Genomic DNA, 114,007 nt, shown 5'->3' on the forward strand with positions numbered 1-114,007 from the left:
GCCCAAGGCGGGCCGCACGCTGAGCCGGGAGATCATCGTCTCCCGTCCCCTCCACGGCGTGGCGGCCGAGCTGGCCTCGGGCGTCGCGGTGATCGGCTGCGCCGTGATCGGCATGCCGGTGAGCATGACCCAGGCCGTCGCCGGCGGCCTGATCGGGGCCGGCGTGGCCCAGGGAGGCGGCCGGGTCCGCTGGTACGCCGCCGTGAAGATCGTCGTAGCCTGGTTGCTGACGCTCCCAGCGAGCGCCCTGCTGGCCGGTGTCGTGGCCTTCATCCTGGCCAGGACATGAGCCGCGAAAGGAGGCCGATGAAGCGACTTCGGCGCATCCGCGACCTGATGACCGGACGCATGGACAGCGCGCTGACCGAGGCCCTGCTGGGGCAGCTCGAAGCCACCAAGGAGGGCGCCTGGCTGGCCATGGCCATGATCGGCGGCGAGGTCGGCCGGACGGGCGCGCACGAGCAGATGCGCGCGATCGAGCACCTCGGCGACGAGGAGCGCCGCCGCCTGGTCGAGGAGCTGCGCACCGCCCTCGTCACCCCCATCGACCGCGAGGACCTCTTCCGGCTGTCACGCTCGATCGACGACGTGCTCGACTCGCTGCGCGACTTCGTCCGCGAGTCCCACCTCTACCGGGTCCCCGACCAGATCCGCTTCACCCCGCTCCTCGACCAGGTCATCACCGGCATCGACGCGCTGGAGAACGCCGTGCGCGACTTCGCCTCCCGCCCTTCGGCCGTGGTGCACGACGCCCTGGAGGCGAAGAAGACGGGCGGCGCGATCAGGCGGATGTACCAGTACGAGATCTCCCGCATCTTCTCCGGCGAGCTGACGGCCGACGCGATGAAGGAACGCGAGCTGGTGCGGCGGCTGGAGATCGTCGGCATGGCCATCGGCGAGGCGGCCGACGCCATCGCCGACGGCGCCATGAAACGCTGAGCCTACGGAGGGTGACCGGTGGAGGGTGTCGATCGGCGGGCGGCGCGGGTGGTGTGCCTCGACGGGCAGGGCAGGGTGCTGCTGATGCACTGGCATGACCGGGTGAGCGGGAAGGCGATCTGGGAGCCGCCGGGTGGCGGGCTCGAGCCGGGCGAGACGCCGCTGGAGGCGGCCAGGCGAGAGCTGACCGAGGAGACCGGGCTGCCCGGCTCGGTCGTGGAGGATGTCTGGGTCGAGGTCCAGCGCGACTTCCGGTGGCTCGGCGTGAGATATGTGACGACGGAGCCGTTCTTTCTGGCGCGTTTCGACGAGGCCGGGCCGGAGGTCGACCCGGGCGCGCTGACGCCGGAGGAGAGCGAGGCCTATCTCGGCTACGCCTGGCTGGAGAGCATGCCGGACGGGGTCGAGCCGCCCGAGCTGGCCGAGGTGGTGGCCAAACTCACCGGCCGCCGCTGACCTGCACGCTGACCTGCACGCCGGCCTGCACGGTGGCCTGCACGGTGGCCTGCACGGTGGCCTGCACGCCGGCCTGCACGCCGGCCTGGACCCTGGCCTGCGTGGCCGCCGTCGATGGCTCGCCGTCGGCCCGTCATGGCGCCCGGTGGCCCAGCTCGGCCAAGGTGGTGGCCATCAGCCGGCGCAGCAGGGGCCCCGCGACCTTCTCGTGCTCGGCCTCGACCGGCAGCCCCTCACCGACTCTGGCCTGGTAGATCTCGCGCTCGCGCTCGTCGGTGTAGGGCTGGGCGGTCATGCCCACCACGACCGTGGCCCGGGTGCCGCCCCTCGGCAGGACGGCCACGGCATGCGTGCGCAGGCAACTCTCGTCAGGGGCGCCGTACCAGCCGCACTTGATCCCGGCCTCGGGCGCGTGCAGAGCCTCGCGCGTGCCGTAGGCCTGCGTGCCCTCGACCTGACGCATCCAGTCCAGCACCGTCGCCGCCACCGGGTCGCCCGCGACGGCCGCCTGGGCGAGCGCGGCGTAGGCGGTGGCGACCTCGTCGGCGGCCACCTCGACGGAGCCGAACCTCGACGGGTCGCCGTTGGGCGGGGTCCACACGATGCCGGTGCGCTGGTAGAGGTCGTCGAGGATGACGCGGGGGCCCACGGCGAGCCACAGGTTGAGCGTGTCGGTGTTGGAGGAGACCACGACCGCGGGCTCGGCGTGCCGCCGCCAGCGCTCGTCGTCGGGGATGTGGCCGGCCGTCACCCACGCGTACAGGGGTTTGAGCAGCGAGGCGCAGCGCAGCCGGGCCAGGCCGGATTTGACGCTCATGGAACGCGCGGGGGGCCCGCCGTAGCCGCGGCTGATGCCCGCGGCCTGGGCGCTGGCTCCCTGCTGGAGATCGTGTAGCAGCTCGTCGAAACCCACGCGTCCAACCGTAGTCCTACGGGGTGGTCCGCCAACGGCCTTCGTACCAGTCGACGCCCGGCGGGTCTCCGGGCAGCGGGGTGACGCCGGGGGCACGCAGGCCGTCGAGGGTGATGGCCAGCAGGCGCCGCTTGACGTGCCGGTGCTGCTCGCTGGGCGGGCCGGGGGCGGGGCGGCTGAACTGCTCCATGAGCAGGGAGATGTCCAGCGCGGTCACGTCGTCTCTGAGGACACCGGCCTCGCGGGCCCGGGTGACGAGCCGGTCGGCCAGCTCGATGGCCCGGCGGGCGGTGGTCCCCATCTCCTCGGTGACCTCGATGGTGCCGGCGACGGGGGCGAGCGCGCCCGATCCGAATCCCACACAGGTGCGTACGTAGTGCGCCAGCCCTTCCCACGGGTCGGCGAAGGCCAGGCCGTCCTCGGCCGCCGTGACGGCGCGCTCCATGGCGATGAGGCAGAGGCGCTGGAGCAGCTCCTCCTTGGTGCGATAGCGGCGGTAGAGGCTGCCCATGCCGACGCCGGCCCGCTTGGCGATGGCCGACACGGGCGCGTCGAAGCCCTGCGTGGTGAACACCTCGTGGGCGGCCTCCAGCAGCCTGAGGTCGTTTCTGGCGGCCTCGGCCCGCCTGCCGCGCCCGCCCGTGCCCGCCGTGCTCATGGGAACAGGATAGCCGCGTTGCGGAGCGGAGCGCTCCGATATAGATTCCTACCGGAGCAGAGCGCTCCGGTTAAGGAGGGTGCGTCGTGCGCGCGGTGGTGTTGAGGAAATACGGAGGACCCGAGGCGCTGGTCGTCGAGGAGGTGCCCGATCCGGTCCCGGGGCCGGGACAGGTGCTGGTCGAGGTGGAGGTGGCGGGCATCACGTTCGTCGAGACGCAGTTGCGGGCCGACCGTGGTCCGCGCCGCGTCGAGTTGCCGGTGATCCTGGGCAACGGGGTCGCGGGCGTCGTGCCGGCCACCGGGGCGCGGGTGGTGAGCACGCTGGGAGGCTCGGGCGGCTACGCGGAGCTCGCGGTGGCCGACGCGGGCGACCTGATCCCGGTGCCCGAGGGGTTGTCGGCGCAGGACGCGGTGGCGCTGCTGGCCGACGGGCGCACCGCCGTCGGCCTCATGCGCGCCGCCGCGCCCCGGCCCGGCGAGTGGGTGCTGGTCGAGGCGGCCGGCGGCGGGGTGGGCGGCCTGCTCGTCCAGCTCGCCGCCGCCGCGGGGGCGCGCGTGGTGGGCGCGGCGAGCAGTCCCGCGAAACGCCGCCTGGCCGAGGAGCTGGGGGCCGAGCTGACCGTCGACTACACCGACCCCGCCTGGGCGGACCGGATACGTGCCGCGACCGGGGAGCTCGACGTGGTGTTCGACGGTGTGGGCGGCGAGATCGGCGCGGCGGCGCAGGGCCTGCTGCGCGACGGGGGGCGGTTGAGCGTGTACGGCATGGCGGGCGGTCCGATGACGACGCCCGATCCCCGGGTGACCGCGGTGACCTGGCCACCGGCCGATCACCGCGAGCTGGCCCGGGAGGCGCTGGCCGCGGCCGCCGAGGGTCGCCTGCGGCCCACGATCGGCCTCACCCTGCCGCTGGAGTCGGCCGCCGAGGCGCACGCCGCGATCGAGGCGCGTGCGGTCACCGGCAAGACCCTGCTCCTCCCCGGGTCGCGCTAGCCCGCCCCGGCATCGATCCCACTCCGTAAACCGGTTGCCCGGATTGCGTTACTCGGCCGCCCGTCGCCTCCGCCGAGCGCACCTGGCCGAGCGCCTCGCGGTCCTGCCGCCAGTGGCCGCCGTCCACCGCCTCGCGCAGCTCGGGCAGCCCGGTGACTCCATCGGACCGGCCCGCGTGTCAAGGCGGCCACCCGCGAACGCTCCACGGCCCGGATGCGCGCAAGATCTTGTAGTTCTTGATGTGGGCGAAGACATGTTGTGGCTTTCTTAGGCGAACGGTGACACCCACCTTCCGCCAAGCCGCCGAAACTGAAGATTGAGATCCGCGGCGCGCGTCCGGCACGCCTCACGGCATGGCGGGTTCGCGCCACAACACTCGAACCGGGGTGATCAGCATGGCGTCAGTGCTTGTCGTGACAGCGTTGGCGATGACCGCCACCATCGGTACCATCGGCGCACCATCACACATCACACCATCACCGCAGACAACCACATCGACGACGTCACCGACACCGACCTCTGGTGCCGGGCCGGTCGGGCCCGGCTGCGCCTCGGTCGAAAAGAGCCTGCCGAGCATCGCGGACAAGCCAGTCGGCACCGCCCTGTCCGAGATCCCCGAGCTGTCCACGCTCTCGCAAGCGGTCAAGAAGGCCGGGCTGGAGGAGAAGCTCAACTCCGCCAAGGCCATCACGCTCTTCGCGCCGGACAACCAGGCCCTTCAGGCGATCCCGGCTGACACCCGAGACAAGCTCATGGCCGACAAGGAGAAACTGGTCAAGATCCTCTCCTATCACGTGGTGGAGGGCAAGAAGACTCCTGCCGAGCTGACGGGGGCCACTCTCAAAACCCTGCAAGGCGGTGAGCTGACCGTGAAGGGCTCCGGCGAGAAGCTCATGATCAACAATGCCAACGTCGTCTGCGGTGGCGTGCCAACCCGCAACGCCATGGTCTACATCATCGACAAGGTGCTCATGCCCAGCTGACAGCCGGTCGCGCGGTGGAGAGCACGACCATCAGACGCGGCGGTCACCGCCTCCGTGCTCTCCATCGGCCGCGACCGGTGCCACGAGACGAGACGTCGAAGGGGACGGGGCCGGAAGGAGACAGGCCCATGCGGTTCTCCAGGGCAGGCCTCGGCATCGCCGGCCCGGCCGTCTACACGCACCTGCCCCACTACGGCCCCACCGCGGCTGTCATCGGCACGTGTGTGCTGGTGACGGTCTTCGTCATCCTTCTGATAGCCATCTCACGTTCCGGACGGAGGTGAAAAGGCAGGAGCCGACGCACTTCGCGTCAGCTCGTCTTAGCCGATCGGCCGCAGCACGAGGAACGGCCGTGCAGGAGAGCGAGGGAGCCGGATGTCGCTTCCTGAGCGCGAGCCGGAGGAGAGCCGCAAGGCCCAGGTCGACCGCGAACTCGGCGAACTCCTGCAGGAACTGCGCGTCGCGGTGACCGGGGTGCAGGTACTGTTCGCGTTTTTGCTCGCCGTCCCCTTCCAGGTGGGGTTCGACAGGCTGGACACCGTCGGGCGGTCGCTCTACTTCGTCGCACTGGTGGGCTCGGCCGCCGCGTCCGTCTGCTTCATCACGCCCGCCGTGCAGCATCGGCTGCTGTTCCGCACCCGGTTCAAGGAGAGGATGCTGAAGCGAGGCGGCCGACTGGCGATCGCGGGTTCGGCCTCTCTCGCCGTGGCGATCAGCAGCTCGGTGGCGCTGGTGACGGAGTTCGTCCTGAGCGAGCCACTGGTCGCCCTGGTCGCTGTCGGCGTGGCGGGGGCCGTGACCTGGTTGTGGTGGATCCAGGCGATCGTCGACCTCCGCGGTCAGCCGCCGCACGACCTCTCCTGAGAGGGGTGGACATCGTGGACCGGCCCGGCGACGTCTCCAGAGCTGCCGCGTGTCAAGGCGGCCGCGTGTCAAGGCGGCCGCGTGTCAAGGCGGCCGCGTGTCAAGGCGGCCGCGATGCCCGCTCCTCGTCGGCGTCCGCCTCCGCCGTCCGGCCGAGCGCGCGCAGGGCGACCGCGCGGTTGGCGTACAGGTCCGGCAGCGGTTCGAGGCCGATGGCCTGTGACAGGTCCTGCAGCGCGCCTTCCGGATCCCCTGCCGCGAACCTCAGCACTCCCCGGCTCCCCCAGGCCGCCGCCATCGACGGAGCCGCCTCGACCGCCCGGTCGAGCATCCGGCGAGCCTCCTCCAACCGCCCGGCCGTGGTCTCCAGCTGGCCGAGCACCACCAGCAAGTGAGGGTCGCCGGGAGCCAGCGCGAGGCCGGCCGTCACATCGGCCCTGGCCTCCTCGTCGCGGTCCAGCCCGGCCAGCAGCCCGGCCCGGTTGACGATGGCGTCCAGGTAACGCGGGTCGAGCTCGATCACCCTGTCCAGGTCGGCCAGGGCGCCCTCGACGTCACCGCGGAGAATCCGCAGCTCGGCCCGGTTGTAGTGGGCCTCGGGCAGTGGCGGGCCGGCCCGCATGGCGCTCTCGTAGTCGGCCAGCGCCTCATCGTGCCGGCCGAGCTCGACCAGCAGGTTGCCCCGCTCCAGGTAGTGGTCGGGGAACACCGGGTCGATCGCGATCGCCGCCGCGTAGTCCTCCAGCGCCTCCTTGGCGCGCCCGAACCCCGCGAGCAGCCGGGCGCGGTTGGCCAGCAGCACCATCCGGTGCACGGGATGACGCTCCCCCAGCTCGCGGGCCAGCTCCAGGGCCGACTCCACCAGCGCGAGCGCGGCCGACCGGCGCCCCTCCCGCAGCTCGATCAGCGCCAGCCCGTTGCGGTCGAAGCCCAGCTTGAACGCCCGCTCCGCGGGGTCGGGCAGCAGCCCGGAGATCGCGATCGCCTCGTTGATCCAGCCTCGGGCCGCGGTGAGGTCACGCCGCGCGGGGTCGGGGTGGCGGGCTTCGAGCATCGCCATGCCGTACGCGGCGGCGGCGTGCATGCCCGGATCCTGGCTCGACCCGCGTACCGACGCCCACACCTCGCGGGCCTCGCCGGTGCGCCCGAGCCCGCCCAGCGCGGTCGCGGTGCGCTGGGCGAAGCGCCACCACGGCGTGCCGCCCGGCTCGGTGCGCGCCAGCCCGCGCCTGCCCAGCTCGACCACCGCGTGCAGGAAACCCTCCCGCACGCACCGGTCGACGATCTCCCACAGCTGCCCGGCGTCGCGTGAGTCCTCGGGAGGTTCCGGCCCGTCGGGCTGGACCACGATGGTCAGCTGGCGTGATGGGATCCTGCGCGCCATCACCTCCAGCAGCTCGGTGTCCGTCGGGTCGGCCTGGTCGCCGTTGCACACCACCAGCGTCCTGCCGGGCGGCACCACGGCACGCACGAAGTCCGTGACCCCGTTGGCCAGCCGCAGCGTGCGGCGGGGTGCGGGCACCAGGATGCGCTCGTCGTCGGGCAGGCCCGCGTCGATGGCGATCCGCCGGGCGGCCACCCGATCTCCCAGGCCGGGCGCGACCGCGCGGATCTCGATGTCGTGAGCCGCCACCTCGCCAGGGGAACGTTCCAGAGCTCCGGGAACCAGATGGTGCAGCAACGCCGAGCCGACCGTGTAGGGGCCGTGCGGTCGCCGGTGCCCGTCGATCATCGGCATCAGCAGCCGCACGGCCCCGGTTCGGGCGTTGGGCACGCCCTGAGCCTCGAGGTGGGACCTGTCCTCGGTCACCCCTTGTGTATGACGCTGGAGGTCCCGGTGAGCTTCGCAGTGCCTGGCTTACGTACGACGATCCGCTTCATGGCGTGCCTCCACATGGGGTTATTCCACCATTATTCGGACACTTCAACGCTTATCAAGTTTTGGGACTAATAAGTGCGATGTTAATTGCCAAAAAGCGCCTGCTATGTAGCAGGCGCGAACGACCTATCTGGCACGAAACCAGCAGGGCTTCGCCGCCATTCTGGCCTGCTCGGATTCCTCCATGAGCTCGCAGAGACATCGTCCCAGCAGGGTGACCGACTGGCAGCAGCCAGGCCCGGACACGTTTCGCGCGCGGACGATAAGAGTGGCCCGTTCGATCAGCCTCTCCAGGCTGGGCTCTCTGCTGCCCTTGCCCGAATGCCCGTCCCACCGGCACGCCTGGTCTCTCGCGCAGGCGCTCTTCGCGATGAACGGAACGGGTTCGGCGCCCAGCTTCAACGGATCGTTCCGTTTGATCTTCAGGTCGGCCAGCCGCTGCGAGGCCTGCCGGGACACGGCCAGCAGCTCGCGGTCACGTGAGGCCTCGGGCCTGACCCGTGGCGGGGCGTTGACGGAGGGCACGGCCAGCAGCATCGCGGCGGCCAGCAGCGCGCCGCCCACGATCATGCTCCAGCTCAGCGGCTCGTCGAACCAGACGACCGCGATGAGCGTCACCCAGAGCGGCTGCGACGACATCAGCACCGCACTGGGCACGGCCGACAGGTACGCCTGGGCGTACGAGCGCGCCAGGAACCCCAGCGCGCACGACACGACCGACAGGTGCGCCAGGATCGCCCAGTCGGACACCGTGGCCGGCAGGTCGAAGCCGTCGCGGGCGGCGAAGACGCCGTTCATGACGCCGATGGTGGCCAGTTGGATCACGGTGAGCGCGTACGCGTTGAAGGCCTTGCCCGTGCGCGAGAACCACGCGAGCAGCAGTGTGTGCCCGGCGTAGAGCGCCGCCGCGCAGAGCGTCATCCCGAGCGCCAGCAGCGAGATCTCCTGCTCACCGACCCCGCGCAGCAGCGTGAACACGGTCATGCCGGCCAGCGCCAGCCCGACCCCCACCCAGACCCGTCGCAGTATCCGGGTCTGGAACAGGGCCAGCGCCAGCAGCGGCGTGATCACCACGCTGCACCCGACGGCGAACCCCGACACGGCCGAGGGCAGGCTGTCCAGCGCGACCGCCTGGGCCGTCTGCCCGACACCGAACACGACGCCGAGGAGCACCCCGATGCCCCAGGTGCGCCGTGACAGCCCCCGAAGGCACCTGGGCCGGAGCGCGAGCAGCGTCAGCGCCGCGATCATGTAGCGCTCGGCCAACAGGTCCTCGACCGGTAAGCGGAGGATGAGATCTTTCATCAGCGGGAACGCCGACCCCCAAGCGGCGCTGACGAACAACAGAAGCACGGCTCCCAGGAGGGGTCGGGGAGCGGGCACGACTGCCATGGCCGAAGCATCTCACTACAAAACGCAGCCATGGATGTACAGCCAGCAGCCGGTGATGTTCCTCTACCACCCGGAGGTAAGTGCCTCACCCACAGGTTCGTACATCCTTATCCGCTGCCGAAGTCGAACCGGCCATTCCGCCACACGCCTGCCATTTCTTCGTTTTCCGCAGGTTAGGCGTGCGAGTGCGGACATGCGCCTTCAACGGGACAGGAGCGTCAGCGTTCGATCGCCGCCGCGGGCACCAGCCGCTTCTCCAGATAGACCACCACGTTGTCGCCAACGGGGCACCGGGAGATCTCCCGCCAGCCGTACCGCTCGTAGAGCACCAGGGCGGCCTCCTGCCGGAGCGTGGTGTCGCCGCGCATGCTCCGGAAGCCGAGCTCCACCGCTCTGCTCTCCATGGCGACCAGCATGGCGGTGCCGAAACCCCGCCTCTGGAACTCCGGATGGACCCGGAGCCGGCACAGCTCGGCCGTCTCGGAGTCGATGGGCTTCAGCCCGACCATGGCCACGACGCGCCCGCCCACCTCGCCGACGAGGAAGTCTCCGCCACAGGCCAGATAGATCTCCTGGATGCGCGGGAAGTCGTCATCGTAGTAGACCCCGTCGCCGGGGGTCAGGCCCACCTCGGCGAGGCTGATCTGGTGCAGGGCGAGGATCGTGTCGAGGTCAGACCAGCGATAGCGCCGGATCTTCGGCTTCATGCACCGCCACGCCCCTCGCCGAGGGCCACGGACGGGCGGAGCTGCGCCTGGAAGGCGGTCAGACCGGGATGGTTTCTGTCACGCGCGAGGATCGACTGCTCCAGCGCGAGCGCCGGGCGCATGATGAAGTCGGTGCGGTATTCGGGGCCGAGCAGGGCCAGCGCCTGGGTGCCGATCTCGAGGGCGTCGGTGAGGTCGCCCTCGATCAACCGGCACTGGGCGCGGTCGAGCCTGATCAGCGTCTGGTCGAGGATGTGGTCCTGGTATTTGTCGAGCGCCTGGTCGAGCACGACCTCGGCCTCCAGGGTCTGGCCCAGCTTGGTCAGCACGTCGCCCTGGTAGAAGTAGAGCTGGCGCTCGGTGTAGCCGAAGGCCATGTCCTCCTGCTCGTTGCTCTTCATGTGGGTGAAGGCGTTGCGGGCCCGCGCGAGTGCGCGTTTGGCCTGGTCGACGACCTCCTTCTTGCTGTCGGTGCCCGACAGCATGGCCAGCGCGCGGGCCTCGACGACCGGGGCCATGGCCTGCGCGGCGCAGGGGGTCTGGCCGGCCAGGTCGCGGCTCTTCTTGGCCAGGTTGAGCGCCTCGCGGGCGTCTCCGTAGTAGAGCGGGACGAGCGCCTCGCGAGCGGTCACCCAGGCGCGCAGGGCGCGGTCGCCGGTCTCGTCGGCGGCGGTGCGGCCGGTGCGGAAGAACGAGCGGGCCAGCCGGTGGTCACCCAGATTGATCATGATCATGCCGCTCAGCCCGGACAGCTGCGCGCTCATGCGGCACAGGCGTTCCTGCAGGTCGATCGGCTGGCGGCAGGACATGGCGTTGCGGACGGCGCTCAGTTCGAGCAGCACGTCGCAGAGCAGCCGCAGGGGCGCGGTGGTGGAGTATTGGCGGCCGAAACTGAGCGTGGCCTCCTCCCACTGGTCGAGCATCGCGGCGGAGACCGTGGCCGAGACGAGCGTGTCGTCCATCCGCCGCCTGATGCCCTCGACCGCGCCGAGGACCGGCCCGTCGAGCTTCGCCTCGGGATTGTTGGCCAGGAGTTGCAGCAACGTGCGCCGCAGGACGTTCTCGTCCTCCTCGTTGTCGCGCCCCGGCTCCTCCCGCGAGGAGGCCAGCAGATCGCGCGCCTGCGCGGATGTCGCGGACCGCTCCTTGACGTCGCCGCCGATCACCCCGGGCATCCGGTGGCCGTGACCGCAGATGCACGGCCCGTCGTAGCCGAGCACCGACGGCTCGACCCGGTAGACGGTGCACAGGTAGTGGAGGTATTCGGGACCCGGTCGCTTCAGCCCGCTCTCGTAGGCCGACAGCAGCGTCTCGCCGATGCCGGGCGGCCCCTTGGAGTCACGCTCGAACAGGGCTCTCACCTGCTCGATGACGTCGGCCAGCGCGATGCCGTAGGAGAGACGGTGACTCTTGATCTTCGTGGTGCCGAACTGCGGGGAGCAGGCTTCGTGGATCTCTTCGGCGATCTGCGCGGCGGTGCGACCCGCGGCCAGGCCCTTGGCCCGAATCCGCCGTGCCATCTCTGTTTCCCTGTGCTGCCTGCCGGACATCCCGGCCCCTCTCACACACGTCCCGACCGGTCCGCTACCGATGACTGAGCGTAGCCTCCAGGTTGCACTGTGACTACCTAAGACTATGAACCAGTGTTGGCAGGAAGAAAACGCCCGCCTGAAGTTTACGGATAAGGATCGTCCTCCGGCGGACTGTTTCTTACATCCCACTAGGGAGATAGCGACTCCCTGTGAGCACAGATGCAGCATTGCGTAGCGGACCGACTTGAGTCATCTTTGGCCCACCAGCAACGATTCAAGGGAGGGACGAAAGGTGGGGGACGACAATTCCGGGCACCTCGAGCGCCTGGTGTCAGAGCTCGGCGCACGCGGGTTGCTCGCACGTGTGGTCCGGACCCAGAGCGGACGGCTGTTCGTACGCGTGATCAATCCCAACGCGACGAGCCTCTCCGAGAACGTCACCTGTCGGCCGACTGCGGTCTCCGACCTCCCGGACTGGTGGTACTGCTGGTCGTGGGGCGAGCGGATGCACACGGCCGATGACCCGGCTGGTGCGGCGACGAAGGTCGCGCGAGTGCTCGCCGCAGTGGGGGAGTGACAGGGCGGTGACCCGGGTGGAGCGCAGCCACCACGGCTCACCGCACCCGCTGCGGCCACAGGGAGCCGGCGGGATGGCCGGTGCGGAGGCCCCTCAACGGGTCCTGGTCATCCCGCCGGTTCCGGACCACGACCGATCAGATGCGCGTACGGCCGGTGAGCCGTACGGAACAAGCCGCCTTCCGGTCATCCGGCGGGTGGTCCCCTCCCCGGAACGGCACGGGACATGCTTCCGGGTGCGTGTCCCGTCCGAGCCGTCCGTCACCGGAGCGTCAGGATCTCGCCCTCCGCGGCCACGAAACCCTGACGACCCCGTCTTCCCCGGCGTGATGTGACGGCGGCCGGTTCGGTCGGCGGTTCTTCTGGGCCAAAATAGGTCCAGAAGACCGCCGACCGAATCGCTTTTACGGAGAGGGATTCACCCCGTGTTCATGCTGGCGACACCAGCGCCATCGCCCTCGCCCACCCCGACCTCCGACCTCCTCGATCTGGACCAGGTGAGCCAGCAGATGGCGACGACCTGTCAGGGCGACACGATCATCTGCTCCACACTCGCCAGCCTCTTCGACGGCGCGGTCTGGGCGCCGATCGCCGCCAGCGCCATCACGGTCATCCTGATCCTGATCTTCGGGTTCGTCATCCGCAACATCGCGCACCGGTTGATCACCAAGGTGGTCAACCGCGCGGCCACCACCGGCTCCATCGCCACCCGCTTCCGCAAGGGCGCGGCCACCGACGGCATCGACGCCCTGCTGCACGAGCGCCGCAAGCAGCGCGCCGAGACCATGGGCTCGGTGCTCAGGCACATCGCCACGATCGTCATCATCGGCACCGCGGTGCTGACCGTGCTCGACCGGCTGACGATCCCCATCGCTCCCCTGCTGACCAGCGTGGGCATCCTCGGCGTCGCCGTCGGCTTCGGCGCGCAGGAGCTGGTCAAGGACTTCATCGCGGGCATGTTCATGCTGATGGAGGACCAGTACGGCGTGGGCGACGTGATCGACGTGGGCGCCGCGATCGGCACCGTGGAGGCGGTCACCCTGCGCGTCACCCGGCTGCGCGACTCCGACGGCCGCGTCTGGTACGTCCGCAACGGCACCATCACCCGGGTCGGCAACGAGTCGCAGGGCTGGTCGCGCGCCTACCTCGACGTGCCGGTCGGCTACGCCAGCGACATCTCGGCGGTGCGCGACCTGCTGGGGAAGGTGGCCGACGAGCTGTGGGACGACCCGGAGTTCCGCCAGACGGTGATCGTGGAGCGGCCCGACGTCTACGGAGTGGAGCAGCTGTCCGACAGCCGGCTGGTGTTCCGCGTCTCGGTCAAGACGCTGCCCGCCAAGCAGGCCGAGGTGGCGCGGGAGCTCCGGCTCAGGGTCAAGCTGGCGCTCGACTCCGCGGGCATCGCCATGGTTCCCAACGCATAGGCTTGTGCACGTGACTGAAACCTCCTTTTACGACGCCGTTGGGGGCGAGGAGACCTTCCGGCGCCTCGTTCATCGTTTCTACGAGGGCGTCGCGAAGGACCCACTGCTGCGCCCCCTCTACCCGGAGGAAGACCTCACGGGGGCCGAAGACCGGCTGCGGGGGTTCCTGATCCAATACTGGGGCGGCCCCAACACCTACAGCCAGGAGCGCGGCCACCCGAGGCTGCGCATGCGTCACGTGCCGTTCGTGATCGGCGAGGCGGAGCGTGAGGCCTGGCTCAAGCACATGCGTGACGGGGTCGACTCGCTGGAGCTTCCCGAGGAGCTGGAGACGCGGCTCTGGACCTATCTCGTCAACGCGGCCCGCAGTTTGGTGAACTCCCCGACATAGCGGGCATGACCGCCCCATGGTTATCCCCTGGTGGCGTGACGCAGTCGTCTATGAGATCTACGTTCGCAGCTTCGCCGACGCCTCGGGAGACGGCGTCGGCGACCTGGCCGGCATCCGGCAGCGCCTCCCCTACCTGCGCGGGCTGGGGGTCGACGCCATCTGGCTGACGCCCTTCTACCCGTCGCCGATGGCCGACGGCGGCTACGACGTCGCCGACTACCGCGACGTCGACCCGTTATTCGGCTCGCTGGCCGACTTCGAGGCGCTGGTCGCCGAAGCGCACGCCCACGAGCTGAAGGTGCTCGTGGACGTCGTGCCCAACCACAGCTCGGCCGAGCATCCCTGGTTCCGGGCGGCGCTGCGCGGCGAGGGCCGCGACCGCTACATCTTCCGCGACGAGCCCAACAACTGGCAGTCCACGTTCAGCGGTCCGGCGTGGACCCAGGTGCCCGACGGGCAGTGGTACCTCCACCTGTTCGCCCCCGGACAGCCCGACTTCAACTGGCGCAATCCCGAGGTGCACGAGGAGTTCCTCGACGTCCTGCGGTTCTGGCTCGACAGGGGCGTCGACGGGTTCCGCATCGACGTGGCGATGGGCCTGTACAAGGAGGAGGGGCTGCCGGACGTCAAGGACCAGTCGTTCAAGGCGGCCTCGCCGATCTGGGGCCGGCCCGAGGTGCACGAGGTCTACCGCGACTGGCGCAAGCTGCTCGACAGCTACCCGGGCAAGCGGATGGCCGTGGGTGAGGTGTGGACCGACGACCTGGCCGACCTCGCGCTGTACGTCCGCCCGGACGAGCTGCACCAGAGCTTCAACTTCGCCTGGCTGCAGGCCCCCTGGTCGGCCACGGCGTTCCGTAAGGTGATCGACGACACCCTGGCGACCGTGCCGTTCGCCACCTGGGTGCTGTCCAACCACGACGTCGTACGGCACCGCACCCGCTACGAGGCCGACGACCCCGGCACCGGGCCGGCGAGGGCGAAGGCGGCGTTGCTCACCATGCTGGCGCTGCCCGGATCGGCCTACCTCTACCAGGGAGAGGAGCTGGGCCTGCCCGAGGTGCGGGATCTTCCTCCGGAGGCCCGCCAGGACCCGGTCTTCCTCCAGTCGGGCGGCACGCTGCCCGGCCGTGACGGTTGCCGGGTGCCGTTGCCGTGGTCGTCCGGCGGGGCGTCCCACGGGTTCTCCCCCGACGGGGTGCGGCCGTGGCTGCCGCAGCCGCCGGACTTCGGGGCGCTCAGCGTCGAGGCGCAGAACGGTGACCCCGGCTCGATGCTGGAGTTCTACCGCAGGGCCCTGACCTGCCGTCGCGAGCTGCTGGGGTCGATTCCTTACACCATCGAGTGGCTGGATTCCTCCTCGGATGCGCTTTTCTTCACCCGTGGGCCGCTGACCTGCGCGATCAACTGCGGAGTGGAGCCCGTACGGCTGCCGCCGCACGACAGCGTGCTGATGGCGACCGGGCCGGCGGCGGACGACCGGCTGCCGCCCGACACCGCGATCTGGCTGCGCACCGGGTGATCAGGACGGTCCGGGCGCGCCGTGGGCGTTCGGCTCGCCGCGGGCGGGGATGACGGGCAGCGAGAGCAGCGCGCAGGCCAGCCCCGCGGCGAACCCGGCCCAGTAGCCCGCGCTCGTGATCAGCACCCCGGCCAGCGGGGTGATGGCCAGGGCGACGGTGTTCTGGATCGTGTTGTGGGTGCCGAGCACCCGTCCCGCCCAGCCGGGGCCGGCCAGCTCCCCCGCCGCGAGGTAGGCCAGGCCGTTGCCGGCCACGGTCATCAGCGCGGCCAGGGCGAGCATGACAGGTCCGAGCCACGACCGCGTGGCGGTGCCCAGCACCAGCAGCGACAGCACGACCAGGGAAGCGCACGTCAGGATCCGCAGCGGCGCCATCCGCAGGCCCGTCCGGTCGGACCAGCGGCCCACCGCGATGCGCGCCGCCGCGCCGCCGATCGCGGCCACGCCGAACAGTTGCCCCGCCCGGACGACGTCCCAGTGGTAGACGCCGACCAGGCAGGTCACGCCGTACGTGCTGACCGCGATCTGCGGCACCGCCTGCAGGGCGCTGGTGGCGTGCACCCGCCAGAGCGTGGCCTGCCGGTACGGCGAGGCGGCCGACGGCGGGCGGGTGCCGGAGACCGCGTGCGGCGGGTCGGCCAGGAGCAGCGCGGCCAGCACGGCGGCCAGCAGGCTGACGGCGGCGCAGACGACCAGCACGCCTGGGATGCCGTGGGCCCGCGAGACGGGCGGCAGGACGAAGGCGGCGAGGGCCATGCCGAGGGTGTAGGAGACCTGGCGCAGGCCCATGGCGACGCCGCGTTCGGGTGGCTGGAACCAGCCCAGCACGATCCGGCCGCCGCCCACCATCGCGGCCGAGCCTCCCGCGCCGGCCAGCGCCAGCAGGGTGATCACCGCCCAGGCCTGGGTGACCAGAGCCACGCAGGCGAACGTCACGGCCGCCAGCCCGACGCCGAGGCCGAGCACGAGCCGCTCGCCGCGCCGGTCGGCCAGCATGCCCCACGGGACGAGGGCGACCAGGACACCGAGCGCAGGGGCGTTTCCGATGACGCCGGCGATGGGCAGCGAGACGCCGAAGAAGCGTTGGATGTCCGGCATGACGAGCGGGAGGCCGAAGAGGCCGACCGTGACGCTCGCGTGCGCGTTGACCCCCAGTCCGAGCATCAGCCAGCGCCCGCGGTGCGCGTCTCTCACGGCATGGCGCTAGCCGGCGACCTGGAAGCGCCTGAGGTAGACGATCTCTTCTTCCGTCAGCCTGCGAGGAGCCGCGCGCTCCACGTCGTAGGCGACGAGGACCGAGGTGGCGGTGACGAACACCTCGTGGTCGTCGCGGATCTCGTACTCGAGCGTGAACCTGACCGGCCGGAGCTCGGTCACCCAGGTCTCCACCCGGACCGGCTCGGCGCGGAAGCCGAGCGGGCGGCGGTAGTCGATCTCGTGCCGGGCGACGACGAGGCTCTTGAAGGGGGCGTCACCCGCTTTGTACGGATCGATGTGGAGCATTCCCAGGCGGGCGTCCTCCAGGTAGTCGAAGAACCGGACATTATTCACATGTCCCAGCGAATCGATATCCGCGAACCGCACCATTCTGGGAAAGACATGCCGCTGAGCCAGGGAGTTTCGTGCCACTGCGCCACCGTATCGGTACCGGTCAGGTGCCCTTGCTCCGGGCCGTGCACGCCGGCACGTTGAGCGCCGAGACCACGACCATGCAGCCGAGCGCCCACCGGTACGCCGGTCACCAACCGCTCCACCGAGCCGGTTGGCGGCCCACCCGTAGTTCTAGAATCTAGTTCACGCCCTCAACCGGTCAAGGATCGAGGAGTCAGATGAGCGGGATCGTCGAAGGTCGTGTGGTGATCGTCACGGGCGCGGCCAGGGGCATCGGGCGCGGCCACGCCCTCGAGTTCGCCCGGCAGGGCGCGAAGGTCGTGGTCAACGACCTCGGCGCGGAGGTCGACGGCACGGGCTCGTCGGCGGCCGCGGCCGACGTGGTCGAGGAGATCGAGGCGCTGGGCGGGGAGGCGATCGTCAACGGCGAGGACGTCTCCGACTTCGACGGCGCGGCCCGGCTGGTCCAGTCGGCCATCGACCGCTTCGGAGACCTGCACGTGCTGGTCAACAACGCGGGCATCCTGCGCGACCGCATGCTGGTCAACATGACCGCCGAGGAGTGGGACGCGGTCATCAGGGTGCATCTGCGCGGCACGTTCGCGCCGCTGCGTCATGCCGCGGCCTACTGGAGGGGCAGGGCGAAGGCCGGCGAGCCGGTGGACGCGCGGATCATCAACACCACCTCCTCCTCCGGGATCTACGGCAACCCCGGGCAGGGCAACTACGGCGCGGCCAAGGCCGGCATCGCGGGGCTGACCGTCATCGCGGCCAAGGAGCTCGAAAGGTACGGCGTGACGGTGAACGCCGTCGCACCCGCCGCGCTCACCCGCATGACGGAGGGCCTCATCCCGAGCGGCGCCGGAGCCGACCCCGACGACATCGCGCCGTTGGTGGTCTGGCTGGCCAGCGCGCAGGCCCGGGGCGTCACCGGCCGGGTGTTCAACGTGCGGGCCGGGGCGATCAGCGTGGCCGAGGGCTGGCACGCGGGCCCCGGCGTCGACAAGGGCGGCCGGTGGGACCCGGCCGAGCTGGGCGCGGTCATTCCCGCCCTGGTCGACAAGGCAGCGCCCAACGCGCTGACCAACGGCCGGATCCCCGGACGGGAGAGCTGACATGCCGCTCGACCACGGATCGATCGGCGTCGAGAGCCCGCCGCACGAGCGCTCGTGGACCGCCAAGGACACCATGCTGTACGCCCTCGGAGTCGGCGCGGGAGCGCGCGAGCCGGCCTTCTGCACGGAGAGGCACCAACGGGTGCTGCCCACCTTCGCGGTGCTGGCCGCGCAGACGCCGGGCGGGCGGCGGATCGGCGACTTCGACCCGGCCATGCTGGTCCACGCCGAGCAGGCCTTCGAGCTGCACCGCGAGCTGCCTCCGGCGGGCCGCGTGCGGACCACCTCGAAGGTGACCGGGATCTACGACAAGGGGTCCGGCGCGCTGGTCACCAGCGAATCCCTGGCCGTCGACCCCGACACCGGCGAGCCCGTGATCACGAGCCGCAGCGCCGTCTTCATCAGGGGCGAGGGCGGATTCGGCGGCGACCGCGGCCCCCGCGACGACTGGGCCGCGCCCGAAAGGGCTCCCGACCACAAGGTGACCTATCCGACCGGCCCCGACCAGGCGCTGATCTACCGGCTCTCCGGTGACTACAACCCGCTGCACTCCGATCCCGAGTTCGCGGCGCGGGCCGGGTTCGACCGCCCGATCCTGCACGGCCTGTGCACGTACGGCGTGACCGGCAGGGCGCTGCTGCACGCCGTGGCGGAGTCGGACCCGGCGAGGTTCGCGGCGATGTCGGGCAGGTTCACCAGCCCTGTCTTTCCCGGCGAGTCACTCACGGTCTCGATCTGGGTGGACGGCTCGGCCGTGCTGTTCAGGACGGCCAAGGACGACGGGACCGTGGTGATCGACAGGGGCCGGGCGACGATCAGCCCTCGTCCAGCCCCCTGAGCGGGTCGAGGCGGCGGATCAGCGTCATCGCCGCCTCGGTGATCTCCCGCGCCTCCTGCTCGGTGTCGCTGGTGGCGACCTCGCGGGCGGCCTCGGCGATGACGCTGGTCAGCACGGCCACGGTGAACCGGTCGAGCGGCTCGCCCCCGGCGCCGAGCAGCACGGCGTTCTGGCGTACCCACTCCCTGCCCCGGGTGCGGCGGATCAGCTCGAACCCCGGCGGGCCGTCGCCGTTCATGAAGAGCCTGACCAGGTCGCGCCGCTCCCAGGCTCCGGCGAGGTAGGCCCGGGCGCCGGAGATCAGCAGCTCGACCGGGTCGTCGACACCGGTCTGCCTGGCCCGGGCCACGCTGGAGGCCGAGGCCTCCTCGTGGGCCGCCTGGTGGTCCTCGTACAGCGCGAGGAACAGCTCGGTCTTGCCGCCGAAGTGGTGGTAGAGACTGCCCACGCTCGATCCGGCGCGGGCCACCACGTCGGCGACGTTGGCCTCCGCGAAGCCGTGCTCACTGAAGATCTCGCGAGCCGCCCGCAGCATGCTCTTGCGGGTCTCGGCCGTGCGACTCCACTCCCACGATGACTTGCGTGCCATGCGAACATCGTAGCCGAACGAATTCTAGAATCCTGTTCTTGACAGGTCGCCGAGGTGGCAGGACTCTCTTTCCTAGAAGAAGATTCTAAAAGTCTGGGAGGCGGCTGTGGACTTTTCGCTCAGCACCGAGGAACGGCAGATCCGCGACACGGTCCGGTCCTTCGTCGAGAAGGAGATCATGCCGCTGGAGGCCGACGTCCTGCGCAACGAGCGCGAAGGCCGCCCCGGGCTCGACCCCGACACCGTCCGCGACCTGCGGGCCAAGGCCAGGAAGAGCGGTTTCTGGGGCATCAACACCCCCGAGGAGTACGGCGGAGCCGCCCTCGGCCCCGTGATGTCCGCGATCATCGCCATGGAGCTGGGCAGGACGTTCGTCCCGTTCACCTTCGGCGGCAGTGCCGACAACATCCTCTACGCCGGCACCGACGAGCAGAAGACGCGCTACCTCATCCCGACGATCGAGGGCGAGCGCCGCTCCTGCTTCGCGATCACCGAGCCCGGCGCCGGCTCCGACGCCCGGAACATCCGCACCCGCGCGGTCCGGGACGGCGCCGAGTGGATCATCAACGGTGAGAAGACGTTCATCACCGGCGGCACCGAGGCCGACTTCGTCATGGTCTTCGCCGTGACCGAGCCGTACGGCGTCACCTGCTTCCTGGCCGACCGCGACATGGGCTGGCGGTCCGAGCCGATCCCGACCATGGGCCAGTGGGGCCCGGCCTCCCTGGTGTTCCAGGATGTACGGGTGCCGGAGGAGAACGTCCTCGGCGAGCTCGGCAAGGGTTTCGAGCTGGCCATGCAGTGGATCGGCCAGGGCCGGTACATGATCCCCGCCAGGGCCATCGGGTCGGCCGAACGCATGCTCGGCATGGCCATCGACTACGCCAAGATCCGCAAGTCCATGGGCCAGACGATCTCCGAATACCAGGCGATCCAGTGGATGATCGCCGATTCGCAGGTGGAGATCGAGGCGGCCAAGTGGCTGACGCTGTACGCGGCCTGGCGCGTGCAGGAGGGCCTGGACGCCCGGCACGCCTCGTCGATCGCCAAGCTCAACGGCGCGATCATGGCCAACCAGGTCGTCGACCGGGTGCTGCAGATCCACGGCGGCATGGGCTACACCAAGGAGCTGCCGATCGAGAGGTGGTATCGCGAGCTGCGCCTGCTGCGCATCTTCGAGGGCACCGACGAGATCCAGCGCCGCACGATCGCCCGCAACCTGATCAAGGGCCACGCCCGGCTCGGCACCATCGGCGACTGACATGCCGGCCGATCGCGCTCGTCGGCCCCACCGGCAAGCCGGGCCGGTCGCGTCGCGGGCGGGGTGGCCCACCGCGACCGCGGGGCGGGGCCGATCCGCGGCGGCGGCCGGGGGGAGTTCGCCGCCGCCGCGGGGCTCTAGGGAAGCCGGTTCGACAGGACGAGTGTGGCAGCCGAGGCGAACATTCCGCCATTGCCCAGCACCACACTCACTTCGGGATCCGGCACCTGGGCCGCCGCCTCGCCACGGAGTTGCCGGACGGCCTCCTGGATGGCGAACATCCCGTACATCCCGGTATGTGTGTACGAGAGGCCGCCGCCGTTGGTGTTGAGCGGCAACCGGCCGCCCGGTGACGTGTGGCCCTCGGCGATGAACGCGCCGGCCTCGCCCCGGCCGACGAACCCGAGGTCCTCCAGCCCGTAGATCGGCACGTGCGCGAAGGCGTCGTACACCATGAGATGGTCCACATCGTCATGGGAGATCTTCGCCTCGGCGAACGCCGCCTGGCCCGAGAGCCGGAACGCCTTGGAGGTGGTGAAGTCCTCCATCTGCGAGATGATCGGGGATTCGGCCGCCTCGCCGGACCCGAGCAGGTAGACCGGGCTCCGGCGCGCGAGCTCCTCCGACGTCACGATCAGCGCTCCGCCGCCGTCGGTCACCAGGCAGCATTCCAGCAGGTGGAACGGGTAGGCGACCAGCCGCGAGGCCAGCACGTCGTCCACCGTGATCAGGTCGCGGTACATCGCCCGCGGATTGAGCTGCGCCCACCGCCGCTGCGCCACGGCGACCTCGGCCAGCTGCTCGTGCGTGAGCCCGGTCTCCTTCATGTAGCGCAGTGCCGTCAGCGTGAACATCGTGGCGGGTCCCATCACGCCGTAGGGCAGCTCGAACTGCCCGGCCAGCGAATCGGCTCCCATCCCGAACCGCGACGCCCCGACCCGCGACCTGCCCGACTCGCCATGGGTGATCAGCACGGTACGGCACAGGCCGGCCCGGATGGCCGCCGCCGCGTGCCGTACGTGGAACATGAAGGACGATCCGCCCACGGCGGTGCCGTCGAGCCAGGCAGGGGTGATGCCGAGAGCGTGCGCGATCTGGATCGGCCCCGGGGTCCCCACGGTGGCGATGCCGTCGATGTCATCCTTCGTCATGCCCGCGTCGGCGAGCGCGTTGCGGGCCGCCTCCAGGTGCAGCCGGGTGGTCGAGTGCTGCGGGAGGCGCCCCACCTCGTCGGTCTCGGCGGCCCCGGCGATCACGATGGTCATGCGGCTCCCCCGGCGGGCTCGAAGAGGGGCACGCTGACGTCGCCGCGCTGCTCGAAGACGACGCGAAGGGGCAGGTCGAGGGGGAGGTTCTCGGGCGTGATCTCGACGCCCACGATGTTCGTCATCATCCGCACGCCCTCCTCCAGCTCCACGACGGCGATCGCGTAGGGGCCGTCGTCCTCGAACCCGCGAGCCGGCCGGTGGTTGATCACGTAGGAGTGGAGGGTGGCGCGACCGCTGGCCCGCACCCACGCGACCTCGGCGGCGCCGCAGTGCGGGCAGCTCGGCCTGGGGTAGAAGTAGTGCCGCGCGCACGCCTGGCAGCGCTGGATCCTCAGCTCGCCCGCCGCCGCGCCGTCCCAGAAGGGCTGCGTCTCCGGCGTGGACTTCGGTACCGGCTTCATCGGCCTCCCCAATCGTTTCTAGAATTACACTCTAGAGTTTAGATTCGGTGTCGCGGGAGACCTTTCTCACGGGCTGGGGATGCCGTCTCCGTTCCTGCCCCGTCCGGCCAGCACCTCCTCCAGCGTCGCCCGCCAGTCGTCGGCGTCGCGCGAGCCGGGCTGGGCGAGTTGGATCAGCACGCCCTGCGCCTCCTTCGGATGCAGGAACACCTCCCGCCAGCGGACATCTCCGATGTTCAGCCCGTGCATCCGGTAGCCGCGCCGGGTCAGCCTGGCCACCGCGGTCTCGATGTCGTTGACGTGGAAGTTCAGGTGGTGGACACCGCCCCTGCCCCGGGTCAGCTCGAAGAAGGTGTCGAAGAAGGTCGATCCGGACAGTGGCTCCATGAGCTCGACCTTGCCGCCGTTGGCGTAGGTGAGTTGCAGTGTGCGGAAACCGCTCACCCGGTTGTCTCCGCCACCGCCGAGATGCTCGCCGCCCAGCAGGTCACGGTAGATGGGGAGCAGGTCCCTGATCCTCGGCGCCGCCACGGCGGTGTGATCGAAGGTCACCTCGAGCCCGTCCAGTTCCAGATCCACGCACGGCTCCTTCCGCCCGAAATCCTAGAATTTGATTCTAGACGGAAGCTTCCCAGCCCGCACGCCCCGGCCCTCCCTCGCGGCGATTTCCGGGAATGAACGCCGCGGAGGCCGGGTGACGGCCGCCATCTGGGCGCCCGCCACCCGACCTCCGCCGCCACTTGGGCGCCCGCCACCCGGCCTCCGCGCTTCACTCCCGGTCGTGGCCGGTGAACGGTGCCAGTGGTTCTTGACTGGCTGAAGCCGTTCGACGGCTGCCTCGTCAACGAGGCACCGGGCTATCGACGGGGCGCGCTGACCGCCGCGAGCTTGAGAGTCCTGCCGAACGTCTTACGCGAGCCAATCTTCTAATAGTCGAGGACAAGAAAGTGACATACAGCCCTATCGCGCCTCCGAATTTCGAGCGCTACGAATCACGGAACCGCACTCGAAAACAAGGCTCCGATTTCCGGGCGCGACACAACGGCCTCGGTGCGTGAGGTCATCCGGATGGTCGTCGTCGCGGCCGATCGGTGTCCGGCCGCCACGTTCTAGCAGGAAGCGGTGCCCCACGACTGGAAACTGCTGACCTTCTTGGTGTGCAGGTACGTGCTCTCCAAGCGGGGGACGGAGATGCAATACCCCCAGCTACCGCCGATGTGGGCCTTGATACGGATAATGCTGTGCTGAAGGCACATTAAGGCGGTGAAATTACACCGGCCCACCGGGCCTTTCGCTGCGTCATGTCTCAGTCCGCCGATTTCCGACCTCGCTGAGGCGTCGTTTGGCACGGACCCGAATCGACAAAGCCGGGCACAAGCATCGGATTCACGTTTTGACCAGGAAGGACATTGGCGGGTGCGCATTCTCTGTCATATGCGCAGGCTGCCGCGTTCCCTGTCACATCGCGTGCCTGACGATTCCAAGGGCTCACGCTGAACCCCCATGCGTGAGGACCGGCCGGCACGGCCAGGGCCGAAGGTTCCAGGGCTGTTCACGGTCTTCGAGCCAAGGTGACGGTAATCCCCGGAGCCGGGGATGGCACCGCTTGCCGGCCTTCCCGCGGCAAGGCGTCGCATGGTGGGGCACAGACGCGCGGACCGACCAGGGGGCGAACGTCGGGCCGGCCGCCGCATGGCCGAATCGGCGGCAACTCTGGGCCAGTCAAGGGCCCAGGCCGGTACGTATCGAAAGACCGCTCACCTTGACGTGACACCGGCCACGTGCGCCTCGTAAGCGCCGAAGAGGCGCCGACCACGCGTGGTCGGCGCCTCTTCGGGGGCGGGCGGCGTCGGCGCCGAGGCGTTCGATCTTGTTCTTCTCGTAGTCGGCGAAGTTGCCCTCGAACCAGAACCAGTTGGAGCCTTCCTCCCACGCCAGGATGTGGGTGGCGATGCGGTCGAGGAACCACCGGTCGTGGGAGGTGATGACCGCGCAGCCCGGGAAGTCGAGCAGTGCGTTCTCCAGCGACGAGAGCGTCTCGGTGTCGAGGTCGTTGGTGGGCTCGTCGAGCAGCAGGACGTTTCCACCCTGCTTGAGGGTGAGCGCGAGGTTGAGCCGGTTGCGCTCGCCACCCGACAGGACGCCGGCCTTCTTCTGCTGGTCGGGCCCCCTGAAGCCGAACGCGGCGATGTAGGCGCGGGACGGCATCTCGACGTTGCCGACCTTGATGTGGTCGAGCCCGTCGGAGACGACCTCCCAGACGTTCTTGCCGGGCTCGATGCCGCCGCGGCTCTGGTCGGCGTAGGAGATCTTGACCGTGTCGCCCACCATGATCGACCCCTCGTCGGGCGTCTCACTACCGATGATCATGCGGAACAGTGTGGTCTTGCCGACGCCGTTGGGACCGATCACGCCGACGATGCCGTTGCGCGGCAGGTCGAACGTGAGGTCTTCCATGAGCAGCCGGTCGTCGAACCCCTTGGTCAGGTTGTCGGCCTTGATCACCGTGGTGCCGAGGCGGGGGCCCGGCGGGATCTGGATCTCGTCGAAGTCGAGCTTGCGGTGCTTGTCGGCCTCGGCCGCCATCTCCTCGTAGCGCTGGAGGCGGGCCTTGCTCTTGGTCTGGCGGGCCTTGGGGTTGGAGCGAACCCACTCGAGCTCGTCCTCGAGGCGCTTCTTGCGCTTGACGTCCTTCTGGCCCTCGACCTTGAGGCGCTGGGTCTTGGCCTCGAGGTAGGTGGAGTAGTTGCCCTCGTAGGCGTAGGCACGGCCACGGTCGAGCTCGAGGATCCAGTTGGCGACGTTGTCGAGGAAGTAGCGGTCGTGGGTGACGGCCAGCACGGTGCCGGCGTATTTCTCCAGGTGCTGCTCCAGCCACTGGACGCTCTCGGCGTCGAGGTGGTTGGTGGGCTCGTCGAGCAGCAGCAGGTCGGGGGCCTCGAGCAGCAGCTTGCACAGGGCGACCCGGCGGCGCTCACCACCGGACAGCTTGGTCACGTCGGCGTCGGGCGGCGGGCAGCGCAGGGCGTCCATGGCCTGCTCCAGCTGGCTGTCGAGCTCCCACGCGTTGCGGTGCTCGAGCTGCTCCTGCAGCTTGCCCATCTCGTTCAGCAGCTCGTCGCTGTAGTCGGTGGCCATCTGCTCGGCGATCTCGTTGTAGCGCTCGAGCAGCGCCATCGTCTCGGCGACGCCCTCCTGCACGTTGCCGAGGACGGTCTTCTCCTCGTTGAGAGGGGGCTCCTGCTGGAGCATGCCCACCGAGAAGCCCGGCATGAGCTTGGCGTCACCGTTGGACGGCTGCTCCAGACCAGCCATCATCCGGAGCAGCGTCGACTTCCCGGTGCCGTTAGGGCCCAGGACGCCGATCTTGGCACCTGGCAGAAACGACAGCGTGACGTCGTCAAGGACAACCTTGTCGCCGTGCGCCTTGCGCACGCGCTGCAGCGTATAGATGTACTCCGGCATGGTATCTAGCTTAGGGGCTCCTGACCCGGGCTTCTGCCTTCAGGGCAGGTGAGGTCGGTTTCAGGCGGGAGACGCGTCGGCGACGGGCGGCGGCGGTGACTGGACGACGGGGACGCAGATGCGGTCGCGGCCCAGCTCCTTGGCTCGGTAGAGAGCCAGATCGGCGGCGGCGAGAAGCTCGATGAGATCGTCGCCGTGCAGGCTCATGACGGCGATGCCCGCCGAGATGGTCACGCTGATCATGACGTCGTCGGCGGGGATCGCCATCCGGCCGATGCGCCTGCGCAGACGGTCGGCGACCTGCCGGGCCTCGTGGATGTCGGCGCCGGGGAGCAGGACCACGAACTCCTCGCCGCCGAAGCGGCCGACGACGTCGTAGTCGCGCAGCTGGCTGCGAATGGTGGTGGCGATGCTGACCAGCACCTGGTCGCCGACGAGGTGCCCGTGGTTGTCGTTGACGCGTTTGAAGTGGTCGATATCGATGATCAACAACGCCAGGGTGTCGCCGCCGCGCCGGGCCCGGACGATCTCGGTGTCGGCCTCGCGCTGCCAGGCCGCGGCGTTGAGCAGGCCGGTCTTGGGATCGGTGCGGGCCGCCGCCTGGAGCTGCGCGTGCAGGAGGCTGCGCTGCAACAGCACCACCGGCGGCAGCGCGAGGACCAGCAGGGCGAGGTTGAGCCCGCAGGCGATCGCCACAATGACGCCCAGGCACAGCTCCACGACGTCGAGCAGGACACTCTCCCTGTCCCACAGCACATCGCGCCACGGGCCCTCAGGGTCGGCAGTGTGGGCCGCGACGGCGATGAGCCCGGTGTTGAGCAGCGCGAACACCACCGCCGCGCCGACCGCGAGGGCGATCGCGGATCCGCCGCCCCGCGTCAGCGCCGACGGGTCGGGGACCAGCCGGTGGAACACCACGGAGGCGACGCATCCCGCCAGGCCGATGGCGGCCGAGCTGAACACCCTGCGGTAGAGCACCGTCGCCCGGACCCGCCACTGCAGCAGGACCTGCAGCACGATCGGCGCGAACAGGGCATAGACCGGTGGCAGCAGCAACGCCACCGGCAACCACCAGGCCGACAGCAGGTCGCGCGAGACACCCGCGGGCATGCCGAGACGTCTCGTGGCCTCGATGCAGACCGCGCCGCAGCCCATGAGGGCGCCGAAGGTCAGCACGTGCGGCCAGCGGAAGTCGGTGACCGTCGTGAGCATCATGATCGCGACGACATCGAGCGCCACGATCACACTGAGATAGACCACGAGCGGACGACGTTGCCCGAGCAACGGCCAACGGCCGACCAGAGTTGACACACCGTCGCGAGACTTGATCGAGGTGTGACTGGTCGCCGCCATACCGGTTCCTCTCCGCCTAACGATGTGTAACACAATAATTGCGGAGTGTGCGTCGCGCGATGGGAACCGATACGTTGACAGCGGGGTCACATGTTCCATGTGGTCCGGGAATGTGGACACGGCTCACTCCGCCAGCGGGCCGTGCCGGAAAGGAGCAGCCATGGTGCGAGGCGTCACCTGGACCTGACAGGTGCTCTGGCCAGCCGTCGACATGACATGGGTGGCACCATCGGCCACTTGCCGGTGCCGCGTCCTTCGGGGGACTCGCGGCATGCAAGGTCGGTCCCCCTCCTCACTCCCCCTCCCACCCCCTTCCTCGTTTCTGCCCGGGACTCTTCGTTCCTGTCGGGACTCCTTGTATCTGCCGGGACTCCTCGTTCCTGTCGGGACTCCTTGTATCTTTCGGGACGCCAGTCCGCCACGCCGGCCGGTGACGGGCGCGATGCCGGTCAGGCCGCGGCGCGCTCCTCTGTGGGCCACTCGGCGTCTTCGGCTTCGCTCTCGTTGTCGTCGGCGCCGAGGATGCGCACGGTCGCCTCGTCATCGTCGGTCGCCCGGGGCTTCCTCGCGTCGCCGGAGCCCAAGGCCCGCAGGGGAGTGTCCTGACGCGGGCCGCCGGGCGGGAGAGGCTCGGCCCGGTCTCGGGACGAGTGTGCGGCCGCGCCGCCGCCCATGGCCCAGTCTTGGGTCTCCTCGTCGAGGCGCTCGCGCATCTCCCTGCTGACCAGGGCGGCCCCGCCGCCACGCTCCGGCTTGGCGAAGCTGCCCGTGCCCCACCTCAGATCGTGGCCCACCGCGCTGGCCTCCACCTCCGGCATGAAGCGGCGGTCACCCTCGGGGCCGAACTCGCGGATGCGCAGCTTGCCCGACACCACCACGGGCTGCCCGATCTTGACCGACTGAGCCACGTTCTCGCCGAGGGCCCGCCAGCAGCGCACCGCGAAACACACCTTCTCGCCGTCGGTCCACTGCCCGGTCTTCTTGTCGAAGTAGCGGTGAGAGGTCAGCACTCGTAGCGACGTCACCCTGGCTCCGTCGTCGAACGTGTGCTGCCTGGGCTCTGCCGCGACGTTGCCGGTGAGCGTGATGTAGATGTCGTTCATCCGTTGCCTCCCATGCGGCGGGCGGAGTGCCCGCGCCCTGGGAACAAGGTGCCGCAGCCGCCCGCGCGAGTACGCGGCCGAACGGAATTCTGTGGACAGCGCCGAACGACGGAGGAACGCCTGTGGAAAGCTAGCTCGCCAGGCTGTTCATGGCCGAGTAGAAGGCGTGGTGCCGGCCCAGCTCGCGCTCCACCGGCTCGACCACCATGGTCTCCGCGATCGCGGCCACCCGGCGGCGCATCTCCCGTTCCAGTCGTTCGCGCTCCTTCGACGCTCCCAGCTCGACGAAGTTGCGTGAGGCGATGCCGGAAAGCGCGCCGAGCCCCAGCACGGAGGCCATCATCAGCCCCACCCAGGGCAGCGCCGCCGTGTCGCCCAGCAGCTGGATGCCCAGCGGTGCCCGGCCGGGAAAGAACATCCCCACGACCAGCCACACCAGCCCGATGGCGAACGCCGCCACGAGGGTGTACTGCCACACCTTGAGCAGCCACCACCAGCCGGGCACCCGGTCGAGCCGGGGCGCGACCTCCGAGAGGTCCTCCGTCAGCGCCTTGGGAAGTTGCGCGGAGCGGGAGCGGGCCGCGTGGTGCACCGACGTGCGCCATACCGGGTGCATCCCGGCCGACAGCCCGTCGGCGAGCGCCTGCACCGCGTTGACCGCCTCGGCCGCCTGGGCGCTCACCGAACCGGTCGTGAGGTCGTGGATCTCGTCGCTGACGTCGTCGAGGCGCAGGCTCCTGAGCGGGTCGGGCCGCAGCTTGGAGATCCAGCGGGGGTACGGCCAGCCCACCCAGCGCATCGACCGCTCGGCGTAGACGTTCTCCATGGCCTCCCCGACGGCCGGGACTCCCACGGCGTCGCAGAGCGCGTCGGTGAGCCCGAGCCGGCGGGCCTCGTCGACCGACGACGGCGCGGACAGGACGTCGCCCACCGGCATGGCCTCGGCCAGGCGCTGCTCCAGCCGGTGAAGATCGGCTTCGAGCTTCTGGATGGCGGCCCTGCGCCGGGAGACCGCCCCCGCGATGACGCTCTTGAGACTGTCGACCCCCCGGCCGGTGATCGCCGAGGTGGGCACCACGCTGGGGTGTTCGACGCCTTCGCGGCGGAGCAGGTCGTTGAGGTCGATGACCAGCTCAGCGAGCTCCTCGGTGCTCAGCCGGTCGGCCTGGTTGAGCGCGAACACGGTCACCGCGTCGTGCCCGGCCAGCTCGGTGACGTAGCGCCGGTGCGTGGAGGCGTCGGCGTACTTCTGCGGGTCGAGCACCCACACCACCAGGTCCGCCTGGCCGATGAGCCGGTCGGCCTCGGTGTCGGTGAGAGCCCTGATCGAGTCGTGGTCGGGCAGGTCGAGCAGGATCAGCCCGTGGAGCTGGCTCTCGCCCTTGTCGAGCGCGCTGGCGCGGGCGAACCGGTGACGCCACTGCACCTGCAACCAGTCGAGCAGCGGGGTGGCGCCCTCCAGCCCCCACACGCAGGCGTGGGTGCGGGCCGTGGTGGGCCTGCGCACGCCGGTGGGCGAGAGCTCCAGCCCGGAGAGCGCGTTGAACAGCGACGACTTGCCGCTGCCCGTGCCGCCGGCCAGGGCGACCACGGTGTGCTCCGACGACAGCTTCAGCCGCTCGCCGGCGCGGGTCAGCAGCGTGCTCGCCTCTGAGAGCAGTTTCGGCTCGAGCCGCCCCGGCCCGAGCTCCACGATCTTGGTGAGCGCGGCGAGCCGCTGCGCGAGGCCCGGCCTGGTGGTGAGTGTGCTCATCGGGCGACCTCGAGGTTGTACGTCGCCTGGTAGAGACGTGTCGCCATGGACTCGTCCGGGATTCCGGCGGAGTCGAGCGCTTGCACGTAACGCATGGATTCCTCGTCGAACAGCATGCCGATTCGGGCTCTCAGGTCGCTCAGCGCCTTGGCGCCGATGCCGCGCAGCGACTCGGCGCCGAGCAACGCGTTGACCAGCCGGTGCGGCACGCCCTCGGCCGTGCCGCCGGTGAACATGGCGACCATGAAGATCAAGGACAGCGAGTCGGCGTCGAACGAGACCAGCTTCGACACCGAACGCTTGGCCACGCCTTCGGTCCGCACCAGCTCGGTGACGTGCTCCTGCCAGGCCGCGATGGCCCGGCTCGCGTGACGTACGAGATCGTCGGAGGGGCGGTCGAGGTCGGCCCCGAGCACGGCGCCCAGCGGGGAGCGGCGGCGCCAGCGCGCGACCACCTCCTCGGCGGCGCGGCTGGCGGCGACGACGATCACGGACTCGATGCCGGCGCGCAGGGCGGCCCTGAACGCCATGATTCGTTCGGGTGCCCCCCTGGCCGACCTGCCACGCTTGCGCAGCTGGATCGTGCGCAGGAGGTCGCCGGATCCCACGAAGTCCTGCCAGCGGGCGAGCACCTCGCCGTGGATCAGCGAGCCGTTGCGGAAGGCCTTGTCGATCTCGGTGAGCGCGCTCAGGTAGGCGGCCTCCACGTCGGCGCGCAGCTCGCCGCGGAAGGTGACCTGGCTCTCCATGTGCCGGGCGAGCGCGGGGACGCGGGTGCGGAAGCTGTCGAGGACCCCGTTGAGGGTCTCTCGTACGGCCTGCGCGCGGCGGTCCTCGTCGACGGAGAGCTCGGCCAGCCACAGTCGCAGGTCGGTGACCTCGTTGTCGGGCAGCCGGCCGTCCACCACGTCGGCCTCGCCGATGACGAACCGGTCGATCTCGCCCAAGCCGTATTCGGTGAGCATGCGGACGAAGTGCTTCAGCACCACGTCGCGAGCCTTCGGCTGCACCCGGGACAGCACGATGGCCAGCCGGGCGCCGCGCTCCTTGGCCAGCCTGAGCAGGTTCCAGGCGGGGGCGTCGGCGTAGCGGGCCGCGGTGGTGACGAAGATCCACAGGTCGGCCGCGTCGAGCATGCGCTGGGCGATCTCGTGGTGCCTTTCGACGACCGAGTCGATGTCGGGGGTGTCGAGCAGTGCCACACCCTGCGGCAGCTTCTCGGTCGGGACCACGATGAGGCTGTTGGGCCCGTCCTCGGGCGACGGCTTGTCGATGCGCCGCAGGCCGCCGAGCAGGTCTCCCTCGGCGAACCACTTGTGGTCGTCGGGGTGGCAGGCCAGGACCGGGATGCCCGTGGTGGGCCGCCGCACGCCGGTGCGCGAGACGTTCTTCTCCGCCAGCGAGTTGACCAGCGTCGACTTGCCCGCGCCGGTCGAACCGGCGATCACGATGAGGGCCGGCGCGGTGTTCGTCCGCACCCTCGGGAGCACGTAGTCCTGGAGCTGTGTGAGCAGGTCGGCCCGTGCCTGCCTGGCCTCGTCGGCGCCCGGCAGGTCGAGGCCGAACCGCAGCTCGGCGACGCTCGCCCGCAGCGTGTCGAGCGCCGTCGAGAGCGCTTTGGCCACCTCGGCCGGCAGCGCCTCCGCCCGCCGGCTCTCAGCCTGTCCGGCTGCGGGCCTTTCGGCCGCCGGGGCGAAGGGGTGCGGCCCCTCGGTCTCCTCGTCCGGACCGGGGTCTGCTTCCTCGGCTCGGGGCTCCTGAACGCGGGGTGAACCGTCCGGCCCCGCGTCGGGCCGCTCATCCTGGTCCAGGGACGTCCTCGGTCCCGGCTCGGGCGCGTCCCCCTCTGCGGACGACGCCCGGCGATCCCACAATGACGGCCGCTTCTTTCCCGGCTCGGGCGCGTCTTCCTCTTCGGGCGAAACCTGGCGATCCCACAGCGACGGCCGCTTCTTTTCCGGTGCGGGGCTCTCGTCGGAGGTGGGGGCAGGCGCCTGGTCGGGCGCGGGAGGAGGACCTGGCTGGGGCGTGGAGGCGGCGTCGGGTTGGGCAGGAGGCTGCCCGGTGGGCGGCGGCTTGGGCCGGCGAGGCTCCTCCGCGGGCGCGGCCGGCTCCTCGGGGACGGCCTGCCGGGCATGGTCGTTCGGGGCGTCGTCCGGCTTGACGACGTCCTCCTCCGTGATGGGGCGGAAGCTCAGGGTCTGCTCCCCTGGTGACTCCTGACGCCCGTCATCCATGGCGGTGTTCACGGCAAGCGCTCCGCTCGAACCATCTCGACCTCCTGGCCGACCCTTACGACGTCGCCGACGATGACGATCGCCGGCGGCCGTATCCCAGCCGCGGACACGCGGTCGGCCACGGTGGAAAGTGGAGCGATGACCGCCCGCTGGGTCGGAAGGGTACCGTCCTGCACCACCATCACGGGAGTCTCCGGGGAACGTCCGTCTCGAAGGAGGGTTTCGGCCACCTTGGGCAGCCGCTCCAGGCCCATCATGAGGACCAGAGTCCCCTGCGAGCGGGCCACCGAGGGCCAGTCGACGGTTGATTTCGGATCATCCGGCGCCACGTGCACGGATATGACGTGGAACTCCTGACTTATCCCCCGATGCGTCACTGGGACGCCGGCCGCGGCGGGCACCGCCACGGCACTGGTGATGCCCGGCACCACGAGCACCGGGATCCCGGCGCGGGCGCAGGCGATCATCTCCTCGCCGCCCCGGCCGAACACGAACGGGTCGCCGCCCTTGAGCCTGACCACGAACTTGCCCTGCCTGGCCCGGTCGACGAGCACCTCGTTGATCGTTTCCTGCGGCAGGGACCTGCCGTAGGGGACCTTGGCGGCGTCGATCAGCTCGACGTCGGGTGCGAGCTCGTCGAGCAGGGCGCGAGGCGCGAGGCGGTCGGCGACCACCACGTCGGCCTGCGCGAGCAGCTGACGCCCGCGCACGGTGATCAGGCCGGGATCGCCGGGCCCGCCACCGATCAGGGCGACGCCGACCGGTTTGGTGCGGTTGCGCCGGGCGTCGACCGTGCCGTCGCGGAGCGCTCCCACCACGGCGTCTCTGATGCCCGCCGCCCTGCGCGGGTCGCCGCCCGCGGTGACGGCCACGGTGATCTCGTCGACGCGCCCGGAGGCCGGAGTCCACGCGGCGGAGGCGTCCTTGTCGTCGGCCCGCACACACCAGATGCGCTTGGCCTCGGCCTCGGCGGCGACCGCCGTGTTGACGGCCCGGTCGTCGGTGCACGCCTGGACGAGCCACGCGCCGTCGCAGTCACCCACTTCGTAGGGTCTGGCCTGCCAGGTCAGCCTGCCCATGGCGATCAGGTCGTCGAGGGCCGGGGTCACCACCGGCGACACCACGGTGACCGCCGCACCGGCCTCGAGCAGCGCGGGCACCCGGCGCTGGGCGACGCGACCGCCACCCACGACGAGCACCCGGCGGCCGGAAAGCCGCAGGCCGAGGAGGTAGGGGCCCATGCTGGGGAATCTCCAGTCTGCGAAGCTTGGTGTGTCCGGAGGTAAACCTACCGGTTCTCAACGCGACAATTACTTCGGGCGAGTTAACGCCCGTCAAGAAGGGGCTGGAGAGGGTTCCAGCGGGGCCCGCCCTCGTCGTCCTTGCGGCGTCTGGCCATCGCTGACAGCGCCTCCAGGATGACGCGGTTTCCGAGGAACGCGGTGATGTCCGCGTGATCGTAGGGCGGAGCCACCTCGACCACCTCCATGCCCGCGACGGGCAACTCATAGCAGATGCGGCGAACGGCATCGAGCAGTTGCCTGGCCGAGAGCCCGCCCGGCTCGGGCGTGCCGGTGCCGGGCGCGTGGCCGGGGTCGCACACGTCGATGTCGACGGACAGGAAGATCCGGTCGCACTCGTCGAGCGCGATCCGGAACGACTCGGTCAGGCACTCGTCGAGCCCGCGGGCCACGATCTCGGTCATCTCGTAGGAGCGCATCCGCTGCTCGGCCATCCAGGCGAGCGTCTCGGGCTCGGGCCAGTAGCCGCGCAGCCCGATCTGGAGGAACCGGTCGCCGCGGATCGCGCCCGACTCGATGAGCCGGCGCATCGGCTGGCCGTGCCCGTGCAGGTGGCCGAACTCGATGTCGCCGGTGTCGGCGTGGGCGTCGAAGTGGATCATCGAGACCCGGCCCGGTTCGTACGCCCGGGCGGTGCCGCGCGCGTCGGGGAGCGCGACCGTGTGGTCACCGCCGAGCACGAGCGGGATCGCGCCCGAGGAGGCGACGCGGTGGACCGCCTCCTCGATGGCCGCCAGCGAGCCCTCGACGTCGCCCGAGTAGCACTCGACGTCACCGGCGTCGAGCACCCGCAGGTCGCGCAGGGCGTCGACGCGCAGCGCCAGGCTCGGCCTGGAGCCGTCGTGCGGCAGGTAACAGGCCTGGCGCAGGGCCATCGGGCCGAACCTGGCGCCGGGCCGGTTGGAGGTGCCGCCGTCGAACGGAGCGCCGATGATCACCACGTCGGCGCCGGCGTAGCTCGCCGGGTCACCGACGTCGCACCGCTCGACGCCGAGAAACGTGATATCGGGTCCGTACATAGGGCCGTACCTGGCCACAGTCACCTCATCTGCTGGTCAACGTGTCCCCATCATCACACGGGCTTTTCCGTGACTCCCGCCGAGTCGAACGTGGCGACGTCGTGCATGACGCGTACGGCGGCGCAGACCAGCGGGTGGGCGAGCAGCCCGCCGGTGCCCTCGCCGACCCGGAGTTCGAGCTCGACCAGGGGGCGCAGCCCGAGGTGGTCGAGCGCGGCGGCGTGGCCGGGCTCGGCCGAGCGGTGGCCGGCGACGCAGTGGTCGGTGACGGCCGGGTCGAGGGCGGCCGCGACCAGGGCGGCGGCGCCGGCGATGACGCCGTCGAGGATCACCGGCACCCGGGCCTGCGCGCCGCCCAGGATGAAGCCGGCGATCGCGGCGTGCTCGAAGCCGCCGACGGCGGCGAGGACGCGCAGCGCGTCGCTGGGCTGGGACCCGACGGGTGTCACGGAGTTGACGGCGAGCGCCTCGCGGACGACGGCGATCTTGCGGGCGTGCGTGTCGTCGTCGATCCCGGTGCCCCTGCCGGTGACCTCGTCGGGGTCGTGGCCGGTGAAGGCCGCGACCAGCGCGGCCGAGGCGGTGGTGTTGGCGATGCCCATGTCGCCGGTGATGAGGCAGCGGGCGCCCTCGGCGACCAGGTCGTGGGCCACGGAGATGCCCGCCTCCAGCGCCTGGACCGCCTGGTCGACGGTCATCGCGGGGCCCGCGGACAGGTCGGCCGTGCCGTACGCGATCTTGCGCTTGACGAGCCCGGGCGCGTCGGGCAGGTCGGCGGCGACGCCCACGTCGACCACGGTCACCGACGCCCCCGCCTGCGCGGCGAAGGCGTTGGCCACGGCGCCGCCCGCCAGGAAGTTGGCGACCATCTGGACCGTGACCTCCTGCGGCCACGGGGTGACGCCCCGCGCGTGGACGCCGTGGTCGGCGGCGAAGATGGCCAGCGCGGCCGGCACGGGCATGGGCGGCGGGACGGCGCCCGCGGCGCCCGCCAGGCGTACCGCGACGTCCTCGAGCGCGCCCAGCGAGCCTTTGGGTTTGGTGAGGCGGTCGTGATGGGCGCGGGCCTCGGCGAGCGCCCGCGGGTCGGCGGGACGGATCGCGGCGAGCGTTTCGGCGAGCAAGACGAACCTCCAGGAACGGATCAGGGGACCAGCCGGAGCGCTTCCTCATAGCGGTCGATCACGACGTCGGCCAGGGTCTCACAGTCGCCGATCACCTCGGCGCAGCGGATGTCGAGCTCCGGGTGGCCCGCGCCGTAGGCCAGCGCCTGCGCCCACACGCGTTCGAGCAGGCCGCCCGCGAACAGCAGGTAGGGCACCACGATCACGCGCTTGGCGCCCAGCCGGCGGCAGCGTTCGAGCCCGCCGGGCACGCCCGGCGGGGTGACGGAGACGAACGCGGTCTCGACGGTCATGAAGTCGTAGGCGTGCGTCTCCCAGAACAGCCGTGACACCCGGTGGATCTCGGCGTTGGCCGTCGGGTCGGTGGAGCCCTCTCCGACCAGCACGACCGCGGTCTCCCCCGGCTCGACGTGCATCGGAACGCTCTCGGCGAACGCGGAGTCGACGGCCCGCAGCCGGGGCCTGGCGCCGGCCAGCTCCAGCGGGCGCGGGCGGGGCATCTCGGTGGCGGCGTCGTTGAGGCGCTCGGCCAGCAGGGCGAGCACGCGGGGGTCGGGCCCGAGCGGGCGTCCGCAGTCGTACATGAGGGTGGGGTGACGCTGTTGTTCGAGGGCCATGGCCGCGGGATATTCCTCCCCCACCCGGTTGAGGCTCAGTGGGAGCGCCACCAGGCGGTGGTGACCGCGGGCGACGAGGGAGGCGACGGACTCGCTCAGCCGTGGCGTGGCGCGTTCGAGATAGCCACCGGAGACGTCCGCGGCTGTCCGGTCGAGGCGGCAGCGCAGCCGATGGACGAACCTGCCGAACTCCGCGGAGTCGGCGTCATCGTTCGAGCCCTGCCCGATCAGCAGGAGCGGGGGCTTCATTTTGAGGGTTACTCCGGTACGTAGACGGACACGCGAGGATAACCGATGCGTGCCGGTAACGACAGGTCACATGGGATGAGCCAGAACGGCGTGGACGACGAAGACGGGGTCGGACGCGGCCAGGCTGTGCGAACCGTCGGGCTGGATGGCGAGTTTGGAGGCGAGGATCTGAGTGCCCTCCGCACGATAGCCGTGCTCGCGCAGCCGGTCGAGCACGGTGGGGAGCTGTTCGAGGGATTTGAGCGCGCACACCAGCGTGCGCGGGCCGCGGGCGGCACAGGCGACGATCACGTCGGGGCCGCCGCCGCCCACGAAGACGGCGTCGGGATCGGGCAGGGGTTCGAGGGCGGGAGGCGCCTGTCCGCGGGTCAGCGCGACCTTGACGCCGTGCTCGAGCACCGCGTCGCGGAGCCGGGCGCAGGCCTCGTGATCGCGTTCGACGGCCATCACGGCGGCGCCGAGCCGGGCGCACTCGACCGCGATCTCGCCCGAGCCCGCGCCCACGTCCCAGACCAGGTCGCCGAGCCGGGGGCCCAGCTTGGCCAGGATGTACGCCCTGACCTCGGCGGGGATCCGGCTCTCGAACGGCAGCGCCCATTCGGCCGGCCCGGGCCGCGCGCCCGCCACCCAGCCGCGTTCTCCCGGCCGGTGGAGCGGATCGATGACCAGCACCACGTCGGGGTCCTTCCAGGGCCGGGTGGTGGCCTCGCCCATGCGGCTGTGGGTGACCCGCTCGTCGGGGCCGCCCAGGTCCTCGCAGACGATGAGCGCGCGCGGGGTGGTGGGGGCCAGCTCCCGGGCGATCTCGGCGGGGCCGACACCGCGCGTGACCAGCAGGGCGACCTTGGGGTGCGCCCGGCAGGCGTTGACCACCCGGTTGAGCTGGTGGGGGCCGGCGGGGGCGACGACGAGCGCGTCCTCCCAGTTGAGGCCGGCGCAGGCGAAGGCGCGGGTGACCAGGGAGGTGGCGGGGAACACGTCGGGCTTGAGACCGCGGGCGCGCAGCGTGCGCACCACCCCGAAGAAGCCGGGGTCGCCTTCGGCGATCACGACGGCCGGGCCTTCGCCGTGTTCGAGGTGCTCGTCGAGGGCTTCGAGCAGCTTGTCGTCGGCCACGGTCGACGCGGTGAGCCTGAGCTGCCCGATTATGGCGTCGGGGCCGACGACGAGCGTCGCGGACCGCAGCCGCTCGATCGCCTCGGCCGGCAACGCGGACCCGTCCCACCCGACAACCGTGATCATGGCACTCACCGTCCTCACCACCCAGGGTGACTGCTGCCGGAGGGTTTCACCAGTCAGTACGTCCTGCCCCCGGCGTCCGTCTCGGGCAGGTCCGACGGGATGAGGCTGTAGACGACGAGATCGTCCCCGAGCAGCGCGTTGCGGGCGACGCCCTCGCGGACGAACCCGGCCTTCTCCGCGACGCGCTGCGAGGCCGCGTTGGCGATGGCGGCCCGGAGCACCAGCCGCTTGAAGCCCCGGGCGAACAGCCAGCGGGCGATGGCCAGCACCGCCTCGCCGGCGTAGCCGTTGCCCCGGGCCCAGGGCGCGGTCATGTAGCCGACCTCGGCCGTCCGGTTGACCCAGTCCAGGTCACGGAGGTCCACGTTGACCGCGAAGCGCCCGCCGTCCAGCTCCTCCGCGGCCCAGGCGATCCCCTGTCCCCTGGTCCGGATCCGCTCGGCGACGGCGACGAACGCCCGGGCGTCGGCCTGGGTGTAGCCGCGCGGGACCCCGGTCATGGCCTGGGTAAGCGGGTCGGCGCCGGTGGCGGCCAGGTCGGGCACGTCCCGCTCGGCGAGCTGCCGCAGTAACAGCCGCGGGGTGCGCAGCTCGGCCCGGGGCAGCTCTTCGGAGGGGGTACGGCCGTCGCCGCGCAGCAGGCCGAAGATCACCAGGTCGTGCGGGCCGTCGTCCTCCAGGCTGGCGTCACGGAGCACGCCTTCCCAGGTGAAGCCCGCTTTCTGCGCGACGCGGAGGGACGCGAGGTTGTCCAGGTCGGCCGTCAGATCGATCCTGCGCAGCTCGGTGGTGGCGAACACCCAGTCCACCAGCCCCCGCACGGCCTCGGGGGCGAAGCCGCGGCCGCGGTAGAGGGGGTGCACGCCGTAGCCGATCTCCGTGGTGCCGGCGCCCCAGGAGGTCTTGAAGAGGCTGATGGCGCCCACGATGTGGCCGCCGGAGTCGGTCATCGCGAGGTGCACGCCCTGACCGGTGCGCCGCAGCTCGTGCACGCCGGTCGAGAGCCATGGGGCGACGCCCGCCACGTGGACCGGGGCGCCGGGAGGGAGGAACCGGACGCCCGACTCCACGATGGACCTGATCCGGTCCGCGTCCGCCGGTCCGAACGGCCGGAGCAGGAGGCGATCGGTGACGATGCTCACATCGGGATCGAACACGCTCGGCAGGCTACACACTCGCCATGTTTGCCGAAAAAAGCGGGGGTAGGGGCGCAACTCGGGCGAATGACGAGGGGCGGAGGTGGTGACCGGTGCGGCTCGACTTCATCCGGCCGCTTTACGAGCGCCGCGGGCCGTACGTGTCGGTCTACGTGGGGACGCCGAACGGAACCGGGAGGGAGAGCCACTGGCGCGGCGTGCGTGATCGGCTCACCATGGCGGACCCGGCGACGGTGGACGCCCTGGAGAGGGCGGCGATCGGACCCTCGGCGCTGTTCGGCACCCACGGCGACGTGGTGATGGCGGAGCCGCTCGCCGAGCCGCCGCCTCGTGAGCTGGCCACCTGGGCGCCGTTGCCGCACGTCACACCGATGCTGATGCAGCGCGGCGAGAACCTGCCGCACCTGCGGGTCGTCGTGGACCGGGCGGGGGCGGAGCTGACGGTGTTCGGCGGCGGCTCGCCGCGCACGTCCGCCGTGGAGGCCGCGCCGTGGCCGCTGCCGAAGACCGCCCAGGGCGGCTGGGCGCGGCGGCGTTACCGGAACGCCGCGGGACAGGCGTGGGACGCGGCGGCCGTCGCCTGGGAGATCGACGAGCAGGTGCGCCGGATCGGCACCGAGCTCATCCTGATGGCGGGCGACCCCAGGTCGTGCGCGCTGCTCTGCGACCGGCTCGGCACCAAGTCCGCGGACCGGGTGACGATGGTCGAACAGGGCAGCCGCCCGGACCACGAGCGCGATGTGGAGAGGGCGCTCGACCTGTGGCTCGAGGGCTGCCGGGCCGAGCTGCTCGACCGGCACCGCGACGCGGCGGGGCCCGTCGGGGTGGCCCGGGTCGCCCATGCCCTGCGCGAGGGCCGGGCGCAGGCGGTGCTGTCGCCCGGCGAGCTGCCGCAGCCCGTGTGGATCGGCGGGGGCGGCACCCAGATGTCCGTCGACGCGGCCGAGCTGCGCCGGTGGGGCGTGGAGGAGCCGATGCGCGACCGCGCCGACTCGGCGCTGGCCAGGGCGGCGGCGATGACGGACGCCGAGCTGTGGTTCACCGACGCGATCTCGGACGTGGCGGCCGTGATCAGGTGACGATGACCACTTCGAGTGTCCGGGGACCGTGGACACCCTCGACGCGGTTCAGCTCGATGTCGCTGGTCGCCGAGGGGCCGCTGATCCAGGTCAGCGGGCGGGCCGGGTCGAGTCTGGCGACCGCCTCGGGCACTCCCGCCACGATCTGGCCGGACCGCACCACGCACAGGTGATAGTCGGGCACCAGCGTCTGCGCCCTGGTCCCCTGCCCGGGCCCGGAGTCGAGGACGATCGTGCCCGTCTCGGCGATCGCCACCGCGCAGCCGGTGACCACTCCGTCGGCGGTGTGCAGGTCGGCCGGGGCGCCGGCGGCCCACTCCGGGGGCAGCCCGTCGGGGATGACCATGCGCCGGTCGCCCACGAGCCCGGCGATCCTGCCGGGCGCCTCGGCCGCCGGGATCACGTGCACGATCGCCCGGTAGTCGTCGACCCGCTCGGCGAACAGCCCCACCAGGTCGGGGATCCGGCCCTCGGTCCGGTAGGCGCGGGGGATCTCCACCTCCGGGGCGCCGTCGACGGCCCGCCTGATCCGGGCCAGGATCTCCTCACGCGCGCTCATCGCGTTCCCACCAGTCTCTGAAGGATTCGGCCGGGATCTCGGGCAGGTCCCTCGTGTCGGTCCACGCCGACAGCGGGCCCGGCAGGCGTCTCGGCACCAGCTTGCGGAGGCGGCCGGCCAGGCGTTGCGCCTTGGCCAGGCGTACGTGGTCGTTGAGGATCCAGCCCGCCACGCGCATGCCCGCGCGCTCGGCCGGCCCGTGCGGGGCCTTGGCGCGCAGGTCGACCAGGACCTCGGGGATGTCGATGGCGACCGGGCAGACCTCGAAGCAGGCGCCGCACAGGCTGGACGCGTATGGCAGGGAGGCGTCGAGGGCCGACGACATGCCCCTGAGCTGCGGGGTGAGGATGGCGCCGATCGGGCCGGGATAGACCGAGCCGTACGCGTGGCCGCCGACGCGTTCGTAGACCGGGCAGACGTTCAGGCAGGCCGAGCAGCGGATGCAGCGCAGCGCCTGGCGGCCGACCTCGTCGGCCAGGACGCCGGTGCGGCCGTTGTCGAGGAGGACCAGGTGGAAGGCCTGGCCCTCGACGGAGCCGGTCCACATGCTGGTGTAGGGGTTCATCCGCTCGCCGGTGGAGCTCCTGGGCAGCAGCTGGAGGAAGACCTCCAGGTCGCGCCAGGAGGGCAGCAGCTTCTCGATGCCGACCACGCTGATCAGGGTCTCGGGCAGGGTGAGGCACATGCGGCCGTTGCCCTCGGATTCGAGCACCACCAGCGTGCCGGTCTCGGCGACCATGAAGTTGGCGCCCGAGATCGCCACCTTGCTCCGCAGGAAGCGTTCGCGCAGGTGCAGCCGGGCGGCCTCGGCCAGCGCGGCGGGCTCGTCGGTGAGGCCGGGCGGGGCGTCGCCCATCCGGTCGAGGAAGATCTCGCGGATCTCCGCCCGGTTGCGGTGGATGGCGGGGACCAGGATGTGACTCGGGAAGTCGTCGCCGAGCTGCACGATCAGCTCGGCCAGGTCGGTCTCGTAGGCGGTGACCCCCTGCTCGGCCAGGGCCTCGTTGAGCCCGATCTCCTGGGTGGCCATGGACTTGACCTTGACCACCTCGGTCTCGCCGGTGGCCTTGACCAGGCCGGTGACGATGCGGTTGGCCTCGCCGGCGTCCCTGGCCCAGTGGACCGTGCCGCCCGCCCGGGTGACGGCCTCCTCCAGTTGGAGGAGGTAGCGGTCGAGGTGGCGCAGGGTCTCGTCCTTGATCGCCTTGCCTGCGGCCCGCAGCTGCTCCCAGTCGGGGAGCTCACCGACCACCCCGGCGCGCTTGCCGCGGATGGTGTGGGTGGCTTTCCGGAGGTTGTAGCGGAGTTGAGAGTCCTGTACGGCCAGCGCCGAGTTTTCCGGGAAATTTCCTGGCATGCCGAGGAACGTGGCGCTCATGGGGTTGTGCCCTCCTTGACCATTTCGGTCGCGGCGAGGATCTCGGCGAGGTGCATGACGCGGACGCCGGTCCGCTGGCGGCTCAGCGTGCCGCCGATGTGCATCAGGCACGAGTTGTCGGCCGCGCAGAGCACCTCGGCGCCCGTGCCGAGGACGTTGCGCGCCTTGTCGGCCCCCATCGCGGCGGACACGGCCGGGTTCTTGACCGCGAACGTGCCGCCGAAGCCGCAGCATTCGTCGGCTGCCGGGAGGGGGACGAGGTCGAGGCCGCGGACGTTCCGGAGGAGCCTGGTGGGCCGGTCCGCGAGGTGGAGGCCGCGGAGGGAATGACATGTCGGGTGATATGTCACCCGGTGCGGGAAATATGCGCCTACGTCGTCGATCTTCAGGACGTCGATCAGGAACTCCGACAGCTCGAAGACCTTGGGCGTGATCTCGGCGATCGCCGCGGCCCCCCTGCTGCCCGGCCGTACCAGCTTGGGGTACTGCTCCCGGACCATGGCCGCGCACGATCCCGACGGCGCGACGACGGCGTCGTAGCCGGCGAACACCTCGGTGAAGTGGCGTGCGAGCCGCACCCCCTCCTCGCGGTAACCGGTGTTGACGTGCATCTGGCCACAGCACGTCTGGGCCGCGGGGAAGTCCACGTCGCAGCCGAGCCTGCGCAGCAGCGACACCACGGCCTTGCCGGTGCCGGGGAAGAGCGTGTCGTTCACACACGTGATGAACAGGGCGACTCGCACCGCTCTCCTTCCGAGGTTCCGAGGTATGGTCTGACCACAAGATGGTCAGACCATATCCAATCCACCGCGTCCGCCCAAGAGGCGCGTCCACCGAGAGGCAGGGGGAACCGTTGACCGGCACCGGCTGGCGCCCCGTCAAGCGAACCCGCACGTTCGAGGACGTCCTCGCCCAGATCGAGCACCGCATCGCCGAGGACGGCCTGACCGCCGGCGACCGGCTCCCCGCCGAACGCCGGCTCGCCGAACAGCTCGGGGTGAGCCGCTCGTCGGTGCGCGAGGCCATGCGCGTGCTGGAGACGCTCGGTGTGGTGTCGTCACAGGCCGGGCGCGGCCCCGACGCCGGAGCCGTGCTCACGTCACGCCCGGACAGCGCGCTCACCGACCTCCTCAGGCTCAATCTCGGCCTGGCCACGCTGGAGCTGCGCGAGGTGATCGACACCCGGCTGATGATCGAACGCTGGGCGGCCGCCCACGCGGCCGGGACGCGTGCGGACACGTCCGCGCTGACCGAGACGCTGCGAGGGATGGACGAGGCCGGGTCCGCCGAGGAGTTCGTGGAGCACGACACCGCGTTCCACCGCGCGATCGCCGAGATCTCCGGCAACCGGCTGATCGCCGCCTTCATGCGCTCGCTTCGCGACTCGATGCGCAGGTACGCGGTGGAGGCCGTGGAACGCCTGGGCGACACGTCCGGGCTCCAGGCCGACCACCGGCGCATCCTGCGCGCCATTCACGAAGGCGAGCCGGAGGAGGCGGCCCGGGCGGTGACCGACCACCTGGCCCGGGCCTATCCGGCGCTGTTCGAGTAGCGTTCCGAGGCTGAAAGTGAGAGTCGGCGATGTGAGAGCCGACGCGAGCCACCGTCATAGCGGCCGCTCGCTTCTTCCCGCCGAAGCCCCGGGGCGGTCCGCCGGGGCGCGTCAGAGGGAGTCGGCCTCCCGGCAGGTGGCCCCGGCGCAGGCGGTCATGGCCTGCAGCCGCTGATCCAGCCCCTGCATCAGCACCGGGTCGGCGATGCGGGCCAGGTTGTGCAGCTGGTAGGGGTCCGTGACCACGTCGTACAGCTGGATCTCGCCGGTGTCGTATCGGACGTAGGTGTATTGCTCGGTGCGCAGCGCGGTGTAGGGGGGCACGGGCGTCTGCGCGGCCGACGCCCGGTTGATCGGCCTGACGAACTCGATCAGCGCGTTCTTCCGCCACTGGGCCGGTCGCCGGCCGTGCAGCAGGGGCACCAGCGAGCGTCCCTCGGCGAAGGACGGCACCGCGGCCCCGCCGAGCGCGGCGAACGTGGGCGACAGGTCGACCGTGGCCGTCATCTCGCGGATCACGGAGCCCGGCGCCACGCCGGGCCCCCGCACCACGAGCGGCACCCTGATGGCCTCCTCGAACGGGGTGGTCTTGCCCTGCTTGAGGCGATGGGTGCCGAGATGGAAGCCGTTGTCGGAGCTGAAGAAGATGTAGGTGTTGTCGAGCTTGCCTGTCTCCCGCAGTTTGTCCATGACCGCTCCGACGAGGTCGTCGACGCCCAGCATGGACCGCAGCCTGCTGCGGTAGCGCTCGTCGATCCGCGCGACGACCTGGTCCGTGAGCGGTGGCCGGGCCCGCAACCAGGCGGGCTCACCGCTCACGTCGGCCTGGTTGAACGACGGTGTGCGGGGAGCGTAGGCGTCGGAGAACGCGTCGGCGTGGCGTGGCGCCGGATTGGCCGGGTTGTGCGGACCGGTCGGCGCGAGGTAGAGGAAGAACGGCTCCGACCCGGCCCCGATGAAGTCGACGGCCTTGCGCGCGAGCACGTCGGACAGGTAGTCGTCCGCCGACCAGCCGTAGTCGACGAGGCCGCCGTTCTCGTTGAGGCGGTAGCCGTACTCCTCGTAGAGGTTGCGCACCGGCACGTCCCACTCGTTCCAGCCGGGCGGCACGTACGTCTCGTCGGCGGTCTCGCCGGGGTAGTGGTTGAGGAACTTGCCCATCAACGCCGTCCGGTAGCCGGCCTGCTGCATCCAGGTGCCGATCGTGGAACGCTCCAGACGCAAGGTGTGAAAGCGGTCGAAGCCTCCCTCCGGCGCGGTGTTGGTGAGCACCCCATGGCTGTGCACGTACTGGGAACGCAGGATGGACGCCCGCGAGGGGCAGCACCACGAGTTCGTCACGAAGAACCGGTCGAACGAGGCGCCCTGGCTGACGAGTTGCTGGGTGATGTTCGGGAAGTAGGGCAATGTCCCGGATTCGAGGTCGTCGGCGAGCACGAAGACGATGTTCGGCGGGGGTGTGCGTGCCTCTCCGGAGGCCACCGTGGGCCCGGCCGCGGAGATGAGGAGCAGCAGGATGCACGCGAGACGGCAGAGACCTTTGAGCACAGGTTCCACCTCCCCGATGACGCCGCATTGACACCCTGAGCTTCTCATGGCCGTAATAGAACTTAATTCGGGAGGTGTCATGAAGCTCGGCTTGAACCTCGGTTACTGGCAGCGCAACGCCGACGACGCGACGGAGACCGTGCTGGCGGCCGAACGGCTCGGCTACGACTCGGTGTGGACCGCCGAGGCCTACGGCAGCGACGTGTTCACACCCCTGGCGTGGTATGGAGCGCGCACGTCACGCATCAAACTCGGCACCTCGATCGCGCAGATCTCGGCCCGCCCGCCGGTCACGACGGCGATGACCGCGATGACGCTCGACCATCTCACGGGCGGGCGACTGCTGCTCGGCGTGGGCGCCTCGGGGCCCCAGGTCGTCGAGGGCTGGTACGGCCAGCCGTTCGCCAGGCCCCTGGCCAGGACCCGCGAGTACGTCGAGATCATGCGCAAGGTGTGGCGCCGCGAGGAGCCCGTGACCGGCGACGGCCCGCACTACCCGCTCCCCCTCCCCGACGGTCTGGGCAAACCGCTCAAGCTCATCACGCACCCGCTCCGACCCGAGATCCCGGTCTATCTCGGGGCGGAGGGCCCGAAGAACGTCGCCCTGGCCGCCGAGCTCGCCCAGGGCTGGCTCCCGCTGTTCGCCTTCCCCTCCAAGATCGAGGAGATGTACGGCGAGTCGCTCGCGGGCCGGGACCCGGACTTCGACATCGCCGCCATGGTCATGGTGATCATCTCCGATGACGTCAAGGCCGCGCTGGACGGCGTGAAGATGATGCTCACCCTGTACATCGGCGGCATGGGAGCCCGGCAGCGCAACTTCCACGCCGACATCATCGGCCGGATGGGCTTCGCCGAGGCGGCCGGGCACATCCAGGCCCTCTACCTGGCGGGCCGGAAGGACGAGGCGTTCCGCGCGATCCCGGACGAGCTGGCCGACGGCATCTCGCTGGTCGGGCCACCCGGACGGATCAAGGAACGCCTCGAGCTCTGGCGCGCCTCCCCCGTCACCAGCCTCCTCGTCATGGGACCGCGGGACGAGGAGTCGCTGACCACCGTCCGCGACCTGGTCCTCGGCTGACCACCGTCCGCGACCTGGTCCGCGGCTGACCTCGGCCCGGCCGGTCCTGGTCGGGGCGCGGAGCCCGGCCGGTCCCCGGTCGGGACGCGGAGCCGGGCCGGGTCGCTAGTCGGGGCGCGGGGCCGGGTCGGCGGTGACCGACCTGAGCAGCGGCCTGCTCAGGGCACCCGCACCGACCACTCCCGCGAAGCCGATCGCGACGCAGGTCAGCAACGTGATCGCGCCATTGACGCCGGGTGGGCCGATCATGAACGGCGCCGCGCAGAACGCCCCTGCCGCGATCGCCCCGCCGCCCATCACCGTGAGCGGGATCAGCGTCTCCGCCCGCCGGGCCCGGTCCAGCACCTCCAGCGGCGTGCCCGCCAGGCACAGCAGCGCGTAGGTCTGCCTCCGGTCCAGGATCGAGGAGGCGGCGGTGATCCCGGCGCTGGCGATGGCCACCAGGAACGACACCGACAGCACCACCACCGTGCCCACGCCGACGTCGGCGAGCAGTTGCACGCCGGCCTGCTCGTCGTCGGCGCCGGTGGTGGGGGTGCGGCCGGGGACCAGCCCGGCCAGAGCGGTGCGGCCCCGATCGACGGCGGCCGGGTCGGCGGGACCGGCCAGGGTCACCGTGACCAGCTTGCCGGAGTGCCGGACCGTCGCGGCCAGGCCGGCCTCCCCGAGCCGCTCACGGGCCCGCTCGGCGACCGCCGAAGGCCGCCCTTCGGTCACGGTGACGCTGAGCAGGCCGGGGGTCGCCTCACCGGTGAACGTCCCCGGGCTGAGCAGGCCGATGAACCCGGCGACGAAGCCGGTCATGGCCACGCCGCTCACCGTGCGCCACGCCGAGCGGGGGTCGTCCACCAGCCTGCGACCGGCGAGCAGCCGGGCCGGTGTGCGGGCGCTCCCGGCCGTGATCCGGCCGATGACCGCGACCACCCACGGGCCCGCCAGATTGACGCCGAGGAACGCGAGCGCGAGGGCCACGGCGATGACCCCCAAGTGGACGTCCAGGCTCAGCAGCGGAAACACGGCCAGCACCGCCAGCAGCGCGAGCACCCTGAGGAAACGCAGGGCGGGCGGCGTCTCCCGCTTGGCCACCCCGAGCGGGCCGACCACGACCCGCCTGAGCCCGACCACCGCGGACAGCCCCACCAGCAGCGGCACCGAGACCAGGACGGCGGCCAGGACCGGCGGGCCCGGCCACAGGTCCGCGGCGAACCACGGGCCGCCGCCGATCCGGACGCGCGTCAGCAGCGGCACGGCGAGTGCGTAACCGGCGGTCCCGGCGAGCGCGCCGGCGAACGCGACGACGACCGCCTCGGCCACGGTCATCCTGACCACCTGCCCGGGCGTCGCCCCGACCAGCCGCAGCGCGGCCAGCCGCTGGTCCCGCCGGGCGACGGTGAGCCGGGCCGCGGCCCCGCCGAACACCAGCAGCGGCACCACCATGAGCACGCTCGCGATGAGGGCCAGCACCTGGTAGACCCCGGAGTCCCTGGAGCGCTCCCCCGACAGGTCGGCCACCTTGACCGGCGACCTGCCCGCGTTGGGGGCGCCGCCGCGCTCGGCGGTCATCTCCGGCGAGCCGGGCTCGTGGCCGACGACCGCGACCAGCTCCTCCGAGTGCACCAGCGCCTGCTCCCCCAGCACCCCGGCGGCGGGTGTGGTGAAGCGGTTGGCCAGCTGGTCGGCGGGGAGGCTCCGGACCAGCTCGGCCAGCGCCGGCGAGAGCCACACCTCGCCCGGCGCGGGGAAGCGGGCCAGTCCCGGCGGCGCGGGCGCGTCCGGGCCGAGCGCGGCCAGGTCGACGACCGTGATCACCATGTCCCGGACGTAGTCGAAGCGGTCCGCCTCGACCGCCACGGCCCTGCCCTCGGCCGCCGGGACCGGGTTGCGCCAGGCCGCCCGGTCGGCCCTGGCCTGGAAGGCGAAGTTGGCGGTCACGGCGAACAGCAGCAGCATCGTGGACACCGCGACCGCCCCCAGCGTCAGCCAGGTGCCGAGCAGGCCCCTGGGTCCGCCTCCTCTGAGCAGCCGCCACGTCAGGTCGAGGTTCACGCGCGCACCCCGTTCGTGCGCTGCGGCCGGCGGGCGGCGATCGGCCGTCCGGTCAGGTGGAGGTTTAGATGGAGGTTCACGCGGCCATCCCGCCCGTCAGCAGCCGGCCGTCGCGGACCTCGACGGTGCGGTCGCACCAGGCGGCCACACCGGGATCATGGGTGACCACGATCAGGCAGGCGCCGTTGTGCCTGGTCGCCTCGGTCAGCAGCCGCATCGTCTCGTGGCCGGTCGTCTGGTCCAGCGCGCCCGTCGGCTCGTCGGCGAACACCACCGCCGGTTCGGTCACCAGCGCCCTGGCGATGGCCACCCGCTGCGCCTGACCGCCGGACAGCTCGCCCGGCCGCCTGGTCTCCATGCCCGCCAGGCCGAGGGGGCCGAACCACTCGCGCGCCTGCCGTACCGCCTGGCGCCTGGGCACGCCGCCCAGCATGAGCGGGAGCGCCACGTTCTCCTCGGCGGGCAGCTCCGGCAGCAGCTGGCCGAACTGGAACACGAAGCCGAAGCGGGTGCGGCGCAGGGCGCTGCGCGCGCGCTCGCGCATGGTGTCGACACGGCGGCCGAGCAGGTGCACCTCGCCCGAGTCGGGCCCGGTGACGCCGGCCAGGCAGTGCAGCAGGGTCGACTTGCCGGAGCCGCTCGGCCCCATGATCGCCACCGCCTCGGCGGTCCGCACCGCGATGTCCACGCCGTCCAGGGCCACCGTCCGCCCGAAGCGTTTGGTCAGGCTCCGTCCCACAAGCACGTCGTTCATGCCGGAAAGCGTCTCGCCGGAGGGCGGGGTGGCGGATCGGCCGTGCGTCCGGTCCGTCTCGGCCGAACGGCTGATCCTAGAGTGTGGGCCGTGACTATTCGCGTGCTCATCGCCGACGACCAGGAGCTGGTGCGCACCGGCTTCCAGATGATCCTCGACGCTCAACCGGACATGCAGGTCGTGGCCGCCGTCGCCGACGGGGCCCAGGCCGTCGCCGAGGCCAGGCGGCTCAGGCCGGACGTGTGCCTGCTCGACATCCGGATGCCGAAGCTGGACGGGCTGGAGGTGACCCGGCTGCTGGCCGGCCCGGGGGTCGAGCACCCGATGCGGGTGGTCATCGTCACCACCTTCGACCTCGACGAGTACGTCTACGGCGCGCTGCGGGCGGGCGCCACCGGCTTCCTGCTCAAGGACAGCGGGCCCACGCTGCTGATCGAGGCGGTCAAGGCGGCCGCCGACGGCGAGGCGCTGGTGTCGCCGTCGGTGACCGTGCGGCTGCTGAGGCACCTGACCCAGCCCAGGCGGACGGCCGTCTCGCCGGACAGCCCGCTGACCGACCGGGAGCTCGACGTGGTGCGGCTGGTGGCCAGAGGACGCACCAACCAGGAGGTGGCCGGCGAGCTGTTCGTGTCGCTGTCGACCGTGAAAACGCATCTCGGGAGCATCATGGCGAAGCTCGGTGTCCGCAATCGGGTGGGAATAGCAGCGTGGGCGTGGGAAAGCGGGGTCGTGAGCTGATTAACAACGAGGTCGGCGGGATACAAGTGAGTCAGAACCTCAGCGCATGGCACGGGGGGAGAACAACGTGCGCTACGCCCAGGCCCCGCCCACCAAAGCCGCCTCAGCCGTCTACGTGACCCTGGTCGCGCAGGTGCTCTCCCTGGGCTCTCTCGTGATCTTCGAGCAGATCCGCGGCCGTCGGCTCGCCGCCCAGCTCGCCGCCTTCGACGGCCGCCCGTACGGGGCCGAGGCCGAGGCGGTCGTGGGCGCCGTGACCGTCTTCGCCGTCCTGATGATGCTGGTCGCCGGCACCACCATCGCCGCGGCGATCGCCTACGCCACCTGGCTCGTCCGGGCCCGGCAGGTCAACGACCGGTCCGCCCCCTCGGGGCCGGTCGCGGCCGCCCTGCTCGTCCCGGGCCTCAACCTGGTGGCTCCGGTGGTGCTCGTGGACGAGGTCTGGCGCGGCGCCCATCCGCCGCTCGACCGCCGTGCCCGCTGGCTCGCGCTGCTGGGGGCGTGGTGGGTGAGCTGGCTGGCGACGCTGGCGCTGGTCGTGTCGCGGCTGCTGTTCGGCTCGTCGGCGGGCGACCTGACGGGGATCGGGGCGCCGGAGCTCACCTGCCTGACGCTGGCCGCCCTGCTCTGCGCGGCCACCGTCCGCAGGATCACCCACATCCAGCGTTCCTCCGCCCCGCTCGCCACCCTCCGGCCGGCCCGCCGCCTGGCGCCGCCCTCCCCGGAGTCGGCGCCGCTCGGGCAGACGGGCTGACGCGGGCCGGCACCGCGGCCGGCACCGCGGGCCGGCTCAGGCCGCCGTGGGGCCGGAGCTGCCCTGGCTGGCGTGCCACAGCCGGCGCGGCGGGGCGGTGACGGCGGGGCCGAGGTCGGAGTAGGGCGAGAGCCGGAACCCGTTGGCGTACGCGATCGGGCGTCCGCCGACCCCTTCCCGGTCGCCCTCTTCCCGGTCGCCCTTGGCGCGGGCGAGGACCGCCCGGACCGCCTCGATGCCGCGTGAGCGCCAGAGCGCGTCGAGCTCGGCCAGGTCCCAGCAGTCGACGGCGCGCATCGAGATCGCCCGGATGCCCGTGCGCCTGACCACTCCCCTGGCGACCAGGAGCCAGGCGCCGAACACCGTCGCCGCGCACCTGCCCTGCACCGACTCGAAGAACGTCAGGTCGACCGGGCCCGTCGAGTCGTCGAGGGTGGTGAAGATGACGCGCTGCCCCGAGCGGACGGCCGGCGTCTGGGTGGCCACCTTGACCCCGGCGACCAGCACCTCGGCGCCGTTGCGCTGGGCCGGCAGGTCCTTGGAGCGCACCACCCCGATGGCGTCGAGCAGCTCGTCGTGGAAGCTGATGACGTGGCGGCTGACGTCGATGCCCAGGATCTCCAGCTCGGCCTCGACCATCTCGGCCTCGGTCATCTCGGGCAGCTCGCCCGGCGAGACGTGCTCGGTGAAGCCCAGGGGGAGCTGCACGGCCGGGACGCCGCCCGGGGCGGATTCGGGACGGGCGGCGGTGTAGCGCTTCGACCTCCTCGGAGTGGACGCGACACCGGAGGTGGAGGCCCGGTCGAGGGCGCCGACCTGGGCGATCAGATCGCGGCGGGTGAGCCGGCCGGGGCGCCAGCGGGAACCGCCGGGATGCAGGTCGTGCAGCCGGTCCAGGCCGCCGACCTGGACGATCCGCTCCATGGTGGGACGCGACGGGCGGGCCCGGTCCCAGAAGTCGGCGAGCGACGTGTACGGCTGGCCGGCGACCATGCGCTCCACCTCCGCCTCGCTCACCCCCTTGATCGCCGAGAACGGCACCCGCAGCGCGTATCCCCTGCCGAGCTCCGCGGCGTCGAAGCCGGCGACCCGGCGCGGCGGGTCGTCCTCGCCCAGCGCGGCGGGGGTGACCCGGACCCGCGCCGGGGGGCGTTGCCCGAGCCGTTCGACCCGCCAGTCGCGGGCCGACCTGTTGATGTCCAGCGGCAGGATCGCGACCCCGCACTGCCGGGCCTCGTCGATGATGACGCGCTGGGGGTACATGCCGGGCTCGTGCGTGAGCACCCCGGCGAAGAACGCCGCCGCGTGGTGCCGCTTGAGCCACGCCGACTGGTAGGTGGGCAGCGCGAACGCGGCCGCGTGCGCCTTGCAGAACCCGAACCCGCCGAACGCGTCGAGCACCTTCCAGGCCCGCTCCACGGCGGCGTCGTCGAACCCGTTGGCCCTGGCCAGCGGCACGAACGCCTTGCGGACCCGCTCTCGTCCCTCGGGCGTGCCCAGCGTGCGCCGCAGCAGCTCGGCGAACGACAGGTCCCTGCCGGTCATCACTGAGATGATCTTGAGCACCTGTTCGTGGAAGACCACCACGCCGTGCGTCTCCTTCAGCGCCTCGCGCAGCCGCTCGTGCGGGTAGTACGGCCGGCGCCACCCGTGCCGGGCCTCCAGGTAGGGCGTGACCATGTCGGAGTTGACCGGCCCGGGCCGGAACAGCGAGATGTCCACGATCAGGTCGTGCATCCTGCGCGGCTCCAGCTTGGCGACGAGCTCGCGCTGCCCCGGCGACTCGATCTGGAAGCAGCCGAGGGTGCGGCCGGCGCAGATCATGTCGTAGGTGTCCTGGTCGTCGTGGGGCACGTACTGGACGCCGGGCTCGGAGCCGCTCTGCCGGTCGAGGGCGACCACGACGTCGTCGACCCGCTCGATCTCGCCCAGCGTGTAGGCCATCGCCGACTGCATCCGCACGCCCAGCACGTCGAGCTTGAGCAGGCCGGCCTCCTCCACGTCGTCCTTGTCGAACTGCGACATCGGGAACTCCAGCAGGCTCCGCTCCACCGGGGTGCGGTCGCGCAGGCCGGAGTTGCCGACCAGCACCCCGCACGGGTGCAGCGCGATGTGCCTGGGCAGCCCGTCGAGCTTCTCGGCCAGCCGGAACACCCGGTCCAGCCCCGCCTCGCCGAGCCGGCTCTCGCGCAGCTCGGGCAGGTCGTTCAGCGAGGCGGTGATCTGCGTGGCCCGGATGTGCGGGAACGCCTTGGCGATCGCGTCGATCTCGTGCGGCGGCAGGCCCATCGCTCCGGCCACGTCGCGGATCGCGCTGCGCGCCCGGTAGGTCTCCATCATGGACACGCAGGCCACGCGCGCCTCGCCGTACCTGTCGAAGATCGCCTTGTAGCAGTCGAGCCGGCGCGCGGACTCGACGTCGACGTCGATGTCCGGCAGCCCGATGCGGCCCTCGGACAGGAAGCGCTCCATGAGCAGGCCGTGCTGGAGCGGGTCGACCTCGCCGATGCCGATGAGGTAGTTGACCAGGCTGCCCGCTCCCGAGCCGCGGATCGCGCAGCGGATGTCCATGCCGCGGATCATGTCGGTGATGCCGGCCACGGCGATGAAGTATCCGGACAGGCGCTTCCTCTCGATGATGTCCATCTCCGCCGCGAGGCGTTCCCTGGCGTCGCGGGAGCGGGCCAGGCCGCGGGAGACCAGCCCGTCCTCGACGCGGTGGCGCAGCAGCGGGACCGGGTCGCGGCCGATCTCAGGCAGGTGCAGGTTGGGCGGGTCGCCGCGCAGCGCGAGCAGCTCGACCGGGTCGATCACGCACTCCTCCGCCACGCGCCTGGTGGCGCGCAGCAGGTCGGCGATCCGGCTCTGGTCGGAGCCGCAGATCTTGGCGGCCACCTGCCGCATGTCCTTCGTGCTCTTGAGGTAGGCGTGGGACGTGGTGCGTTCCAGATGGCGGGGGTGCAGCGGGACCAGCTGGCGGGCCGCGTCGAGCACGTCGCCCACCTGGTGGTCGGCGGGGTCGAGGTATCTGACCGCGTTGGTCAGCACGGCGGGCACGTCGAGCGACTCGGCCAGGGCCAGCATGCGGACGGCGGTGGTGGCGTCGCGGAAGCCGTACTGGTCGACCAGCTCGACCGCCACGCCGCCGGGGACCGTGGAGCGCCACAGGTCGAGCAGCGCCCTGGCGCGCTCGTCGCGCCGCTCGGCCATCGCGCGGCCCACGTCGGACCTCGGGCCCAGGAGCACGACCAGCCCGTCGGCGCCCGAGCCCGCCCAGGTGGCGACGAGCTCGCGGGTGATCCGGGGCGCGCCGCGTTCGCCCGCGTAGTGGGCGGCCGTGACCAGGCGCGCCAGCCGGGACCAGCCGCCCGAGCGGGCCAGCACGGTGACCCGGTCGGCCGCGTCGGGCCCCGTCCGGGGCCGTCCGCCCCGGGAGCCCGCACCGTGGCCGCCCGCCCGGCCGGACCCACGGCCGGCCCCACGACCGGCCCCACGGCCGGACCTGGGCTCGAACCCGGGAAGGAGGGCGGGATCGAGGTCGGGCTCGGGGCCGGGGACCGGGTCGAAGCCGGAGCCCGGGTCCGCGAGCGCCAGGCTGACGCCGAGGACCGGGCCGATCCCGGCGTCAGCGCAGGCCCGGACGTGCTTGACCGCTCCGTAGAGCCCGTCGCGGTCGGTCAGCGCGAGGATGTCCATCCCGTCCTCCGCCGCCCGCCGCACCAGGGCCTGGGGGAAGGCGGTGCCGTAGCGCATCGAGTAGGCCGAGCTCACGTTCAGGTGGGGGAACGGCGGCGCCATCAGTCCCACGCCCGCAGGAGCAGCCAGCCTCCGCTGGCGGTGTCGAACCTCAGCTCGTAGGAGCCGACCTCGCGCCCCGGACTGGCCTCGACCCGCCAGAACTGGCGCTCGCCGGGGTCGCCCTCGCCGGTCTTCCACCACTCGCGCGCGACCACCCAGTGGTCGAGGACGCGGCGGACGAGGTAGAGGCGATCGCGCCACACGAACTGGGTGGGCTCCCCGTCTCTGGTCCACACCTCGATCGGATCGCCATAGAGTCTGCTCAAGACGCTTCTCCCCGCGGCTCTGGTGCCTATGCTGAGCCACCCGGGGGAAGACGGGTGCTATGACTCGAACATATGTTCTTACGCCCCGAAGCGCAAGTCGCCCGCCTGCCGCACCAGCGGGTTGGCCCCGATCGAGTTGCGGATGCTGAACTCCACGCTGCCCGCCCGGTAACGGTCGTCCGACCACTCCACCGGCCTGCCCTCGTGCGTGGTGGTGATCCGGCGCTGCCGCAGGAGCGGGCTGCCTCGCCGCACCCCCAGCAGGCGGGCGTCGTGCGCGCTCGCCGAGACCGCGTCGATGAGGTGCTCGCCGTAGGCGAAGACCAGCCCGATCGAGTCGCGGAGCGCCTCGGTGACCGACTCGCAGTCGGCCGGCAGCCGTTCGACGGCGCCGGCCGTCCAGTCCGCGTAGACGGTCCGCTCGACCAGCACGGGCTCGCCCTCCAGCGAGCGCACCCGCAGCACCTCCAGCACCTCCGCGCAGCCGAGCCGCGCGGACTCGGCCGGCGTCGCCGCCCGGCGGCGCTGGCCGATCACCTGGCCGCCGAAGCGGTAGCCGTGGGCGCGGGCCCACTGGGCGAAGCTGTGCAGCTCGGCGAAGCTCTGGCTGCGGGCGTGGCCCAGCACGATGCGCCTGGCCCCCTGGCGCGACCCGACCAGCCCTTCGGCGACGAGCAGGGCCACCGCCTGCCGAACGGTCCCGCGGGCGGCGGAGTAGCGCGCGGCCAGCTCCGACTCGGTGGGCAGCTGCGAGCCGACCGGATGGACGCCGCCGAGGATGTCGTCGCGCAGCTCAGCGGCGATCCGTTCATAGCGGGAGACCATCCACGCCCCTCCCCGTTCACGAAAGAGCAATCTTTATGGGACTTACTGGTGCTGGCTTGTTTGTACAAGCTCCCCTAAATTCTTTCCACACCCCCCGAGAGTGGAGGCGACGTGTTCACACCTCGCGCCCGTGTGGCAGGCGTTGTAGCAGCACTTACCGTAGTGACCGCGGCCTGTGGCGCCGCACCCGGCACCGACCAGCCGGCGGCGGAGGGCGGGGTCAACGCGCGCACCGCCACCTCCGCCGCCGACTTCGGCGGCTTTGACAAGCTCGTGGAGGCGGCCAAGAAGGAGGGCAACCTCCACGTCATCGCGCTGCCGCCCGACTGGGCCAACTACGGCGAGATCATCAAGTCGTTCGAGGCCAAGTACGGCATCAAGATCGAGAGCGAGGATCCCGACGCCGCCAGCGCCGACGAGATCAACGCCGTCAAGACCCGCAAGGGCCAGGACCGGGCGCCCGACGTGCTCGACCTCGGCCAGTCGTTCGCGATCAGCGGCGCCGCCGAGGGCCTGTTCGCCCCCTACAAGGTGCAGACGTTCGACAAGATCCCCGAAGGCCAGAAGGAGCCCACCGGGCTCTGGACCAACGACTACGGCGGCTACATCTCGATCGGCTGCGACGCCAAGAAGATCGCCAACTGCCCGACGAGCTTCGCCGACCTGCTCAAGCCCGAGTACAAGGGCAAGGTCGCGCTCAACGGCAACCCGACCAAGTCCGGCTCGGCCTTCGCCGGCGTCTACGCCGCGTCGATCGCCGGCGGCGGCTCCTTCGACGACATCCAGCCGGGCATCGACTTCTTCAAGAAGCTGAAGGACGCGGGCAACTTCAACCCGGTCGAGACCACCCCGGCGACGATCGAGAAGGGCGAGACCCAGATCAGCATCGACTGGGACTACAACAACGCCGCCTACGCGCCCCAGATGGCGGCCAAGGGCCTCGACTGGAAGGTCAACGTGCCGAGCGACGGCAAGTACTTCCAGATGTACGCCCAGGCCATCAACAAGGACGCCCCCCACCCGGCGGCGGCCCGCCTGTGGCAGGAGTACCTCTACAGCCCCGAAGGCCAGAACCTCTACCTGAAGGGCTTCGCCAGGCCGGTGCTGCTGCCGGCGATGGAGGCCGACGGCACGGTCGACAAGACCGCGGCAGAGGCGCTGCCCAAGGTCGAGGGCACGCCCACGTTCCCCACGCCCGAGCAGGTCGACGCGGCCAAGGCCAAGCTGGCCAGCGGCTGGGACGCCGCCATCTCCGGATGACGACCAGGTCCAGGGGGTGGCTCGGCGCGCTGCCCCTGCTCGCCTTCTACGCGTTCGTGTTCGGCGTCCCGCTGGTCGCGCTGCTGGTGGGCGCCTTCACCTCGCAGGGACGGCCGACGCTCGAGAACATGCGGCAGAGCCTGCAGGGCGGCAACCTGACCTCGATGGCCGGCAGCGTCCAGGTGTCGGCCGTCGTGGCGCTGCTGGGCGCCGTGCTCGGCACGTTCCTCGCCTACGCCGTGGTCACCTCCAGGTTCACGGCGCTGCGGCAGTCGGTGCTGACGGCGTCCGGCGTGCTGGCCAACTTCGGCGGCGTCCCGCTGGCCTTCTTCTGGGTGGCCACGCTGGGCAACTCCGGAGTGGTCAGCGGGCTGCTCGGGCTGCCCTCGGGCGCGCTCTACACCTTCTGGGGCCTGGTCGTGGTCTACCTCTACTTCTCGGTCCCGCTGATGGTGCTGGTCATGGCGCCCGCGCTCGACGGGCTGCGCCCGCAGTGGCGGGAGGCGGCGGCCGGCAACGGCGCCACCGCCTGGCAGTACTGGCGGCACGTCGGCCTGCCGGTGCTGACGCCCGCACTGCTCGGCGGCGTGGTGCTGCTGTTCGGCTCGGCGTTCGCGGCCTACGCCACGGCGGCGGCCATGGGCGCCGGCACGGTCGTGCCCCTGGTCACGCTGAAGATCGCGAACGCGCTGACCAGCGACGTGCTGATCGGCCAGGAGAACGTCGCGCTCGCGCTCAGCCTCGACATGATCGTGATCGCGGGCCTGGTCATGGCGGTCTACCTGCCGCTGCAGAAGAGGAGCACCCGATGGCTGCGGTGACGGGCCTGGAGCAACCGCTGGTCACGGCCGCGCCCACGGCCACCCGGCCGCGGGCCTGGCGGGTGCTGGTGTTCCTGCTGGCCGGGCTCTACTTCCTGGTCCCGCTCGGGGCGTCGCTGTGGTACACGATCTACACCCCGACCACCGGGGTGTCGTTCGGCCCCTACGGCGAGCTGCTCACGGCCGAGGGCTTCGCCGGGAGCCTGGCGCTCTCGCTCGGGCTCGGGCTCGCCACGATCGCGCTGGTGCTGCTGCTGACGCTGCCCGCGATGCTGGCCGTGCGGCTCTTCACGCCGCGGCTGCGGCCGGTCCTGGAAGTGCTCTGCACGCTGCCGCTGGTCGTGCCGCCGATCACGTTCGTGGCCGGGCTCGGCACCTCGTTGCGCGCCGGGGCCGACGTGCTGGCCCCGACGCCGTTCTGGGCCACGCTGATCGCCGTCCAGAACCCCGCCTTCCCGATCGTGCTCGTCCTGGCGTACGTGGTGCTGGTGCTGCCGTTCGTCTACCGGTCGCTGGACGCTGGGCTGCGCACGATGGACGTCGGGACGCTGGTCGAGGCCGCCCGCAACCTGGGCGCGTCCTGGCCGCACGTGATGTTCCGGGTGATCATCCCCAACCTGCGCTCGGCCCTGGCCAGCGCGTCGTTCCTCACGCTCGCCCTGGTGTTCGGCGAGTTCACCGTGGCCAGGCTGCTCGGCTACCAGCCGTTCGCGGTGTGGATCGTGACGATCTCCGGCTCCAGAGGGCAGCTGTCGGTCGCGGTCTCGATCCTCAGCCTGCTGCTCATCTGGCTGCTGCTGCTCGCGGTCTCCAGCGCGTTCGGGAGGGAGAAGAAATGACGTCCAAGGTGGAGTTCCGCGACCTGCGGCGGATCTTCGGCAAGACGGTCGCGCTGGACGGCCTCGACCTGACCATCGAGCCGGGTGAGTTCGTGGCCCTGCTCGGCCCGTCGGGCTGCGGCAAGACGACCGCGCTGCGGTGCGTCGCGGGGTTCGAACGGCCCGACTCGGGAGCCGTGCTCGTCGACGGCAAGGACATCACCGACGTCCCGGCCAACAAGCGCGACGCGGGCATGGTCTTCCAGTCCTACTCGCTCTTCCCCAACCTCAACGCCCGCGACAACGTCGCCTTCGGCCTGCGGGTGCGCCGGGTGCCCGTGGCCACCAGGCGGGCCAGGGCCGCCGAGCTGCTCGAACTGGTCGGCCTTCCCACGCACGCCGAGCGCTATCCCCATGAGCTGTCCGGCGGCCAGCAGCAGCGCGTCGCCCTGGCCCGGGCGCTCGCCCTGGAGCCGCGCGTCCTGCTGCTCGACGAGCCCCTGTCGGCGCTGGACGCGAAGGTACGGGTCTCGCTGCGTGAGGAGATCCGCCGCCTCCAGCTCGACCTCGGCATCACCACCATCTTTGTCACCCACGACCAGGAGGAGGCCCTGTCGATCGCCGACCGGGTCGCGGTGCTGCGCGAGGGCCGGCTGGAGCAGGTCGGGCCGCCCGCCGAGGTGTACGACCGGCCGGCCACGCCGTTCGTCGCCGAGTTCGTCGGCACCATGAACCACCTGGCCGGTCAGGTCTCCGGCGATCAGGTGACGGTCCTCGGCCAGCTCCTGCCCGTCGACGGCGCGGTCCCGGCCGACCCCGAGGTGGACGTGCTGATCCGCCCGGAGGCGGTGCGGGTCACGCCCGCCGACGAGGGCTCGGCCGAGGTGCTCGCCGCGTCCTTCCGCGGCGCGTCCGTCCGGCTGCGGCTGGCCCTGGAAGGCGGCGAGGTGCTCGCCGACGTGCCGGGTCACGAGGCGGCGCACCTGACGCCCGGCACCCGGGTCGCCGTGCGGCTGGTCGAGCGTCCCGTCCTGGTGGCCGCCCGGACGGTCACGGTCCCGGCGCCCGTCACGGCCGATGCCATCTGAGGTGCCGCGGGCCGTCCTGTTCGACATGGACGGCACCCTGGTGGACACCGAGACCCTCTGGTGGCAGGCCACGGAGACCGTGGCCGGGTCCATGGGGGTCGCGCTCGGGCCCGCCGACGAGCCCCACGTCCTCGGCCGCATGATCGAGGACGTGGCCGCGTACCTGGTGGAAGCCGCCGAGCCGGGCGCCGGCGCCCTCGCCGAGGTCGCCCGGCGCCTCACCGACGCCTTCGCCGACCGCGTCGGCCGGGGCGTCGACGTCGTACCGGGCGCCCTCGACCTGCTCGCCGGGCTCACCGCCCAGGGCATCCCCACCGCCCTGGTCAGCGCCTCGCCCCGGAGCATCGTCGACCTCGTGCTGCCCCGGCTCGGCCACGAGTTCGATCTGGTCATCGCGGCCGAGGACACCGCCCGCGGCAAGCCGTGCCCCGATCCCTACCTGGAGGCGGCCCGCCGGCTCGGCGTGGACCCCCGCCGCTGCGTCGCCGTCGAGGACAGCCCGCCCGGCATCGCCGCCGCCACCGCCGCCGGCTGCCACGTCCTCATAGCCAACCCCGTGTCGGGGCTGCCCGGACTTCACGCCATGTCGGTAAGCTAGCCCGCCGTGAGCCGTGAATCATCCCACATCGGGCGCTTCAGGCTGTTGAGCGTGTTGGGCCGGGGCGGGATGGGCACGGTCTACCTCGCCGAGGACGCCGCCGGGCAGCAGGTCGCCGTCAAGGTGATCAACCCCGAGTTCAGCCAGCACGAGCAGTTCAGGATGCGCTTTCGCAGGGAGGCCGACGCCGCCCGGCGGGTGCGCAGGTTCTGCACGGCCGCGGTGCTGGAGGCGGCGCTCGACGGCGACCAGCTCTACGTCGTCACCGAGTACGTCCCGGGGCCCAACCTGGAGGACGCGGTGCGGCAGTCGGGCCCGCTCAAGGGGTCGAGCCTCGACGCGCTGGCCGTCAGCGTGGCGACCGGGCTGACCGCCATCCACGGGGCGGGGGTGGTGCACCGCGATCTCAAGCCGTCCAACGTGCTGCTGTCGCCGGTCGGGCCCCGGGTGATCGACTTCGGCATCGCCCGGGCGCTCGACACGCTGGGCGGGGTCACCGGCACCGGCGAGCTCGTCGGCACGCCCCGCTACATGGCGCCCGAGATGCTGCGCGGCGAGCCGGTCTCGCCGGCCTGCGACGTGTTCTCGTGGGGCTGCCTGGTGGCGTACGCCGCCAGCGGGAAGGCGCCGTTCCCCGGCGACACGCTGCCCACGATCGTCTACCAGGTGCTCAACACCGAGCCCAACCTCGACGACGTCGACCCGTCGATGCGCGAGCTGGTCAGGGCCGCGCTGCAGAAGGACCCGGCCCGGCGGCCGACCGCGCAGCAGCTGCTCGACCAACTCGTGGGCCGCTCGGCCGCGCCGGAGCAGGCGGCCAGGAGCGTGCAGGCCGCCTGGCAGCAGCACACCGCTCCGCTGCCCCAGGCGGGGCCCTACCGCGCCGACAGGGGCCGCCTGATCCTGGGGCTGGCCGTGGCCGCGGCGGTCGTCGTGGGCGCGGGTGTGGCGGCGTGGGCGGTGCTCACGCCCGGCGGCCCGCCCGACCTCGCGGTCCTCTACCGGGAGGACTTCACACAGACCACCGGCGGCTGGAACGGCAGATACGACCACGAGGACTCGACCAGCTACGGCTACCGGACCGACGGCACCTACGGCCTCGACGTGGAGAAGAACCACGAGGAGCGCTGGGGTCAGGCCCCGGTGCCGTTCCTGTACGCCAAGCCCACGACCACGCCCGACCCGTCGGCCACGCCCACGCCGATACTGCCCGAGACCGTGCTCGTCGGCGTCACCGCGGAGGTCAAGCACATCACCGGCAGCGGCGAGTACGGCGTCTACTGCCACGCCGCCGAGGCGGACACCTACTACGAGTTCGGCCTCGACACGACGGGCAACGCCCGCATCCGGCGGATCTTCGACGGCTCGGGCGGCACCCTGGCACAGCCGGTCAAGGTCGACGACCTGCCGGGCACGGCCCGCATCGAGGCCGCCTGCGAGCAGCGCGGCAGCGCCGTGCGGCTGACGATGTGGGTGAACGGCGACCGGATCCACCAGGTCGACGACCCCAACGGCATCGGCAACGGCGCCGTCGGGGTGTTCGCGCGCACGCCGAAGGGCAGCCCGTCACTGATGAAGACGGCGTTCGACGACTTCGAGCTACGCGGCGAGAAGGAGCCCTAGACCTCTTCCGCGCCTTCGGAGCGGGGGCGAAACGGGGGCCGGTGGAATGCGTGGCTCCGGGCGGGGTTGACTAGGAGCATGCGTGCCATAGTCATCACCGCCCAGGGCGGTCCAGAGGTCCTCGAATACGCCGAGCATCCCGATCCCGTGCCGGGAGAGGGGGAGGTGGTGGTCGACGTCGCGGCGAGCGGGGTCAACTTCATCGACATCTACCACCGCTCGGGCGCCTACCCGCTGCCGCTGCCGACTCCGATCGGGTCGGAGGGGGCCGGCGTCGTGTCCGCCGTGGGGCCGGGCGTGCGCGACGTGGCCGTGGGCGACACCGTGGCCTGGGCGAACGTGCTCGGCAGCTACGCCGAGAAGGCCGTGGTTCCCGCCGGCCGGGTGGTGCCCGTGCCCGACGGGGTGCCGGCCGACGTGGCCGCCGCCGCGATGCTCCAGGGGATGACGGCCCACTACCTCACGCACTCCACCCACGTGGTGCGCGAGGGCGACAACGTGCTCGTGCACGCCGCCGCCGGAGGCATGGGGCAGCTGCTCGTCCAGCTGGCCAAGCTCAGGGGCGCCAGGGTGTTCGGCACGGTGTCCACCGAGGAGAAGGAGAAGCTGGCCCGCGAGGCGGGGGCCGACGAGGTGCTGCGCTACGACGACTTCGCCGAGGCGTTGCGCGACCGGATGGACGTCGTCTACGACGGGGTGGGCGCCGCCACCTTCGACGGCGGGCTGGTGGCGCTGCGGCCGCGCGGGCTCATGGCGCTGTTCGGCGGGGCCAGCGGGCCGGTGCCGCCGTTCGATCCGCAGCGGCTCAACCAGAACGGGTCGCTCTTCCTCACCAGGCCCACCCTGGTCCATTACATCGCCGAGCGTGACGAGCTGCTGGCGCGGGCCGCCGACGTGTTCGGGTGGATCGCCTCCGGCCAGCTGAAGATCAACATTTCCCACCGCTACCCGCTGGCGGAGGCCGCGCGGGCCCACGAGGACCTCGCGGCCCGCCGCACCACGGGCAAGCTGCTGCTCGTCCCGTAGCCGGGCGGCTCATGGTGGAACCCGCCCGCGACCTCCGGCTGCCGCGGGCGGGTCCGATCGGGAAGACCTCCCCCGGCGGGAGGGCTACTTCTGGGACCGCGCCTGTGGCCGACCGAGGTCGCCCCGGCCCACTCGGCGCCGGTGGCGGCGCCCAGGGTTCACCGCCGCACCATCGTGATGAGCCGGTCCAGGACGGCCCCGTCCGACGCCTTCAGGCCGTCGTGGGCGTACTCGTTGGTGATCCACCAGGTCAGGCCCCGTACCATGCCGGCCGTGCGGAGGGAGTGCTCGCGTTCCACGTACATGTCGTCGTAGTAGATCACCGCGGACACGGGCACCTCGTTGCGGCTCAGCCGGTCCGGGTCGTACAGGCGGGGCCAGGCCCGGTGCGCGGCCAGCTCCTCGGCGCAGTCGCGCAGCGGGATGAGCGCCGGGTCCTCCTCGAAGTGCCACGGGAAGATCATCTCGCCGAGGAACCGGACCTGCCCGCCCGGCTCCGGGTCGAACTCCGGGAACTCGCCGAGCACCCGGTGCGCGGCCCAGCCGGAGGCCTCGCCCTGGCAGTACGCGGCCTCGTGCAGCAGCGCGTACAACGGGTACTCCGTGTAGGACGCCATCGCGTCCACCCGGCGCAGGAACACGTCCGAAAGCGCCTTGTCGTCGGCGAACGCCTCTTCCAGCAGGTGGTGGAGCGTGTCGAAGGTGGAGTCCGCGCCGAGCGCGATGCCGAGGCTCTGGAAGCGCCGCCGGGTCAGCCGCTCCCCGCCGGGCAGGAGCTCCTCGCGCCGTCCGAGATGGTCGACCACCCGGCGGGCGATCGCCTGGTCCTCCGGATAGCGGGCGAAGAAGCGCTCGTTGTGCGCCAGGACCCGCGGGTAGGCCGCCCGGTACACCTCCTCCGGACCGGCCGTCAGCGACGGCAGCCCGCCCGCGATCATGACCTCGCGCAGCCCTTCCGGGGCCAGCGACAGGTAGGTGAGCGCGCAGAAACCGCCGAAGCTCTGTCCCAGCACGCTCCACGGCCGGTCCCCGGCCAGGTGCGCGCGGAACAGCTCGGCGTCCCTGACGATCGAGTCCGCCCGGAAGTGGCGCAGGTAGCCGGCCGGGTCGGCGAGGTGGGCCAGCGACCGCCGGTTGGCGGGTGTGCTGCGCCCGGTGCCCCGCTGGTCCAGCAGCAGCACCCGGTAGTCGCGGGTCGCGCGGGGCAGCCAGCCGACCGTCGAGCGGGGAGCGCTGTGGCCCGGGCCGCCCTGCAGGTAGAGCAGCCAGGGCAGGTCCTTCCCGCGGCGGTCCGCGGCGACCGCCTCACGCGCGAACACCTCGATCGTCGTCCCGTCCGGGCGGGCGTGGTCGAGCGGGACGGTGATCGTGTGGTCGGTGAAGACGAGACCGGAGCGGTGGTACGTCACGGGCGTCGAGGTCCTCTCTGGGAGCCGGCGGGTCACCCTGAACTCTGCGGCAGGCGAGCAGGCCGCGTCTCATCCCAGGGAGGGATAAATCATGCGTTATCGCACCGGGTATCGCACACTAGGTTGAACACATGCAGCTGGAGTAACGGCATCCGCGTACTCTGCGCGAGATCTCCGGCGCGGGCAGCCTCAGCAGGGCGGCGGTGCTCATCCGGGCCAGGTCGGCGTTGCGGACCGTGGACGAGCTGATGACGGGCGTCATGCCGGCCACCGGCCGCGCGAGCCTCGCCCGGATAGGCGGCTACGCCGATCCCGCCGGCCGTGACCCGAGGCGGGCCGCCGCCCGGTGTGACCCGGATCAGGGCCAGGGCCAGTCGAGCAGCCGGGCGCCGAGGACGGCGGTCTCCAGCGTGAAGCGCTGTGTCGGGTCCTCGGGTGAGAAGCCGGTCAGGCGGCGGATGCGTTCGAGGCGGTAGGTGATGGCGCGGGTGCTGAGCCCGAGGCGGCGCGCCGCCGCCGCGTGGTTGCCGTGCGAGGCGAAGACCGCCTCCAGGGTCTCCAGGAGCGGCTCGTGCCCGCCCCGCGTGTGCAGCAGCGGGCTCAGCACGCTCGTCACCAGGTCCTCCATCGCGCCGCGGTCACGCAGCAGCACGGGGAAGACGAGCAGGTCGGCGGCCTTGACGACGTCCGGCCGGAGCCCGAGCCGGTCGGCCAGGTCGAGCGCGCCCACGGCCTCCCGGTAGGAGGCGACCACGCCGCCCGGGCCACGCTGCGGGCGGCCGACCCCGATCCGCCAGCCGGGCGCGAACCGCGAGCGCACGTGGTGGGCGAACTCCCCCACCGCCGCCGGGAGGGTGGCCGGGACCACGCAGACGAGCCGGCCGTCGCGGACCGCGACCAGGATGTTGTGGGAGCCGAAGCGGGCGATCAGGTCGCGTTCGATGCGGTCCTGGTCGCCGTCCTTGAGGCCGCCGGCCACGGCCACCACGTACGACTCGGCCAGCCGCAGCCCGAAGTGCTCGGCCCGCTCGGCCAGCCGTTCCGCGCGGCCGAGGAGCAGGTCGTCGACGAACTCCCTGCGGGCCGCCTCCTCCTCGCGGAACGCGACCTGCTGCGCCTGCTCGTATCCCTCCATCAGGGCCGACACGGCACGGCGGAGGGCGGGCAGCACGGCGCCGCCGGCCATGCCCTCGGCCGCCGCGAGCGCGGCGTCGACGAGCGACCGGAGCGGGATCCCGAGGCGGGCGGCCCGCCCGCCCGCCTCGCGGTAGCCGTCGAGCGCCGCCCGGCCGGGCGGCCGCCCGGTGGCGGCCGCCTCGGCCAGCGTCTGTAAGTGCCCGCCGAGCAGGTCGGCGGGCGCCTCTGGGGCCACTGTCAGACTCCTACGTCACGCCTGTCGAAGGCGAGGACCGCGGTGAGCGCCAGCACGGCCGTCGCGCCGGCCAGCACAAGGTAGTCCCCGACCGGCAGGCCCTCGTACAGCGGCCTGCCCTCGGCGTAGTAGTGGAACGGCGAGACCCACTTCAGCCAGGCGATGGCCTCGACGTTCCTGCCGATCGTGATGATCATGTAGCCGAGCACGGCCCAGACGCCCATGACCGCCGAGGCCGCCGACTTGCGGCCGGTGGCCGCGCCCACGGCCAGCGCCACGGTGGCGAAGAGCAGCGCGAGCAGGTAGACGCCGAGGTGGGCGGCGAGGATCCGGTCGAAGGTGACGCCCATGCCGACGGTCTCGGCCATCGCCCAGGTGACCAGGAGGGTCACGGCGGCCACCGCCAGCAGGCCGAGCGCGATCGAGACGAACCGGTCCAGCACCAGCCGGCGGCGGTCGACGGGCAGCGTGACGATCAGCTCCAGCGCGCCCGACTCCTCGGGGCCGGCGAGCGCCCGGTTGGCCAGGGCCGTCGCGCAGACGATGAACAGGAACGGGACGAACAGCTGGTAGACCACCGACTGCAGATAGCCGGTGCCGGAGGTGAAGTCCTCGAGGCCGCCCATGAGATCCTTGAGCGCTCCGGGGAACTTGGCCAGCGCCGCCGGGCCGTAGACCTCCGGGCTCTGCTTGATGCTCTCGTAGGTGCCGAGATAGAGCGCCATGAAGGCGCTGATGCCGATCGTCCACCAGATGAGCGTCCGGCGGGCGTCACGCAGACTCTTGGAGATCATGATCGCGGTCCTCCTCGCTGTAGTAGGTGAGGAAGATCTCCTCCAGGTCGGGCTCGGCGCTGACCATGTGCACGACGGTGAAGCGGGCGGCCGCCTTGATCAGGGGGTCCGGCCGGCCGTCGATCGTGCAGCGCACGCTGGCCCCCTCCACGCGCAGGTCGCGCACGCCCGGCAGGCCCTCGAACGCCTCGCGCGGCACGGGGGCGTCGAAGTGGAACTCCACGCGGCGCACCGCCTTCTCGCGCAGCGCCGCCACGTTCTCGACGGCGACCAGCCGGCCGGCCCGTACGATGCCCACCCGGTCCGACACGTGCTCCACCTCGGCGAGCACGTGCGAGGACATCAGCACCGTGCGGCCGGAGGTGCGCACCTCGCGGACCATGGCGAGGAACTCCTGCTGCACCAGGGGGTCGAGGCCGCCGGTCGGCTCGTCCAGGATGAGGAACTCCGGCTCGTGCATGAACGCCTGGATCAGCCCGACCTTCTGCCGGTTGCCCTTGGAGAGCTTGCGCATCGGCACGGACAGGTCGGCGTCGAGCCGCTCGGCCAGCGCGTCGATCCGGCTGCCCGGCACCCCGCCGCGCACCCTGCCGAGGAACTCCAGGTAGTCCCTGGCGGGTTCCCGGTCCCCCAGCACCAGGTCGCCTGGCAGGTAGCCGATCCGGGCCCGGACCGCGGCCTCCCGCGAGCCGGCGCCCAGGACGCGCACGTGGCCGCGGGTCGGCCTGATCACGTCGAGGAGCAACCGGATCGTGGTGGTCTTGCCCGCGCCGTTCGGCCCCAGGTAGCCGAAGATCTCGCCCGGCTGAATGTCGAGCGTGAGATCCTCCAGGCCCCTGCGTCTGCCGTAGTACTTCGTCAGCCCTTCGGCCTGCACCACTGCTGTCATGCAGACATGGTCCCGCTCCGGCGCGGCGGCGTCATGGGCTCACTCCGGCAGCCGACGGGCGGCCTGCCTTCCGGCATCCGGCAATCCCGTTTACACCGGGAGGAGCGGATCCGCTGGGCTGTACGGCCGGTGGGAGCTCGTCGACGCCTGGATCAGCGCCCAGCGGAGGGCGAGGACGGGCTGATCACGCCGGGCGGCAGGACCGGCACGGCGGGCGGCCCGTGCTCGATGAGGCGGAGCAGCGCGGCGGTGTCGAGGTGCCGCTCGACCAGGTCGCCGAGGGCGTCGAGGCGTTCCTCCCGCAGCCGGGCGAAGTCGGTGCCGGGAGCGGGGACGAAGGCGCGCCCGGCCTCCCCGGCGACGTCGGCCAGGAAGGCGCGGCGGAAGGCGTCGTTCTCCAGCGCCCCGTGCCAGGTGGTGCCCCAGACGTTCGCGACGCGGCAGCCGTCCAGGAACGGCTCGCCGCCCTCGACGGTCGCGACGCCGTGGTGGATCTCGTAACCGGTGACGGGGTGGCCGTAGGCGTGACCGGCCGGACGGCCGAGCGTCTTCGCCCCGGCGAACTCGACGCGGACCGGCAGCAGGCCGAGCCCCTCGACGCGGCCCGCGCCCGACTCCACCTCGTCGACGATCTCCCGGCCGAGCATCTGGTAGCCGCCGCAGATGCCCAGGATCGGCCCCTCGCGCGCGGCCAGCGCGGCGGCCAGGCCGGTGTCGCGCAGCCAGCCGAGGTCGCCGACAGTGGCCCGTGAGCCGGGCAGCACCACCAGGTCGGCGTCGTCCAGCTCGGCCGGGTCCGTAACGAACCGCACCATGACACCCGGCTCGGCGGCCAGCGCGTCGAGGTCGGTGAAGTTGGAGATCCGCGGCAGCCGCACCACCGCCACGCGCAACGTCTGCCGTCCGTACGGCGCGCCGACGGCGACGGACCGGTGGTCCAGGGCCAGCGAGTCCTCGACGTCCAGCCAGAGCCCGTCGACCCACGGCAGCACGCCGTAGACGTCGCGGCCGGTCAGCTCGCGGAGCAGGTCGAGCCCGGGTTCGAGGAGCTCACGGGCGCCCCGGAACTTGTTCACCACGAAGCCGGAGACCAGCGCCTGGTCGGCGGCGTCCAGCAGGCCGACCGTGCCGTAGAACGCGGCGAACACGCCGCCCCGGTCGATGTCGCCCACCACGATGACGGGCAGGTTCGCGGCCCGGGCCAGGCCCATGTTGGCGAGGTCGCCCCGGCGCAGGTTGATCTCGGCGGGGCTGCCGGCTCCCTCGCAGATCACCACGTCGTGGTCGCTCCTGAGCCGGTCCAGCGACCGCAGCGCCGTGTCGCGCAGCAGATCTCTGAGGCGGCCGTACTCCATCGCGTCCACGTCGGCGACGGGCCGGCCGAGCAGCACGACCTGGCTGCGGCGGTCGCTGCCGGGCTTGAGCAGGATCGGGTTCATGTCGGCGACGGGTTCGAGGCCCGCGGCCCTGGCCTGCATCGCCTGGGCCCGGCCGATCTCGGCGCCGTCGGTGGTGACGTAGGAGTTCAGCGACATGTTCTGCGCCTTGAACGGCGCGACCCGGACGCCCTGGCGGGCCAGCCACCGGCAGATGCCGGCGGTCACCACGCTCTTGCCCGCGTCGGAGGTCGTCCCCGCGACGAGCAGCGCGCCCCGCATCCTTCGCACCCGCTGGATCCTTCCACAAATCACCCATTTACGAATCCTGTGACTTCTGCCACTCTGGCTAGAACGTTCACCTAGAACGAGATTCTAGAGTTGCCTCGTGAAAGGACTCGCATGGTCGGGACGTTCGGAGCGCCTCGCACGGGGGAGATCGACGCGGGCAAGCCCGCGCCTTTCGGCTGGGCGCCACTGGTCGTGCTGTTCATCGTCGGGCTCGTCGACCGCATCGAGTACAACCTGCTGTCCGGCGTGCTGCCGCTGGTGCAGAAGGAGTGGGGCTTCAGCGACACCGCCGCGGGCTCCATCCCCACGGCCGCCGCGCTGGCCGGCGCGCTGGTCGCGCTCCCCGCCGGTTACCTGGCCGACCGGCGCGACCGCACCCGCATCATCGCGACCGTCGTCGTCATCTGGGCGGTGGCGACGCTCGGCTCGGGCCTCGCGACCGGGTTCGCGATGTTCTACCTGATGCGCGTGCTGCTCGCCGCGGCCGAGAACATCGACAACCCCGCCTCGGGCAGCCTGCTCGCCGACTACTACCCGCCGGTCAGCCGGGCCAAGGCGTACGGGCTGACGCGGGTGACGACCTACCTGGGCGGTGTCGGCACGCTGCTCGGCGGTGTCCTCGGGCAGGCGTACGGCTGGCGGAGCGCGTTCCTCATCATGGTCGTCCCGGGGCTGCTGACGGCCTGGCTCGTCTGGCGGCTGCGCGAGCCCGGCCGCGGCGAGCTGGACCGGCTGGTCGCCAAGCTCACCCCGTCGTCCGGCACCGCTGCGACGGCCACACCCCCCGCCACCTCCCCGGCCACGCTCCCGACCGTGCCCCCGGACGGGCACTCGGACGACGCCGTCCCCGCCGCGAAGCCGCCGTTCTGGCCGCAGGTCCGCCAGGTGCTGACCATCCCCACGCTGCTCTTCGTCTGCGCGGGCCTCAGCCTGCTCACCCTGGGCCTGGCCGGCGTCTTCTACTGGCTCCCTTCGCTGATGGTGCGCGCCTTCGGCGTGGGCGCCGGCGCGGCCGGCTCGCTCAGCGGCCTGATCACCATCGCGGGCACGCTGACGGGCACCCTGGTCGGCTCGTGGCTGGGCCGCAGGTGGCACGGCACCCGCAAGGGCGGCCGGCTGCTGGCCGGCGGCGGCGGCATCACGATCGGCTCCGCCGTGCTGGCGGTCGCGCTCTCCATGGACTCGATCACCGGGCTCGCGGCCCTGACCCTGCTGGCCTGCTCGCTCATGTCGATCGCCATCCCGAACATGATGGCCTGCGTCGCGGACGTGGTCCCGGCCGGCGTGCGCGGGCTCGGCTTCGGTGTGCTGCAGCTGCTGATCACGGCGGGCGGCGCGTTCGGGTCGCTGGTCGTGGGCATCGCCTCCGACCAGATGGGGTCGCTGCTGTCCGGCATGTACATCCTGGTGCCGCCGATGGTCATCGGCGGCCTGCTCACCCTCGGCGCTCGCGCCTCCTTCGAACGCGACGCCGGGAAGGTCCTGGACGCGGCGCGCGGCTGACGGATCGCATCTTCGGCTACGGCGCCTACATCGAGCCCCGCTCTCCTCCTCGGGGCCCTGCGGCCTGTTCGGCCTCACACCACCGAGGACACGCCGACTATCTAGCCCACTGGTGGTTCTCCCGGTCGACGATCGGCAGCCGGCCCGCTTTGTCGGAGTTCGGCCCATGGACGCGGCGTTCAAAACGCGGTATTGGTAATGGACCCACTACCGAGAGTAATGACAGACAGTCAATCTCGCCGTGGTGAATCCGAGACCGGGAGATCGTTCATGAAAGAGGCGCTCAAGGCCCGCACCGCACTGGCCGAGCACCGTCACGTGCCCGACCGGCTCCTTCCCGTGCTCGGCGACAAGTGGATCCCGCGCGACGAGCGATGCCTGGCCTCCGCGCGCCGGTTCGTGCGTGACGTGGCGATCGACTGGCAGACGGGCCAGGACGTGGCGGAAGTGGCCGAGCTCCTGGTCTCCGAGCTCGTCACCAACGCCATCACACACGGGAGCGAGGGCGCCATCCGCATCTCGGTCAGCCGTGAGCGGGAGCTGATCGTGGTCGACGTCCATGACACCTGCCCCACGCTCCCCTGCCTTCGCCTGGCCGGCCGGTTCGACGTCGGCGGCCGAGGGCTCGCCATCGTCCAGACCCTGTCCCACGACTGGGGCTGGACCGTCACCCGGCACGGCAAGTCCGTCTGGTTCCAGCTCATCGCCTGGCACGAGACGTCCTGACCTGACGGTGGCACGTCCGCGAAACGTGATGGAATTCAACTGGGTGTGCGCTATTTATGCACCACTATTGTGGATAAATCGAGTTTCTTGCAATTATAGCCACTCGATGGTACAGCGGAGTTGATGTCCGCCCATGAGAGGGGATGGCCACATGAGAGCGGTTCGACGTCTCGGCAAGACCCCGAAAGAGCGCGGCGACACCACGGCCGCGACCGGGTCGCCGGATATCATCGAGCTCGACGACGGCGACTTCGCCGTCATCGGTTCCGATATAACCGACCAGATCGGCGTCCAACCTCTCCATGACGCAAGGTGCGCGGCGGGCGAACGAATCGTACGAATCTCCCGCGCAACCTTGATCTCAGCGAAGAGCGACATTCCGGAGTTATAGATGCGTCCTCCATCCTGGGCAATCGAGTCAGGCAGGCGACTGAGCCTCGACGAGTTCGGGACGGAGTTTTCCCGAGCCTGGTCGCGCACCGAGGTCCGCTTTCTCAAGCTCGAGTGCTGGCAGAGCTACCGGGAGCGAGAGACCAACAACTCCCAGGCCGCCTTCGAACGAAGCGATGTCGGCGAAGCCGAGCGGTTGCTGCGACAGGAGTCGGCCACCGAAAGAGGGCTGTACGAAGACGTCCCAGAAGGATCGACTATGCCCGCATCCGGCTGGTGCAGGAGCCACTGACGCCCTGCCTCGAATACGAGCTCATCGCCTACCGCATTCGCCGGGAAATGGGGGAGAACATCGAGATCGTACGATGCGACCCGATCATGAGGTTGCCCGATGACGACCATTTCGATTTTCTGCTTTTCGACCGGCACACCGCATTGATCCACGATTATGGCGAGATCGGTTTTCAGGCGGGAGGATGGATCACCCACGATGCCGGCGCGCTCGCCGCACTCGAGAAGAAGGCGGTCCGGCTAAGGCGGACAGCCGTTCCCTTCGACGACTTCATGGCAAGTGTGTGACACGCGAGTGTAGACGATCAACCGGCCTCCGGTTATGTTCCGGTAGTGGGCCGCGCATGGGTGAGGACTTTCACTGTTTTCCTGGTTCCGCTCATCGGAGTCACTTTGGTGACGACCAGTCTCGTCGTGCCCGCGTTTCTCCTGCTGCACGCAGACGAAAAGACACTCGATCGCTGGTCCAGGATCGGCGAGGCACTGTCGCCGGTAGGCGTCTTCTTCTCGGGTGTCGCCTTCGTCGGCATCGCCGTCACGCTCTTTCTGCAAGGACGTGAGCTGCGTAACCAGCGCGAGGAACTGACGATCGCACGAGAAGAGCAGCAGCGCAGCAGCGCAGCAGCGAGATCGCACTACGCGAACTGCACACCGGCCTGATCCGGATGGCGATCGATCGACGACCCCGAGCTGCGGCGGGTATGGCCGCTGGCGACGAGGGTGAGGATTTCTTCACGGCCGAGGTCGACAGGGCGTTCGCCGCCACCAGACCTCCCCGGCCGAGATGGGCCTTGCTCAGGTCCATCGTTCCTCCGCCGTCTTCTTGATGAGCTCAAGGGACATGTTCCGCGGCAACGCGTCGGTCCGGATGGCCTCGAAACGCTCGATCGCCGCCGTGACATCCTCTTGGTCGCTGGTGGTGCGACCCCGGACGGCCGTCTCCGCACACAGGACGTCGGTTCCGCCATCCAGGGTTGCGATGACGAATCCGCCGAGCAAGCCAAGGTGCATCCCGTGCGTACGCGCCGGACCGGCTCGTTCCCGTCCTCGGCGAGAAGGGGATCCCCCGTCACGGGAGATGCCTGGCCTCCGCCCGCTGCTTCGTCCGCGACGTCGCCGTCGACTGGGGCGTGGCGGAAGACGTTCCGGAAGTCGCGTTCCAGCTCATCGCCTGGCCCTGACTCGGGAGCGTGTGTCACTTCCGCTGCTGCCGCTCCTTCATCTCCGCCTCGTAGATGTGCCGTACGCCCCCCGCCAGCTCGTCCCTGACCCTCTCCTCCAGGTCGACGAAGCACCGGTGGTAACCGTCGTCGTACTCCTCGACCACCTGGAACGTCCACCGGCCGGCGAGCACGTCACGGCCGAGCAGCTCGGTCGCCAGCAGGTCGGCCTGCGCGTCGTGGCCGGCGGCGCGCAGCGACTCGATGGCCTCCTCCAGCTCCCGGTGGGCGGTCCCGGTCAACTGGTGGAAGGCGTACAGGTGGCCGCGGGCCCGCTGCACCGTTTCCAGCGCGCACGACAGCACGCCCAGCGCGTCAACGGTCGCGTCGTCGAGCCCTCGGGGGCGGCGACCAGCGGTTTCGTCACTCATGCGGAGTCCGTTCCCCGCGGACACCTCCCGTACCGTTCCCGCGCCGCCTCACGATCAGGCGGGCGTCCAGGGAGGCTGTGCGCCGGGGTTCCCGGGACGGCCATGACCCGGATCGCGCGATTCGCCGGCCCGGGCTTCACCGCGTATTACGCTTTCGGTCATGCCCGGCAATCCCCTGATGGACTGGCTCGCCACGCGCACGCGCGAACAACTCGGCCTCATCGCCGACCGCGCCGCCCTGCGCAGGCGCGGCCGCGAGCCGTCGCTGCGGGACTACGCCCACCTGCTCAGCCAGGACCATGTGGCCGCCGAGCTGGTGAAATACAGCACCCTTCCGGAAGTCGAGGCGCTGAGTGCCGTCTCGTGGCTGGCCCGCCAGCGGCACGGTCCGTTCCCCGAGGAGCGCTGGCGCTCACCCGACCCCGCGGAGCGCGCGGTCTCCCGGGCCGCCGTGCTGGACCTGCTGGCCGGCGAGGACGCCGGCCTCCGGGCCGAGGCCGAGGCGACGCTGGGCAGTCTGGCCGACCAGGCGCTCCTGCTGCCGCCACACGGCGAGCAGGTGGTGGCGCACAACTTCGTCCACCGGGCCATGACGGGCGGCATGTCGCTGGGCCGGCCGGCCGGGCAGCTGATCTCCCGCCACTTCAACGCGCCCGAGGTGCACCGCGTGGCCGCGGGGCTGGGCCTGGAGAAGGCGACGAACCGGCCGTCCGCCGAGCAGAACGTCGTGGCCTGCCTGACCGACCCCACGCGCCTGCGCGCGCTGCTGGAGAAGGCGCCCGAGCCGGCCGTGAAGCTGCTGGAGCGGCTCGCCCACGAGGGCCCCCTGCTCGAGACCCGCTGCTTCCACCCCGCGGGCCCCTACGGCTACAGCTCCACCGGCAGATACACCTTCTTCCCCGGCGGGTCCGGCCACGAGGGAGTCGACTGGCTGGCCGCCCGGGGGCTGCTCCTCCCCTCCGGCCTGCCCGGTGTGGCGGAGCTCCCGTTGGAGGTCGCGATGGCGGTCCGCGGCGAGCTGCGGGCCGCGTTCCACCCGCGCCGTCCCATCCCTCCCGCCGACCTGCCTCCCGCCGAGCGAGCCGAGGCCGCGTCCCAGGCCGCCGTGGTCGCCGTGGCCTGGCAGCTCGAACGGCTGCTGGCCGGCTGCGCCGAGCAGCCGCTCGCCGTGCGCAAGGCCGGAGGGGTCGCGGTCCGCGACACCAGACGGCTGGCCAAGCACGTCGGCCAGCCAGAGGAGACCGTCCGTTTCCTGCTCGAACTGTGCATCCGGGCCGACCTGCTGGGCCCGCTGGCCGAGCCTGCCGAGCGACCCGCCAACCGCCGCGCCAAGGCCCCCGACCCCACCTACGTGGTGCTGCCGACCACGCGCTACGACCGGTGGCTGTCACATCCTGCCGCCGAACGGCTGGTGCCGGTCCTCGCCGCCTGGGTCACCTGCCGCGACATCCCGCTGTGGTGGCCCGACCCCGACCAGACGCCGGTCGCCCTGGCCGGCGCGGACGACCCCGACGCCGTCGGCCTCCGCTACGCCCTGCTGGAGGCGCTGGCCACCGCCCCGGGCCGCCGCGTCGCCGGAGCGCCCGAATACCTCCTGGCCGCCGCGACCTGGCACCGCCCCATACGCATCGCCGAGGGCATGGCCGGCGCCGAGCGGATCGGCGCCACCCTGCGCGAGGCCCAGCTCCTCGGCGTCGTCGCCCAGGAGACCCTGACCACGATCGGCCATGCCCTGCTCGGCCTGCTCCGCACCGGCCAGGCCTGGCGCAAGCCGGAGCCGGCCCTCACCCCCGTCCTCACCGACCTGCTGCCCACGCCGCAGACCACCGCCCGCTTCCAGACCGACCTGACGGCCGTGGTGAGCGGCACGCCGGAGGCGACCCTGGCCGCCCTGCTCAACGCGGTGGGCACGCGTGAGTCCGAAGGTCACGCCGTGGTGTGGCGGATCTCCCCCGCTTCGCTACGACACGCGCTCGATGCCGGTCACGAGGCCGGGGAGCTGGTCGAACGACTGCGAGCCGTGGCCCAGGGCGACCTCCCCCAGCCACTGGAATACCTGATCAAGGACGTCGGGCGGACCCACGGCCGGATGCGGGTGGTCCGATCCGGCTGCTGCGTCCGCTCCGAGGACGAAGCCCTCCTGGCGGAGCTCGCCGGCGCCAAGGCGCTGCGCAAACTCGGCCTGCGGCTGATCGCGCCGACCGTGCTGATCAGCGCGAGCCCCGAACGGGAGACGATGGACGCGCTTCGAGCCGCCGGCTACGCCCCGGCTCTGGAGGCGGAGACCGGCGCCACCCTGGTCGAACAGCCCGCCGCCCGGCGCGCGGCTCCCCGCCGGTGACCGGTCCGGCGGTCCCCTAACATACGCGCATGCCCGTGCACGGATTCACGCTCACCGCCGAGGGCCCATTCGACTTCGGCGCCTGCCTGCGCTTCGTCGAGGACTGGCCGGCCACCAGCGCGCTGCCCTCCGACGGGCGGGCGCTGCGGTTCGCCTACGCGGCGGAGTCCGACTGGCTGCCGATCGGGGTGAGCGTGACGGCCGCGCCGGACGGGGTCGCCGTCTCCACGACCCGGGCCCCGGGGCCGGGGATCCGGGGCGAGGTGGCGCGGATCCTCTCCCTCGACGTGGACGGCGCCGGCTTCGCCAAGCTCGGCGAGGCCGACCCGGTCCTCGGCGACCTGCTGCGGCGCCGCCCCGGCCTGCGGCCGGTGTGCTTCTGGAGCCCGTGGGAAGCGGCGTGCTGGGCGGTGATCGTACAGCGCTCGTCGATGCTCATCGCCTCACGGCTCAAGCAGCGCATCGCGGAGCGCTACGGCGCGAAGGTCATCGTGGACGGGCGGACGTACGCGGCCTTCCCCCCACCCGTGACGCTGCTGGAGGCCGGGGGCCTCGGCCTGCCCGCGCAGAAGGAGGAGTGGGTGCGCGGGCTGGCTCGCGCGGCGCTCGACGGCGTCCTCACCACCGAGCACCTGCGCGCGCTCAGCCCGGAGGAGGCCCTGGCCCAACTGCGCGCGCTGCCCGGCGTGGGGCCGTTCTCCGCGGGCCTGATCCTGATCCGCGGCGCGGGCGCGCCGGACGCGTTCCCCGGCGACGAGCCGCGTCTGTTCGCGATGCTGCGCGAGGCGTACGGCCTGCCAGAGGACGCGCCGCCGGCCGCGTACCGGAAACTGGCCGAGGCGTGGCGGCCCTACCGGTCCTGGGCCTCGTTCCTCTTCCGGGCGTCCGCTTACGGCGTCATGGACGATCGGGCGCCCGGCCGAGCACCCGATCGAGACTGAACGGACGTCAGAGGCGGGGTCGATGGACGAACGCCAGACAGTCGCTGTCTGGACGCAGCGAAGATGACAGTGGGACCTGCTCCCGACTTGGGCGCTGTCACTTCGATGGGTGTCGAAATACGGGTGCTCGCGTCATCGAAGTTGGCAGCACGCAACCGAAGATCAAGTGGCATGAACGTGCGTCGGCAGCTAACAAGGGCCTGAACGCCGTGCGTTTGAAGCCGCAGCGTCAGCACGTCGCCAGCCGAGCTCTGCTGGGGTCATCCGAGACAATAAGATCGAACAAAGCTACATTTGCGCTTAGATCTCCCGACAATTAGGCACAGCTATCGCGGCCCTGTGGAGCCACCTTTGATCCGTCGCGTCCTCCGCGTCCTCCCCGTGGCCGCGATCCTCATCGGCGTGTCGGCCTGGTGGGGCTACAGCGCGCTTACCGCACAGTCGGACGCGGCCCTGCGCACCCAGCGTCCCGTCTGGGAACGCTGCCCCGGCAGCCTCGACGTGCAGTGCGCCCGCATCAAGGTCCCACTCGACCACGGCGCTCCCGAGGAGCGCACGATCGACCTTGCGCTCGCCCGGCTGCCCGCCCGCCATCCGGAGCAGCGGCTCGGCTCGCTCGTGGTCAACTACGGCGGTCCCGGCGTCGCGGGCGTCACGTCGTTCATCTCGAACCCGGAGCCCTTGAACGGGCTGCGCGCCCGCTATGACATCGTCGCCTTCGACCCGCGCGGCGTCGGCGCAAGCAGCCCGCTGAACTGTCGCCCCGCCGACGAGCCCCTCCCTCACCTGCGGGTGGACCGGACACCGGAAACACCACGAGAGATCGAGGCCCTGGTCAAGGCCAGGAACGAGTACGCCGACGCGTGCCGGCGCCAGGCGGGCTGGTTGCTGCCGCATCTGAACACCAAGGCGACCGCCCGCGACCTGGACATCCTGCGATCCGCGCTGGGCGAGTCCAAGCTCAACTTCCTCGGCTTCTCCTACGGCGGCGGCCTCGGCGCCGCCTACGCCGAGCTGTACCCCGACAAGGTCGGACGCATGGTCCTGGACGCTCCGGCCACCATCTACGCGGAATTCCTCTACGACGGCAACGCCGCTTCCGACGAGTCGATCAGGGCCTTCGTCGAGGATTGCGCCGGACGACCGGACTGTCCATTGGGGCAGGAGGTGGACGCCGGGCTCGAACGGCTCAGGGCGTTCGTGGCGGGGCTCGACTCCCGCCCCCTCGACGTCTCCGACGGCAGGCTCGACGACTCCGCGGCCGTCGAGGGCATCGAGCAGTTGTTGCGCGACGACTGGTCAGAACTCCGCACGGCGCTGGCCAAGGGACTCAAAGACGACGGCTCGCCGCTCTACGCCGCGGCCACGATCTTCAACGAGGACGAGTCCTTCTCCGGTGATGCCAACGCCGCGATCCACTGCGCCGACGACCCGACCCGACCCGACCCCGACGAAGTCGCGCGGCAGGCCGAAATCGCGCACCGCACGGCGCCTGTCACCGGCGCGTCGACCGTGTGGGACGCGCTGTACTGCCAGGGCTGGGACCCGGTCTCGGGAACGGCTCTGCCGAGCCGTCTGTTCGACGGCCCCACGATAGTGCCGCCCATCATGGTGGTCGGCGTGGACGGCGATCCCGTCGTCCCCTATGAAGGGGTGAGGGAGCTCAGGTCCACGTTGACCGACTCGGTGCTGGTCACGCTGCACGGCTACGGGCACACCGCCTACCGGAGCGGTGTGCGCTGCGTCAACGAGGCGGTGGACGCGTACCTGCTGGATGGGCGGCTCCCCGCCGCTGACGTGGAGTGCGGGGCGGCGGATAACGGCGGTAGCTAGAGCATCGCCCGCATCGAGTCGGCGGCCGTCAGCACGTAGGCTGCTTGGCCATGACCGCGTCCCAGTTCGCCGCGATCGCCTCCGGCATGAGATCGTCGGTGCGCCAGCCGGGCCCCTCGACCGGCCGTCAGTGGCGGGCTGCGGTCGAGAAGCCTCAGGCTGGACGTCAGCTCACACTGCGCCAGTAGGCGAGTTGCCGGCTCGTGCCTTTGACCAGACTCGGCGGAGATGCGTTGCCCGCAGGTCGCGTACCACGTGGGCGGGGAGCAGGCAGGCCCGCAGCAGGTCGGTGAGCGCTGCCGGCAGGCGGATGGCGGTGTGCAGGGTGAGCACGGTGGCAACGGGTGATCAAAACAGATTACCGGCCGAGCCGGACTGGCCAACTTCGACGTACGCCGACGAGACTAACCTCGGCGTAGTCCTCCACGAGTACTTACATGCCCGCTTGAGCTGCATGGACGGATATTTGGGCAGACGAACTGTCCGCCTATGGGAGGAGCAGGTTGCGCACCCAGACCGTGCCGTCTCTGCTTGCCGACAGCACAACGGCTCTCCCATCCACCTGGTGGAGCGCCACGTCACAGACAGCGCCAGTGTGACCGGTGAGTGGCCTGCCCAGTGGTAGGCCGGTGGCGAGGTCCCACACTCCGATCGTGTTGTCCTCGCTGCCCGTGACCGCGATGTCCTTCTCCCCCAGCGTGCCGGTGGTGACAGAGGTCACGCCCTTGGCATGCCCTACCAAAGATCCGATCAGTCCTGACTGGGCCGGATCCCAGACCCGGACCGTACCGTCCGCGCTGCCGGACAGCAGAACGGCCCTGTCGCCCACGTGGCCGAACGCCACCGATCTGACGGCCTTGGTATGGCCGGGCAACGGCCAGCCGACCGGCCGGCCCGTCATCAGGTCCCAGATGCGTACGTGGTTGTCCGCGCCGCCGGAAAGCGCCACGACCTTGTCATCGAGCCGCCCGACGGTCACCGCGTTCACCGGACCGGTGTGACCGACGAGTGGTTCACCGATCTGCGCGCCGGTCTGGGGATCCCACAGGCGAAGCGTCATGTCCGCTCCCGTCGACAGGCCAACGATCCTGTTGCCGAGTGCGCCTATGGCCACGTCCCAGACAAAGCTGGTGTGGCCGGTGAACGGCTTGCTTATCAGTGCGCCGGTGGCCAGGTCCCACACCCGCGCGGTCCCGTCGAAGCCGCCCGAGACCACTATTGGCGTTCCGTCGCCGAGTTCGCCGATCGCCACCGCCTCTACCGAGTTCTTGTGGCCCACGAAGGGCTTTCCGACCTGTGTGCCGGTCGCGAGATCCCATACGCGTAACGTGCCGTCCGAACTGCCGGATACCGCTATCACCCTTCCATGCAGCTCTCCTAGTGCCACCGTGTTGACGGCATCCGCATGCCCGGTCAGTGACCGGTCCGGCAGAGCGGTTGCTGCCTGAGCCGTCAGGGACGAATCGGGCACGGTGGACGCTGCTCGCGTCACCGAGGGATCGGGGAGGGTGGACGGTGCCCGCGTCAGTGCCTTTGTCGGTGGTGCGGGATGACGGCCAGTCAGACGCGCCAGAGCGTCGGCTGTGGTCGGTCGTGCCGCGGGGTCTTTGCTGAGACAGGCGGAGAGCAGCGGTGAAAGGTTGCCGGGCACCCCGGAAAGGTCGGGCTCACGAGTGAGGATCGCGTTGATCATGGCAGGCACCGTGGTGCCAGGAAAGGCCAGCCTGCCGGTCGCGGCGAACACCATCGCGCAGCCCCAGCTGAAGATGTCGGAGGCAGGACTGACGGTGTTGTGCTCGATGTGCTCCGGTGCCATGTAGGCGGGGGTTCCGATCGCTCCTGACCGGGTCGTGTGGTGATCGTCTGTCTTCGCGATGCCGAAGTCGATCACCACGGGTCCTTCGGGACCGAGCATCACGTTGCCCGGTTTGAAGTCGCGGTGCACGATCCCGGCTCGATGGATCGCCTCCAACGCGGTCAACGTGATGACCGCCAGGCGTTCCAACCCGCTGCCCCGCCGGGGACCGTCGCTCACGACGAGGTCATGGAGGGAGATCCCGGAAATATATTCACTGACGATGAAAGGCCGATCGCTGGCCACCCCGATGTCCAGGACCCGGGCCGTGCAGAAGGGAGCGACGCGGCGGGCGATCTCAGCCTCCCTGAGGAAGCGCCTGTGCACGGTAGCGTCGCGGGTGGGATGAAGAACCTTGACGGCCACCTGCTCGCCGGAAGGCGACTCCCCGAGATAGACGACGCCTTGGCCACCTTCCCCCAGCGCACCGACCAGGCGGAAGCCGCCGATCTGCTCGGGCTCTCCTTGATAGAGCGGGCGAATACTCGGCACCGGCACCTCTGTCTGACAATGATGGCGTGACGCGACGGACAGGCGGCCTCACGAGTGGAGGCCCCTGCCCATATTGCCGACCCCATCGAGACCAGATCAACCACGACAATTTCGTCGTAGGTGGTCGGCGCGATCGGCGACCGTTCAGACACGTCCCAAGATCTCTGTGCTCCTCCATGAAGCGCACGGGGCAGTTGGACGCGGAGATATCGCATCCCTGCGTCGCCACGGCGTGCATCCGATCCGCAGGGCCATCCGACCCACGACGCGAGCGACTCGCTGTACGCCGGTGCCACCACCAACGCCAGCCGCCGGGGCCAGACCGCCGTCATTTCCGGGCCGAACCTCCTGCCGTACGCCGCCCCTACTACCAACCCCGATGTCGCGCCGCCATGTCCGCTTCCATCTGGCGTGACGCACTTCCATCTGCGAGGCCGTCAGACCGCTGGACACTTACCACCACTCTTGACGAATCAAATGAACAACCATTTAATTCGCTTATGGGGCGAATCGCAGGCGTCACCGCCGCCGAGACCCGCGAGCGGCTGCTCCGGGCGGCAGCGGAGGTCTTCGCCCGGCGCGGGTACGACGGCACGCGCGTGGCCGACATCGCCGCGGCCGCGGGGGTGAGCAACGGAGCGCTGTACGCGCACTTCGGCTCGAAGGCCGAGTTGCTGGTGGCCGCGCTGGACGCGCACGGGCCGCTGCTGCTGGCCAAGCTGTTCGCCGCCGACCCGGACCAGTCGATCGCGGATCTGCTGGTCGTCGTCGGCAGCGGGCTGTCGCGCCGGCGTGACGCGCGCGGCTACCTCGTCGTCGAGGCGCTCGTGGCGGCCCGCCGCGACGAGGACGTCGCCCGGCCGATGCGTGACTACGTCGGCGAACGCGCCGGCTGGCTCGCCGGGCTCGTCCGGGCCGCTCAGAACGACGGCGAGCTGGATGACGCGCTGTCGCCGGACGCGCTGTCGCATTTCTGCCTGCTGCTCGCGATGGGCAGCGCGATCGTCACACCCGACCTGCACGCGGTCGACGACGAGGAGTGGACGGCGTTGCTCACTCGCGTCGTCGCCGCCTTGGCCCCTGCCGACACCACAGCACAGAGGGGAGCGCCGCCGTGAAAGTGAAGATCAACCCCGAGCGATGCCAGGGACACGGTCGTTGCTACGACCTCGCCCCCGGTCTGTTCAGCGAGGACGACGAGGGTTACGGGCAGGTCGTCGGCGACGGCGTCGTGCCGCCGGGCGAGGAGCAACCGGCGCGCCTGGCGCTGTCGAACTGTCCAGAAAGAGCGATAGAGATCCTCTAGGAGACGCGACATGACCGTCGATGACCGCTTCGACCGGCAAAGCTATGAGGAGAGTCTGCGAGACCGGCCCGTCGGCATGAGGAACGAGATCATCACCGGACCGGTCTCGGACTGGACGACCGACTTCTCCCACGCCGAGCCGGAGTGGGCGGCCGACCCGTACCCCATCCAGGACGATCTGCGGCAGCGCTGCCCGATCGCGCACACCGAGCGGTTCGGCGGCGCGTGGCTGCCGACCCGCTTCGAGGACGTGGCGGCGATCGCCTACGACACCGAGCGTTTCTCCTCCCGGTCGATCATCGTGAGCAACGTCCGGCCGCCGCGCGAGCTGGCGCCGGTCGGCGCCGTGCCGCCGATCTCCTCCGATCCGCCCTTCCACCACGACGCGCGCAAGCTGCTGCTGCCGGCGTTCACCAAGACCGCGGTCGCCAAGCAGGAGCAGGCGACGCGGGCGTTCTGCCACTCGCTCATCGACGAGCTGGAGGGGCAGGATGTCGTCGACGCCGCCCGTGACTACGCCCAGCACATCCCGATGCGGGTCATCGCCGACATGCTGGGTTTCCCGCCCGAGGACGGCCCGCAGTTCCGTGAGTTCGTCGAGAACGCGCTGGAGGGCGTCAACCTGCCTCCCGAGGAGCGCATCCCCCGGATGGAGAAGCTGTTCGACTACCTGATCGCGCAGATCCGCGACCACGTCGACAACCCGCGCGACGACCTCACGACGTACCTCGCCAACGCCGAGCTGTACGGCCAGAAGCTGGACTCGTCGCACGTGGCGGGCACGATGGCGCTGCTGCTCATCGCCGGCATCGACACCACCTGGAGCGCGATCGGCGCGTCGCTGTGGCATCTGGCCAAGACCCCGGCCGACCGCGAGCGCCTGGTCGCCGAGCCCGCCCTGCTGCCGACCGCGATGGAGGAACTCCTCCGGGCCTACGCGCCCGTCACGATGGCACGGCTGGTCAAGGAGGACATGCGCTGGAACGGCGTCGACATGAAGGCCGACGACTGGATCCTGCTGTCGTTCCCGGCGGCCAACCGCGACCCGGCCCAGTTCGACCAGGCCGGCGAGGTCGTCATCGACCGCGAGGTCAACCGGCACGTCGCGTTCGGCCTGGGCATCCACCGCTGCGTGGGTTCGCACCTGGCCCGCATGGAGCTGCGAGTCGCGCTCGAAGTCTGGCTGGAGCGGATCCCGCGGTTCGGCCTCGACGACCCGGCGGCGGTGACCTGGGCCACGGGCCAGGTCCGCGGCCCGCGCACGCTCCCGCTCCGCATCGGCTGACCATGGTCCGGCCGCTCGGTGATCGGCGGCCCAGGTCGGTTGCGAGGTGCGGCCATCGTGGCGACTTCTCCCTTTTTCTTGGCGATCTTTTGGATAGGATCATGTTGATTTCAGGGCCGCCGCGACATTCGGGGTAGCTCACTTTGCGTGCGGCACTTCCAGCATCGCCGGTGGGATGCGAGCGCCATTCGGTGAGAGGGCTTCTGGTCCGCGGACGGTTGTCATGGCTCCATGCCCACGATCGCGAGCCGTGACTGTCGTATCGGAGCGGACATGAACGACCGTTACCCGGCCGAAGCGGGCCGCTCCAGGACCCTTTCCCGACCGGAGGCGCTGGCTAAGATCGTTCACCACGACGGAGGAGTGTGATCGGCCATCGAGGACCGGACGATGGACGGGTTCGCGGTGCAGGCCTCGGGCCTGCATCATTTCCGCGACGTCTTGAGGAGCATCACCGCCGACCTACCGGATCTACGTCAGACGATCACGGCGGCCGACGTCCCGCATCACGCGTGGCCCGACATCCCCATAGCGGCGACCTGGAACATCCGGCGGCAGGCGGCGGTCGACAAGATGCTGCAAGAGGTGAGCAGCCTGGGAGACGCCGTCGGCTCCCACGCCGATGGCATGGCCACGACGATGAACTCGTACGGGCAGGCGAATGTGGACGCCATGGCCGTGATCGGCCGGACGGCGCCGGATGTCCACAAGCCCGGTTCTCTCGTCGACCCGAGAGGGGGGGACATTCCACCGGCCGGGACCGCGCCTGCCGCCCCTCCGCAGTACGGTCACACGGGAACGATCCGTGACGCCATCTTCGAGCAGTGCGGAAAGCTGGAGAGGCTTTGCGCTCTCGTCGGACTCGGCGGTGTTGCCCGCCTGCTGACAGACATGGTCAAAGCCACCGTCCGCGACCCCCACCACTTCCGTCAGGCCGCCGCCCTGCTGGCCCAGGCCATGGACCAGAGCGAGCGGACCCGTTCCCGAGTTCAGGACGCATACGGTGGTCTCGCCGGAAAGTGGGAAGGAAAAGCCGCCCACAATCACCAGGAGACGCTGAAGACCTACGAGAAGGACTTCAACCGCCTGAACACGATGCTGAAAACACAGGTCGACAACGACCTGGAACGCGAAGAGTGGACGTACCGCAACCAGAAGTGGGTGTTGCGCAAAGTGCTGCTCTTCATAGCCCTGGTGACCAGCTACTACGTGATAAAGGCCTGCTACCCTGCGGGTGAGCGTTTGCACAGAATATACCTCGTGACCATCATCATCGCCGCCGTTGTGACGATCGCCGCCGCTTGCGCGGCGATGCCATCGGTGCCCTCTTACTGACCCCGCGGGTCAGCCCGGGCCGCCCCGCCGAGACGCCGAGACGGCGAGCAGGCCCACGCCGGGCCGGGAGAACAGTGTCCGCGCCATCACCGCTGCGGTAGGCGGGCTCCCCGGAGGGCTCCGCGGGCGGCGGCGATGGCGCTGTGGAAGGACACCTCGCTGAGCAGGCCCGGCGCGGCGACCATGTCACCGGCGAGGAACACGCCGTCGCCGCGTTCGACGGCCGGCCGGTCGCGCCAGGTCTGGCCGGGCAGGTCCAGCGCGCCGGTGCGGCGGTTGGCGATGCTGTGGCGCCGCCAGGTGGTCCGCTCGCGCCAGCCGGGCAGCGCCAGGTCGATCAACTCTTCCAGCCGGACCAGCGCGTCGGCCTTGCCCTCTGTTTCCCGCAGGGGCAGCTGGGCTTGGATCAGTGATTCGCCCGGCGGGGCGAGGCTCGGGTCGGGCAGGGTGTAGCGCTCCAGCCAGCCGGCCGCGTCCAGGTCGGACACGACGAAGGCGTCGCGGCGATCGGCGCGTACGGCGAGGTCCAGCAGGAGTGTCCGGCCGCTTTCCACGCGGGGCGGCTCCGCGCCGAGCAGGCGGCCGGCGGCGTCCAGTGAGGTGGCGACGATGACCGGTGGCGTGGGTAGGTCGGTCACGCGCGCATCGGTCTCGATGCTGACGCCGAGGGCGCGGGCGTGGCCGGCGATCCGGTCGATGAGGCCGTTCCAGCCGCCCGTGAGATAACGGGCGGGCGGCCTTGGCGCGAACACGCGCAACAGCCGCTCCCAGACGAACGCGGCCGAGAGCCGGCCCGGCTCCGCGGAGAAGGTCGCCACGCCCATGAGGTTCGACGCGGCCGAAGCGGCCTGCTCGCCGTGGTGGCCGCGGATCCAGGTATGGAAGTCGATGTCGACCGGTGCGCGCCGACGGCGATGCGCCAGCACCTTCAGCAGCGCGGGCGGCGGGGTACGGCGCAGCCGGTCACCGTGGCGGAACCGGAATCCGGCCAGGCCGTGGAGAGGTACTCCGGAGTGCGGGCCGAGCAGATCGCGCTCGGCGAGCCATCGCCACCAGGGTCCGTCGCAGTAGAGCACATGGGGGCCGTCGTGGGCCACGTACGGCGGTGTGGTGGCGCGGGCTCGCCCGCCGAGTGTGCGGTGCGCCTCCAGGAGCCGGACCTGTGTGCCGGCCTCGGCGCAGGAAATGGCGGCGACCAGCCCGGCGAACCCGCCGCCGACAACGGTGATTCTTTGCATGACCTGATGACGACGTACACGAGAATCATGTGACATGGACGATTGGGGCCGGCATCACCGCTACCTGTTCGCCGTCGCCTACCGCCTGCTGGGCAGCGCCGCGGATGCCGAGGACGCCGTGCAGGAGGCGTTCGTACGCCTGCGCACCTCCGCGCCCGCGGACCTGGAGCACCCGCTGGCGTGGCTCACGACGGTGACGTCCCGGATCTGCCTCGACATGCTGGGCTCGGCCCGTGCCCGCCGCGAGACCTACGTCGGCACCTGGCTGCCCGAACCACTGGTCGCCTACGACGACTCGGACCTGGGCGAGGTGACCGCGCTACGGGAGTCGGTGCGCACGGCCGTTCTCCTGGTGCTGGAGAGTCTCACGCCCGCCGAACGGGTCGCGTTCGTGTTGCACGACGTGTTCGGCATGGACTTCGACCGGCTCGCGACCGTGGTCGGCCGCACCCCGCAGGCCTGCCGGCAACTCGCGTCACGGGCGCGCCGGCGGGTCCGCGCCGAGGCGCCACCCCGGGTGCCGGTCTCCGCCGAGGAACACCGGCGGGTCACCGCCACCTTCCTCCAGGCCGCCTCGGACGGTGACCTCGCGGACCTGGTCAACCTGCTCGATCCCCAGGTCGTGCTCCGCTCCGACGGCGGCGGAGCGGTTCACGCGGCGCGCGTGCCGGTGCGCGGCCGGGAACGGGTCGTGACGCTGCTGTCCGGGCTCGCTCGCCGCTACGCCGGCGTGGATGTCCGGCCGGTACGGCTGGCCGGCGGCGACGGTGTCGTGCTGAGGCTGAACACGAAGGTGATCGGCGTGGTCGGCATCGAGGTCACCGGTGGCCGGATCACCGAGTTGAACCTGGTGCTCAACCCGGCGAAGCTGGTGAGTGCGACTGGCTCGGGACCGGGACGTTGAAGACGTTGTGTTGCTGGCCGCGATACTGATTGAGCGCCCACAGCCCCGCGATGTCGGCGAGGGCGATGATGAGGGCCAGCAGGATGACCAGGGTGATCCGTCGCCTGCGTTCGCGACGCCGCCATTCGCCCTGGACCCGGCGGTAGGCGTCCGGGGCCGCCTGGACACTGTTGGCGAGTTTGTCGAGGACTTCGCGTAGCTGCTCTTCGGTGTTGGCCGGGCCGGTCGTCATCGTCGCTCCTGCATGATCTTGGTGAGGGTGGCCATGCCCCGGCTGGTGTGTGCCTTGACCGCGCCGCAGGAGATGCCCATGGCCGCGGCGATGTCGCTTTCGCGCAGGCCCAGCCAGTAGCGCAGGACGAGCGCCTCGCGCTGCCGGACCGAGAGGTGCCGCAGGGCGTCGATGAGCGCCTGCTGGTCGTCGTGGAGCAGGGCGATGCTTTCCGCCGACCGTTCCAGGTCTGTGGTCCAGTCCGCGTGTTTGCGGACGACCTGGAGATGGCGCAGCCTCATGCGGGTGAGGTTGCAGACCATCGAGCGCAGGTACGGCAGTGCGGCTTCGACCGTGCGCAACCGGTTCCAGCGGCGGTGCAACTGGCAGAACGCCTCGGCGACGATGTCTTCCGCGTCATCGGCGCCGAGGAGAACGGCCAGCCGGAGCAGTCCTGTGTAGTGCGTCGCGAACAGCCGGGGCAGGGCGGTCTCCCGGTCACTGCCCGGCAGGCCAGGCGGGGCAGGCTCACCCGTTCCCGCCGGCAATGACGCCTCGGCCGGGATGTAGCCGGACTCGACGAGGGTCTGTAAGGGGGCATTCGGCTGTGTCGCGGTCATCTGGTCGTCTCCGCTTCGGGGGGAACGCGGACTGGTGCGCTCGGTTTCGGATCACACGATCTGCCCAGCCGGTTGAACAAAGGGGTCAGCGTTACGGCGATGGCGAGGTTCAGCACCAGAGCCACCACCGCCGTGTAGGCCTGCACGCCTTGCCCGCCCACCCCCACCGGCATCAGCGACGAGAAGCCGCTGTTGACCACCAGGAGGGTGCCCGCCGCCATGCCGGCCGTCCAGCCGGCCAGCAACGCCTGGTGGTGGAGGCGACGGGTGAACGCCCCGATGGCGACGGCGGGGAAGGTCTGCAGGATCCAGACGCCGCCCAGGAGTTGCAGGTTGATGGCGTCCTGGTCGCGTAGCCCGAACACGAAGACGACGGCCCCGATCTTGGCGCTGAGCGAGACCATCTGGGCGATCCGGGTCTGGTGCTTGGGCGTGGCCGTCGGATGGAGGTACTCGACGTAGATGTTGCGGACGAACGAGGTCGCCACCGCGATCGACATGATCGCCGCCGGCACGAGCGCGCCCACGACGAGAGCGCCGAAGACCAGGCCGGTGAGGGCGGCCGGCATCAGGTCCTTGACGAGCAGGGGAACGGCGTCTTCGGCGCTCACCGACGGAGTCTGGATGCCCGCGGCGAGTGCCGCGACGCCGAGCATGGCGAACACCCCGAGCACCGCCGTCCAGGCGGGCAGCGCGATGGCCGCGCGGCGCAGCGTGTCGGGGCTGGAGGCGGCGAACGCGGCGGTGAGCACGTGCGGATACATCAGCAGGGCGAGGGCCGACCCGAGGGCCAAGGTGACGTACACGGGGAACTGGCTGGGATCGAGCGTCAACGACGCCTGGGAGGTCGCCCCACTGGACAGGGCGCGTTCCGCGCTGTCGAACATCGGGCCGGGGCCGCCGAACCGGTCGAGGACGAGGAGAGAGACGGCAAGGGCCGAGCAGAAGATGGCCGCGCCCTTCATCAGCGAGATGACCGCGGGCGCGCGCAGGCCGTGCCGATAGGTCGCCACGGCGAGGACCGCGAACACGGCGACCAGCGCGAGGTCTCCGAGCGCCCCTTGCGGGTACAGCCCGCCGGCGGACAGGACCGCGCGGATGCCCACCAATTGCAGCGCGATGTAGGGCATGGTCGCCAGCACCCCGGTCGCTGCGACGACGAGCGCGAGGGCGGGTGAGCCGTAGTGTCCGCGGACGAAGTCGGCGGCGGTGACATATCCGTGTTCGCGGGCCACCGCCCAGAGCCGGGGGAACAGCACGAACGCGAGCGGGCACATGATCACGGTGTACGGCAGCGCGAAGAACCCGAGCGCGCCCGAGCCGTACACGAGACCCGGGACGGCGGCGAAGGTGTAGGCCGTATAGATCGTCCCGCCGAGCAGGAACCACGTCGTCGGGGTGCCGAACTGGCGGTCGGCCAGGGCCCAGCTCTCCAGCGTGGGCAGTTCGGGAGCAGGCCGGAACCAGCGCGCGGCGACGGCGAGCAGTGAGGTGCCGCCGAGCACGGCCAGAAACGTCACCGTACTCATCGGTTCGATCATGCGTCACCGTCCACTACGCCCGCGGCAGTACTCCTGTGTTGCGTAGTTCGCACGGTTGGTTGACACGAAAACTCATCGAAATCCGCGTCAACCGGATCGGGCCCGCCGACAACTCTTGCGATAAGAACGCGTGAACATTTCGGAGGGCGTGATGGTGAAGCCGGCTCGGCGGGCGCGACGCGTCGTGGCCGGCATCTGTCTGGCGTTGCCTGTGGCGGGGCTGCTGTGGGTGCCGTGGTTTCCCCATGACGCGCCACATCTGATTGGAATGCGATTCTTCTTCTGGTACCAGCTCATCTGGGTGCCGGGGAGCGTCGTGTTCATGGCCATCGCATTCGTTCTCGGGCGCGGCGCGGATCACCCGCCGCGCGACCGGCGTCGCCCGTAGTACAGCTCATCCGCTTCGAGCGGGTTTCGTCCGAACTCCCACGCTGTTTTTGTCCTGCCCTGAACTCAGGAGGAGCACTATGTCCAGACTCGGCCCTGCCGGCTCGAGTGTCACGCTCAAATCGATCATCGTGTGGACGCTGGTGGCCGTCGTCGGCGCCATCGCGTGGGGGGTTCTGGCACTGTCCCGGGGCGAGGAGGTGTCCGCGGTCTGGCTGGTGGGTGCCGCTCTCGGCTCCTACGCGATCGCCTACCGCTTCTACTCGCGCTTCATCGCCCGCAAGGTGCTCGGCGTCGACGACCGGCGGGCGACACCGGCCGAGCGGCTGGACAACGGCGTGGACTTCCAGCCGACCGACCGGCGCGTGCTGCTCGGCCATCACTTCGCCGCCATCGCCGGGGCCGGGCCGCTGGTCGGTCCGGTGCTCGCCGCCCAGATGGGATACCTGCCGGGAACGGTGTGGATCATCGTGGGAGTGATCCTGGCGGGGGCCGTACAGGACATGGTGGTGCTGTTCTTCTCGATGCGCCGCGACGGCAAGAGCCTGGGGCAGATGGTGCGCGAGGAGATCGGCCCGATCGGCGGCGCCGCCGCGCTGATCGCGGTCTTCTCCATCATGATCATCCTGCTCGCGGTGCTGGCCCTGGTGGTGGTCAACGCGCTGGCCGCCTCGCCGTGGGGCACCTTCTCCATCGCCATGACCATCCCGATCGCCCTGTTCATGGGCTTCTACCTGCGGGTGCTGCGGCCGGGGCGGGTCGTCGAGACCTCGGTCATCGGGGTCGCGCTGCTGCTGCTCGCCATCGTCTCCGGCGGCTGGGTGCAGCAGTCGGCCTGGGCGGAGGCGTTCACGCTGAGCCCGCAGACGCTGGTCATCTGCCTGGTCGTCTACGGCTTCTTCGCCTCCGTGCTGCCGGTGTGGATGCTGCTGGCGCCGCGTGACTACTTGTCCACGTTCATGAAGATCGGCACCATCGGGCTGCTGGCGGTCGGCGTGATCATCGTCGCGCCGGTGCTGCAGAACGAGGCGGTCACAAAGTTCGCCCTCAGCGGCACCGGACCGGTGTTCGCCGGATCGTTGTTCCCGTTCGTGTTCATCACCATCGCCTGCGGCGCCCTGTCGGGCTTCCACGCGCTCATCTCCTCCGGCACCACGCCCAAGATGATCCAGAAGGAGTCGCAGGTCCGGCTGATCGGCTACGGCGCGATGCTGATGGAGTCCTTCGTCGCCATCATGGCCCTGATCGCGGCCAGCGTGCTGGACCCCGGCCTCTACTACGCGATGAACTCCCCCGGCGGCCTGCTCGGCACCACGCCGGAGAGCGCCGCCGCCGCGGTCGCCCAACTCGGCTTCACCATCACCCCCGAAGACCTGCGTTCGGCGGCGGCGGCGGTCGAGGAGAGCACCGTCATCGCCCGCACCGGCGGCGCGCCCACCCTGGCCATCGGCATCTCCGAGATCCTCGCGGGCGTCTTCGGCGGCGCGGCGTTCAAGGCCTTCTGGTATCACTTCGCCATCATGTTCGAGGCCCTGTTCATCCTGACCACCGTCGACGCCGGCACCCGCGTCGGCCGCTTCATGCTGCAGGACACCCTCGGCAACCTGTGGAAGCCGATCGGACGGGTGAGCTGGAAGCCCGGCCTGTGGGGCACCAGCGCGGTGGTCGTGCTGGCCTGGGGCTACTTCCTCTACACCGGTGTCAACGACCCGCTGGGCGGCATCAACCAGCTCTTCCCGCTGTTCGGCATCGCCAACCAGCTCCTCGCGGCCATCGCGCTGACGCTGGCCACCACGCTGCTCATCAAGTCCGGCAAGCTCAGGTGGGCCTGGGTCACCGGCCTGCCGCTGGCCTGGGACGCGGCGGTCACGCTCACCGCGAGCTGGCAGAAGGTCTTCCACAGCGACCCCAGGATCGGCTTCTTCGCCCAGCGCGAGAAGTACGCCGAGGCGCTCGACGCCGGCAAGGTGCTGGCGCCCGCCAAGAACCTCGACCAGATGCGAGCGGTCGTCGTCAACTCCACCGTGGACGGCGTCCTGGCTGCCCTGTTCGCGATCCTGGTGGTGATCGTCATCGGCAACGCGGCCATCGTCTGCTGGCGGGCCATCCGCTCCCGCGAACCGCTGCCGCTGGCCGAGGCCCCCTACGTCGAGTCCGCCATCGTCGCCCCTTCGGGGCTGTTCGCCACCGCGACCGAGCGCCGTGAGCCTGTCGGCGCTAACACGGGCGCGGACTCCTCATGAGGCTGCTCGGCTTCCTCCGGTGGTACGTGCGAGAACTCACCGGCACCGGGGAGTACGACCGTTACCTCGTCCGGCACCGTTCCCACCCGCATACGCCCTTGCTCTCGCGGCGTGAGTTCGAGCGACGGCGATCCGAGCGGCGGGACAGGAGTCCCGGCATCAGGTGCTGCTGAGGCGGCACCCCCTACTGGCAGCCCCCCGTACTGGCAGCACCCCCCGTACTGGTGGCAATCCCGCCCGCGCCTCCCCGTCCGTCCGCCGAACACCGAGCGGGCGGGGAGGTGCCCGGCACTCGAGGAGACGACGTGGCAGACCCCTTGCCACCGCAGGTCAAACCGGCCCCGCCCAGGGTCTCAGGCTTCTGGGCGAAGCTGAGCCTCACCGTGATGTGGCTGCCCTTTCCGGCGTTGCTCCTGGTCGGAGGCTACGCGCGTGCGGAGCCATCGCTGTTCGGCTTCCCATTCTTCTACTGGTATCAGTTCGCCTGGATATTCGTGTCCGTCGCCCTCACCGGCTGTGCCTACCTCCACACCACCCCCATCCGTCCGGCGGGCGCCGCCGCCCGCCGGACGACTGATCGCGGCGAAAGACTCCGATGAACCCAGACACCCTCGACGGGACCACCCTCACGATCCTCGCGATCTTCTTGCTGATCGTCACGGTCATGGGGTTCACCGCGGTCCAGGGCCGGCGGGGCCGGCACATCACGGGCACCGTCAACGCGCTGGACCAATGGGCACTGGCCGACCGGGGCTTCGGCACCGTCTCGTCATGGTTTCTCTTGGGCGGCAACATCTACACGGCGTACACGTTCATCGCGATACCCGCCGCGATGTTCGCCTCAGGTGCGGTCAGCGGCTTCTTCGCCGTCCCCTACACCATCCTCGTGTATCCGTTGATCTTCATCATCATGCCGCGTCTGTGGTCGGTGGCCCACCGTCACGGCTATGTCACCCCCGCGGACTTCGTCCGCGGTCGCTACCGGAGCAGGGGGCTCGCTCTGGCCGTGGCCCTGACCGGTCTGCTGGCCACCCTCCCCTACATCGCGCTGCAGCTCGTGGGCATCCAGGCGGTGGTCGAGGTGCTCGGCCTCGGGAGCAGAAACGCCCTGCTCAACGACCTGCCCCTCGCCGCCGCCTTCACCGTGCTGGCCGCCTTCACCTATGTCAGCGGGCTCCGGGCGCCCGCGCTCATCGCGGTCCTGAAGGGCTGTCTGCTGCTCCTCGTCATGGCGACCGCGTTCATCATCCTGCCTCGGCAACTGGGCGGTTATGAGTCGATCTTCGCCTCGGCCCAGGAGAAGATGGCGACACCCGACCCGGCAACGGGACGATCCACCGGAGTCTTCATCCCGGGAGCCACCGGCTTCTGGTCGTATGCCACGCTGGGCCTCGGCTCGGCGATGGCTCTCATGATGTACCCGCACACGATCACCACCGTGCTCGCGACCAGGAGCCGCGACGTCATCCGCCGCAACGCGGCCCTCCTGCCCGTCTTCACCCTGATGCTCGGGCTGTTCTCGCTGCTCGGCTTCTTCGCGATCGCGGCCGGCATCCGGCCGGTCGGCATGGACGGCAAGCCCAACCCCCAGCTCGTGATCCCGCGACTCTTCGTGGACCTGTTCCCGAGCTGGTTCACCGGCATCGCCGTGGCCACCATCATCATCAGCGCCCTGGTCCCCGCCGCGATCATGTCCATCGCCGCCGCCAACCTCGTCAGCCGCAACATCTATCGCGAGTTCATCAATCCGCACGCGCTCCCCCAGCAGGAACTCCGTGTCTCCAAGGGCGCCTCCTTCCTCATCAAGTTCGGCGCGCTGGCCTTCGTGCTCTTCCTCGACCGGAAGTTCGCGCTCGACTTCCAGCTTCTCGGTGGCATCTGGATCCTGCAGACCTTCCCGGCGATCGTGGCCGGGCTCTACACGCGCTGGTTCCACCCCGCCGCGCTGCTCGCCGGCTGGGCCACCGGCATGGCATACGGCACCTTCACCGCGTACGGCATCGTCAACCCCGCGACCGGCAAGCACTTCGGCGGCTCGCTCGCCGAGATCCCGTTCCTGGGCGACGGCCGCCTCGGCTACATCGCCCTGACCGCGTGCGTGCTGAACGCGGCCGTCAGCGTGGTCGTCACCGTCGTGTTGCGCAGGGCGGGATCACCGCCCGGTGGCGACCAGACCTCAGCCGAGGACTACCACGCCGACATCGACGACCCACGGGTCGCCCCCATCCGGGACCTCATCCGGTGACGGCCCGTCCAGTTCCGGCACCGGACCAGCCACTCCGCCACGGACAGCCGTCGACCGGCGCGTTCTCACGCCCTCTTCGTTCCGAGGCCGTGACGAATGTGGACGGCCTTCAGCGGCGCAGCAGACGGCCGACGGCGAGACGGGCCCGACCGGCTGCGGCGCGGTCCTGATGGAGCTGGATCGCCTGGTTTGTGATCAGCGCGATCCCCTCCGAAGAAGGCGTCGTCGGAACGTCGTGACCTCCCGCCCGCCTCCCGGAACACGGTTGTCTTCTGATGAGATCAGGAGGCCGGCCGGTCACCGTCGAGTGCGGAACGCAGCACGCCGACCACGATGGCGAGCTCGGACAGCAGCCCCGACACAGTGGTGCGGTCGCCCCCGTTGATCGACACCATGCGCAACTCCTCCGGCTTGGGAAGCTTCGCCATGATCTCGGGCAGCAGGCCGATCAGCTTGGCCTGCAGGCTGGCCGGGGTCTGCTGGTTGTCGATGTCGGCCCGCAGCCGTGTGCGCTCCACGTCGAGCAGTGCCCGCTCGTGGTCGGACCGGGTCTGGGAGCGGGCCAGATCCAGCTCGCCGTCGAGCTCCAGGCGCTTCAGCTCCTGCTCCCGCTCGACCCGGAGCCGGCCGGTCTCGGCCTCCTCGGCGTGACGTTCGCGTTCCATCCGCAGCGCGTGCCGGGTGGTCTCGGTCTCCAGCTCCGCCACCGCCCTGGCGTCGTCGTGCTTTCGCTGGGTACGCCGCAGCCGCTCGGCCACCTCGGTGTCGAACTGCCACGCCTCGTTGCGGGCCCGCAGCTCGGCGAGCTCCCGCTCGTACTCCAGGCGCTGGGTCTCCTTGAGCCGCTCGGTCGCCATCTCGCGCTGGGCGACCGCCTCCTCGGACTGCAGCTCGGCCAGCCGGGCGATCTGCCCCTGTTCGGCTCGGTACGGCTTCTGCAGGTTCTCCCAGAGCCGCGACGAGCTGACCACGGCCTCCTTGATCTGGACGGTGACGATGCGCAGGCCGAGCCCCTGGTCGCTGTCCGCCTCGCCCTCGGCCACCGCGCGCAGCCGGGCGGTCAGCTCCTCGATGATGGGCTGCTTGTCGCTGAGCACGTCGCGAACGCCCATCGTCGCGACCTTGTCCTTGATGGCCGCCTCCGCCTGCTCGCGCAGTTGGAGGTTGACCAGCCTCATCGGGTCCTCGGGGTCGCCGAAGTCCAGTTTGCGGTAGGCGACAGGGAAGGTGTGGATGATCCACTGAACGTACCCCTGCACCAAGACGCCCTGCAGTTCGCGGCAGATGCAGTACGCGTTGATCAGGATGGTCTGGGTGGCACCCGGAACCACCAGGAAGGAGTCCGTGGCCGGGTTGAAGCGGAAGGAGACGCCTAATCCGACGTGCAAGGGCTTTTCGCGACCGCGGCGGGTGTGCACGACGAAGGCGTTCGGCGGGACGAGGACGTTCTTCCAGCGCCAGAAGCCGGTGATCCGGACATCCACCGGCCCCGGCGTCGGCCTGTCGGGTGCCGCGCCCAGAGCCCGCTCGCGCTTGACCAGCGGGCCCGCCACTGCCATCGGCTCACCGGGGGCGGTGCCGCGGCGCGCCCGCAGATCGTCCTCGAGCACCGCCTGCTGTGCGACCACCTGTTCCAGATAGGCGTTGCCTTTGCCAGCGGTGCTCATCGTCGCCTCCGCCCCACCTCGTGATTGCCGATGAGTCTCGCCTACGCCGCCGAATCACCGCAACCGAAATGCGCCCCCTGCACGGGCTACTGGCAGATCTGTCGCCCGTTCGGGTGCGGGACGGATTGTCGGAGCCGGCCGTTAGGGTCCGGGCCATGATCGCTTGTTCATGGCGGGTGCGCCGGACCTCGGCGACGGCCCGCGGCGCCAGGTGGAACGAGGTGTCCGCATGAATCCCTGGCAGGAGGTCCTCGACCGCATCGAGGCGCGCGACGACGAGGACCTGGCGAAGTTCCTGGACGGGCTGAGCGGCCTGGGCCGGCGGGCGGTCGCCATGCAGCTCCCGGGCCATCTGGCCGAGGAGCTGCGCGGCGGGTTCGAGGCGCGCTGGGAGATCGAGGGCCTGGCGCCCGGATACCGGCTGGCGGGGGCGGCCTGCTTCACCGGGGCCCAGCAGGTGGCGGCCTGGCTGAACCGCAGGGAGCTGCGCCGGCCGCGCGACCCTGAGCAGGACGCCGACCGCATTGTGTCCCTGCTGCGGCGCCGCCCCGTGGAATGGCGCCGTGACCTGGCCGTCCGGTTGGTGGACCGGCTGAGGCCGCCGACCGGCAGGAGGTGGCGGCGCATGGAGGGCATGCCCGGCTGGGACCTGGCCGCCGCGCTGGTGTCCGAGACGGGCATCGAGCCGCCGGACGGCGACGCCTTCGTCGTCGGGTGGGTCTGGCGGCTGGTCCTGCGCCGGCGCGGGGACGGCCGCGGCCTCGACGGCGATCCGCTGCTCGGTCCCCTGCTGCCGCGCCTGTTCCAGGCGCAGGGCGTGGCCGACCCGCTGGCCCTGGATGAGCGCTGGAACACGGGCCTGAGCATTCTCGGCGAGCTGGCCCTGCTGGCCGACGAGGGCCGGGTGCCACGCGAGACGCTGATCGACGGCTGCGCCGGCCGGTTCCTGACCGGCGGCCCGGCTGAGGAGATCGCCCCGTTCGTGCGGTTCTGGCGGCTGCTGCGGCCGGAGCCGGAGGAGATCCCGGTCCTCGACTTCGTCCGCCTGCTGCCGTCGGCCGCCCCGCCGCTCGCGCAGCTCGCGTTGGAGGAGCTGCAGCGGGCCGAGACCGCGGGGCTGCTGGACGACGAGCTGTTCGCCGAGGCCTTGGAGTCGCTGGCCTACCGGCCGGAGAAGAAGCTCCTCCAGTCGGCCGTGCGGTGGCTGGCACAGACGCCCGCGCCGAAGAGCGGCGGCGCGGTGCCCGCGCTGGCCACCGTCCTCGACGTAGACACCCCGGCCCTGCGGGAACGCGCGGTGCGGCTCGCGGTCAAGCTGGCCCCGCACGCGGACGACACCGGCCGGGAGGCGATTCGCGAGGCCGCGGGCCGGCTGCCCGCCGACCTGCGCGAGCGTGTGGCCGCCGCCTACGGCGCGATCGCCCCGGCGGAGCCGGAGCGACCGGTCGCCGCCGTCCTGCACGCGCCCGCGCTGCCCGCCCTCGCGCCGCCGTTCGCCTCGCCGGCCGAGCTGGTCGCGGAGTTGCGGGCGCTGGGCTGGTCTGAGGAGCCGCAGCAGTGCGAGCGCGTCCTGGCCGGGCTTGTCGAGCTGACCCACCGCGACCCCGACGGCATGGCGGCGGCGTTGCGGCCGTGGTGGGAGGAGAGCCGGCCGCATCTGGGCGACCCCAACGTGTACGTGTTCGACCGCAACGGCCACGACCGCGGCGTCCACACCCTGCTGGCCCGCTGCGCGCTGGCGGTCGTGGCGCCCGAGCGGAGCCGGCAGGTGAGCACGTCGCTGGCCCAGACAAGCTCGTACCACGTCTCCAGCGAATGGCCGCCCCAGCACCTCATCCGGCGCCGCCTGGAGGAGGTGATCGCGCTCTTCGAACGCGGGGAGACGATTCCCGCGCTGCTCGCCACGCCGACCGCGTCCACCGGCCACGTCGACGCCGCGACCTTGGTAGGGCGGATGGAGAGATTGGGGGAGAACGAGCCGCTTCCGGCCGACTTCGAGCAGGCGCTGCTGCGGCTGCCCCGGCACATCGACCCCGAGCTATTCGTACGGGCGGAGAAGCTACCGTCACAGGCGGGCCGCGCGCTGGCCGCCTGGTTGCGCGACGGCGGGTGGCCCGACCCCACTGTGGACTGGGAGCTGCATAAGGAGAGGTCGGGCTACGTCACCCGCGGTTGGTCCCACCAGCTGCGGCCCAAGGTTGTGCCGCCCGCGGGCCTGCCCGCCTGGCTGGCGGAGTTGTGGGTGCTCAAGCCCCAGAACACCTATCTCTCCTACCCGCACGACGCCTTGTGGTGGCCGATGATCATGCCCTCGCACCGCGAGATCGTGGCCGCCTATCTCGTGCGCTGCATGCCCTGGCTGCCCAGCTCCAACGACTTCAGGATGGAGGCCCTGGCGGCCCTGGCTCATGGCGAAGGCCCCGTGGGGACCGCGACCACGGTTGCGATCGCGGGCGGGCTGGGGCACCGGCGGGACGCGCAGCGGGCGGCGGCGGCCGACGCGGCGCTCACGCTGGCCGCGCGCGGGCAGCTCCCGGCCGCCGACCTCGGGTCGGCCGTCGCGAAGCTGATCCGGCACGAGCTCGTCATGCTCAAGCGGATCACCGCCGCACTCGGCGGCCTGACGGCGGTGGGCGCGCACGCCGAGGTGTGGCGGACGCTCGCCGTGGCCCTCCCGCTCCTTCTGCCCGGCCCCGGCGAACGGCCGCGCGCCGGGCTGGGCGAGTTGCTGGGGGCCGCCGCGCGGGCGGCAGTGCTCGCGGGCGCCAAAGGCGAGATCTTCGGGCTGGCGGAGATGGCCGCGCGCAAGGGGTCGAGCCTCGTGCTGCACGAGGCGAGACGCCTGTACAAGGCCATCTCCCCGTGACAGCTCAGTGACGGCTCACCAGTTGGCGGACAAGGCCAGGCCACGGATCGCGCGGTCCACGACCCCATGTGCGGCCGCCCATCAAGTCGGCTCACCTGTCAGCTCAGGCGGCACTCGACTCGCCGACCTGGCCGGAGCGAACCACCGACTCTGGCCTGGGACAACGACGTTGACCCTGGCAACACCATCCTCCTCGCACCAGACAGATGAGAGGCTCAAGCCCCACGTCCAGCAGGATGATTCACATGACGGTGAAGAACAGCAGGCGATGGAACCACAACATCCACTACCACCCCCGCATCCTGCGCGCGATCCCCGAGGGCGCCCAGCGCGCCCTCGACGTCGGCTGCGGCGAGGGCATGCTCGCCCGCGAACTCCGGCGGACCGTGCCGCGCGTCACCGGCATCGACCTCGACGCGCCCAGCATCGACCAAGCCCGCGAGCACCCCGACGACGTCGACTACATCCTCGGCGATTTCCTCACCCACCCCTTCGAGCCCGCCTCGTTCGACGTCATCGCGTCGGTGGCCACCCTGCACCATATGGACGCCGCCGCTGGGTTGGCCCGCATGCGCGACCTGCTGCGCCCCGGCGGCATCCTGGCCATCGTCGGCTTAGCCCGGAGCACCATGCCCAACGACCTGCCACGCGACCTGGCCGGCGTCGCGGCCGGGATCTTCCACCGCGCCACGAAGGGCCACTGGGAGCATCCGTCCCCCACGGTGTGGCCACCGCCAGTGACGTACCCCCAGATGCGAACGCTGGCCTCCGACATCCTGCCCGGCTCCCACTATCGCCGTCACCTCCTGTGGCGCTACAGCATCACCTGGCGGAAACCTCAGGACTGACCTGGTCTGATGTCCGTCGAAGCGGAACAAGCTCAGCTTCGATCAGCTTCGCCCAGCCCCCCACCCGTGATCTTCTCTCGGGGGATGTCAACGCGCCTGTGGTCAGTCGTAGTGAGATCGAGTGCGGCAACCGCCGTCCGCCGCACCCGACACAACCCTCCGGCTAGGACTCGTGGGGCTTGTGAGCCAGGAAGAAGGCTTGTCGGCCTGACCGGGGTTTCTCGCTCTCATCAGGCTCGCGGATCAGCTGAGCGTCCAGGACATGCCCGGTTTTGCTCAGTAGTTCGGCGATGTGCTCAGGGGGCATCAGTAGACATCGAGCGACAGCTCGTGGCCGTAGCCTTTGTCCAGGTGGCGACGCTCATCACCGGCCTTGAACGCAATCAGCGGATGCGCTGGCCAACGTGACGCCTGCACTCATGAACGATCAGAAGGGCCGGCCCGATGACGAAGCGATCCGGACTGCTTCGCCCCGAAGCCTAGGGGCCGGGGTGTGCTTTGGTTAGGTGCCGCGCTGGTTAGCCGGAGCTGGCCGGTCTGGGAATGTCGATCCAGCGGGCGGCTGCGTCGAAGGTATCCGTTGGGGTGGTGTTGAACGCGATCGCCGCGTTGGGAGCGTGTCGTCGTACCAGGTTGATGACCTGCTCGAACAACTCAAGCTGATCTTCGGGTTTCCGTACGCCGCCGCCGATGACGACGCATTCCCAGGGTCGCGCGCGCAGGGTATGGCTGACGATCGTTTCCACGTCGTCGCTGCCGTCGAGGCCGAACAGGCAGGTCTCGACGCCGACGCCGTGCTCGGCGAATCGAGCCATGCCGACCTCGATTGCGTCGGCTACCGGCTTCGGGTCCCAGGGCCCGGGAACCCGATACGGGTCAAGGCCGATCACGAGGACGCGGGGTACCGGGGCTGTTGTGTCCACACCCGGGACCTTACGTCACAGGGGCTGCGGCGCGCGGCTATGTGAGCTGCGCGCGGTGCTGGCCGAGCAGAACGACGAGTGGACGGAGCAGCGCCGCTACATGGGCCTGGAGATCCTCGCCGAATGCCGGAAGACGAACGATTCCGAAAATGAGACAAAAGATGATAAAGTGACCATTGGGGCGATTGCTTCCTAAAAGTCACCGGATTACGGGTGGCCTTCTCAAACACCACCTCCCTGGGCGCGGCCTACGGCGTGAACCGGATGACGGTGAACGCGATCTGCAAGACCGCCAAGCGGGGCGCCCCGGACGCGCTGGCCGGGGCCTCCAGGGTCGGGCGTCCGGGCACGTGCGGGTACTGCGCTGGCAGGCCCGCGCCGTGCGCGGCCGTCTGGACGACGCCAAGCCCGGCCCCGCCCCGAAACCGGTGGCGTGCCGCGGTCAGATGGAGTCGGCACGTTCGTACAAGTCCTGCCGAGATCCGCCGGAGCATCCTGGGGGACGGACGATGCGTTCCGAGGAGAGGGTCACGATGCTCAGTCTGTCGATCATTCTGGAAGACAGCGCCCGCGCGGTCCCGGACCGCACCGCCCTGGTCTTCGGGGACCTACGCCTTCCGTACTCCATGGTGGACTCCGTCGCGAACCAGGTGGCCAACCTTCTGGTAGCGCGGGGGATCGGCAAGGGCGACAAGGTCGCGCTGCTCTGCCCGAACCTGCCTTACTTCCCCTTCGTCTACTTCGGCATCCTCAAGTCCGGGGCGACCGTGGTCCCGCTCAACGTGCTGCTGCGGCCGCGCGAGATCGCATACCATCTGGCCGACAGCGACGCCAAGGCGCTCTTCTGCTTCGAGGGCACCGCCGAACTGCCGATGGGGGCGCGGGGGCGGGAGGGGTTCGACGGCACGGAGGGGTGTGAGCACTTCTTCGTCCTGCCCGCAACGCCGCTGGTGACCGAGTCGGAGTACGGTGAGTCGTTCTGGGCGGCGCTGGACGGGATGCCCGGAGAGTTCGAGACGGTGCGAACCGGGCCGGAGGACGTCGCGGCCATCCTCTACACGTCCGGCACCACCGGCCAGCCCAAGGGCGCCGAGCTCACCCACGCGAACATGCTGATCAACACCATGGTCAGCGATGAGATGTTCCCCACCGATCCCGAGGGTGACGTCTCGCTCGCCGTGCTACCGCTCTTCCACTCCTTCGGCCAGACCTCGGTCATGAACGTGAGCCTGCGCCGCCGCGCCACCCTCGTGCTGCTACCGCGCTTCGAGCCCGGTCAAGCGCTGGAGCTCATGCGCCGGGAGAAAGTGACCATGTTCGCCGGGGTGCCGACCATGTATTGGGCGATGCTGTCGACGATCCACGCGAACGGGGCCGAGGTGCCCACGACGCTGCGGGTGGCGGTGTCGGGGGCGGCATCCTGCCCAGTCGAGGTGCTCAAGGACTTCGAGGCCACGTTCGGCATCCCGATCCTGGAGGGCTACGGCCTGTCGGAGACCTCCCCCGCGGCCTGCTTCAACCAGCTCAGCCGGCCCACCAAGCCTGGCACCATCGGCTTCCCCATCTGGGGGGTGGAGATGCGGCTGGTGGACGACGGCTGGAGCACCGTCGAGGGTGAGGGGCCCGGTGAGATCGCCATCCGCGGGCACAACATCATGAAGGGCTATTACGGCAGGCCCGAGGACACCGCGGAGGTTCTGCGAGACGGCTGGTTCCGTACCGGTGACATCGCCACCCGCGACGAGGACGGCTACTACGCCATCGTCGACCGTACCAAGGACATGATCATCCGGGGCGGTTTCAACGTCTACCCACGCGAGGTGGAGGAGGTGCTGATGACGCACCCGGCGGTCTCTCTGGTGGCGGTGGTCGGCGTGCGCCACGACTCGCACGGCGAGGAGGTCAAGGCGTACGTCATCCCGTCGGCCGGCGCGACGGCGAGCGAGGACGAGCTCGTCGCCTGGTGCAGGGAGAACATGGCGGCCTACAAGTACCCGCGGATCATCGAGTTCCGTGAGAGCCTGCCGATGACCGCGACCGGCAAGATCCTCAAGCGCGAACTGCGCTAGTCACACGTTGGAGTCAGGGCAACCAGTCGATCGCGGCGGCCAGCTCGGAGGGCGCGTTTCCGAAGGTGCGCCGGAATGCCCGGGTGAAGTGCGGGCCGTCGGTGAACCCGGCACTGTGCGCGGCCGCCGTCAACGTCTCCCCGGCGGCCACCCGGTCGATGGCGCGCCGCAGGCGCAGCCACCGCACATACGGCCGCAGCGGGATCCCCACGTGCGCGCTGAACAGGTGCGCCAGCCGGCTCGGCGACAGGTGGACCGCGTCCGCCACCGCTCGCAGCCGCACCGGCCCTCCTCGCAGGAGCGTGGGGATCACGGCGATCGCCGCCTCCACCGCCGGGTGGAGCAGGACGTCGCCGGCGCCGCCATGGCCGCTCCACGCCTCAACGACCCGTAGCGCGCTCGCCGCCTCCGCGGAACGCACATGACCGATCTGCGGCTCGGCGAACATGAGCGGCCGCATTCCGCCGTAGTACTCAGGTCGCAGGCTCAAGGGCCCGGCTTCGATCAACGAGGGGCCGTGGGCGGGCAGATCGCCGGTCTGTGCGGCGGACGGCGACCAGGCCGAAGCCCGCGGCCCGGTGCCGCAGCGCGCGAGCAGGGACCGGCCCGGCGAACTGCGCGGGTCCAGGAGGGCGAGCAGGGCGCCGCGAGCTCCGCTGAGCACCGTGTGGCCGGTGTCGGGCGGGATGACGGCGATCCGCGTGGTCAGCCGCTCCCCTTGGGCGTCGGCCATGGTGAAGGGCTCGGCGGCGACGATGAGCTGGACCGCGTGGTGCGCATGCGGCTCATTGGTGCCGACCGTGCCGCCGTACAGCAGGAGGCCGGGCCGCAGGAGACACCAGCCGCGCCAGGGATGCGACATCACACCCCCTTTTTGGCCCGCGTGGCACGAACACCGGCCGCACCACCGCTCCTCCTTCGGTCAGGGGCCCGCAGTGGCCCCTGACGCTGCTGAAAGCGTATCCGGTCATGGGGGACCGGGTCTTCCGCGGCTCGGGGCAACCCCCTGGGCGACCCGCGCGGAGCGTGAGGAGATGGTGGTGCCGGTGGGCCGTGTCCACGTGTAGGAAGTCGACACCAGTTCGCCCTGCAGGCCTTCGGCGCAATCGGCTATGAGCAGGCCATTGCAGCCGAGTTGGCCGCGCAGACACCTGCCGAGCGGTTGGCCAACGCTCAACTTCTGGTGCTGCAGGCGATCTACCGCGAGCTGCGCCACGGCCACGACCAGGTGACGGCCCAGATTACGGCGCTGGCTGAGCACTCAACAGCGTTGAGCCACGGGATTTCGACAGCTCATAACCAAGATCAGGTTGAGTTCAACTGTTGAGCGGGCGGGGATGTCAGTGAGGCGCGGACAGAATGTCAGTGCTCGCGCGGAGCAAACGTCAGTGCGTGTCCACGCCGTCGTCTGTTGAGCGCCAGGTTCGTGACAGTAGGGCTCACGCGCTGTGCTCCCCTGGAGGCTGTTGGTGTCGGCGTACTGAGTTGGCTGCTCGGTCGTGTACGGATGAACGTGCCCGGCTTCCTCGACCGAACATGGCTTCGCGGGCGATGCCGGATGAGACGCGAGCCGCCGGTGGTTGGCGGCTCGCGTCAGCCAGCTCGACCGCCCGTCCCGCTGGCTACGGAGGCCATCGCGCGGATCGGTAACGAACGTCCCCGCCCACGACCAGAACCTCGTACTCGCCAGGATGTGGCACTTGCACGCTGGGCGCGCGGACTGACGGCGTGGTCAGGCCGGCACGGGTGTCGGCTTGTGGATGAGCGCGATGTTCATCCAGAAGCCGGCCGAGGCGAGCACCATCATCAGGGTGGCCATCGCCTTGTCCTCATAGTGTTTGGCGACCTCGATGTACAGGTCGTCCGGTACCCGTTCCTCGCCACGCGCGCCGGGCCGGAAAACGGCGTCGGTCAGCGCCAGCGCGGCCCGCTCGGCGTCGGTGAAGTACGGCACGTCCCACCAGGTCGCCACGGCGGCGATCCTGGCCTCGGACTCGCCCGCCGTACGCAGGTCGGCCGAGTGCCGCATCACCTGATAGGTGCTGCCGACGATCTGGCCTGCACGCAGATAGACCAAGCTGATCGTGGTCGCCGGCACCGAGCCGTTGCCGGTGGCCTTGACCAGCGTGCCGGCCAACTCCTGGATCTCGGGCAGGTGTGTGTTGATGTCGGGGATCCGTGCTCCCACGGTGTCCTCCATGGTGCTGGGGAAATGGTGTCGCCCCTATGAGCCCTCGCGTGCCGGCGATGTGACAGGCGGCGGAGGAATCCCGGCGGCGTCGGCGAACTGGCGGACCCGCTCGGGGTCACGGAGCCCGTCGATGGCGACGATCCGGTCGCCCGCGACGGTGAAGACCAGCACAGCGAACGGCTGGCCATCGACGGTGATCAACGCGCCGACCACGCTGTTGACCAGCACAGGGTGCAGCCGCCCGCCGTTCGCGCCGCGGACTTGCCTGGCCACGGCCGGCGCGCCGCGGACGACGACACGCTGCCTGTGGGCCCCGAAGTCGGAGGTCCAGACCACATCGGGATCGAGGATCTGGACCAGGGCGTCGAAGTCACCGGCCCGTGAGGCCGCGTAGAAGGCGTCGACCACCTGCCGCTGCCGCACCAGATCCGGGTCGGGCGAGGGGATTTCGGCGCCGTTCACCCGGCGCCGTGCCCGGCTGGCCAGCTGCCGCGCGGCGGTCGGCGTGCGACCCACGATCGCGGCGATCTCGTCGAACGGCAGCTCGAACATGTCGTGCAGCACGAACGCCAACCGCTCGGCCGGACTGAGCCGGTCGAGTACCACGAGCAAGGCCAGCCCCACCGAGTCGGCCAGCAGCGCCTCCTGCTCGGGGTCAAGATTGCCGTCCAGGATCGCGACCGGCTCGGGCAGACGCGGCTCCTCCCGCCGCTGCCGCCGGGAACGCAGCGTGTGCAGGCATTCCCGAGCCACAACGGTGGTCAGCCAGCCGCCGAGGTTGTCGATCTGGTCCGCGTCGGACCGGCCGAGCCGAAGCCAGGCGTCCTGGACGGCGTCATCGGCCTCGGCCATCGAACCCAGCATCCGGTAGGCCACCGCCCGCAGCCGGGGCCGGTGCTGCTCGAAACGCTCGGCCAGCCACTCGGTCTCCTCCATCGGTCACATCATCCCCTCGTCAAGGCTCAAGAACATGAACCTGCGAAGGCGCCGAATGTGACAGGAGACCGGCTCACGAACATCGAACAAGCCACTGAGGTCGCCTGAGCTGGTGCACAAATCTCCGTACTCGGTGGAGCACTCAACGAAGTACGCGGACAGTTGGTCGAGCCACGACAGGTCTGGTGGTGCCGGATCCCACGCATCGTCGCCTTCGGCTTCGCTCCCGCCGTATGTTGAGCGCGGCGGGAATGTCACTCGATAGGTCGCTCCAGCAGACTTGGGGCGATGTCCGCGTACTCGATGGCGGTCTGCGAACTGAGGTTGAAGACCAGCTCCAAGTGCAGCGGATCCGCGTTGACCACGAGTGCTTCCTGGAGGACACGGTCACCGCGGATCTGCTCAAGCTGAACGCCGAGAAGCAGTAGACGCCAGGTCAGGTAGTAGTCGCTGACGGGCTCGGTGCTGGCAGCGGACTTCCATGAGATCAGGACATGGCGGTTGGGCGTCTGTGGCCACTTGCGATGGCGATCACGCAACCAGTCGACCAAGGGGGCCGCCCACCGCGACGCTCGGTGGCATCGCGGTCCACGACGCCTCCGCATGTCCGGCATGGTTCGCTGGCCTGTTGGCCAGTGGGAGTTCGCCGCTTCTCTGTTCGCGATGGCCGACAGGAGCGGCAATAGCGGCACAGGGTCGGTCCAGCCGCGCAACCCCTCAGGGGTCTCCTCCGGGGGGCGGGATCAGCAGGCCCCCGACAGACTACGCGATCAACTTTTTCGCCCGGAGCGCGGTGGTCAGGATGGCGACGGCGCAGGTCGGGGCGAGCGCGCCCGTGCCCGTCCCGGCGATGCCGACTGGCCCGCGTGGAACAACCGCTGACGGCCTTCATCCAGATGCGCTGCGCACACGGCCGCTGCCTGCTCAAGACCACCGCCGCCGAGGACCTCCCCGACCTCCCCGGCTGACCTTCCGCGCGACTTTGTCGGTCGTTCACGCCATACTCGCCGCTGTCGATCAAGAGGATGACGGGATGCAGGGTGGAGGTGTCGGCATGAGCGTGGAGCGCACGCTGACGTTCGTCGGCGGGGGTTCGGCCAAGTTCTGGGAAGTGCGCCAGGACGGCGCGGAGCTGCACATCCGGTATGGACGGCTGGGCGCGGGCGGTCAGACGCAGGTCAAGTCGTTCGGCTCGGCCGCCGCCGCCACGGCTGCCGCGGACAAGCTGGTGGCGGAGAAGTTACGCAAGGGCTACACAAAGGACGAAACGGCCTCCTCGTCGCAGGTGGCTTCCCCGGTGGCTTCGTCTGCAGCCGCTGGCAGCGTTGAGGACGAGGACCGGCTGACGTTGCCGCCCGCCTGGTTGCGCGCTCTCTACCCCCGGCGGGGCGGAGCGGAGGTCTCCGTGAAGCGGCCGGACGCGAGCGCGCCAGAGAAACTGGCCGCCGAGCTGGACAAACGCCGGAAGGTGCTCGCCGACATGGTGGCGCAGTGCCCGGATCCGGAGCTCACGTCTGCGGGCGCGGCGTACCTGGCAGGGGAGCCCGCCAGCACACCGCTGGGCGCAGCGGTGGTCGCCAAGACGGTGGCCGCGTCCCTGCCATGGACCGAGCGCGAGATACTGTCCCTGTTCGCCGAGACCTGGCTGGCCGAACGAGGCCCGGTGTTCGCGGCGGTGGCCGTGACCGAGCTGGCCTCGCTGGATTACGTCCACGACGGGGGCACCTGGATGGTCCGCCGGCTGGCCGACGGCGAGGCTGCCGACCGGTGGCACGGCTGGACCTCCACCCAGCAGATCGACGCCCGGGTCCGCGCCGTGCTGGCCGCCGCGTCCGACGCCGAGTACGCCGAGGTCGTCGCGGCACTGGCGGTGAGCCGCGAAGGCGGGCTCCACCACCGCGTGGCTGCCTCCTACCTGGTGCCCACCGAGACCGGCTGGGTCGCGGCCGACTGCGCCGAGGTGAGCCAGGTCCTCCCGGCTCTCGCCTTCCATCTGATCGCCGCCATCAGCACGCCGGAGCACGCCGAGCTGATCACGGACCAGGTGCGGGGTTACTACATAGGGGACTCCCTCGCCCTGCCTGCCACGGTCGTCGATGGCATGGGCGAGGCGGCCGTGCCGCTGCTGGCCATCTGGGTGGACCACGCCTACGGCGCGGACAGCCGGAAGCGGCTGCTGGACGTGCTCGCCGACCTGCCGTACGACACGGCGATGCGGGCGATCCTCGACCGCATCGAGCAGAAGTACACCCAGCCGGCCTTCCTGCGCGCGGCCTCCCGCTTCCCCCGCCGCGCGATGCGGATGCTGGCCGAGTCCGGCGGCAAGGTCGTGGACCTGCTGCTGCGCGCCCATATGGCGGCCCATCCCGACCTGGTGGACGAGGTGCTCGCGAGCCTCGGCGACGGCGCCGCCGCCGAGCGCATCAACAAGATCGTGACCGCTGAGACCGTCGCCGCCGCTCCGCCGGAGGCCCTGCCCGAGGTGCTGGTCAGCCCGCCCTGGACCCGCCCGCGCAAGGCGCGCAAGGTGGTCGTGGTGAACGGCCTGGTGTGCACCGACGAACCGGCCCTCGTGTGGGCGCCGGGCGAGCAGGACAACTGGCATTCCCCCCGGGCGGGTGAAGGTTCATGGGATCGGTCCTGGCGCCGGAGCTGGAAGGACATCGCCCGCGAGATCGCCGAGGGCCGCGACGGCTACTGGTCCGACGGGATCGCCCTGTTCGTCGCCGGGCCCGAGGAACTGGCCGCGCCGCTGATCGGGAAGTGGCGCCCTGGCGACCTGTGGGGGGCGGGCGACTGGATGCCGAGGGTGGTGGCCAGGTTCGGGCTGGCGGCGCTGCCCATGCTGCTCGACAGCGCCCGGCGCGGTCCCAGCTCGGTCGCCGCGGCGCTGCTGCCGTTCGCGGCGCCGGAGGTCGCCGTGCTGATGGCCGATTGGCTGGCCCGGCTGAAGTCCGTACGCGCCACCGCGCTGGCCTGGCTGAACCGCCACCCCGGAGCGGGCGCCAGGGCACTGATCCCGGCGGCTCTCGGCAAGCCCGGCGTGGCCAGGCTCCGGGCCGAGCAGGCGCTGGCGGCGCTGGTCGCGGGCGGCCACCGCGGCACTGTGGCCGAGGCCGCCGCAGGGTACGGGCCCGCCGCCGAGGCCGCGATCGCCGACCTGCTCGTGGCCGACCCGCTCGACGCGCTGCCCGCCAAGATGCCCGTGCTGCCCGAGTGGACGGAGGTTGCGATCATGACCCCGATCCACCTGCGCGGCGACGCGGGCGCGCTGCCTCCCGAGGCGGTCCGCCACGTGATGACGATGCTGGCGATCTCCAAGCCTGGCGACCCGTACGCCGGTCTCGCCGTGGTCAAGGAGGCCTGCGACGGCCGCAGCCTCGCCGACTTCGCCTGGGCGCTGTTCCAGCGCTGGCAGGCGGCCGGCTACCCGTCCAAGGAGAGCTGGGTGATGGACGCGCAGGCGCTGCTCGGCGACGACGAGACCGTACGGCGGCTGACCCCGCTGATCAGGACCTGGCCGGGCGAGGGCGGGCACGCGCGCGCGGTCACCGGTCTGGATCTGCTGGCCTCCATCGGCTCCGAGGTCGCGCTGATGCACCTGCACGGCATCGCCGAGAAGGTCAAGTTCAGCGGGCTGAAGAACCGGGCCAAGCTGAAGATGGACGAGGTCGCCGCCGAGCTCGGCCTGACGCCGCAGGAGCTGGCCGACCGGCTGGTGCCCGACTTCGGCCTGTCCGCCGGCGGCAGCCTGACCCTCGACTACGGCCGCAGGCAGTTCGTGGTGGGTTTCGACGAGCAGCTCAAGCCGTACGTGGCCGACGCTTCGGGCAAGCGGTTGAAGAACCTGCCCAAGCCGGGCGCCAACGACGATCCGGAGCTCGCGACCGCCTCCTACCGGCGCTTCGCCGGGCTGAAGAAGGACGTGCGCTCCGTAGCCGGGGACGCCATCCGCCGCCTGGAGCAGGCCATGGTGAACCGGCGTCGCTGGGGCGCCGGCGACTTCGGCCGGCTGCTCGTCGGTCACCCGCTGCTCTGGCACATCGTACGGCGGCTCGTATGGGGCCTGTACGACCCGTCGGGCGAGCTCACGGGCACCCTGCGCGTGGCCGAGGACCGCAGCTTCGCCGACGTCGAGGACGACACGCTGACGTTGCCCGACGACGCCCTCGTAGGCGTGGCGCACCCGCTGGAGCTGGGGGAGGACCTGGCCGCCTGGTCCGAGGTGTTCGCCGACTACGAGATCCTGCAGCCGTTCCCGCAGCTGGGAAGGGAGACGTACGAGCCGGATCCGGCGCTGGTGGCCGAGATCGAAGCCGCCAAGATCCCCACCCGCGCGGTGATCGGCCTGGAGCGGCGCGGCTGGCGGCGCGGCGCGCCTCAGGACGCCGGCTGGCAGGGCTGGATCGAGCGGGACGTGCCCGGCGGCAGGACCGTCACGATCGGCCTCTATCCGGGCATCTCGATCGGCTACCCCGACTTCGCCGACGAGCAGACCCTGGTGGAGCTGGGGCTCGACGGCCTCGATCCGATCACCACCTCCGAGATCCTTCGAGACCTGAGGGACATCACCCGATGAACGAACACGCCCAGCGGCCCCCGGCCGAGATCCGCTACGCCGGCGAGCTGGCCATGCTGCGGGAGCACGACACCGACGACCGGCCGCCCGGCTGGGCGCTCAGCCTGCGGGCTGCCCGCCGTTTCGTCCTCGGGGACGAGACGCTGGGCATCAGCCGCAAGTTCGTGGGCGATCCCTCGCTGATCGACCGGTCCCTGGTGACGCTCGCGACCAACCGCGGGCTGATGCTGGTGGGCGAGCCCGGCACGGCGAAGTCGCTGCTGTCCGAGCTGCTCGCCGCGGCCGTGAGCGGCACCTCGACGCTCACCGTCCAGGGCGGCGCGGCCACCACCGAAGACCAGATCAAATACTCCTGGAACTACGCGCTGCTGGTCGCCGAGGGCCCCTCCACCCGGTCGCTGGTGGCCGCGCCGCTGCTGCGCGGCATGGCCGAGGGCAAGGTGGTGCGCTTCGAGGAGATCACCCGGTGTCCGCTGGAGGTGCAGGACTGCCTGCTGTCACCGCTGTCGGACCGAGTGCTCGCCGTACCGGAGCTGAGCGGTCCCGAGTCGATGGTGTTCGCCCAGGAGGGGTTCACCATCATCGCCACCGCCAACACCCGCGACCGCGGCGTCAATGAGATGAGCGCCGCGCTCAGGCGCCGCTTCAACTTCGAGACCGTCTTCCCGATCGCCGACTTCGAGACCGAGTTGGCGTTGGTGGAGGCGGAGGCAGGGGCGCTGCTCAAACGCTCGGGCGTCACCGCGCCGCCGCGCCGCGACGTGCTGGAGGTCCTGGTCACCACCTTCCGCGAGCTGCGCCAGGGGCAGACAGCGCGCGGCGACGCCACCGACCGGCTGTCGGGGGTGATGAGCACCGCGGAGGCTGTCTCGGTCGCCCATGCCGTCGGGCTGCGCGGCTGGTTCCTGCGCCGCGAGCCGGGCACCGCCGCCGACCTGGTCTCCTGCCTCGCTGGTACGGCCGCCAAGGACAACCCGGAGGATCTGGCCAAGCTCCGCAGGTACCTGGAGCGCAGGCGGCACGGCGACCAGTGGAAGGCCCTGTACGAGGCCCGCCACCTGCTGCCGGGCTGAACGATGGCGGTCATCTTCCTCGGCGTGCGGCACCACAGTCCCGCCTGCGCCCGGCTGGTCGCCGACACCATCCATTCCGTACGCCCCGCGTACGTGCTGGTCGAAGGCCCGGCGGACATGAACCACAGGATGGACGAGCTCCTGCTCGGCCACGAGCTGCCGATCGCCGTCTACACCAGCTACCGCGACCATGAGCGGCGCCACGGTTCATGGACACCGCTGTGCGACTACTCCCCCGAGTGGACCGCGCTGACCGCGGGCCGCGAGGCCGGCGCCGAGCTGCGCTTCATCGACCTGCCCGCCTGGCATCCCGCGCTGGCGGACCTCAGCAACCGTTACGCCGACGCCGAGACCCGCTACGACGAGGTGACCGGACGGCTCTGCCGCGCCTTCGCGGTGGACAACGTGGATGCGTTGTGGGACCACCTGTTCGAGATCGAACCGGCCGACGGGCTGGCCGAACGGCTGGCCACCTACTTCGACCTCGTACGCGGCGACACCGAGACCGGTCCTGACGACACGGCCCGCGAGGCGTACATGGCGCAGTGGGTCCGGGCGGCCGCCGGAGACGCGGGCGAGCGGCCGGTGGTCGTGGTCACGGGCGGCTTCCACCGTCCCGCGCTGGTCCGGCTGGCCGAGCAGGGCGAGCGGAGCTGGCCGGAGGTGCCTCAGCCGCCCGAGGGGGCGGCGGTCGGCAGCTACCTGGTGCCGTACTCGTTCCGCCGGCTGGACGCCTTCGACGGTTACCAGTCGGGCATGCCCTCGCCCGGCTACTACCAGGACCTGTGGGAGTACGGCCCCGATGGCGCCGCCCGCAGGCTCACCGAGGCGGTGACGGCCAGGCTGCGCGCCCGGCGCCAGCCGGTGTCCACCGCCGACCTGATCGCCGCGCGCGCCTCCGCCGACGGGATCGCGCTGATGCGCGGCCACCCGCATCCGGCCCGGGTCGACGTGCTCGACGGCCTGGCCACTGCGCTGGTCGGCGAGGCGATCGAGACCCCGCTGCCCTGGGCGTCCCGCGGCCCCCTCCAGGCGGGCCACCATCCGGTCGTCGTGGAGATGATCGCGGCGCTCAGCGGTGACCGGGCAGGCCGCCTGCACCGCTCGACCCCGCTGCCGCCGCTGGTCCACGCGGTGCTCGCCGAGCTGGGCGGCCCCGGCGACGAACGGCTCCACCTCGGCGGGCAAGCCGGCCGCGAGCGCAGCCGATTCCTGCACAGGCTGCGCGTACTGGGCATCCCGGGCGTGGTCCGCACCTCGGGCCCCCGCCCCGCGGGCGGCACCGAGCTGGTCGAACAGTGGACCTTGACCGAGACCGACGACCGCCTGCCCGCCCTGATCGAGGCAGGCGGGTACGGCGTGGACCCGCAGGAGGCGGCGGCCTCCGTACTCGCCGATCGGATCAGGGACGCCGACCTGGACCAGCTGGCCGACGTGCTGTTCGACGCCGCGCTGTGCGGCATCGGCGAGCTGGCGGGGCAGGTGCTCGACGACCTCGCGCGGGCGATCGTCGCGGCGGCCGACCTGGGTTCGCTGGGCCGCACCCTCACCGTTGCCCTGGCGATGTGGCGCCACGACGACCTGTTCGCCACCAGCGGCAGCACCACCTTGGGCACCGTGGTACGGGCCGCCACCCTCCGGGCGTTGTGGCTGGCCGAAGGCGTGCACGGCGGGCCCGTACCCGCCGATCCGCAGCGCATCGGCGCCATGGCCGCCGTACGCGACGCGCTCAGGCACGCCGGCCCGCCGCTCGGCCTGGACGTGGACGCGGCGCTGGGCGTCGCCGACCGCGTCGCCGCCTGCCAGGACGCGCCGCCCGACCTGCGCGGAGCGTCGCTCGGGCTGGGCTGGTCACTGCGCGGCACCGCCGCCGCGGACCCCGCACGGGCGGTACGCGGCGCGTTCGTCCCCGCGTCGGCCGGCGACTGGCTGGCCGGGCTGTTCGCGCTCGCCCGGGAGGAGGTCTTGCACACCGGCGGCGTGCTGGAGCTGCTCGACGAGCTGGTCGCGGCAATGAGCGGCCACGACTTCCTGGTGGCCCTGCCGGCGCTGCGCCAGGCGTTCGGCTACTTCCCGCCCCGCGAGCGGCACCTCATCGCCACCCGCCTGGTCGAACTGCGCTCCGGCGCGGGCGCGTCCGCGTGGGACCTGATGCGGCTGGAGGCGGCGCCGGAACTGGTGGCCGCAGGTATGGCACTGGACGAACGAGTCGATGCGGCACTTCGCCGGGAGGGACTGATCACGCCATGACCGACCCCATCCTCGTACGGTGGCGCCTGCTGCTCGGCGAGGCCGGCGGCGCCTGCCTCGGCGGCGGGCAGCTCGACGAGGAGGCCGCCGGCCGCGACGCCGCCATGGACTGGCTGTACGGCCGCGACGAGGACCTGCGCAGGCGCGGCGTACGGCGGCAGGCCGGGAGCGGCCCGTCAACCCTGACCACCTTCGACTGGCTCGATGACATCACCCGCCTGTTCCCCAAGGAGACCATCGAACGCCTGCAACGCGACGCCGTCGAACGCTACGAGATCCACGACCTCGTCACCGACCCCGACGTGCTCGCGCGCATCGAGCCCAACCCCGCGCTGCTCAAGGCGGTCCTGCACACCAAACACCTGATGAACCCGCAGGTGTTGCGGCTGGCCAGGCGCATCGTGGAGCAGGTCGTACGGCAGCTCATGGAACAGCTCGCCACCGAGGTGCGCAGCGCCTTCTCGGGCACCAAAGTACGGCGGCCGGGCCGGATGCGGCTGGCTCGCAACTTCGACATGGTCAGGACCCTGCGCGCCAACCTCGGCCGCTACCAGCCCGACACCGGCAAGGTCGTGATCGAGACCCCTCTGTTCTTCTCCCGCACCCGCCGCCACCTCGAACAGTGGCAGGTGATCCTGCTCGTCGACCAG

Annotated in this window: 102 protein-coding genes and 1 pseudogene (2 of these 103 cut by a window edge); 53 read left to right on the forward strand and 50 right to left on the reverse strand. The window is 70.9% G+C overall.

Going from position 1 to position 114,007, the window contains the following annotated elements:
• The 3 genes in view from AB0C16_RS06095 to AB0C16_RS06105 are tightly spaced (at most 18 nt apart) and all read left to right on the forward strand, a layout consistent with a single transcriptional unit that may run on beyond the window.
• Positions 1-289, forward strand: partial view of an inorganic phosphate transporter gene (locus AB0C16_RS06095; RefSeq protein ID WP_357679401.1) — the 3' portion only. Its footprint begins 692 nt before the window's first position; the window shows 289 of its 981 coding nt (coding positions 693-981); its start codon lies beyond the left edge, outside the window; its stop codon occupies positions 287-289.
• A gap of 17 nt (positions 290-306) precedes the next feature.
• Entirely contained in the window at positions 307-939 is a 633-nt protein-coding gene (locus AB0C16_RS06100; protein WP_189127704.1) for a DUF47 family protein, read from the forward strand.
• 18 nt (positions 940-957) lie between these two features.
• Positions 958-1,395: an NUDIX domain-containing protein gene (locus tag AB0C16_RS06105; RefSeq protein ID WP_357679403.1), complete on the forward strand. Its 438-nt coding sequence runs from the start codon at positions 958-960 to the stop codon at positions 1,393-1,395.
• Between the two features lie 133 nt (positions 1,396-1,528).
• Here the strand turns inward: AB0C16_RS06105 and AB0C16_RS06110 are convergent, their stop codons facing one another.
• Both AB0C16_RS06110 and AB0C16_RS06115 read right to left on the reverse strand, forming a co-directional pair.
• Entirely contained in the window at positions 1,529-2,308 is a 780-nt protein-coding gene (locus AB0C16_RS06110) for a hypothetical protein (RefSeq protein WP_357679405.1), read from the reverse strand.
• Between the two features lie 16 nt (positions 2,309-2,324).
• On the reverse strand, positions 2,325-2,966 hold the full coding sequence (locus tag AB0C16_RS06115) for a helix-turn-helix domain-containing protein (protein WP_357679407.1): 642 nt from the start codon (positions 2,964-2,966) through the stop codon (positions 2,325-2,327).
• An 86-nt stretch (positions 2,967-3,052) separates the two neighbouring features.
• On the opposite strand from AB0C16_RS06115, the gene AB0C16_RS06120 reads away from it, so the two are divergent.
• The 4 genes from AB0C16_RS06120 (at position 3,053) to AB0C16_RS06135 (ending at position 5,808) form a co-directional block, all read left to right on the forward strand.
• Positions 3,053-3,961 (forward strand): zinc-binding dehydrogenase, encoded by a 909-nt coding sequence (locus AB0C16_RS06120; protein ID WP_357679409.1) that lies wholly within the window; start codon positions 3,053-3,055, stop codon positions 3,959-3,961.
• Positions 3,962-4,389: 428 nt separating this feature from the next.
• Positions 4,390-4,944 (forward strand): fasciclin domain-containing protein, encoded by a 555-nt coding sequence (locus AB0C16_RS06125; RefSeq protein WP_357679412.1) that lies wholly within the window; start codon positions 4,390-4,392, stop codon positions 4,942-4,944.
• Positions 4,945-5,072: 128 nt separating this feature from the next.
• Positions 5,073-5,228 carry a hypothetical protein gene (locus AB0C16_RS06130; RefSeq protein ID WP_357679415.1) on the forward strand — a complete coding sequence of 52 codons (156 nt, stop codon included), beginning with the start codon at positions 5,073-5,075 and terminating at the stop codon, positions 5,226-5,228.
• A 91-nt stretch (positions 5,229-5,319) separates the two neighbouring features.
• The gene (locus tag AB0C16_RS06135) at positions 5,320-5,808 is read left to right on the forward strand and encodes a DUF6328 family protein (RefSeq protein ID WP_357679417.1); all 489 of its coding nucleotides are present in this window, start codon (positions 5,320-5,322) and stop codon (positions 5,806-5,808) included.
• A gap of 100 nt (positions 5,809-5,908) precedes the next feature.
• On the opposite strand, the gene AB0C16_RS06140 is transcribed toward AB0C16_RS06135, so the two are convergent.
• The 4 genes from AB0C16_RS06140 to AB0C16_RS06155 all read right to left on the reverse strand — a co-directional run bounded on the left by AB0C16_RS06140 (position 5,909) and on the right by AB0C16_RS06155 (position 11,306).
• Complete coding sequence (locus AB0C16_RS06140; RefSeq protein ID WP_357679420.1) at positions 5,909-7,618, reverse strand: tetratricopeptide repeat protein; 1,710 nt, start codon at positions 7,616-7,618, stop codon at positions 5,909-5,911.
• Between the two features lie 195 nt (positions 7,619-7,813).
• Positions 7,814-9,040, reverse strand: a complete 1,227-nt coding sequence (locus AB0C16_RS06145; RefSeq protein WP_357679422.1) for a DMT family transporter — start codon at positions 9,038-9,040, stop codon at positions 7,814-7,816.
• Between the two features lie 257 nt (positions 9,041-9,297).
• Positions 9,298-9,786, reverse strand: coding sequence for a GNAT family N-acetyltransferase (locus tag AB0C16_RS06150; protein WP_357679425.1), 489 nt, complete (start codon positions 9,784-9,786; stop codon positions 9,298-9,300).
• Complete coding sequence (locus AB0C16_RS06155) at positions 9,783-11,306, reverse strand: XRE family transcriptional regulator (RefSeq protein WP_357679427.1); 1,524 nt, start codon at positions 11,304-11,306, stop codon at positions 9,783-9,785. The genes AB0C16_RS06150 and AB0C16_RS06155 overlap by 4 nt, the downstream gene beginning before the upstream one ends.
• A gap of 304 nt (positions 11,307-11,610) precedes the next feature.
• Here AB0C16_RS06155 and AB0C16_RS06160 point away from each other — a divergent pair, with 304 nt between their 5' ends.
• The 4 genes from AB0C16_RS06160 to AB0C16_RS06175 all read left to right on the forward strand — a co-directional run bounded on the left by AB0C16_RS06160 (position 11,611) and on the right by AB0C16_RS06175 (position 15,231).
• Positions 11,611-11,895 carry a hypothetical protein gene (locus tag AB0C16_RS06160; protein WP_357679429.1) on the forward strand — a complete coding sequence of 95 codons (285 nt, stop codon included), beginning with the start codon at positions 11,611-11,613 and terminating at the stop codon, positions 11,893-11,895.
• Between the two features lie 430 nt (positions 11,896-12,325).
• Positions 12,326-13,318 carry a mechanosensitive ion channel family protein gene (locus AB0C16_RS06165; protein WP_357679431.1) on the forward strand — a complete coding sequence of 331 codons (993 nt, stop codon included), beginning with the start codon at positions 12,326-12,328 and terminating at the stop codon, positions 13,316-13,318.
• A gap of 10 nt (positions 13,319-13,328) precedes the next feature.
• The gene (locus AB0C16_RS06170) at positions 13,329-13,709 is read left to right on the forward strand and encodes a globin (RefSeq protein WP_357679434.1); all 381 of its coding nucleotides are present in this window, start codon (positions 13,329-13,331) and stop codon (positions 13,707-13,709) included.
• A gap of 16 nt (positions 13,710-13,725) precedes the next feature.
• A complete protein-coding gene (locus tag AB0C16_RS06175) occupies positions 13,726-15,231 on the forward strand; it encodes a glycoside hydrolase family 13 protein (RefSeq protein WP_357679437.1) in 1,506 nt (501 codons plus the stop codon).
• On the opposite strand, the gene AB0C16_RS06180 is transcribed toward AB0C16_RS06175, so the two are convergent.
• Together AB0C16_RS06180 and AB0C16_RS06185 are read right to left on the reverse strand one after the other, a co-directional pair.
• Positions 15,232-16,425, reverse strand: coding sequence for an MFS transporter (locus AB0C16_RS06180; protein ID WP_357679439.1), 1,194 nt, complete (start codon positions 16,423-16,425; stop codon positions 15,232-15,234). It abuts the gene before it with no gap.
• Between the two features lie 9 nt (positions 16,426-16,434).
• Entirely contained in the window at positions 16,435-16,818 is a 384-nt protein-coding gene (locus tag AB0C16_RS06185; RefSeq protein WP_357679898.1) for a thioesterase family protein, read from the reverse strand.
• A gap of 242 nt (positions 16,819-17,060) precedes the next feature.
• On the opposite strand from AB0C16_RS06185, the gene AB0C16_RS06190 reads away from it, so the two are divergent.
• Together AB0C16_RS06190 and AB0C16_RS06195 are read left to right on the forward strand one after the other, a co-directional pair.
• A complete protein-coding gene (locus AB0C16_RS06190; RefSeq protein WP_357679441.1) occupies positions 17,061-17,957 on the forward strand; it encodes an SDR family oxidoreductase in 897 nt (298 codons plus the stop codon).
• Position 17,958: 1 nt separating this feature from the next.
• Positions 17,959-18,795: a MaoC/PaaZ C-terminal domain-containing protein gene (locus AB0C16_RS06195; RefSeq protein ID WP_357679443.1), complete on the forward strand. Its 837-nt coding sequence runs from the start codon at positions 17,959-17,961 to the stop codon at positions 18,793-18,795.
• On the opposite strand, the gene AB0C16_RS06200 is transcribed toward AB0C16_RS06195, so the two are convergent.
• The gene (locus AB0C16_RS06200; protein ID WP_357679445.1) at positions 18,773-19,384 is read right to left on the reverse strand and encodes a helix-turn-helix domain-containing protein; all 612 of its coding nucleotides are present in this window, start codon (positions 19,382-19,384) and stop codon (positions 18,773-18,775) included. The genes AB0C16_RS06195 and AB0C16_RS06200 overlap by 23 nt on opposite strands.
• 106 nt (positions 19,385-19,490) lie before the next feature.
• Between AB0C16_RS06200 and AB0C16_RS06205 the strand changes: the two genes are divergently transcribed.
• Positions 19,491-20,645 carry an acyl-CoA dehydrogenase family protein gene (locus tag AB0C16_RS06205; RefSeq protein WP_357679448.1) on the forward strand — a complete coding sequence of 385 codons (1,155 nt, stop codon included), beginning with the start codon at positions 19,491-19,493 and terminating at the stop codon, positions 20,643-20,645.
• Between the two features lie 137 nt (positions 20,646-20,782).
• Here the strand turns inward: AB0C16_RS06205 and AB0C16_RS06210 are convergent, their stop codons facing one another.
• From AB0C16_RS06210 to AB0C16_RS06275, 14 genes and pseudogenes are all read right to left on the reverse strand, one after another.
• A complete protein-coding gene (locus AB0C16_RS06210) occupies positions 20,783-21,910 on the reverse strand; it encodes a thiolase (protein ID WP_357679450.1) in 1,128 nt (375 codons plus the stop codon).
• Positions 21,907-22,314, reverse strand: a complete 408-nt coding sequence (locus AB0C16_RS06215) for a Zn-ribbon domain-containing OB-fold protein (RefSeq protein ID WP_357679452.1) — start codon at positions 22,312-22,314, stop codon at positions 21,907-21,909. The genes AB0C16_RS06210 and AB0C16_RS06215 overlap by 4 nt, the downstream gene beginning before the upstream one ends.
• A 66-nt stretch (positions 22,315-22,380) precedes the next feature.
• The gene (locus AB0C16_RS06220; protein WP_357679455.1) at positions 22,381-22,893 is read right to left on the reverse strand and encodes a VOC family protein; all 513 of its coding nucleotides are present in this window, start codon (positions 22,891-22,893) and stop codon (positions 22,381-22,383) included.
• A gap of 1,251 nt (positions 22,894-24,144) precedes the next feature.
• Positions 24,145-25,779 (reverse strand): annotated as a pseudogene (gene ettA, locus AB0C16_RS06225) (energy-dependent translational throttle protein EttA); the annotation flags it as partial.
• A gap of 60 nt (positions 25,780-25,839) precedes the next feature.
• A complete protein-coding gene (locus tag AB0C16_RS06230) occupies positions 25,840-27,132 on the reverse strand; it encodes a GGDEF domain-containing protein (protein ID WP_357679457.1) in 1,293 nt (430 codons plus the stop codon).
• 449 nt (positions 27,133-27,581) lie between these two features.
• A complete protein-coding gene (locus AB0C16_RS06235) occupies positions 27,582-28,235 on the reverse strand; it encodes a single-stranded DNA-binding protein (RefSeq protein WP_357679459.1) in 654 nt (217 codons plus the stop codon).
• Positions 28,236-28,365: 130 nt separating this feature from the next.
• Entirely contained in the window at positions 28,366-29,988 is a 1,623-nt protein-coding gene (locus AB0C16_RS06240; protein WP_357679461.1) for a GTP-binding protein, read from the reverse strand.
• Positions 29,985-32,237 carry a GTPase gene (locus tag AB0C16_RS06245; RefSeq protein WP_357679463.1) on the reverse strand — a complete coding sequence of 751 codons (2,253 nt, stop codon included), beginning with the start codon at positions 32,235-32,237 and terminating at the stop codon, positions 29,985-29,987. The genes AB0C16_RS06240 and AB0C16_RS06245 overlap by 4 nt, the downstream gene beginning before the upstream one ends.
• Entirely contained in the window at positions 32,234-33,466 is a 1,233-nt protein-coding gene (gene cobA / locus AB0C16_RS06250; RefSeq protein WP_357679465.1) for a uroporphyrinogen-III C-methyltransferase, read from the reverse strand. Before cobA ends, AB0C16_RS06245 begins: the two co-directional genes overlap by 4 nt.
• Before the next feature lie 83 nt (positions 33,467-33,549).
• Positions 33,550-34,545, reverse strand: coding sequence for an agmatinase (speB, locus tag AB0C16_RS06255; RefSeq protein ID WP_357679468.1), 996 nt, complete (start codon positions 34,543-34,545; stop codon positions 33,550-33,552).
• A 53-nt stretch (positions 34,546-34,598) separates the two neighbouring features.
• A complete protein-coding gene (gene cobT, locus AB0C16_RS06260) occupies positions 34,599-35,669 on the reverse strand; it encodes a nicotinate-nucleotide--dimethylbenzimidazole phosphoribosyltransferase (RefSeq protein ID WP_357679470.1) in 1,071 nt (356 codons plus the stop codon).
• A 20-nt stretch (positions 35,670-35,689) separates the two neighbouring features.
• Positions 35,690-36,535, reverse strand: coding sequence for a sirohydrochlorin chelatase (locus tag AB0C16_RS06265; RefSeq protein WP_357679473.1), 846 nt, complete (start codon positions 36,533-36,535; stop codon positions 35,690-35,692).
• Between the two features lie 66 nt (positions 36,536-36,601).
• A complete protein-coding gene (cbiE, locus tag AB0C16_RS06270) occupies positions 36,602-37,777 on the reverse strand; it encodes a precorrin-6y C5,15-methyltransferase (decarboxylating) subunit CbiE (protein ID WP_357679475.1) in 1,176 nt (391 codons plus the stop codon).
• Between the two features lie 53 nt (positions 37,778-37,830).
• Positions 37,831-38,934, reverse strand: coding sequence for a GNAT family N-acetyltransferase (locus AB0C16_RS06275; protein ID WP_357679477.1), 1,104 nt, complete (start codon positions 38,932-38,934; stop codon positions 37,831-37,833).
• Positions 38,935-39,026: 92 nt separating this feature from the next.
• Between AB0C16_RS06275 and AB0C16_RS06280 the strand changes: the two genes are divergently transcribed.
• Positions 39,027-40,013 (forward strand): Vms1/Ankzf1 family peptidyl-tRNA hydrolase, encoded by a 987-nt coding sequence (locus AB0C16_RS06280; RefSeq protein WP_357679480.1) that lies wholly within the window; start codon positions 39,027-39,029, stop codon positions 40,011-40,013.
• Here AB0C16_RS06280 and AB0C16_RS06285 read toward each other — a convergent pair.
• Genes AB0C16_RS06285 through AB0C16_RS06295 form a run of 3 tightly spaced genes read right to left on the reverse strand, consistent with a single transcriptional unit; the run spans position 40,006 to position 42,693 of the window.
• Positions 40,006-40,572: a lactate utilization protein C gene (locus tag AB0C16_RS06285; protein ID WP_357679482.1), complete on the reverse strand. Its 567-nt coding sequence runs from the start codon at positions 40,570-40,572 to the stop codon at positions 40,006-40,008. The genes AB0C16_RS06280 and AB0C16_RS06285 overlap by 8 nt on opposite strands.
• On the reverse strand, positions 40,559-41,950 hold the full coding sequence (locus AB0C16_RS06290) for a lactate utilization protein B (protein WP_357679484.1): 1,392 nt from the start codon (positions 41,948-41,950) through the stop codon (positions 40,559-40,561). Before AB0C16_RS06290 ends, AB0C16_RS06285 begins: the two co-directional genes overlap by 14 nt.
• On the reverse strand, positions 41,947-42,693 hold the full coding sequence (locus AB0C16_RS06295; RefSeq protein ID WP_357679487.1) for a (Fe-S)-binding protein: 747 nt from the start codon (positions 42,691-42,693) through the stop codon (positions 41,947-41,949). The genes AB0C16_RS06290 and AB0C16_RS06295 overlap by 4 nt, the downstream gene beginning before the upstream one ends.
• Positions 42,694-42,803: 110 nt before the next feature.
• On the opposite strand from AB0C16_RS06295, the gene AB0C16_RS06300 reads away from it, so the two are divergent.
• Positions 42,804-43,502 (forward strand): FadR/GntR family transcriptional regulator, encoded by a 699-nt coding sequence (locus AB0C16_RS06300; protein WP_357679489.1) that lies wholly within the window; start codon positions 42,804-42,806, stop codon positions 43,500-43,502.
• A gap of 111 nt (positions 43,503-43,613) precedes the next feature.
• On the opposite strand, the gene AB0C16_RS06305 is transcribed toward AB0C16_RS06300, so the two are convergent.
• Positions 43,614-45,050 carry a sulfatase gene (locus AB0C16_RS06305; protein ID WP_357679492.1) on the reverse strand — a complete coding sequence of 479 codons (1,437 nt, stop codon included), beginning with the start codon at positions 45,048-45,050 and terminating at the stop codon, positions 43,614-43,616.
• 79 nt (positions 45,051-45,129) lie between these two features.
• Here AB0C16_RS06305 and AB0C16_RS06310 point away from each other — a divergent pair, with 79 nt between their 5' ends.
• Positions 45,130-46,131 (forward strand): LLM class F420-dependent oxidoreductase, encoded by a 1,002-nt coding sequence (locus AB0C16_RS06310; RefSeq protein ID WP_357679494.1) that lies wholly within the window; start codon positions 45,130-45,132, stop codon positions 46,129-46,131.
• Positions 46,132-46,236: 105 nt separating this feature from the next.
• Here the strand turns inward: AB0C16_RS06310 and AB0C16_RS06315 are convergent, their stop codons facing one another.
• A complete protein-coding gene (locus AB0C16_RS06315) occupies positions 46,237-48,177 on the reverse strand; it encodes an FtsX-like permease family protein (protein ID WP_357679496.1) in 1,941 nt (646 codons plus the stop codon).
• 76 nt (positions 48,178-48,253) lie between these two features.
• Positions 48,254-48,931: an ABC transporter ATP-binding protein gene (locus AB0C16_RS06320; protein ID WP_357679498.1), complete on the reverse strand. Its 678-nt coding sequence runs from the start codon at positions 48,929-48,931 to the stop codon at positions 48,254-48,256.
• Positions 48,932-49,021: 90 nt separating this feature from the next.
• Between AB0C16_RS06320 and AB0C16_RS06325 the strand changes: the two genes are divergently transcribed.
• Together AB0C16_RS06325 and AB0C16_RS06330 are read left to right on the forward strand one after the other, a co-directional pair.
• Positions 49,022-49,669, forward strand: coding sequence for a response regulator transcription factor (locus AB0C16_RS06325; protein WP_357679500.1), 648 nt, complete (start codon positions 49,022-49,024; stop codon positions 49,667-49,669).
• Between the two features lie 46 nt (positions 49,670-49,715).
• The gene (locus AB0C16_RS06330; protein WP_357679502.1) at positions 49,716-50,423 is read left to right on the forward strand and encodes a DUF4328 domain-containing protein; all 708 of its coding nucleotides are present in this window, start codon (positions 49,716-49,718) and stop codon (positions 50,421-50,423) included.
• 36 nt (positions 50,424-50,459) lie between these two features.
• Here AB0C16_RS06330 and dnaE read toward each other — a convergent pair whose 3' ends face one another.
• The 3 genes from dnaE to AB0C16_RS06345 all read right to left on the reverse strand — a co-directional run bounded on the left by dnaE (position 50,460) and on the right by AB0C16_RS06345 (position 55,312).
• Positions 50,460-54,221, reverse strand: coding sequence for a DNA polymerase III subunit alpha (gene dnaE / locus AB0C16_RS06335; protein WP_357679900.1), 3,762 nt, complete (start codon positions 54,219-54,221; stop codon positions 50,460-50,462).
• A complete protein-coding gene (locus AB0C16_RS06340; RefSeq protein WP_357679504.1) occupies positions 54,221-54,487 on the reverse strand; it encodes a DUF6504 family protein in 267 nt (88 codons plus the stop codon). Before AB0C16_RS06340 ends, dnaE begins: the two co-directional genes overlap by 1 nt.
• A gap of 78 nt (positions 54,488-54,565) precedes the next feature.
• Entirely contained in the window at positions 54,566-55,312 is a 747-nt protein-coding gene (locus tag AB0C16_RS06345) for a GntR family transcriptional regulator (protein WP_357679506.1), read from the reverse strand.
• A gap of 162 nt (positions 55,313-55,474) precedes the next feature.
• Between AB0C16_RS06345 and AB0C16_RS06350 the strand changes: the two genes are divergently transcribed.
• From AB0C16_RS06350 to AB0C16_RS06380, 7 genes are all read left to right on the forward strand, one after another.
• Positions 55,475-56,572, forward strand: coding sequence for an extracellular solute-binding protein (locus AB0C16_RS06350; protein ID WP_357679508.1), 1,098 nt, complete (start codon positions 55,475-55,477; stop codon positions 56,570-56,572).
• The gene (locus AB0C16_RS06355) at positions 56,569-57,393 is read left to right on the forward strand and encodes an ABC transporter permease subunit (RefSeq protein ID WP_357679510.1); all 825 of its coding nucleotides are present in this window, start codon (positions 56,569-56,571) and stop codon (positions 57,391-57,393) included. Before AB0C16_RS06350 ends, AB0C16_RS06355 begins: the two co-directional genes overlap by 4 nt.
• The gene (locus tag AB0C16_RS06360; RefSeq protein WP_357679512.1) at positions 57,381-58,232 is read left to right on the forward strand and encodes an ABC transporter permease subunit; all 852 of its coding nucleotides are present in this window, start codon (positions 57,381-57,383) and stop codon (positions 58,230-58,232) included. Before AB0C16_RS06355 ends, AB0C16_RS06360 begins: the two co-directional genes overlap by 13 nt.
• Complete coding sequence (locus AB0C16_RS06365) at positions 58,229-59,299, forward strand: ABC transporter ATP-binding protein (protein WP_357679514.1); 1,071 nt, start codon at positions 58,229-58,231, stop codon at positions 59,297-59,299. Before AB0C16_RS06360 ends, AB0C16_RS06365 begins: the two co-directional genes overlap by 4 nt.
• Complete coding sequence (locus tag AB0C16_RS06370) at positions 59,289-59,897, forward strand: HAD family phosphatase (protein ID WP_357679516.1); 609 nt, start codon at positions 59,289-59,291, stop codon at positions 59,895-59,897. Before AB0C16_RS06365 ends, AB0C16_RS06370 begins: the two co-directional genes overlap by 11 nt.
• A 6-nt stretch (positions 59,898-59,903) precedes the next feature.
• The gene (locus AB0C16_RS06375) at positions 59,904-61,520 is read left to right on the forward strand and encodes a serine/threonine-protein kinase (protein WP_357679518.1); all 1,617 of its coding nucleotides are present in this window, start codon (positions 59,904-59,906) and stop codon (positions 61,518-61,520) included.
• Positions 61,521-61,598: 78 nt separating this feature from the next.
• Complete coding sequence (locus tag AB0C16_RS06380) at positions 61,599-62,546, forward strand: quinone oxidoreductase (RefSeq protein ID WP_357679520.1); 948 nt, start codon at positions 61,599-61,601, stop codon at positions 62,544-62,546.
• A gap of 158 nt (positions 62,547-62,704) precedes the next feature.
• On the opposite strand, the gene AB0C16_RS06385 is transcribed toward AB0C16_RS06380, so the two are convergent.
• The 5 genes from AB0C16_RS06385 to AB0C16_RS06405 all read right to left on the reverse strand — a co-directional run bounded on the left by AB0C16_RS06385 (position 62,705) and on the right by AB0C16_RS06405 (position 68,668).
• A complete protein-coding gene (locus AB0C16_RS06385) occupies positions 62,705-63,955 on the reverse strand; it encodes an alpha/beta hydrolase (RefSeq protein ID WP_357679523.1) in 1,251 nt (416 codons plus the stop codon).
• Positions 63,956-64,313: 358 nt separating this feature from the next.
• The gene (locus AB0C16_RS06390; RefSeq protein ID WP_357679525.1) at positions 64,314-65,327 is read right to left on the reverse strand and encodes a helix-turn-helix domain-containing protein; all 1,014 of its coding nucleotides are present in this window, start codon (positions 65,325-65,327) and stop codon (positions 64,314-64,316) included.
• 2 nt (positions 65,328-65,329) lie between these two features.
• Entirely contained in the window at positions 65,330-66,121 is a 792-nt protein-coding gene (locus AB0C16_RS06395; RefSeq protein ID WP_357679527.1) for an ABC transporter permease subunit, read from the reverse strand.
• Positions 66,099-67,010 (reverse strand): ABC transporter ATP-binding protein, encoded by a 912-nt coding sequence (locus AB0C16_RS06400; protein ID WP_357679529.1) that lies wholly within the window; start codon positions 67,008-67,010, stop codon positions 66,099-66,101. The genes AB0C16_RS06395 and AB0C16_RS06400 overlap by 23 nt, the downstream gene beginning before the upstream one ends.
• Before the next feature lie 152 nt (positions 67,011-67,162).
• On the reverse strand, positions 67,163-68,668 hold the full coding sequence (locus AB0C16_RS06405; protein WP_357679902.1) for a cobyric acid synthase: 1,506 nt from the start codon (positions 68,666-68,668) through the stop codon (positions 67,163-67,165).
• Positions 68,669-68,788: 120 nt separating this feature from the next.
• On the opposite strand from AB0C16_RS06405, the gene AB0C16_RS06410 reads away from it, so the two are divergent.
• The 5 genes from AB0C16_RS06410 to AB0C16_RS06430 all read left to right on the forward strand — a co-directional run bounded on the left by AB0C16_RS06410 (position 68,789) and on the right by AB0C16_RS06430 (position 72,247).
• Positions 68,789-70,180, forward strand: coding sequence for an MFS transporter (locus AB0C16_RS06410; RefSeq protein WP_357679532.1), 1,392 nt, complete (start codon positions 68,789-68,791; stop codon positions 70,178-70,180).
• 270 nt (positions 70,181-70,450) lie between these two features.
• Positions 70,451-70,906, forward strand: a complete 456-nt coding sequence (locus AB0C16_RS06415) for an ATP-binding protein (RefSeq protein ID WP_357679534.1) — start codon at positions 70,451-70,453, stop codon at positions 70,904-70,906.
• A 151-nt stretch (positions 70,907-71,057) separates the two neighbouring features.
• Positions 71,058-71,297 carry a hypothetical protein gene (locus tag AB0C16_RS06420; RefSeq protein WP_357679536.1) on the forward strand — a complete coding sequence of 80 codons (240 nt, stop codon included), beginning with the start codon at positions 71,058-71,060 and terminating at the stop codon, positions 71,295-71,297.
• Positions 71,298-71,572: 275 nt separating this feature from the next.
• A complete protein-coding gene (locus AB0C16_RS06425) occupies positions 71,573-71,875 on the forward strand; it encodes a DUF6879 family protein (protein WP_357679538.1) in 303 nt (100 codons plus the stop codon).
• Between the two features lie 108 nt (positions 71,876-71,983).
• Positions 71,984-72,247 (forward strand): hypothetical protein, encoded by a 264-nt coding sequence (locus tag AB0C16_RS06430; RefSeq protein ID WP_357679540.1) that lies wholly within the window; start codon positions 71,984-71,986, stop codon positions 72,245-72,247.
• Positions 72,248-72,382: 135 nt separating this feature from the next.
• On the opposite strand, the gene AB0C16_RS06435 is transcribed toward AB0C16_RS06430, so the two are convergent.
• Together AB0C16_RS06435 and AB0C16_RS06440 are read right to left on the reverse strand one after the other, a co-directional pair.
• Positions 72,383-72,598 (reverse strand): Scr1 family TA system antitoxin-like transcriptional regulator, encoded by a 216-nt coding sequence (locus AB0C16_RS06435; protein ID WP_357679542.1) that lies wholly within the window; start codon positions 72,596-72,598, stop codon positions 72,383-72,385.
• A gap of 184 nt (positions 72,599-72,782) precedes the next feature.
• Positions 72,783-73,178 (reverse strand): hypothetical protein, encoded by a 396-nt coding sequence (locus tag AB0C16_RS06440; RefSeq protein WP_357679544.1) that lies wholly within the window; start codon positions 73,176-73,178, stop codon positions 72,783-72,785.
• Between the two features lie 160 nt (positions 73,179-73,338).
• On the opposite strand from AB0C16_RS06440, the gene AB0C16_RS06445 reads away from it, so the two are divergent.
• The 3 genes from AB0C16_RS06445 (at position 73,339) to AB0C16_RS06455 (ending at position 78,293) form a co-directional block, all read left to right on the forward strand.
• Complete coding sequence (locus AB0C16_RS06445; RefSeq protein ID WP_357679546.1) at positions 73,339-75,519, forward strand: helicase-associated domain-containing protein; 2,181 nt, start codon at positions 73,339-73,341, stop codon at positions 75,517-75,519.
• A 29-nt stretch (positions 75,520-75,548) separates the two neighbouring features.
• Positions 75,549-76,460 (forward strand): hypothetical protein, encoded by a 912-nt coding sequence (locus AB0C16_RS06450; RefSeq protein WP_357679548.1) that lies wholly within the window; start codon positions 75,549-75,551, stop codon positions 76,458-76,460.
• 351 nt (positions 76,461-76,811) lie between these two features.
• Positions 76,812-78,293 (forward strand): alpha/beta hydrolase, encoded by a 1,482-nt coding sequence (locus AB0C16_RS06455; RefSeq protein WP_357679550.1) that lies wholly within the window; start codon positions 76,812-76,814, stop codon positions 78,291-78,293.
• A gap of 487 nt (positions 78,294-78,780) precedes the next feature.
• Here the strand turns inward: AB0C16_RS06455 and AB0C16_RS06460 are convergent, their stop codons facing one another.
• Positions 78,781-80,646 carry a serine/threonine-protein kinase gene (locus tag AB0C16_RS06460; protein WP_357679552.1) on the reverse strand — a complete coding sequence of 622 codons (1,866 nt, stop codon included), beginning with the start codon at positions 80,644-80,646 and terminating at the stop codon, positions 78,781-78,783.
• Positions 80,647-81,140: 494 nt separating this feature from the next.
• On the opposite strand from AB0C16_RS06460, the gene AB0C16_RS06465 reads away from it, so the two are divergent.
• From AB0C16_RS06465 to AB0C16_RS06480, 4 genes are all read left to right on the forward strand, one after another.
• Positions 81,141-81,758: a helix-turn-helix domain-containing protein gene (locus AB0C16_RS06465; RefSeq protein ID WP_357679555.1), complete on the forward strand. Its 618-nt coding sequence runs from the start codon at positions 81,141-81,143 to the stop codon at positions 81,756-81,758.
• Positions 81,755-81,946: a ferredoxin gene (locus AB0C16_RS06470; RefSeq protein WP_357679556.1), complete on the forward strand. Its 192-nt coding sequence runs from the start codon at positions 81,755-81,757 to the stop codon at positions 81,944-81,946. Before AB0C16_RS06465 ends, AB0C16_RS06470 begins: the two co-directional genes overlap by 4 nt.
• A gap of 10 nt (positions 81,947-81,956) precedes the next feature.
• Positions 81,957-83,231: a cytochrome P450 gene (locus tag AB0C16_RS06475; RefSeq protein ID WP_357679558.1), complete on the forward strand. Its 1,275-nt coding sequence runs from the start codon at positions 81,957-81,959 to the stop codon at positions 83,229-83,231.
• Positions 83,232-83,621: 390 nt separating this feature from the next.
• Complete coding sequence (locus AB0C16_RS06480) at positions 83,622-84,566, forward strand: WXG100 family type VII secretion target (protein ID WP_357679560.1); 945 nt, start codon at positions 83,622-83,624, stop codon at positions 84,564-84,566.
• Between the two features lie 86 nt (positions 84,567-84,652).
• Here the strand turns inward: AB0C16_RS06480 and AB0C16_RS06485 are convergent, their stop codons facing one another.
• Positions 84,653-85,804, reverse strand: a complete 1,152-nt coding sequence (locus AB0C16_RS06485; RefSeq protein WP_357679562.1) for an FAD-dependent oxidoreductase — start codon at positions 85,802-85,804, stop codon at positions 84,653-84,655.
• 34 nt (positions 85,805-85,838) lie between these two features.
• Here AB0C16_RS06485 and sigJ point away from each other — a divergent pair, with 34 nt between their 5' ends.
• Positions 85,839-86,708: an RNA polymerase sigma factor SigJ gene (gene sigJ / locus AB0C16_RS06490; protein ID WP_357679564.1), complete on the forward strand. Its 870-nt coding sequence runs from the start codon at positions 85,839-85,841 to the stop codon at positions 86,706-86,708.
• Here the strand turns inward: sigJ and AB0C16_RS06495 are convergent.
• From AB0C16_RS06495 to AB0C16_RS06505, 3 genes are read right to left on the reverse strand one after another with little or no spacing between them, the layout of a single operon-like run.
• The gene (locus tag AB0C16_RS06495; RefSeq protein ID WP_357679566.1) at positions 86,659-86,940 is read right to left on the reverse strand and encodes a hypothetical protein; all 282 of its coding nucleotides are present in this window, start codon (positions 86,938-86,940) and stop codon (positions 86,659-86,661) included. The genes sigJ and AB0C16_RS06495 overlap by 50 nt on opposite strands.
• Positions 86,937-87,539 carry a SigE family RNA polymerase sigma factor gene (locus AB0C16_RS06500; protein WP_357679568.1) on the reverse strand — a complete coding sequence of 201 codons (603 nt, stop codon included), beginning with the start codon at positions 87,537-87,539 and terminating at the stop codon, positions 86,937-86,939. The genes AB0C16_RS06495 and AB0C16_RS06500 overlap by 4 nt, the downstream gene beginning before the upstream one ends.
• The gene (locus AB0C16_RS06505) at positions 87,536-89,068 is read right to left on the reverse strand and encodes a sodium:solute symporter (RefSeq protein ID WP_357679570.1); all 1,533 of its coding nucleotides are present in this window, start codon (positions 89,066-89,068) and stop codon (positions 87,536-87,538) included. The genes AB0C16_RS06500 and AB0C16_RS06505 overlap by 4 nt, the downstream gene beginning before the upstream one ends.
• Positions 89,069-89,210: 142 nt before the next feature.
• On the opposite strand from AB0C16_RS06505, the gene AB0C16_RS06510 reads away from it, so the two are divergent.
• From AB0C16_RS06510 to mctP, 5 genes are all read left to right on the forward strand, one after another.
• Positions 89,211-89,468 carry a DUF3311 domain-containing protein gene (locus AB0C16_RS06510; protein ID WP_357679572.1) on the forward strand — a complete coding sequence of 86 codons (258 nt, stop codon included), beginning with the start codon at positions 89,211-89,213 and terminating at the stop codon, positions 89,466-89,468.
• A gap of 79 nt (positions 89,469-89,547) precedes the next feature.
• Entirely contained in the window at positions 89,548-91,710 is a 2,163-nt protein-coding gene (locus AB0C16_RS06515) for a carbon starvation CstA family protein (RefSeq protein WP_357679575.1), read from the forward strand.
• Positions 91,707-91,883, forward strand: coding sequence for a CstA-like transporter-associated (seleno)protein (locus AB0C16_RS06520; RefSeq protein ID WP_357679577.1), 177 nt, complete (start codon positions 91,707-91,709; stop codon positions 91,881-91,883). Before AB0C16_RS06515 ends, AB0C16_RS06520 begins: the two co-directional genes overlap by 4 nt.
• 132 nt (positions 91,884-92,015) lie before the next feature.
• A complete protein-coding gene (locus tag AB0C16_RS06525) occupies positions 92,016-92,309 on the forward strand; it encodes a DUF3311 domain-containing protein (RefSeq protein ID WP_357679579.1) in 294 nt (97 codons plus the stop codon).
• A complete protein-coding gene (gene mctP, locus AB0C16_RS06530) occupies positions 92,306-93,955 on the forward strand; it encodes a monocarboxylate uptake permease MctP (protein ID WP_357679582.1) in 1,650 nt (549 codons plus the stop codon). Before AB0C16_RS06525 ends, mctP begins: the two co-directional genes overlap by 4 nt.
• Before the next feature lie 281 nt (positions 93,956-94,236).
• Here the strand turns inward: mctP and AB0C16_RS06535 are convergent, their stop codons facing one another.
• The gene (locus tag AB0C16_RS06535; RefSeq protein WP_357679584.1) at positions 94,237-95,622 is read right to left on the reverse strand and encodes an SPFH domain-containing protein; all 1,386 of its coding nucleotides are present in this window, start codon (positions 95,620-95,622) and stop codon (positions 94,237-94,239) included.
• Positions 95,623-95,851: 229 nt separating this feature from the next.
• Between AB0C16_RS06535 and AB0C16_RS06540 the strand changes: the two genes are divergently transcribed.
• The gene (locus AB0C16_RS06540; RefSeq protein WP_357679587.1) at positions 95,852-98,488 is read left to right on the forward strand and encodes a DUF6493 family protein; all 2,637 of its coding nucleotides are present in this window, start codon (positions 95,852-95,854) and stop codon (positions 98,486-98,488) included.
• A gap of 245 nt (positions 98,489-98,733) precedes the next feature.
• Positions 98,734-99,336, forward strand: a complete 603-nt coding sequence (locus AB0C16_RS06545; RefSeq protein ID WP_357679589.1) for a class I SAM-dependent methyltransferase — start codon at positions 98,734-98,736, stop codon at positions 99,334-99,336.
• Between the two features lie 518 nt (positions 99,337-99,854).
• Here the strand turns inward: AB0C16_RS06545 and AB0C16_RS06550 are convergent.
• Complete coding sequence (locus tag AB0C16_RS06550; RefSeq protein ID WP_357679592.1) at positions 99,855-100,226, reverse strand: hypothetical protein; 372 nt, start codon at positions 100,224-100,226, stop codon at positions 99,855-99,857.
• Positions 100,227-100,314: 88 nt separating this feature from the next.
• Here AB0C16_RS06550 and AB0C16_RS06555 point away from each other — a divergent pair, with 88 nt between their 5' ends.
• Complete coding sequence (locus AB0C16_RS06555; protein WP_357679914.1) at positions 100,315-100,455, forward strand: hypothetical protein; 141 nt, start codon at positions 100,315-100,317, stop codon at positions 100,453-100,455.
• Between the two features lie 337 nt (positions 100,456-100,792).
• Positions 100,793-102,328 (forward strand): long-chain fatty acid--CoA ligase, encoded by a 1,536-nt coding sequence (locus tag AB0C16_RS06560; RefSeq protein ID WP_357679904.1) that lies wholly within the window; start codon positions 100,793-100,795, stop codon positions 102,326-102,328.
• Positions 102,329-102,341: 13 nt separating this feature from the next.
• Here AB0C16_RS06560 and AB0C16_RS06565 read toward each other — a convergent pair whose 3' ends face one another.
• A complete protein-coding gene (locus tag AB0C16_RS06565; RefSeq protein WP_357679594.1) occupies positions 102,342-103,190 on the reverse strand; it encodes a helix-turn-helix transcriptional regulator in 849 nt (282 codons plus the stop codon).
• Between the two features lie 273 nt (positions 103,191-103,463).
• Here AB0C16_RS06565 and AB0C16_RS06570 point away from each other — a divergent pair, with 273 nt between their 5' ends.
• A complete protein-coding gene (locus AB0C16_RS06570) occupies positions 103,464-103,655 on the forward strand; it encodes a hypothetical protein (protein ID WP_357679597.1) in 192 nt (63 codons plus the stop codon).
• 405 nt (positions 103,656-104,060) lie between these two features.
• Here the strand turns inward: AB0C16_RS06570 and AB0C16_RS06575 are convergent, their stop codons facing one another.
• From AB0C16_RS06575 to AB0C16_RS06585, 3 genes are all read right to left on the reverse strand, one after another.
• The gene (locus AB0C16_RS06575) at positions 104,061-104,516 is read right to left on the reverse strand and encodes a carboxymuconolactone decarboxylase family protein (protein ID WP_357679598.1); all 456 of its coding nucleotides are present in this window, start codon (positions 104,514-104,516) and stop codon (positions 104,061-104,063) included.
• A gap of 36 nt (positions 104,517-104,552) precedes the next feature.
• Positions 104,553-105,455 (reverse strand): sigma-70 family RNA polymerase sigma factor, encoded by a 903-nt coding sequence (locus AB0C16_RS06580; RefSeq protein WP_357679600.1) that lies wholly within the window; start codon positions 105,453-105,455, stop codon positions 104,553-104,555.
• Between the two features lie 254 nt (positions 105,456-105,709).
• Positions 105,710-106,006, reverse strand: coding sequence for a hypothetical protein (locus AB0C16_RS06585; protein ID WP_357679603.1), 297 nt, complete (start codon positions 106,004-106,006; stop codon positions 105,710-105,712).
• Between the two features lie 503 nt (positions 106,007-106,509).
• Between AB0C16_RS06585 and AB0C16_RS06590 the strand changes: the two genes are divergently transcribed.
• The 4 genes in view from AB0C16_RS06590 to AB0C16_RS06605 are tightly spaced (at most 3 nt apart) and all read left to right on the forward strand, a layout consistent with a single transcriptional unit that may run on beyond the window.
• Positions 106,510-110,034: a DUF4132 domain-containing protein gene (locus tag AB0C16_RS06590; RefSeq protein WP_357679605.1), complete on the forward strand. Its 3,525-nt coding sequence runs from the start codon at positions 106,510-106,512 to the stop codon at positions 110,032-110,034.
• Entirely contained in the window at positions 110,031-111,107 is a 1,077-nt protein-coding gene (locus AB0C16_RS06595) for an AAA family ATPase (protein WP_357679607.1), read from the forward strand. The genes AB0C16_RS06590 and AB0C16_RS06595 overlap by 4 nt, the downstream gene beginning before the upstream one ends.
• A gap of 3 nt (positions 111,108-111,110) precedes the next feature.
• On the forward strand, positions 111,111-113,357 hold the full coding sequence (locus AB0C16_RS06600; RefSeq protein WP_357679609.1) for a DUF5682 family protein: 2,247 nt from the start codon (positions 111,111-111,113) through the stop codon (positions 113,355-113,357).
• Positions 113,354-114,007 carry the 5' portion of a VWA domain-containing protein gene (locus AB0C16_RS06605; RefSeq protein WP_357679612.1) on the forward strand. It continues 468 nt past the right edge of the window, so only the first 654 of its 1,122 coding nucleotides appear in the window; it begins with the start codon at positions 113,354-113,356; its stop codon lies off the right edge, out of view. Before AB0C16_RS06600 ends, AB0C16_RS06605 begins: the two co-directional genes overlap by 4 nt.

The sequence above is a fragment of the Nonomuraea sp. NPDC048916 genome, assembly GCF_040649575.1.
GTDB lineage: Bacteria > Actinomycetota > Actinomycetes > Streptosporangiales > Streptosporangiaceae > Nonomuraea.

What these genes read in the sequence shown, in the direction of transcription:
- AB0C16_RS06175 (WP_357679437.1), top strand. Translation starts at nt 13,726, where the DNA reads ATGGTTATCCCCTGGTGGCGTGACGCAGTCGTCTATGAGATCTACGTT.
- AB0C16_RS06440 (WP_357679544.1), bottom strand. Translation starts at nt 73,178, where the DNA reads ATGAGTGACGAAACCGCTGGTCGCCGCCCCCGAGGGCTCGACGACGCG.
- AB0C16_RS06215 (WP_357679452.1), bottom strand. Translation starts at nt 22,314, where the DNA reads ATGAAGCCGGTACCGAAGTCCACGCCGGAGACGCAGCCCTTCTGGGAC.
- AB0C16_RS06155 (WP_357679427.1), bottom strand. Translation starts at nt 11,306, where the DNA reads ATGGCACGGCGGATTCGGGCCAAGGGCCTGGCCGCGGGTCGCACCGCC.
- AB0C16_RS06190 (WP_357679441.1), top strand. Translation starts at nt 17,061, where the DNA reads ATGAGCGGGATCGTCGAAGGTCGTGTGGTGATCGTCACGGGCGCGGCC.
- AB0C16_RS06520 (WP_357679577.1), top strand. Translation starts at nt 91,707, where the DNA reads ATGAGGCTGCTCGGCTTCCTCCGGTGGTACGTGCGAGAACTCACCGGC.
- AB0C16_RS06165 (WP_357679431.1), top strand. Translation starts at nt 12,326, where the DNA reads ATGCTGGCGACACCAGCGCCATCGCCCTCGCCCACCCCGACCTCCGAC.
- AB0C16_RS06360 (WP_357679512.1), top strand. Translation starts at nt 57,381, where the DNA reads ATGGCTGCGGTGACGGGCCTGGAGCAACCGCTGGTCACGGCCGCGCCC.
- AB0C16_RS06265 (WP_357679473.1), bottom strand. Translation starts at nt 36,535, where the DNA reads ATGAAGCCCCCGCTCCTGCTGATCGGGCAGGGCTCGAACGATGACGCC.
- mctP (WP_357679582.1), top strand. Translation starts at nt 92,306, where the DNA reads ATGAACCCAGACACCCTCGACGGGACCACCCTCACGATCCTCGCGATC.
- AB0C16_RS06410 (WP_357679532.1), top strand. Translation starts at nt 68,789, where the DNA reads ATGGTCGGGACGTTCGGAGCGCCTCGCACGGGGGAGATCGACGCGGGC.
- AB0C16_RS06405 (WP_357679902.1), bottom strand. Translation starts at nt 68,668, where the DNA reads ATGCGGGGCGCGCTGCTCGTCGCGGGGACGACCTCCGACGCGGGCAAG.
- AB0C16_RS06125 (WP_357679412.1), top strand. Translation starts at nt 4,390, where the DNA reads ATGACCGCCACCATCGGTACCATCGGCGCACCATCACACATCACACCA.
- AB0C16_RS06200 (WP_357679445.1), bottom strand. Translation starts at nt 19,384, where the DNA reads ATGGCACGCAAGTCATCGTGGGAGTGGAGTCGCACGGCCGAGACCCGC.
- AB0C16_RS06580 (WP_357679600.1), bottom strand. Translation starts at nt 105,455, where the DNA reads ATGGAGGAGACCGAGTGGCTGGCCGAGCGTTTCGAGCAGCACCGGCCC.
- AB0C16_RS06365 (WP_357679514.1), top strand. Translation starts at nt 58,229, where the DNA reads ATGACGTCCAAGGTGGAGTTCCGCGACCTGCGGCGGATCTTCGGCAAG.
- AB0C16_RS06330 (WP_357679502.1), top strand. Translation starts at nt 49,716, where the DNA reads ATGGCACGGGGGGAGAACAACGTGCGCTACGCCCAGGCCCCGCCCACC.
- AB0C16_RS06505 (WP_357679570.1), bottom strand. Translation starts at nt 89,068, where the DNA reads ATGAGTACGGTGACGTTTCTGGCCGTGCTCGGCGGCACCTCACTGCTC.
- AB0C16_RS06290 (WP_357679484.1), bottom strand. Translation starts at nt 41,950, where the DNA reads ATGAGCGCCACGTTCCTCGGCATGCCAGGAAATTTCCCGGAAAACTCG.
- AB0C16_RS06210 (WP_357679450.1), bottom strand. Translation starts at nt 21,910, where the DNA reads ATGACCATCGTGATCGCCGGGGCCGCCGAGACCGACGAGGTGGGGCGC.
- AB0C16_RS06565 (WP_357679594.1), bottom strand. Translation starts at nt 103,190, where the DNA reads ATGTCGCATCCCTGGCGCGGCTGGTGTCTCCTGCGGCCCGGCCTCCTG.
- AB0C16_RS06400 (WP_357679529.1), bottom strand. Translation starts at nt 67,010, where the DNA reads ATGACAGCAGTGGTGCAGGCCGAAGGGCTGACGAAGTACTACGGCAGA.
- AB0C16_RS06435 (WP_357679542.1), bottom strand. Translation starts at nt 72,598, where the DNA reads ATGCACCTTGGCTTGCTCGGCGGATTCGTCATCGCAACCCTGGATGGC.
- AB0C16_RS06320 (WP_357679498.1), bottom strand. Translation starts at nt 48,931, where the DNA reads ATGAACGACGTGCTTGTGGGACGGAGCCTGACCAAACGCTTCGGGCGG.
- AB0C16_RS06415 (WP_357679534.1), top strand. Translation starts at nt 70,451, where the DNA reads ATGAAAGAGGCGCTCAAGGCCCGCACCGCACTGGCCGAGCACCGTCAC.
- AB0C16_RS06560 (WP_357679904.1), top strand. Translation starts at nt 100,793, where the DNA reads ATGCTCAGTCTGTCGATCATTCTGGAAGACAGCGCCCGCGCGGTCCCG.
- cobA (WP_357679465.1), bottom strand. Translation starts at nt 33,466, where the DNA reads ATGGGCCCCTACCTCCTCGGCCTGCGGCTTTCCGGCCGCCGGGTGCTC.
- AB0C16_RS06465 (WP_357679555.1), top strand. Translation starts at nt 81,141, where the DNA reads ATGGGGCGAATCGCAGGCGTCACCGCCGCCGAGACCCGCGAGCGGCTG.
- AB0C16_RS06515 (WP_357679575.1), top strand. Translation starts at nt 89,548, where the DNA reads ATGTCCAGACTCGGCCCTGCCGGCTCGAGTGTCACGCTCAAATCGATC.
- AB0C16_RS06135 (WP_357679417.1), top strand. Translation starts at nt 5,320, where the DNA reads ATGTCGCTTCCTGAGCGCGAGCCGGAGGAGAGCCGCAAGGCCCAGGTC.
- AB0C16_RS06420 (WP_357679536.1), top strand. Translation starts at nt 71,058, where the DNA reads ATGAGAGCGGTTCGACGTCTCGGCAAGACCCCGAAAGAGCGCGGCGAC.
- AB0C16_RS06100 (WP_189127704.1), top strand. Translation starts at nt 307, where the DNA reads ATGAAGCGACTTCGGCGCATCCGCGACCTGATGACCGGACGCATGGAC.
- AB0C16_RS06185 (WP_357679898.1), bottom strand. Translation starts at nt 16,818, where the DNA reads ATGGTGCGGTTCGCGGATATCGATTCGCTGGGACATGTGAATAATGTC.
- AB0C16_RS06195 (WP_357679443.1), top strand. Translation starts at nt 17,959, where the DNA reads ATGCCGCTCGACCACGGATCGATCGGCGTCGAGAGCCCGCCGCACGAG.
- AB0C16_RS06480 (WP_357679560.1), top strand. Translation starts at nt 83,622, where the DNA reads ATGGACGGGTTCGCGGTGCAGGCCTCGGGCCTGCATCATTTCCGCGAC.
- AB0C16_RS06600 (WP_357679609.1), top strand. Translation starts at nt 111,111, where the DNA reads ATGGCGGTCATCTTCCTCGGCGTGCGGCACCACAGTCCCGCCTGCGCC.
- AB0C16_RS06485 (WP_357679562.1), bottom strand. Translation starts at nt 85,804, where the DNA reads ATGCAAAGAATCACCGTTGTCGGCGGCGGGTTCGCCGGGCTGGTCGCC.
- AB0C16_RS06310 (WP_357679494.1), top strand. Translation starts at nt 45,130, where the DNA reads ATGAAGCTCGGCTTGAACCTCGGTTACTGGCAGCGCAACGCCGACGAC.
- cbiE (WP_357679475.1), bottom strand. Translation starts at nt 37,777, where the DNA reads ATGATCACGGTTGTCGGGTGGGACGGGTCCGCGTTGCCGGCCGAGGCG.
- AB0C16_RS06495 (WP_357679566.1), bottom strand. Translation starts at nt 86,940, where the DNA reads ATGACGACCGGCCCGGCCAACACCGAAGAGCAGCTACGCGAAGTCCTC.
- AB0C16_RS06595 (WP_357679607.1), top strand. Translation starts at nt 110,031, where the DNA reads ATGAACGAACACGCCCAGCGGCCCCCGGCCGAGATCCGCTACGCCGGC.
- AB0C16_RS06370 (WP_357679516.1), top strand. Translation starts at nt 59,289, where the DNA reads ATGCCATCTGAGGTGCCGCGGGCCGTCCTGTTCGACATGGACGGCACC.
- AB0C16_RS06475 (WP_357679558.1), top strand. Translation starts at nt 81,957, where the DNA reads ATGACCGTCGATGACCGCTTCGACCGGCAAAGCTATGAGGAGAGTCTG.
- AB0C16_RS06240 (WP_357679461.1), bottom strand. Translation starts at nt 29,988, where the DNA reads ATGAGCACACTCACCACCAGGCCGGGCCTCGCGCAGCGGCTCGCCGCG.
- AB0C16_RS06445 (WP_357679546.1), top strand. Translation starts at nt 73,339, where the DNA reads ATGCCCGGCAATCCCCTGATGGACTGGCTCGCCACGCGCACGCGCGAA.
- AB0C16_RS06150 (WP_357679425.1), bottom strand. Translation starts at nt 9,786, where the DNA reads ATGAAGCCGAAGATCCGGCGCTATCGCTGGTCTGACCTCGACACGATC.
- AB0C16_RS06345 (WP_357679506.1), bottom strand. Translation starts at nt 55,312, where the DNA reads ATGGTCTCCCGCTATGAACGGATCGCCGCTGAGCTGCGCGACGACATC.
- AB0C16_RS06230 (WP_357679457.1), bottom strand. Translation starts at nt 27,132, where the DNA reads ATGGCGGCGACCAGTCACACCTCGATCAAGTCTCGCGACGGTGTGTCA.
- sigJ (WP_357679564.1), top strand. Translation starts at nt 85,839, where the DNA reads ATGGACGATTGGGGCCGGCATCACCGCTACCTGTTCGCCGTCGCCTAC.
- AB0C16_RS06535 (WP_357679584.1), bottom strand. Translation starts at nt 95,622, where the DNA reads ATGAGCACCGCTGGCAAAGGCAACGCCTATCTGGAACAGGTGGTCGCA.
- AB0C16_RS06130 (WP_357679415.1), top strand. Translation starts at nt 5,073, where the DNA reads ATGCGGTTCTCCAGGGCAGGCCTCGGCATCGCCGGCCCGGCCGTCTAC.
- speB (WP_357679468.1), bottom strand. Translation starts at nt 34,545, where the DNA reads ATGTACGGACCCGATATCACGTTTCTCGGCGTCGAGCGGTGCGACGTC.
- AB0C16_RS06380 (WP_357679520.1), top strand. Translation starts at nt 61,599, where the DNA reads ATGCGTGCCATAGTCATCACCGCCCAGGGCGGTCCAGAGGTCCTCGAA.
- AB0C16_RS06395 (WP_357679527.1), bottom strand. Translation starts at nt 66,121, where the DNA reads ATGATCTCCAAGAGTCTGCGTGACGCCCGCCGGACGCTCATCTGGTGG.
- AB0C16_RS06115 (WP_357679407.1), bottom strand. Translation starts at nt 2,966, where the DNA reads ATGAGCACGGCGGGCACGGGCGGGCGCGGCAGGCGGGCCGAGGCCGCC.
- AB0C16_RS06355 (WP_357679510.1), top strand. Translation starts at nt 56,569, where the DNA reads ATGACGACCAGGTCCAGGGGGTGGCTCGGCGCGCTGCCCCTGCTCGCC.
- AB0C16_RS06450 (WP_357679548.1), top strand. Translation starts at nt 75,549, where the DNA reads ATGCCCGTGCACGGATTCACGCTCACCGCCGAGGGCCCATTCGACTTC.
- AB0C16_RS06545 (WP_357679589.1), top strand. Translation starts at nt 98,734, where the DNA reads ATGACGGTGAAGAACAGCAGGCGATGGAACCACAACATCCACTACCAC.
- AB0C16_RS06540 (WP_357679587.1), top strand. Translation starts at nt 95,852, where the DNA reads ATGAATCCCTGGCAGGAGGTCCTCGACCGCATCGAGGCGCGCGACGAC.
- AB0C16_RS06285 (WP_357679482.1), bottom strand. Translation starts at nt 40,572, where the DNA reads ATGAGCGCGCGTGAGGAGATCCTGGCCCGGATCAGGCGGGCCGTCGAC.
- AB0C16_RS06500 (WP_357679568.1), bottom strand. Translation starts at nt 87,539, where the DNA reads ATGACCGCGACACAGCCGAATGCCCCCTTACAGACCCTCGTCGAGTCC.
- AB0C16_RS06590 (WP_357679605.1), top strand. Translation starts at nt 106,510, where the DNA reads ATGAGCGTGGAGCGCACGCTGACGTTCGTCGGCGGGGGTTCGGCCAAG.
- dnaE (WP_357679900.1), bottom strand. Translation starts at nt 54,221, where the DNA reads ATGGCGCCGCCGTTCCCCCACCTGAACGTGAGCTCGGCCTACTCGATG.
- AB0C16_RS06235 (WP_357679459.1), bottom strand. Translation starts at nt 28,235, where the DNA reads ATGAACGACATCTACATCACGCTCACCGGCAACGTCGCGGCAGAGCCC.